The following is a 115343-nucleotide window of genomic DNA, read 5'->3' as shown; positions in this document are numbered from 1 at the left end:
TTCAGCTCTTCGTTTTCACGAACCAAGGCTTCTCTTGATTCTCTTGCGCCCTGCACTTCTTGATTCAGTGCATCATTTTTCTCTTTTAGCTCTTCAATTTCCATCTGTAATAATGTGATGGTATCTAGTGCTTGTTGTACTTTTGACTCTAATTTTTCAAAAACTTCAAATGACATACTGTAATCCCCCATATAATCGATACTCCCGATTGTAAGTAGCCTATCAACAACTGTCTAGCATCTTCCGTGGAATTACCTGCTTTTTTCAATTTAACAAAAATACTGGTCTGATCACACTCCTAGTGTTGTACAAGTCACTATTTAAGAGCGTTTTCACTCATTTTCATGATGGGACACACAAAATTCAATTTCGCTTATTCTCGTTTACGCTCATTAACGATAAATTTACAGTTATCTTTTCAATACGAAAAGAATACTAACAATTAAAATCACCCTCTTTCAGGATAGAATATATGAGCCAGACGAAAACCTCTCTTATGGGTCAATGCATTTCCGAGTTTATCGGTACTGCATTGCTAGTCTTCTTTGGTCTTGGTTGTGTTGCAGCAGCACGTATCGCAGGCGCTCAACTCGGTCTTTGGGAGATAAGTATTATCTGGGGCTTAGGTGTTGCCTTAGCCGTTTACCTTACTGCGGGTACCTCTGGTGCTCACCTCAACCCGGCGGTCACAGTCGCATTCTGGTTGTTTGCGTGCTTTGAACGTAAAAAAGTTATCCCTTATATTGTTGCACAAATGTTAGGTGGTTTTTTTGCCGCCGCTGTTGTGTACTTTATGTATTACAATTTATTTATCGACTACGAACAGGTCAACGGAATTGTACGAGGATCACAAGAAAGCCTCTTTACTGCGGGCGTCTTCTCTACTTACCCTGCAGCCCAAATCTCTGTGATCCACGCATTTTTTATCGAAGTAATTATTGCCGTTATCCTCGTTGGCTTAATTTTAGCCTTAACAGATGATGGTAACGGTGTACCTCGTGGGCCTTTAGCACCATTACTTATCGGTATTCTGATTGCGGTTATCGGTGGTGCATTTGGCCCATTAACTGGATTCGCCTTAAACCCTGCCCGTGATTTTGGGCCAAAATTAGTCGCATTCTTTGCCGGATGGGGTGATATTGCTTTAACAGGTGGACGCGATATTCCTTATTTCTTAGTCCCACTCATTGCTCCAATGATTGGGGGTATTTTGGGCGCACTTGCTTATCGTAAACTTATTGGCCGTCACTTACCTTGTGATACCTGCAAAATTGAAAACGACAAATAACGATGCAAGCAATATCGTTGATTATGAAAACAGGTTACTAACATGACAACAGAAACAAACAAATCGAATAGTGAAAAAAAATATATCGTTGCTCTGGATCAGGGAACAACCAGTTCACGCGCTGTCGTAATCGATCATGACGCCAACATTGTTAGCATCTCACAACGCGAATTTACCCAAATTTATCCTAAACCCGGCTGGGTTGAGCACGATCCAATGGAAATCTGGGCAACTCAAAGCGCAACGCTAATTGAAGTATTGGCTAAAGAAGACATCCCTTCTGATCATGTTGCCGGTATCGGTATTACCAACCAACGTGAAACGACTATCGTCTGGGAAAAAGAGACCGGTAAACCTATCTATAATGCTATTGTGTGGCAATGTCGCCGTACTGCAGACTTTTGTACTCGCTTAAAAGATCAAGAAGGGGTTGAAGAGTACATTCGTCAAAATACTGGGCTTATGGTTGACCCCTATTTTTCAGGCACCAAATTAAAATGGATCCTCGATAATGTTGAAGGCGCTCGTGAACGAGCAGAAAAAGGAGAGTTACTCTTTGGTACCGTTGATACTTGGTTAGTCTGGAAAATGACACAAGGTCGTGTTCACGTAACAGATTATACCAACGCTTCACGTACTATGTTGTTTAATATTCACTCTTTAGATTGGGATCAAAAAATCCTCGATCTGCTAAATATTCCCCGCAATATGCTACCTAAAGTGGTGCCTTCTTCTGAAGTTTATGGTCAAACCAACATTGGTGGTAAAGGTGGTACACGTATTCCTATCGCCGGTATGGCTGGTGACCAACAAGCGGCACTCTATGGTCAGCTCTGTGTACAAAGCGGTATGGCAAAAAACACCTACGGAACAGGCTGCTTCTTGCTGATGAATACAGGTAAAGAAGCCGTACGCTCTAACCACGGTCTATTAACCACTATCTGCTGTGGCCCACGTGGTGAAGTAAACTATGCCTTAGAAGGTGCGGTCTTCGTCGGTGGTGCTTCCATTCAGTGGCTACGTGATGAGCTAAAATTAATTGATGAAGCAACTGACTCAGAATACTTTGCCACTAAAGTTAATGACACCAACGGTGTTTATGTCGTACCTGCATTTACTGGCTTAGGTGCACCTTATTGGGATCCGTATGCCCGTGGCGCTATCTTCGGTTTAACCCGTGGCGCTAACCGTAATCATATTATTCGAGCTACTTTAGAATCTATCGCTTATCAAACCCGCGATGTCCTTGATGCGATGCAAGCAGACTCCGGAGCACGCTTACAAGCACTACGTGTAGATGGTGGTGCCGTTGCCAATAACTTCTTAATGCAGTTCCAATCTGACATCTTAGGTACCCGTGTTGAACGTCCTGTGGTACGTGAAAGTACTGCGTTAGGGGCTGCGTTCCTTGCAGGCCTTGCGGTAGGTTTCTGGTCTGATCTGGAAGAGGTAAAAAATAAAGCTGAGATTGATAAAGAGTTCCGCCCAGGTATTGAAACCACAGAGCGTAATTATCGTTATAACGGCTGGAAAAAAGCGGTTGCCCGTGCACAAGAATGGGAAGATCGCGGTTAATCGCTAATCCCCCCGATGAGAGAGAAGTCGCCTAGGCGACATAAAACAAATGCCGATAGTAGGTATTACACTATCGGCATTTTTATTGGCGAAAACTTAAAGGTAGTCATTAAACCGTATTCTGCTGATGACTAAAACGGTGTGATAACGGGATCCAACACAACATAATAGCCACTGACATAATAAACATAATCATTCCTAAGCTAAATTGATTATGTTGTGGCAATAGTGCAGAGAACCACGTTGCTATCCCTGAGCCAACATTTTGCAATCCGCCCACCAACGCACCAGCCGCTCCGGCTAAATAAGGGAATGGCTCCATCGCCCCTGTCGTTGCCAGCGGAAATAGCATCCCAGCGCCAAAGAAAAACAGGGCAGCGGGCACCAGTAAAGTCCAAATATTAATAATATTCAGCCAGCCGGGAAGCCACATTAAAATACCAGCGGCGACACAGCAAAATACGGAGTGCCACATCAATTGCACAAAGGTTTTACCTTCACGCCCTGCGTACCACGCACCAAAGAAGGCCGCGGGAATAGGTAAAATAAATAGAATACTGATAGTAATACTATTTAAACCCAACACGCCTCCCATCAACACACCGCTGGAAGCTTCAAATACGGCAATACCTGATAATGCACAAATCAACATGATCAAAAAGGCACTAAAAGTACTGTTAGACAGCAATAAATAAAAAGATGACAACATACTGCGTCTTTCAGCCTGTACAGGTCGGGTTTCTGGCATCCAGTGATACATACTAAAGAGTACACTTCCTCCTAATAATAATAGGAAGATATAACAGGCATGCCAGCCAAAGAAGTGCGCCACCACCCCACCGATCATCGGCGCTAATAGTGGGCTGACTAACACCCCCATATTTAATAAGCTATTGGCATAGCGTAACGCAGTACCAGTATAGAGATCACGAGGCTGAGTACGGGTCATTACCCCTGCTACCCCAGTCCCCATTCCTTGTAAGGTACTGGCGATCACTAAGGTAGTTAAGTTCTGTGAAAAAATAGCCACGATGGTCGCTAAACAGAAAATACTCATCCCCACTAAAATAACCGGACGACGCCCTACTCGGTCAGAAATAGGGCCATAAATTAATTGTGAAAAACCATAAGAAAACAGATATGCGCCCATTACTTGCTGTACAGCACCTGTTGGCTCACCAAAATAGACAGCCATATCAGCAATCACAGGAACATAAATCGTCTGTGTCATTTGACCGACAGCAACCAGTGCAATAATCAGTAATAACAGATTTGCATGTTCTAACTTTCTCATTTCTTTTCTTTGCTCAGAAATTAAAAATTAACCGATTAACGGACAGGAAAGTGCTACAGAGCTTTGATAAAATAAACTCTGCAAAATGCACTTGCGCTAAATAATGAGACTAAGGTAACAAATCTAGCAAAATTTGCGAAGTAGTCAGCCATTTTTATCTCGCCAACGATGTCAGTGAAAAACACCATCGTTGTCAATATAAATGTACATTTTGTATTAACGATTAACGAAACTACAGATTAATATCGCCATCACATCATCTTGATAAATAAAAACGCCCTTCCTCTTTAGAATAAATTATCAACATAAGCGCTTTCCTAAAAAGGAGATAAGAGATTATGGCAAATTGGGTCACTGGAAAAGTCATTCAAGTTAGGCATTGGACAGATACATTAATCAGTTTGGTTGTACACGCCCCTATCGATAAGTTTACAGCAGGTCAATTTGCCAAACTGGCACTCGAAATTGACGGTGAACGTATACAGCGCGCCTACTCTTATGTTAACTCCCCGCAAGATCCCAACTTAGAGTTCTATCTAGTCACTGTACCTGAAGGTAAACTCAGCCCACGCTTAGCGGCGTTAACTGTTGGTGATGAACTCTTAGTGACAGAACAAGCCAGTGGCTTTTTTGTTTTAGAAGAGGTGCCTAGCGCGAATACCTTATGGATGTTATCAACAGGTACGGCGATCGGGCCATTTCTCTCTATTTTACAACTTGGTGATGATCTCGACCGTTTCGAAAATATTGTTTTAGTCCATGCAGTACGCTACGCCCGTGATTTAAGCTATCTACCATTAATGGAGCAGTTAGCTGAACGCTACCAAGGGAAACTGCGTATCCAAACTATTGTCAGCCGTGAAAACCATATAGGCTCACTAACCGGACGCATTCCAGCATTAATTGAAAGTGGTGCATTAGAAAAAACCGTAGGATTAACCATTTCCCCAGAAGAGAGCCATATTATGCTATGTGGTAATCCAGAAATGGTAAGAGACACGCAACAGTTACTGAAAACACAGCGTGATATGAGAAAACATTTACGCCGTAAACCGGGACATATCACCAGTGAACAGTATTGGTAATGATAACATCAGGGCTGAATAGCACTTTATTCAGCCCTGACTGTTTAGCAGTTACACACTTTAACGAAAAATTGAGTAGTCAACCTTTTCAGTCGTGGCACCAAAATAGTTTTCTCCTTGGGTGCCAATAAACACCCCACAATCTAACAACATGATCATCATAATAAATGAAGGGAGAAAACGACCTATCGCCCACTGCCAAAAGGGCTCTAAACTACTGGTATCAGTCAATCCTAGCATCACCGCCAGCAACAATAATAACAGCCATGCACCAGGTTTATTTCTATCGTGAAGTCGCTTAGTAAAAATGGCACATAACGGATATAAAATAGCCAGCGAAATTATCCCCACCAGCACAGCAGGCAATGCATAGTGCTGATTAACTGTATATAGCCCGCAAAACAGCACAAAACAGAGTGCAAAACCCGCCCAAAAGTCACGGCGTCCAATTCGCCCTTTGAATGAAAAGGCCCAATGTTGTAAGGTCATTAATAATTTCTCAATATAGACTTATTTTAGTGAATTAAGCTGTCCATTTAACATCAAATAATACAGAGTGATTTTATAATATTCTATCGCACAACAGACCAAGGAGGACAGATGATAAAAAAAAGCACGCTTACTCAGTTAGCGCTTATCATAATAAGCATTGCTTTATCTTTGCCAACCCTTGCTATGGCAGCGTCGCCCTCTATTGCTCATCAACCCCCAACTAAAGATGATATTCTTTACCTTAAACAGGATGCCCCTGTTTTTGAAACCACCATTCCGGAGATAAGAGCTAAATTCAATCAAAATAATGCGACGTTATTTCTCAATGAATATAAAATTATCACCAACAACGATATTACTATTCCGTTAGTCAGGGCCGCGACACGGATAACCCCTTATTTATACTCATCAGCCGTATTAGAGCGTGGCAGTGAAAAAATTAAGAGTCTACAGATCACCCTGATCCATACACTTGATACGCCACAAATCGAAAAAGAGCATCAAGATACTGCAATGCGCTATATCACTGCATTAGTGACACAGTTTGATCCCTCCATTAATGCAACGCAAATTCAAGAGGTGCTCAATTTATTTGCTGTTAAACAAGATGTGCCTGCTTATATTAGCCATAATGTCGGTGCTATTCGCTATATTATTGCCCACGAGGACAATCAACTAACGACCTTTGCCATTGAACCGATTAAGCTTTCACTTAATAGCAATATCGATTCAGCTATTCCGTGATAAAAAACAAAGCTATTCTATTCAATGTTCTCTATACTGTTGTGCATCAACAGAATTTGAGTTTATCGATAAATTAAATTTAAACCACTCGGTTGGAGGAAAAGTTATGCGCCATCCATTAGTCATGGGTAACTGGAAACTTAACGGCAGCATTCATATGGTTCATGAATTAATCGCTGCATTACGTAAAGAAATCAGCGGTGTTGCTGGATGTGATGTTGCTATTGCACCACCAACAGTTTATCTGTGCCAAGCTCGTCATGAAATCGGTGGAAGCCGTATTGCGTTAGGTGCCCAAGATACCGGTGTTAACTTATCTGGTGCTTTCACTGGCGAAACTTCCCCAGAAATGCTGAAAAACGTTGATGTTAAATACGTGATCATCGGTCACTCTGAACGTCGCACTTACCATAAAGAATCTGATGAATTTATCGCACAAAAATTTGGTGTGTTAAAAGAGTTAGGCTTAACACCTGTGTTATGTATCGGTGAAACAGAAGCAGAAAACGAAGCTGGTAAAACGCAAGAAGTGTGTGCACGTCAAATCGACGCTATTTTAAATGCACATGGTGCACAAGCATTCAAAGATGCAGTGATCGCTTATGAACCTATTTGGGCGATTGGTACAGGTAAATCAGCAACGCCTGCACAAGCACAGGCTGTACATAAATTTATTCGTGATCATATCGCTAAACAAGATGCGGCTATCGCTGAACAAGTCATTATCCAATACGGCGGTTCAGTCAACGATAAAAACGCAGCAGAGCTATTTAGCCAACCAGATATCGACGGTGCATTAGTCGGTGGCGCATCACTGAAAGCAGATGCCTTTGCCGTTATCGTGAAAGCTGCGGCAGAAGCGAAAGCGAAAAAATAACTTTGATAGTAACTCGTTATTTTTCTAAGAAATAACTATCGCGAAAATCACCTTACTGCGTCTTAACAGAAGGTGATTTTTTTATGCATTACTCGCTAATCACGTCGGCTGATTTCATCAAATACTCCCCCGGTGGCAAAATGGGTTTGTTGCGCTGATTGCCAATCGCCAAAAAGCTCATCAACAGTAAACAATTGCAGGGTTGGAAAACGTTTTTGATATTTCTCAGCAATGCTTTTATCTCTTGGACGATAATAGTTTTTAGCAGCAATTTCTTGCCCTTGAGGTGAATAAAGATACTCTAAATAAGCGCTTGCCACTTCCCGCGTACCTCGCTTATCAACCACTTTATCCACTACAGAGACGGTTGGCTCTGCCAAAATCGACACTGAAGGTGTAACTATTTCAAACTTATCTGTGCCTAACTCATTGATCGCCAATAGCGCTTCATTTTCCCATGCAATTAACACATCACCAATACCACGCTCCACAAAAGTATTTGTCGCGCCTCTCGCGCCTGAGTCTAATACTTCAACCTGTTGATACAGTGACTTTACAAAGGCTTTCGCTTTTTCACTGTCTTGCTGATTGGCCTTTAATCCATATCCCCATGCAGCCAGATAATTCCATCTTGCCCCACCGGAGGTTTTAGGGTTAGGCGTGATAATCGATACACCGGGTTTAATTAAAGAGTCCCAGTCAGTTATCTGTTTGGGATTACCTTTTCTCACTAAAAAAACAATGGTTGAGGTATAAGGTGCTGAGTTATCCGGTAAGCGGGTGATCCACTGCTTATCTATACGCCCTCTTTGTGCAATGGCATCAATATCATAAGCTAATGCGAGGGTGACAATATCCGCTTCAATACCATTAATTACGGCGGTTGCCTGTTTACCGGAGCCGCCATGAGATTGACGAATAGTCACATGATCGCCGGTTTTTTGTTGCCAATATTGACTAAATGCTTGGTTATATTGTTGATAAAGCTCTCGAGTCGGATCGTAAGAGACATTTAACAACTGAATATCCTTCGCCCAAATGCTTTGTGTAAACAGTGCCGTCAGCACTAGCGTTGTCAATAATCCCCATCGTTTTAACATCGTTATCTACCCCTATCCTATTTCTAGTTGGTTTATTTATTCTGTTTAACTAGGCTGACAGAAAGATTTATAACGATGAAATAATAAAAAACAGACTGTTATACGTAACAGCTATATAGTTGAGAAAACGGGGACTCACACAGTCATTACCCATCAGATAAGAGGAAGAAAGCAGGTAGAATGAAATGTTTTCACTCGGGAAGCTGTTCTGATACAAGCTGATATTGCATCAGAACAGTCCACGAATAAGGATATAACTCAGAAAGGCTCTGGTAATAGAGTAAAACTATGGCTTAATACAATTTTTTCGCAATTTCATACCAATCGGCTTTAAAGACACGTTTCATATTCATAACCGCATCAATAATATCATGGTGAACCAGTTTCTCATTTTGGATCCCTACACAACGACCACCATAACCTTCTAGTAGCAGTTGTACCGAGTAAGCACCCATACGAGAGGCTAAAATACGATCGTAAGCAACCGGAGAGCCACCACGTTGAATATGGCCTAATACAGTGGCACGGGTTTCATGTTTGGTTTCTGCTTCAATAAAACGTGCCAGCTCATGGACATCACACACATGTTCAGTAATTGCCACGATAGCATGACGTTTACCACGCTCAATACCCGCTTTAATTTCTGCTAATAATTCATCACGATCAAAAGGTAATTCGGATTCAGGCAATACTACGAACTCACAACCACCCGCAATAGCAGCGGATAAGGTTAAATCACCACAATAACGTCCCATTACTTCAACGATAGAGATACGTTTATGCGATGTAGAGGTATCACGTAAGCGGTCAATCGCTTCTACCGCAGTTTCTAACGCCGTGAAATAACCAATAGTGTAATCAGTACCCGCAACGTCATTATCAATGGTGCCCGGTAAACCAATACATGGGAAACCCGCTTCAGTTAATTTTTTCGCCCCCAGATAAGAGCCATCTCCCCCGATAACCACCAGTGCATCTAACTCATTTTGCTTCATATTTTCAATAGCAACGGCACGAACATTATCTTCGCGAAATTCTGGGAAACGCGCTGAGCCTAAAAAGGTACCACCACGGTTGATCATATCTGACACACTAAAGCGATCGAGTTTTTTCATACGGTTTTCATATAAGCCCATATAGCCATCAAAAATACCGTACACTTCTAAACCTTCGCTGAGTGCTGCACGGACAACACCACGGATCGCAGCATTCATACCCGGTGCATCACCACCACTTGTTAAAACCCCAATTCTTTTGATCCCATTAACCATGATTACCTCTGATTCTTATTCGATATCATTATTGCAATATATTGTTGGAATAACTGTTATCTTAATACCGGCTTCACGAACGCAATCCACCGATATCTCAAATGCTGAATTGATTCAACAATCCCATTGTACGCATATTTTTTATCACTTCATCATCAACGTACATTTTTTTTTATAAACTTGATACGCATTAAATTAATTGAGTAGCCTGTATAAATACTATACTAGTCTATCGTCTCTATATTACACCGATAAGTTAACACTTTTTATACAGATACTTTACAGCCTTTTGCTATCTATCTCAAAAAACAGTGTGTTAGCCATGTATTGCTATCAACTTATAAAGTGTAATGAGCTTATTGACTGTTTGCTTAACACTTTGCGCGCTGTTATCGATACTTTTGTGTTATTCGGCATAAATAGAAGAAGCGCCCACTCTGCACAATTGTGACTGACGACAAAAATTTTGCGTTAATTTACCGTTTATACAATAAGGCTGATACAGTATAACAAACAGTACAGTAGGAGGTTTTATGTTTGATTTAACGGGTAAAATTGCTTTAGTTTCCGGCGGAGCAAAAGGTATTGGTAAAGGCATTGTTAGCGCATTAAAAAACAGCGGTGCACAGGTTATTATTGCTGATATTGATGATGTAGCAGGTAATGCAACCAAACAAGCACTTGGTGTTGATTTTATGCACCTTGATGTCACCTCTCAAGCAGCCTGTGAACAAGTAGTCAATGATGTTGTTAAACAGTATGGCAAACTCGATATTCTTTGCTCTAATACCGGTATTTTCCCCCAAGCGACAATTAAAGAGATGAGCGAAGCTGATTGGGATAAAATGCATACCGTCAATTTAAAGGGGATGTTTTTCTTAGTAAAAGCAGCTCTTGCGGTAATGGAAAAGCAACAATATGGCCGTGTGATCATCACCTCTTCTATTACAGGCGCCATTACTGGCTATCCGGGCTGGAGCCATTATGGAGCAAGCAAAGCAGGTCAGCTAGGTTTTATGCGTAGTGCTGCACTCGAATATGCACGCCACGGTATTACTATTAATGCCGTTATGCCCGGCAATATTTTAACCGAAGGCTTACAAGCCCAAGGGGAAACATATCTTAATCAAATGAAGGCCTCTATCCCCACCCATACCTTAGGGGAGCCTGAAGATATCGGCTATGCCGCCGCATTCTTTGCCTCTAATGAAGCAAAATATATTACCGGTCAAACCATTATTGTCGATGGCGGCCAGATTTTACCTGAATCTCCAGAGGCGTTGTTGTAATATATTTAAGGGTAGAATAATAACCTACCCTTATTTTTAATTATAATTATATAAATTTTTGAGTTATAACGGCTTAATTGAATTATTGCGTTTTTTAATAAAAAACAGGCTTAGTATCATGAAAATACTTCATTTAATTAATTTACAAGGGTTTGGTGGTGCTGAACGTTTGTTTATTGAATATTTAAAAAATAGCTCATTTCAAAATGAGGTTTTGTGCACCAGTAACTCTTTAAATAAAAACCTGATCCCTGAGCTTAAGCATTTCGATATAAAATACGCTAATAAAATCGCTTCTACTAAAATAAAGTACCCTGCTTTTTTAAGAAAACATGTCTTAACAAAAAAAATAGAAGCAAGTAAAGCCGATGTCACTCTAGTATGGGATTTCGTCCCTAGATTATCTAGAAAACCCAAGAATACTAGCTTAGTCTACTATGATCATGGCTGTTCTTGGCAATATCCTATGAGTAAAAAAACACAAATCTTTTTTGAGATGCTTGATTCTGCCATTGCGGTATCTAAAGCATCTAAAAGAGTAATGGAATTAAGATTTAAACCAAAATTTGATATTAACGTTGTTATCAATAGATTACCTCATATAGCGTATAAAGAATCGCGTACTTTTATTAAACAAAATATAATTACATTAGGTGTGGCCTCTCGACTTGTTGGGTTAAAAGGTATCGGGATTGCAATTATTGCTTTGAAAGAACTAAGAAATAGAAATATTCCAGCAAAACTCATTATTGCAGGAGAAGGAGAACAACGGAGTGATTTAGAAAATCTAGTATCTCAATTAAACCTTGAAAATTCAATTGAGTTTATAGGGTATCAATCAGACATATCTGTTTTTTACTCAAAAATAGACATTTATTTAAGTACGCCAATATTAGAGGCATTTGGCCTATCATGTATAGAAGCCCTATCAAACGGCATTCCAGTTATATTTCCTAAACTAAATGGACAACCCGAAGCAATAAAAGATAAATATTGCGGTATAGGTGTTATACCTACATTATCTATTGATGAATATCATAAATTAACAAATTTAGATATCAACTTCCCCTATAAAGTTTATGATCCTATCTCAGATACATTAATCTTACCAAAATTAATATCTCCACAAAACTGTGCTACGGCTATAATAGAAATAATGAATAATTATACTATCTTTAGCCAAAATGCGATTGAATGGTCAAGAGAAACGACTGATTACAATCTATTTATTAAAGAATTTGAAAGTACGATAAGAGATAGTAAAATATAGCTAAAATATAAATATTAGAATAAAGGATAATAATATCCTTTATTCATATCAACCCAACTTTAATGCAGATAACAAACGATTTGCAAAGTTTTCATCATTAAATTTAATGATAGAATTTTTTATTTCATTATGTGTAGGTAATAAACGCCCATCAATAATACTTTGTAAGTGATTAGCTAAACTATCTACATCCTTTACTGGATACAGCAATCCATTCGATTCAGGTGTTATAATATCTTCAGGACCGGTTGGACAATTAGAACTAATACAAAAAACACCATAAGAAGAAGCTTCACATAGCACCATTGGAAAACCTTCATATGTAGAACTCAGTACTAATGCTGAAGTATATTTAACATTTTTTTTAATATACGACCAAGCATCTTTTTGCCAACCATGCCAGTTGATCTTAGTGGCTATCTTTAATTCTAGTGCTAAGCTTTTTAAAAAATCGGTATCCTTACCATTACCAACAATATCAAGCGTCCAATCACCATTTAATTTAGAAAGTGCGTAAAATAATTCATTAATATTTTTTTGTTCATAAGCAATTATTCTTCCAACATACAAAAACCTAGTATAATTATCTCTTGGTATGGTAATGTTACTTTCTCGTACTGGATTATAAATAGTAAATATTTTTTCTTTATCTATCCCCAAATTATACATCTGTTGTGTAATCCCTGAGCTAATCGATAAATGATAATCAGCTTTATGTAAATAAAGAGACTTATATAAATTATGCAATGAAAAATGTATCCATGAGTAAATGTAAACATTACTTCTGGAAAATTTTCTTGCTAAATTAGCAATATAGCAACACACCGTATCATAAGAGATAATAATATCTGGCTTTTCTTGTTTAAGAATTCTTGCTAACTGAAATGCATAGCTCATTCTTCTTAACTTAGTATTTTTTATCGTAGAGGATAGTCTTCTATATTTACAATTAACTAACCAATCATCATTAACTTTATTATCCCCTTCATTAAAAAAGATAAACTCCGAGTGGATAGCATGCGATGCCAATATATTTATAGATTTTTTAAAAACAGTTTCCATACCGCCAAACCCACCTAAATTATAACCAATAATTAATACTTTTTTCATTATAGAAATAAACCATACTTAAAAATATTTGTTGATTATATTAGAACTCTATAGAGATTACTATTTCAACACGTTATATATATTGCATAAATAGAAGGGCAAAAAAAAGCCCCTCTCCAGAGGGGTTAATTATTCAGTTATCGTTAAACATACCGACATCAAAGTCCTGCTAGCTCAATCAACGTATCCGGTCTTTTTTCAACCATTTTAAGTAGTAAAACCGCTTGTTTATTCGGTTTTACTATCCCTTGCTCCCAGTTTTGTAATGTTGTAACCCCCGTATGTAAATACTGAGCAAAAACAGCTTGAGATAAATTCAATTTTTCACGTACTGCTTTTACTTCTGCTGGCGTCATAGAAAGAGGTTTAACATTAATACGGTGAGTCTTTAGTGTTTTTTTCCCTTCATTAAATTCACTCCACGCATTCATTCCTTCTTGAAGCTCAGAAAAAATATCACGTTTAGTCATGATCCCCCCTTTTTTTAATCATTTCTAACATTGTTCTCAGCTGTTCACGTTGAGTTATTGTTAAATCATCAGCAATGTTTTTACCGTAAATAGTAAATAATAGAAATTGAGATTTTTCCGAATGCCAATAATAGATTATTCGAGTACCACCGCGTTTACCTTTGTTCCTTTTTGGATCAGAAAACCTCACTTTCCGTAAACCGCCAGTATGCTGAATAACATCACCACATAATGGATCTTTTAACAGCATAAACTGAAAATGTCGAAACTCATCATCGGAAAAATAGCTTACTCTATGTCGTTCAAAAGCTGGTAATTCAACAAATATCGCTTTCATACTTGTACCTAAAATGATTATAAATATAATTTTATCCCCATTTTGGGTATAGTCAATTAATAAAATTGTTGAAATGCTTACTGTGATCAAATGATGAAGTAACAAAATTTAGAATTTGTACCTAAGAACAAAGAACAAAACTGACAAAAAAACATTATTACATTTTTATCCTTTCTTTTTTCATAGAGGTTAGACAGAAATAAAAAGTAGGTGGTATTACTTTACCGAGGTATAGTCGCAAGAAACAGGAAAGAAGCCACTAATTTAACCCACTAAAAAGTAAAGAAGAAATTTAGCATTTATAAGCCTTTAAAAATGTCCACAAAGTGTCCACCGACAGCCAAAAACGTCCACTTTCCGTCCACCTTTAAAGACTTTAGTAGACTTTTATTACCCTTAAAGATGAAATCTAACCCTTTGTTTTAAAAAGAATCACAAACAAAAGGGCAAAAAAAAGCCCCTCTCCAGAGGGGCTGCAAAAGACAGGGATGGTGTCTATGGCAAGGAAAAAACTTCGTTGTTGCTACTTACTCTCTAACTAGGTACTGCTTTACTACACTCTTACTACATTACTAAAGGACTTTACTTAATCACTAATTCGCTTTCTCTTGAGTTTGTTGGTTTTGCTGACTAACAGAAGAGACATGCTGTTGATAATTCTTTTCTAACTGCGCTTTTTGCTCTGGGGTTAATAGCTGATACATTTGATTATGAACTTTCGCCATTTCAACTCGGCGCTCTATTACTTGTTTGTCCATATCTTGTATTTGTGCTCTTACCGCCGCTTCATCAAACTTATCCGCGGTAATTAGCTTATGCATATTTTCGTGGCGCTGACGAAAATCACTGTTATTAAAACGGTCTTGATGATGCTGGCGCATTAAATCTCGCATTTGAGTGCGTTGTTGCTCTGTTAATGTAATACCATTAAACATACGCGACTCACCAAAATTATTGTTGCCCATCATATGGCCTCGTTGTCCACGATGACCTCGGTTATCTCGTCCATCATGCATACCGTAACCGTATCCACAATGGTAATTATCATTATACTGTTGTTGCCCAGCAGGCTGATTATTTGTATTTGATGTTTCAGCCATTACTACCGTCGGAGCTACTAAAAACATTGATGCTAGTGCAACCATTGCTACTTTACGCATTGTCCCACTCCTCATTCGGTTATAATACCGACTTATTAATGCTGACCTAAATATGTGTAATTGTTCTCGATGTGGATTACTATACCTTTACGGCTGCAAACTAGCGTCAGAGCGTGTAAAAGAACGTAAAGTCATAGATTCGCGCTATTTATTATCGTATTTTTCTCTTGGAGGAATTGACGAATGCATAAAATCTTATTAGTGGATGACGATCGCGAATTAACCTCGCTATTGAAAGAACTACTTGAAATGGAAGGCTTTAATGTTGTGCTCGCCACTGACGGCGAACAGGCCTTAAAACTTCTGGACGCGTCTATTGACTTGTTATTACTGGATATCATGATGCCACGTAAGAACGGGATCGAGACACTTAAAGAGTTACGCCAAAATTTCCAAACACCGGTCATTATGTTAACGGCAAGAGGCAGCGATCTTGATCGTGTACTTGGCCTAGAGCTGGGAGCAGATGACTATTTACCTAAGCCATTTAACGATAGAGAGCTAGTTGCACGCATTAGAGCTATTTTACGTCGTTCCAACTGGAGTGAACAAAAACAGACCGATGGCAACACCTCACCCATATTGCAAGTTGATAAATTACAACTTAATCCGGGTAGACAAGAGGCCAGCTTTGATAATGAGCCATTAGAGCTAACAGGTACTGAGTTTACGTTACTTTATCTACTTGCTCAGCATTTAGGACAAGTGGTATCGCGCGAGCATCTCAGCCAAGAAGTGTTAGGTAAACGCTTAACACCTTTTGATAGAGCGATTGATATGCATATTTCCAACTTACGCCGTAAGTTACCGGAAAGAACAGATGGGCAGCCTTGGTTTAAAACATTACGTGGCCGTGGTTATCTTATGGTTTCAATAACTTAATAAAAAATCTTTATGATAAACAGTTTGTCAGCGCGTATATTCGCCATATTTTGGCTGACACTAGCATTAGTTCTGGTGCTAGTTATGATGGTACCCAAGCTGGACTCGCGCCAGCTTACCACTTTACTTGAAAGTGAATACCGTCAAGGTGTTATGCTAGAGCAACATATAGAAGCCGAACTAGCGCAAGATCCGGCTAACGATCTGCTATGGTGGCGGCGATTAATTCGCGCCATTGATAAATGGGCGCCGCCAGGTCAACGTCTTATTATTGTTACCAGTGAAGGACGCATTATTGGTGCTCAACGTAATGAGATACAAGTTGTCAGAAACTTTATGGGACAATCTGATAACGCAGACCACCCGAAAAAGAAAAAATATGGCCGCTCTGAGATGTTAGGCCCTTTTTCCATTCGAGATGGTGAAGATCACTATCAACTTTACTTAGTGCGCCCATCAAGTAGTCCACAATCTGACTTTATCAATTTATTATTTGATAAACCGCTTTTATTACTGATATTCACCATGCTTATCAGTACACCGCTACTGGTTTGGCTCTCTTGGAGCTTGGCAAAACCGGCACGAAAGCTTAAAAATGCGGCGGATGATGTAGCAAAAGGTAATCTGCGCCCTCACCCTGAGCTGGAAACCGGCCCACAAGAATTTTTAGCGGCAGGCACCAGTTTTAATCAGATGATCAGTGCATTAGAGCGTATGGTTGAAGCGCAACAGCGATTGATTTCTGATATCTCCCATGAATTGCGCACACCGTTAACTCGTTTACAGCTCGCCAGTGCATTGCTACGCCGTCGTAGCGGGGAAAGTAAAGAGCTAGAGCGTATTGAAACGGAAACACAGCGGCTAGATAGCATGATCAATGACTTATTAGTGCTTTCTCGCAACCAGTATAAAAATGAGTTATTACGTGAAACCGTAAAAGCGAATGAGCTTTGGAATGATATTTTAGATAATGCGAAATTTGAGGCTGAACAGAGCAATAAAACCCTAACAGTAACTGCCCCACCAGGCCCATGGACGATTTATTGCAATCCTTATTCATTAGCGAGTGCCTTTGAAAATATCGTTCGCAATGCCTTGCGTTATTCACATTCTCGTATTGAAGTGGCCTTTACCGAGCAAAATCAGGGTATCACTATTATTGTTGATGATGATGGCCCAGGGGTTAGCCCAGAAGATCGCGAGCATATTTTCCGACCTTTTTATCGTACGGACGAAGCACGTGATAGAGAATCCGGCGGTACAGGGCTGGGACTAGCAATTGTTGAAACCGCAATTAGTCAACATCGAGGCCATGTAAAAGCTGACGATAGCCCATTAGGGGGATTAAGAGTGGAGATTTGGTTGCCTAGGGGGAGTGTGGTAAATAAATCACAACACGCTTAATTCAGTAATAAAATTACTATATTAAATTATTCTGCCATCTATTGAAGAATAGGTGGCATATTCTTTTTATTCACATCTTTGTAGATATTTCAGAATGATCTTGCTAAATCAGTCGATATTCCGATACTTATATATACCTAATCAATGTTAGAATAGCCATCAATTGCTTGACCCGCTGGTTTGAAGAGTCTAATCTCAAAGCGGTTTTGCATACTGTTAAAGTATGCTTATATAACAAAACTCTTATATTACAGATAGATAAGAGATTTTCGAGAAAATTTTGGCGCTCTGGGGGCCGTAAACCCAGTGCGGTAGCTATGATTATAAATATTTTATGTTTTTATTGAAAAATACGTCTTATACATTAGTAGGTAATGTAATATTTGCATTATCTCAATGGTTAATTCTTATAATATTAAATAAATTTGGTAATAGCACAGATGTAGGTATATTTACTTATTCTTTAGCAATTACTACCCCCATTTTTTTATTAAGTCAATGTGGACTTCGTTCATATTTAGTAGTTGATATAAAAAAAGCTTTTCATTTTAAAATTTATTTAAACTTAAGAATATTACTTTCTATTATAGCTCTAAGTATTATATTTTTTATATGTTTTTTCATTGAAAATGATAAAACCAGATATTCTGTTTTATTAGTCAGTCTGTTTAAATTATTTGATTCTATTTTTGATATATATTATGGTTCTTATCAAAGAAATTTTTTAATGAAAAGAATCGCAATCTCAAGAATAATACGAGCCATATTAAATATAATATTCTTTTTAATAATATATTTATATAGTAAAAATCTGATATACTCATTATTTGGTTATTCTATCAGCGCAATATTATGTTATTATTTTTATGATTTTAGATATAAAGAAGATACGTTATCATATATAAATGAATTTAAATCTTATAATTTACTATTACTATCAGCTCTTCCTTTAGGACTAACAGCTGTATTTATATCATTAAATTCGAGCATCCCAAGAATAATACTAGAAAATAAAACAACTCTAACTGAAATAGGCGCATTTAGTAGTTTTTTCTACCTTTTACAGATTGCCCAAATTATCATTCAATCATTATGCCAAACTTACTCTCCGCATATATCGAGATTACACATTGAAAAAGATAAAAAAAATCTACAAAAAAGCATAATAAATTTATTAACATTAACTTTATTTATATCTATTTCTTATATTGCATCTTCTCTTATATTAAAAGATCTCATTTTTTCATTACTATTTAATAAAGATTTTTATGCATTTCACAAGACTTATGATTATATAACCTATTATTCACCACTATTATTTTTTATGATAGCTCTTGGAAATATTTCAACAGCCTTAAAGAAAATAAAGCTACAACCTTATATTTTCTTTTTTTCAACATTGTTGATTCTACCTTTATCCATCATATGCATCAGTAAGTATAATCTAAATGGTGCAATATTAGCGATTAGTATTTCTTCTTTAATAACGATATGTTTAATAATTAGTTATATCAATTCAAAGATAAAATAATTATGAATCAGAAAAAAAAAGTATTACATATAATATCATCACTAAATATTGGTGGTACTCAAGTTCTCCTAAGAGATTTATTAAAAACCACAAGTTTTTCTAATTATCAACATTACTTTCTTGTAGAAGAATCAAGTGGTTTTCTTGATAATGAAATAATTAAATTAGGTGGAGAAATCATTAGAGTAAAAAAAATAAAAAAAACAACATTTATATATTATATATATAATCTTATACGTATAATAAAAATAAAAAAAATAGATATCGTTCATTCTCATGTATCTTATTTCTCTGGCATTAACATTTTTATTTCTTTCTTATATAACGTTAAAATTAGAATATCGCATGCACACAGTATGAGTAAAAAAAATAATAAATACACATCACTAATGCGTCTTTTAATTAATAAATTTTCCACACAAAAAATAGCATGTTCGCACGAAACTGGGATATCAATCTTTGGTAGCAAAACTGATTTTACTATCATAAAGAATGGAATATTTTTAAATAAGAGAAACATAAAACAAGAAAACAACATATCCCCATTAATTATAGGCCATATTGCTAGATTAGTTCCCGAAAAGAACCAAAAATTTTTAATTGATTTAATTAGTAAGAAAAATAATAGTGAATTACATATTATTGGCGATGGTCCATTAAAAAATGAACTAATCGAATATTCACAAAAAATAGGTGTATCAGATAGGGTATATTTTCATGGCGTATCAAGATATCCATTTAAAGATATAGGTAAATATAAATGTAATGTTATGATATATCCATCAATTAGAGAAGGTTTTGGAATAAGTATCATTGAATCACAATATTATGGATTTCCAACTGTTATATCAAATAATGTTCCTAAAGAAGCAATTGTAATACCAAGCTTAGTAAAAACTATATCATTAGAAAATAGCGATATTGATATAGATACTTTCTTAACAAAAAATAAAAAAATATCTCAAACTATTATAGATGAATATTTTATTAATAAAGAATGTGATATAAAATATACTGCCAATAAAATAGGTTCGATCTATGAAAGTAAATAACATAATTTTAAAATTATATAAAATATCATTTACATTTATTCAAATGATAATAGAAAATATAAAAATAAATCCTTTTCGATCTCATATTCATGGATATATATCTAATATAAACGGTTTATGTATTATTAAATCAGGATTAAGAAATAAACGAAACTTAAATATCAGTATTAATAAAGGCAGTTTAATTATAAAAGAAAATGTGTTCTTTAATAATAATTGTTCGATTAACGTCAGAAAATCAATAAAAATAGGGAAAAACACTATATTTGGAGAAGGAGTTAAGTTATATGATCATGACCATGATTATTCAAAAGGAATTAATCATCTTCGCTCTTCATTCATTACAGCTCCAATAGTTATCGGAGACAATGTTTGGATAGGCTCTAATACTATTATATTAAAAGGTGTTACCATAGGTAATAATTGTATTATAGCAGCAGGATCTATTATTACAAAAAACGTATCTGATAATACAATAATCATACAGAAAAGAACTTCTGAATATCATCTCACTAGTGAAAATTAAGATCAAGATAATGAGAAACTTAATAATTTCTATACTAATCAATACGTTGCTATTTGGTTTTTTCATAATCTTAAACTTAAACAGCTTGGATTACTATATAATTCCTTTATATGTAACAAGTATTATAATAGTATATTATATAATTCCCGGATTTATATATAAAGATTTTTTCTCGCCTACTTTTATTATTTCTTTAACTATCTATCATTTATTTATCATAGCTCCTTTATTACATATTAATTTTAATTTTTATTATATGTTTTTCTTTAAGAAATATGATGTATGGAAATCCTATTATAATAACTGGGCTTCTCTAAATTTAATCGGAGTAATTTTATTTTACTTCTCTTTGCATTTATTTAATAAGATAAAACCTCTTATAAAAAGTAAGAAAAAAAACATTTATGATATCAGAACAGCCCCTTTTTATTTTATTACAATCTTATTTTTGTTATTCTCTTTGGTAATACAATTATATGTCTACTATAAATTCGGGGGTGTTTTGGGCTATATCAAAGCTAAAGAGACTATTGGTCCCGATGCTTTTAAGGGATTGGGAAAATTTGCCATTATAGCCGAATCATTTCCGATTATATTTATGTTCTTAGCTGTTTTTTATTATCGGAATAAAAAATTACCATGGGTAAACATATTTATATTAATGTTTATTTTTATACTACTGAAAATATTATTTGGCGGTTTATCTGGCAGTAGAAGCAATACTATATGGGGATTATTTTGGTGTCTAGCTTTAATTCATTTTTTTATCAGAAAATTAAATATAAAATTTATAACTCTATGTACTGTATTTATAATATCATTCATGCTTGTGTATGGTGTTTATAAAAAATACAAAACTGATTTTTTCTATGCAATAGAAAACCATGGAATTAGTTCTAATAATTATTACAATACAGCAACAGATTCTATTTTATTGAAATCTATTTTAACCGATTTCTCACGTGCAGATATTCAATCATTTGCTATATATTCACAATCAGAAGGATATTATAATAAACTTAGATATGGAGAAACCTATATATCTTCATTATTATTATTTATACCAAATTCTTTATTAGATTTAGAAAGGAAAGGAAGCCCTGGTGCTGAATTATTACACCAGCAATATGATAAATCAACAAGCAGAGTATTAGGATTACAAGGTGAATTCATAATTAACTTCCCATATTATTTTTATCCTTTAGTCTTTATTCCTATAGCTTTCTTTATATCTCGCCTTCAAATGATTTATAAAAATAGAACAGAAAAACAATTAGATTTATTAATTCTTCCATTTTTTATTAATATCGGTATTATTTTATTTTTATCTGATAGTGATAATATAGCTTACTTCATTTTGAAGAATGGCTTCATTCCTATGTGTATTTATATATTGTTGAATTTAATTACTTATAAAAAAAAACTTTATGACTAAAAAAATTTGTTTTCTAGATAGCTATCATACAGGTCTTAATGGCGCGCCCAAAAGCATGTTATCTCTGGCTAAAGGACTTTACGAGAAATCATTTAATGTTACTATACTTACAACTAAAAATGACCTTTTATTACAAAAAGCTAGTAATTTAAATCTTAATACTGACTTCATTAACACTCCCCAAGTTTTGCTTAAATCAAGAAAAAATAAGAGTATTTTTTTTAAAATTTCTTATATAATCTCTCTTTTTTATTTTTGGTTTTTACTATTAATAAGTAAAAACCAATACTTTAAAAGATATGATGTAATATGTATTAATGACATTAGATCATTCTTATTATTCTTACCACTTTTAGTTATCTACAAAAAAAAATTAATATGGTATATTAGAATAAATGAAAGAATTAAACTTATTACAAAAACAGCATTAATATTATCAAAAAAAATAATATTAATATCTAAAGATAGTTTTTCAATTTTTAATGAAAATGAAATTAAAAAATATAGTAATAAGTTCTCTATAATTAATACAGGGTTTAATTTCCCATCATTAAAGGAGAAAAATATTTCTCTACATAACCTTCGTGATGACTTGCAGATAGAAAAAAATGATATTGTATTTATAAGTATTGGTTCTATATGTGAAAGAAAAAATCAGTTATCTATTATAAATACTTTTAAAAAACTTCACATTGATAACAAAAAGTTAATACTAATAGGTTCACCAACTTCAGATACTGATAAACTATATGAAGCTTTATTAGATAAAGAAATATTAAAATACGGCCTTAATAGAAATATTATAAAAATTCCCTATAGTGATAATATATTTGATTACTTGAAATTAAGCCATATTTTCCTTTTTGCTAGTAAAAAGGAAGGATTACCTAGAGTTTTAATAGAAGCATTAAGTACTGGATGTTATTTATGCAGTTCAAATGTAGATGGTGTTAATGATATAATTGATAATGATAAAATAGGATTAAAAACAGATATTTCATCTTATGATATTTATTTTGAAGATAGCTTTTTAAATTTAATAAATAATGCATTATGCCATTATTCTAAAGATAAGGAGTTTAGAATAAAATATGTAAGAGAAAAATTTAATTATACTAATTTCATTAACAACTTTATAAAAACTATATTAAGCTAAATAATTTTAATCTTATTGTTAATATAATCATATGAAACATTTAAAAAACACATTCAGAGATATTCTAAGATTTTTTTTAGGTAAAAAAATTTACACTTATATTAGATTTATACTTGTACATAAATATATTCCAAATTTTAAACAGCCATCATCTTTTTCTGAAAAAATAATATTTAGAAAATTATATGATAATCCAAAAAAATATTCCTCTTTTGTAGATAAATATACGGTTAGAAAATATATAGAAAGTAAGATTGGGCCTGATTATTTAATTCCATTACTAAAAGCAAAAAATTTTATAACTCCTTCAGACTTTGATTCATTACCCAATGAATTCGTAATTAAAACAAGTAATGGGGGGGGAGGAGAAAATGTACTAATAGTTAATAATAAAAACAACCTAAACTTAGATGAAATATGTGACAGATTTAACAATTATCTTAAAGTAAAAATTGGAAATAAAATAGACGAATACTTTTATGATATAGAACAACCTATGATATTGTTTGAAAAATTATTACGAGATGATTTTTATGGTTATCCTCCCGATTTTAAAATTCATATATTTAATGGTATAAAGAATAAAAAAATAATTCAAATTGATGAAAGTAGATTTAACCATCATAAAAGAAGTTTATATAACGAAAAAAAAGAAAAACTTCCTTTTAATATACAACCAAAATACGAAGCAGTATCTGATAATTTTTCATGGCCAGTAAATTGGAATGAAATGTTAGATATATCTATGAAATTAGCTGATGATTTTAAATATGTTCGAGTAGATCTTTATAATGTTAATGGTAAAATATTCTTCGGTGAATTAACATTCTGCCATGGTAGTGGTTGGGAACCTATACATCCTAAGAAATATGATTTTTTATTAGGAAAATATTGGCATGAATATGAATAACAAAAAAATAGCAATAACATCAAACACCAGTTGGTATTTATATAACTTTAGAAAAAACACTATAATATCTTTAATAGAAGCTGGATTTAAAGTTTATACTGTTTCACCTATTGATAGTTATTCAAACAAACTAAAAGAATTAGGTGCAGAACATATAAATATCAAAATTGATTCAGCCAGTAAAAATCCTTTGATTGACCTCTATACATTGATTTCATTTTATAAAATATTTAAACAAATTAGATGTAATGCTGTACTCAATTTCACTCCTAAAAATAATATTTATGGAACATTAGCAGCAAAATTAAACAAAATAAAAGTCATCAATAATATTGCAGGTTTAGGTACATTATTTGTAAATGATACTATCAGTTGTAAACTAGCAAGAAATTTATACCGCTATAGCCAAAAATATGCTGATAAAATATTTTTTCAAAATAACGATGACCTTTCATTATTTTTAGAAAAAAAATATGTCGATAACGTACAAGTTGATAGATTGCCTGGTTCAGGTGTTGATTTATCTCGCTTTACATTGTCATTATCAGAATATAAACATAAATTTAGATTTCTATTAGTGGCAAGAATGCTTTATGAAAAAGGGATTACTTTTTATGTTGAAGCTGCACGTATCTTAAAAGAAAGATATGGCGATAAAGTTGAATTTTGTCTTTTAGGATTTGTTGGTGTAAATAATCCTTCAGCAATCACACATAAACAAATGAATAACTGGGTAGCTGAGGGAATTATTAATTATTTAGGTACATCTGATACCGTAGAAAATGAATTAGCCCAAGCAGATTGTATAGTGCTACCTTCTTTTTACCGAGAAGGAGTACCAAAAACATTACTAGAAGCTGGAGCAATGGGAAAACCCATAATCACCACTGATAATGTTGGTTGTCGAGAAACAGTTACTCATGGTTTTAATGGATATATATGTCAACCTAAGTCTGTATCAAGCTTAGTTGATGCCATGGATAGATTTATTAACTTACCCTATGAAAAAAAACTAAAAATGGGTCAAAATAGTAGGCAGAAAATCGAAACTGAATTTGATGAAAGAATAGTCATAAAAAAATATTTAGATGCGTTAAAAGAAATTATGTAACTTTAGGATAAAAAATGAAAATCACCATCTCAGGTACCGGCTATGTCGGTCTATCTAACGGGATACTCCTTTCCCAGCACAACAAAGTTGTTGCATTAGATATCAATAAAGAAAAAGTCGAACTATTAAACAAAAAAATCTCTCCTATCTCTGATAAAGAAATTGAAGAGTTTTTAGCTACTAAAGAGCTCGACTTTACAGCAACTTTAGATAAAGAATTCGCTTATAAAGATGCTGAATTTGTTATCATAGCCACTCCTACCGATTATGATCCTAAAACTAACTACTTTAACACCTCTTCTGTCGAGTCGGTTATTCGTGATGTTTTAGAATATAATCCAAACACCACTATGATTATAAAATCAACCATTCCGGTTGGTTTTACTAAACAGATGAGAGAAAAATATCATACCGATAATATTATCTTCTCTCCTGAGTTCTTACGTGAAGGCCGCGCCCTTTACGATAATCTCTACCCATCTCGTATTGTGATTGGTGAGCAATCTGCAAGAGCAGAGAAATTTGCTGAGCTTTTACAACAAGGGGCATTAAAAAAAGATATTGATGTTCTTTTTACTGATTCTACAGAAGCAGAAGCAATCAAACTATTTGCTAATACTTATCTCGCACTGCGTGTTGCTTATTTTAATGAACTCGATAGCTACGCCCAAGCTTACAATTTAAATGCAAGACAAATTATTGAAGGTGTTTGTTTAGATCCGCGTATTGGTAATCACTATAACAACCCCTCATTCGGTTATGGCGGTTACTGCTTACCAAAAGATACTAAACAATTGTTAGCCAACTACGAATCAGTACCTAATAATATCATTGGTGCCATTGTTGAAGCTAACCGCACTCGTAAAGACTTTATTGCTGATTCCATTATCGCTAAATCACCGAAGATTGTTGGTGTTTACCGTTTAATTATGAAATCAGGCTCTGATAATTTCCGCTCATCTTCAATCCAAGGCATTATGAAGCGTATTAAAGCAAAAGGCATTGAAGTGGTAATTTATGAGCCAGAAATGAAAGAAGAGACTTTCTTTAACTCAAAATTAATTCATAATTTAGATGAGTTTAAAGCAATGTCTGATGTCATTATTACCAATAGAATGGCTTCAGCACTAAACGATGTTGAAGAAAAAGTTTATACTCGAGACCTCTTTGGTAACGATTAATTAATAGAAACGGATTAATTACGTAATGAAATATTTAGTCACAGGTGCTGCTGGATTTATTGGTTTTCATCTAATAAAAAAACTGATCCAGCAGGGTGAAACCGTTGTTGGTATTGATAACCTTAATGATTATTATGATGTTGCTTTAAAAGAAGCTAGACTTAATCTTTTAAATCAACTGGATAATTTCTCTTTTTCTTTTATTGATTTAGCTGATAGAGAAAAAATTACTCAATTATTTGAGGCTGAGAAATTTGATAGGGTTATTCATTTAGCTGCACAAGCTGGTGTTAGATATTCACTAATTAATCCGTTTTCTTATGCTGATAGTAATTTAACTGGTTTTCTAACTATTTTAGAAGGTTGCCGACACAATAACGTTAAGCATCTTGTTTATGCATCATCAAGTTCAGTCTATGGCTTAAATGATGAATTGCCATTTTCTCCTCATGATCAGGCTAATCATCCTGTTTCTTTATATGCAGCCACTAAAAAAGCTAATGAATTAATGGCGCATAGCTATTCTCATTTATATGGTATTCCGACTACTGGATTACGTTTTTTCACAGTCTATGGCCCTTGGGGACGCCCCGATATGGCATTATTTAAATTTACTAAAGCCATTATTAACAATCAGCCTATAGATATTTATAACCATGGTGAAATGAAACGTGATTTCACTTATGTTGAAGATATTGTAGAAGGTGTTACACGTATTGCTGATGTGATCCCTACAACCCAGCAAGATTGGAAAGTAAGTACAGGTACCCCGGCAGATAGTTCTGCACCCTATAAGGTTTATAATATTGGTAATGGATCTCCGGTAAATTTAATGGATTATATTAGTGCGTTAGAAATACATTTAGGTAAAAAAGCAGATAAAAATATGTTACCAATGCAACCCGGTGATGTGTACACCACATGGGCAGATACTGAGGATTTATTTAAAGCAACTGGCTATAAACCTCAAACAAGTGTTGATGAAGGTGTAAAACAGTTTGTTGATTGGTATAAAAACTATTATCAAGTAAAATAAATAATGCTCAATATCGTCTTATTTGAACCCGAAATTCCACCGAATACGGGTAATATTATCCGCCTGTGTGCAAATACAGGCTTTCATCTTCATTTGATCCAACCATTGGGTTTTACTTGGGATGATAAACGGCTACGCCGTGCAGGACTTGATTATCGTGAGTTTGCTGATATCAAACAACACCACGATTATTATGCTTTTTTAGAAAGTGAAGGATTAAGCCCTGATAATGCCCAATCGCCAACAGGGGCTAGGTTATTCGCATTAACCACTAAAGGCACACCCGCCCATAGTAATGTAAGTTATCAAGATGGGGATTATCTGCTATTTGGCCCTGAGACACGAGGTTTACCACCTTATGTGTTGGATAATATGCCAACACAACAAAAAATCCGTGTGCCAATGTTAGCGGATAGCCGCAGTATGAATCTTTCTAATACGGTTGCCGTGGTTGTTTTTGAGGCATGGCGCCAATTGGGCTACCCTGGTGCGTTATTAAGAGATTGATTTAGTGGTTAGTTTGGTTAATTAAAGTTATTTTAATTCATACTCATTACTTGATTTTATCTTTATTTATAAACTAAAAAAGGTGCTAATATTTATTCAGCACCTTTTTTATAAACCTTTGTTCAAGCATTATACCTGCTTGATATCCGCAATCACTTTCGTGATATACCGACACCCTTCCCCCACATCCTTTAATACTAATGCATGGGCGCCAATAATCGCATTATCACCAATATTAATCTCACCACCAATAATGGATGAATTACAGCCAATATAAACATGGTTTCCTACTTGGATATTGGCTTTTCCCCCTTTCTCTTTTACGCCAATAGTCACCCCTTGCATAATAGTGACATATTCCCCCAGTTGGCAGTAATTAGTCAGTACAATGCCAATCGGGTGTGGTAAAGAAAGGCCTTTACCAATACGCGTTTTTAACGAGATATCATTACAGTATTTACGGTTATTGCTAGCACCGATCCGAAGACCTAATTTATGTAAAAAGCGATGGGGAGAGAAATAAAAATACTGTGCTATCCGCCACCAAAATAGGTAACGGGAACGCTGACAGAAGAATACCCGATGAAATAATCTTAACCAACTAAAGGGTTTTTTATCACCAATATATTCAGCCTGTAAGCAATCTTTTAGTTCAGCAAGGGTAACCTTAGCTTGAGCTTGCATAGTTAAATACCATCACCACACTCAAAGCCGGGTACAACACCATTAAAGTGCTGATCCATATCAAATGACGGTTTTTCACTATCAGGACGACCGACAATGCGGGCAGGCACCCCCGCCACTGTAGTATGAGCCGGTACTTCATGTAATACTACCGAGCCAGCACCAATTTTGGCACCACGACCAATCTCGATATTACCAAGAATTTTAGCTCCCGCACCAATCATTACCCCTTCACGCACTTTCGGGTGACGATCGCCCCCTGTTTTACCTGTTCCCCCTAAGGTCACCGATTGTAAAATGGAGACATCATTTTCAACCACCGCCGTTTCACCAATCACAATACCTGTCGCATGGTCGAGCATAATACCATGTCCAATACGTGCCGCCGGGTGAATATCCACCCCAAAGGTGACTGATATTTGGTTTTGTAGATAAATGGCTAGCGCTTGGCGATTTTGTTGCCATAACCAATGAGCAATACGGTAGGCTTGTAGTGCATGAAAGCCTTTTAAATAGAGCAGTGGGGTAGAATATTTATCCACCGCCGGATCACGTAGGCGTACCGCGGAGAGATCACAAGCAGCCGACTCAATCATTGAGCTATCGTGACGATAAGCCTCTTCAACAATTTCGCGTACTGCAATGGCTGGCATAGTCTGAGTTGCCAGCTTATTGGCCAGCATATAGCTTAATGCACTACCTAAATTTTCGTGTTTGAGAAGTGTCGCATGAAAGAAACTGGCTAAAATTGGCTCACAATCTGCCAATGCTCGCGCTTCGCTTTTAATATGATCCCAGACTCTTGTTAGTTCTTCTAGCGACATACTCACTCTCATTTTTTACACGAAAGCCTAAGTAAATACTTAGGCTTTGAATTTTCAAACAAATGGATAGTTAAAACAGATACCCTAAGAATATTATTTAAAATAAACTTACAATAGGCTGCTGTCTATCTCATCTTTGGTTGCTCGCCCTAATAAAGCCAATGCAGCCTCTTTTACATCTTTATGTTGATATAAAATCTGGTAGATTTGTTCGGTGATTGGCATTTCTACACCCACTTGTTCGGCTAATGCGCGAACTTCTTTGGTGTTACGATAACCTTCAACTACCTGCCCGATTTTCTCTTGGGCTGTATCAACATCAAAACCTTGACCTAGCATCATACCAAAGCGACGATTACGTGATTGGTTGTCAGTACAGGTTAAAACTAAATCACCCAAACCAGCCATGCCCATAAAAGTTGCCGCATCTGCACCTAAGGCTTTACCTAACCGACTCATTTCGGCCAGACCACGGGTAATAAGTGCAGTACGCGCATTAGCGCCAAACCCCATACCATCAGACATACCCGCACCAATAGCAATCACATTTTTAACAGCGCCACCCAGTTGCACACCGATAAAATCAGGGTTTTTATAGACTCGAAAGCTTTTACCACAATGAAATAGCTGTTGTAACTGTTCTAAAAAGAGATTGTCTGTCGAGGCCACTGCAATCGCGGTGGGTAAACCCGCGGCAAGCTCTTTAGCAAAGGTAGGACCAGATAACACTGCGAGCGGGATTTCATTACCTAATACTTCACGGGCAACATCTTGTAATAAGCGACCAGTATGTGCTTCAAGACCTTTTGTCGCCCAAACAACACGTGCATCCTGACGTAAAAAGGGTTTGATTTGTTGCAGTACTTCACCAAACACATGGCTTGGGATCACCACGAGAATATTACGGCTCGCTTCAATCGCTTTTTGCAAAGAAGCTTCCACATATAAACTATCAGGAAAGGAAACATCGGGCAGAAAGGCTTGATTACAGCGCGCTTGTTCTAATGCCGCAACGTGATTAGGATCATGTCCCCACAGCACAACATCATGGCCATTACGCGCTAAGGTAATCGCTAAAGCGGTGCCGTATGAACCGGCACCGATAACTGTCATAGAAGCGTTCATTAAGCTTCTTCAACTCCTGAGTTTGCTGCATCCTGTTGCTGTTGTTGCTGTAAATAGTTCATAAACAACGCATCAAAGTTAACAGGTGCTAAGTTTAATTGTGGGAAAGTACCACGACCTACTAAGTTGGTGATACATTCACGTGCATAAGGAAATAGTACGTTCGGGCAGTATGCACCTAAGCAATGTGCTAATTGTGTACCTTCGATACCTTCAACAGTAAAGATACCTGCTTGTTGTACTTCACACAGGAAAGCGGTTTCTTCTTCCATTGTTGCCGTAACAGTGACACGTAAGATAACTTCATATACATTTTCAGCTAGCGTATTAGAAGAAGTATCTAAATCTAATTTAACTTCTGGTTGCCACTCTTTTTGGAAAACTTGTGGGGCATTTGGCGCTTCGAAAGAGATATCTTTTGTGTAGATACGTTGAATTTGAAAAGTCATCTCTTGGTTTTGCTGTTCTGACATAATAATCTTACCTTTTTATATCCTTATTAAATTGAATAGCAGTAAGTATAGAACTCAATCTGCCCGCTCGTTACTTTTTACCTTTTGCCAGTGGCAAATTCTCACCACTCCAACCTGAAAGACCATCTTTTAAAATAAAGACTTTTTCAAAACCTAATTTGATAAGGCTTTCAGCAGGTTTTGCACCCTCAATACCTGATGGTGATACCACAATCACCGGCTGTGATTTATATTTCTCCAGCTCAGCAATATTGTTACTTTTGATCTCAGAAGGCGTTAAATTGATAGAATCGATGATGTGTCCTTTACGGAACTCATCACGGCTACGGATATCAACACAAACCGCATTCTCTTTGTTTATCAAAGAAATCGCTTCTGTACGGGAAATATTTTTCGTTTTAGAAAAAAGGCCTTTAAAGGTCAATACAATGACCGCCACCAGCAGCGCAATCCAGATAAAACTTAACAGGGTGTGCCGGCTAAAAAATTGCATTACTTCTTGCAGCATAGGATGCAATCACTCTCGTTAGTTAAAAATAGTATTAAAGAGCCAAAGTATACCTTTGTCATGGCGCAATTACAGCCTATTCCTTCGTTTCTCTTTCAGTTTTTGCGGAAAGTTTCTCAACAATCATTTTTTTTATTGACGGATTTATGTACCATTAGCGCCGAAAAATCCTGTAAAACAGCGTTTAAAAGAGTCTCTCTTTTCACTTTACCGGATCTCTCTTCAGGTAAGCTATTAAGAAATCAGCATTCATCATCAAAGCCTGTGACAAAAATAGTCACTCGTACGTAGAATTTCACACCTGTCTGAGATACAACCACTATTTGTTATTTATTAAAAGTATTGAGAACACGAGCATGTCGCAAACAAATCAAGTGCCTAAAATTGGATTCGTTTCTTTAGGTTGTCCTAAAAATTTAGTGGACTCTGAACGTATCCTCACCGAACTGCGTACAGAAGGTTATCAAGTTGTTCCTACCTATGATGATGCTGATTTAGTCATCGTCAATACCTGTGGCTTTATTGATAGCGCAGTACAAGAATCTCTTGAAGCCATTGGCGAAGCACTCGATGAAAACGGTAAAGTTATCGTCACCGGTTGTTTAGGTGCCAAAGAAAATCAAATCCGTGAAGTTCACCCAAAAGTGCTGGAAATCACCGGCCCTCATAGTTATGAACAAGTGTTATCACATATTCATCACTATGTTCCCAAACCTTCCCATAACCCATTTACCAGCTTGGTTCCCGAGCAGGGCGTTAAATTAACCCCTCGTCATTACGCTTATCTAAAAATTTCTGAAGGTTGTAATCACCGTTGTACTTTTTGCATTATTCCTTCAATGCGAGGTGATTTAGACAGTCGCCCAATTGGTGAAGTGTTAAATGAAGCGAAAAGATTAGTCAATGCTGGGGTGAAAGAGTTACTGGTTATCTCACAAGATACTTCCGCTTATGGGGTTGATACCAAACATCAAACCGGTTTTTGGGATGGTATGCCCGTTAAAACCAGTATGGTAAGTTTATGTGAACAACTGGCAAAATTGGGGATTTGGGTACGTTTACATTATGTTTACCCTTATCCACATGTGGATGAGGTTATTCCATTAATGGCAGAAGGCAAAATTTTGCCTTATTTAGATATTCCGCTACAACACGCTAGCCCGAAAGTGCTGAAATTAATGAAGCGTCCAGGCTCTGTTGAGCGTACTTTAGAGCGTGTAAAACGTTGGCGAGAAATTTGTCCTGAATTAACGTTACGTTCAACCTTTATTGTTGGTTTCCCGGGAGAAACAGAAGAAGATTTCCAAATGCTATTGGATTTCTTGACCGAAGCTCGTTTAGATCGCGTGGGTTGTTTTAAATATAGCCCCGTTGAAGGTGCGAAAGCGAATGAATTACCTGATCAAGTTCCTGAAGAGGTAAAAGAAGAGCGTTACCATCGTTTTATGCAACTACAGCAACAAATTTCCACCGAGCGTCTGCAAGAGAAAATAGGTAAAGTTTTATCGGTTATCATTGATGAAGTGGATGAAGAAGGTGCTATCGGCCGTAGTATGGCGGATGCACCGGAAATTGATGGTGCAGTGTACCTTAATGAGCAGTTTGATGTCGAGCCAGGACAGATTGTACGTGTGCTGATTGAGCATGCCGATGAATATGATCTGTGGGGTACCATCGTCGAACAATAACTTATCCTGTGTACAGCGTGATAGCTATTCTATTGCGCTGTTACACATTGTGCTGCTTTTTTCCTCTTTCCGACTATTATTGCTTTATTATCATCTCTGAGTTCATTAGATTAACTGTTAGGTATTATCTGAAATTACGACTTTATTTCCTGTTAACTGGTCAGTTGATTAGCGACATGAAATAATCTTATAAACTGTTATTAAAGGTACTTTGGTCAGATGGCAGAGAAAAAGGATCTTCAGAACACAACACACCGTACTTACCGTGTATTTTCTTTACCGTTAATCACGCTACTGATTAGCACATCTCTGTTTTCTGCAACCAGCGCTTTTGCCAATACATTAACGGATAATCGTAGTCAGTTAAAAGATCTGCAAACCACCATTGCTGAAAAAGAAAAGCGCGTTCAAGAGCAACAAAAACAGCGTACTGCTTTACTTGGGCAACTCAAATCACAAGAAACGCAAATCGCTAATGCCAGCCGCTCTGTGCATGAGACGCAAAACCGCTTACAAACCTTAGCTAAAGAGATCAAAACCATCACCGCAAATATTGCTCGATTGCAAAAGCAATATAACGAGCAGCAAGCACTGTTAGCACGCCAACTCGATGCGGCTTACCGACAAGGGAAACATCAAGGTATTGAGTTACTGTTTCGCGGTGAAGAAGGTCAGCGAGAAGAGCGGATCTTAGCCTATTACAGTTATATAAATGAAGCGCGTAAACAGTCAATGGAGCAATTGGCGCAAACTTCTAAAGAGCTACAGGCAGAAAAAGACACCCAACAAGCGAAACAGAACGAGCAAAAGCAGGTACTCACCAAACAGCAACAAGAGAAACAAAAACTGGATAATGCGCTAGCTGCACGTCAAAAAACATTAACGCAACTAGAATCAACCTTAAAAGAAGATCAACGCAATTTAGCCACCATGCGTGCTAATGAAACACGCTTAAGAAATAAAATTGCTCAAGCAGAGCGTGAAGCCAAAGCGCGAGCAGAGCGTGAAGCACGGGAAGCTGCTCGTATTGCCGCCAAGCAACGTGAAGCGCAACAGCGTGGTTCGACCTATAAACCCACCGCCGAAGAACGCTCTTTAATGTCCCGTACGGGCGGATTGGGTAAACCTGCAGGTCAGGCTATTTGGCCTATTAGAGGCAGTTTATTACACCGCTTTGGTGAGTCTATTTCAGGCTCAGGTGAATTACGTTGGAAAGGAATTGTGATCCCCGCGGCACAAGGCACTGAAGTAAAAGCGATTGCGGATGGTCGGGTGCTGTTAGCCGACTGGCTACAAGGTTATGGTTTAGTGGTCGTCGTCGAGCACGGTAAAGGGGATATGAGCCTTTATGGTTATAACCAAAGTGCGTTAGTCAATGTTGGTCAGCAAGTCAAAGCTGGACAACCTATCGCCTTGGTAGGAAACAGTGGTGGACAAGAGCGTTCAGCGCTCTATTTTGAAATTAGACGCCAAGGAAAAGCAGTCAACCCAGTTCCTTGGCTTGGGAGGTAGTTTTGCATTTACTTGGCACATTACAACGAAATATCGCGCTAACACTTAGTTTAATGTTGCTAAGTTTCCTATTCAGTGCACCTGCTTTTTCGGCAAAATTGGCTATTGTTATTGATGATTTTGGTTATCGAAAAAAAGAAGATAACCAAATCTTACAACTGCCAACAGCCGTTTCTATTGCCATATTACCCAACTCACCCCATGGTAAAGAGATGGCGACAAAAGCCCATGCCCAAGGACGAGAAATTCTTATTCATATGCCAATGGCACCTATTAGCAAACAGCCATTAGAAAAAGATACCTTAAAGCCTTCCATGGATCAGGCTGAAATTAATCGTATTATTCAAAATGCAATTAATCGTGTGCCTTATGCTGTGGGTATGAATAATCATATGGGGAGTGCGATGACATCGGATAGGCAAGCGATGGATAGAGTGATCAAAGCCCTTAATCATTCTGATCTCTATTTTCTTGATAGTGTCACTATTGGCAATACGCAAGCGGCCACGGCAGCCAAAGCGGCTGGCGTTCCTTCTTTACGCCGGCATGTATTTTTAGATAATGTGCAAACAGAAGCAGAAACCCGACAACAGCTTAATCGTGCTATTAATTTAGCGCGTAAAAATGGCTTTGCCATTGCCATTGGTCACCCCCACCCTTCAACCGTAAGGGCATTACAACAGCAGTTACCACTACTACCTGCCGATATTCAGCTAGTCGCACCCAGTGGTTTGTTAACCCCTTCACCAGACAGCCCAATGGTGCAAGAGCCACCCGCTGTTATACCGCCAACAGAGCAATCTAAAGAGCCAAAACCTGCCACATGGTTAAAGCCAGCGCAACAAGCCATTATTTCGATGAAAAAAAGTACCTTGATTAATACATTATCAAAAGGATTTGATTCATCAGAAAAAAAGAAAATACCCGACCAGTCTGATCCTAACGAAATAGATAAAGATAAAATAGAGTAATAGCGCAATAAAAAAGCGCCTATATCCTATATAAGGTAAGGCGCTGTAATACTTCTATTAATCGTTTATTATCACAACAATATACTATTACTGCCAATCTAAAATTACTTTGCCCGATTGACCTGAACGCATAATATCAAAGCCTTTTTGGAATTCATCGATAGGAAATTGATGAGTAATAACCGGTGAGAGATCAAGACCCGACTGGATCAGCGCCGCCATCTTATACCATGTTTCAAACATCTCACGACCATAAATACCTTTAATAAATAATCCTTTAAAAATTACTTGCCCCCAATCAATAGCCATATCTGAGGGAGGAATACCCAGTAAAGCAATACGACCACCATGATTCATCGTACTAAGCATGGTACGAAAAGCCGGTGGCGCACCGGACATTTCTAATCCAACATCAAAGCCTTCGGTCATACCTAATTCTTTCATCACATCTGTTAGATTTTCTTTGCTAACATTGACTGCACGGGTGACACCCATTTTTTTAGCCAGATCAAGGCGGTATTCATTAACATCGGTGATCACCACATGGCGAGCCCCCACATGTTTACAGATTGCAGCCGCCATAATACCAATGGGTCCCGCACCTGAAACCAGTACATCTTCCCCCACTAAATCAAAAGATAACGCTGTGTGTACTGCGTTACCAAAGGGATCAAAAATAGCCGCCAGTTCATCCGGAATATTGTCAGGAATTTTAAATGCATTAAAAGCGGGAATAACCAGATATTCAGCAAAACAACCAGGACGATTTACGCCAACACCAATGGTATTACGGCATAAGTGTGTACGCCCACCACGGCAATTACGACAATGACCGCAAGTAATATGCCCTTCCCCCGAGACGCGATCACCAATATTAAAACCTTTAACCTCTTGGCCAATAGCAACAATCTCACCAATATATTCATGGCCAACCACCATGGGAACCGGTATGGTTTTTTGTGACCATTCATCCCAGTTATAAATATGAACATCTGTACCACAAATGGCAGTTTTACGGATCTTGATCATCACATCGTTATGACCAAGCTCAGGTACGGGTACATCGGTCATCCAGATCCCGGGTTGTGCTTTTAATTTTGACAATGCTTTCATATTAGAACCTTATGCAATCACATTAAGTTGCTTACCGATTTTAATAAATGCAGCAACAGCACGTTCAATTTGTTCTGGGGTGTGTGCCGCTGACATTTGTGTACGAATACGTGCTTGTCCTTGTGGTACTACTGGGTAGAAAAAGCCGGTGACATAAATACCTTCATCAAGTAAACGTGCTGCAAATTGTTGCGCTAATTTGGCATCTCCTAACATCACAGGAATAATCGCATGATCAGCACCCGCTAAAGTAAAACCTGCTGCCGTCATTTTTTCACGAAAAAGTGCTGCGTTACGCCATAAACGAGCGCGCAGTTCATCCCCTGATTTCAGCATATTTAAAACTGCAATAGAGGCGCTAACAATTGCAGGGGCTAAAGAATTTGAGAATAGATAAGGACGAGAGCGTTGACGTAACCACTCCACCACTTCTTTACGAGCTGCGGTATAACCACCCGATGCACCACCTAAAGCTTTACCTAATGTTCCTGTGATGATATCGACACGATCTAATACATCACAATACTCATGAGTACCGCGCCCTTGTGAGCCGACAAAACCCACCGCATGCGAGTCATCGACCATCACTAATGCGCCATATTCGTCAGCCAAATCACAGATACTTTTTAGATCAGCAATCACCCCATCCATAGAGAACACCCCATCGGTGGCAATCATAATATGGCGGGCATTATCTGCTTTGGCCTGTTCAAGTTGGGCACGTAACGCCACCATATCGTTATTGGCATAGCGATAACGCTTGGCTTTACATAAACGAACACCATCAATAATCGATGCGTGATTTAACGCATCAGAAATAATCGCATCTTCAGATCCCATCAGTGTTTCAAATAACCCACCATTGGCATCAAAACAAGAGGAGTACAAAATGGCATCTTCCATACCCAAAAATTCAGCGATGTTCTTTTCTAATGTTTTATGTAGATCTTGCGTTCCGCAGATAAAACGTACCGACGCCATACCAAAACCGTGGCTATCCATTCCCGCTTTCGCCGCTGCAATTAGTTGTGGGTGGTTAGCTAAACCTAAGTAGTTATTGGCACAAAAGTTAATAACATGACTACCATCAGCAACCGCAATATCGGCACTTTGCGAAGAAGTGATGATCCGCTCATTTTTAAATAAGCCATCTTGACGTGTTTGTTCGAGTTGTTGATTAATTTGTTTATAGAAAGAGTGAGTAGACATGCTTTCTCCTAAGGCAGAGACGAAAAGAGATAAGAGCTAGAGTTGACTATAATATAATCATTATTGTTTCTTATTTTATGCTTTTGTTCGATTAAAAACGACAAATGTAAATAAATAATGTTATTTATGTAATTAAGATCACTAATCATCACTGCGATTTTCAAGAATTTCAGTCTACTCTTCTATGATGAATGCTACCGTTCACGCTGTTCAGTGTTATTATAGTTGCAGAGCTAATTTTTAGATTTTATATAAAGGGGTAGCCATATGATTATCGTCACTGGCGGTGCAGGTTTTATCGGCAGCAATATTGTTAAAGCATTAAATGATGAAGGTTATACCGATATTTTAGTGGTTGATAACCTAAAAGATGGCACAAAATTTGTGAACCTTGTCGATCTTAATATCGCTGACTATATGGATAAAGAAGACTTTATTGCCAGTATTGTAGCCGGTGATGATTTTGGTGATATTGATGCCGTATTCCATGAAGGGGCATGCTCTTCTACTACCGAATGGGATGGCAAATATATGATGGATAATAACTATCAATATTCTAAAGAGTTACTGCATTATTGCCTCGATCGCCAAATTCCTTTCTTATATGCCTCTTCTGCTGCCACTTATGGTGGCCGTACTGATCATTTTATTGAAGAAAGAAAATATGAAGCCCCACTTAATGTGTATGGCTACTCTAAATTCTTGTTTGATGAATATGTGCGCCAAATTTTGCCTGAAGCACAATCTATGGTGTGTGGTTTCCGTTATTTTAATGTGTATGGCCCCCGTGAAGGACATAAAGGCAGTATGGCCAGTGTCGCCTTCCATTTAAATACACAAGTCAATGACGGGCAAAATCCCAAATTATTTGAAGGTAGTGAAACCTTCCAACGTGACTTTATTTATGTGGGGGATGTGGCTGCGGTTAATTTATGGTTCTGGCGCAACAATGTCTCCGGTATTTATAATTGTGGTACCGGCCGCGCAGAATCGTTCCAAGCCGTGGCTGATGCAGTTATTGCTTATCATAACGATAAAGAGCTTTCTGTGGAGCATATTGAATTCCCTGAGAAACTCAAAGGTCGTTATCAAGCCTTTACACAAGCTGATCTGACAAATTTACGCAAAGCAGGCTACAGCGCCCCTTTTAAAACGGTCGCAGAAGGTGTTGCTCTTTATATGCAATGGTTAAATCAGGATAAGTAATCGCGGTTTATGAAAATTTTTGTGGTAGGGCCTTCTTGGGTTGGGGATATGATGATGTCCCAAAGCCTATATCGTACATTAAAAGCGTTACATCCTGCGGCAACTATTGATGTGATGGCACCCGCTTGGTGTCGTCCATTATTAGAGAAAATGCCCGAGGTCGATAATGCCATTGCTATGCCTTTAGGTCACGGTGCCTTAGCAATTGGTGAGCGTCGCCGCTTAGGTAAACAACTAAAAGCCAAAGGTTATACTCATGCTTATGTTTTACCTAACTCATTTAAATCTGCTTTAGTGCCTTTCTTTGCCGCTATTCCTAAACGTACTGGCTGGCGAGGAGAAATGCGTTATGGATTATTAAATGATTTACGCCCATTGGATAAAGCTGCATTTCCATTAATGGTAGAGCGTTATGTCGCGCTAGCTTACGATAAACAGCAGGTACATTCAGCCGCTGATTTACCAAAGCCGTTATTATGGCCAAAACTGGCTGTCTCTGACAAAGATATCACTACCACACTTAAGCACTTTTCATTATCTACACAGCGTCCTGCTATCGGTTTTTGTCCGGGGGCGGAATTTGGTCCTGCTAAACGCTGGCCTCATTACCACTACGCGACATTGGCACAGAAACTTATTAGCGAATATGGCTATCAGATTTTCTTATTCGGTTCACAAAAAGATAAGCCTGCAGGGGAAGAGATCAAACACGCCTTAACCCCCGATGCCCAAGCTGCTTGTATTAATCTGGCCGGTGAGACTTCTCTTGAGCAAGCCGTTAACCTCATTGCCGCTTGTAAAGCCGTGGTCAGTAACGATTCTGGCTTAATGCATGTCGCCGCAGCATTAGAGCGTCCATTAGTTGCACTTTATGGCCCAAGTAGTCCCGACTTTACCCCCCCGTTATCCGATAAAGCCCGTGTTATTCGTTTAATTACTGGCTATCACAAAGTGCGTAAAGGCGATACTGAACAAGGTTATCACCAAAGCTTAATCGACATTCAACCGGAACAAGTCTTTAGCGAACTCGAGCAATTACTCGCTACGGAGCCATCGCTATGAAGCGGGTACTGATTGTTAAAACCTCTTCCATGGGGGATGTACTGCATACCCTACCGGCATTAACTGATGCAAGAGCAGCATATCCTGAGATCTGTTTTGATTGGGCCGTTGAAGAGGGTTTTGCACAAATTCCAAGCTGGCACCCAGCTGTTGATACCGTTATTCCTGTAGCAATACGCCGTTGGCGTAAAAACTGGTTTAGTGCGCCTATTTGCGCTGAACGTGCACAATTTCGTCACGCGATACAAGCACATCATTATGATGCGGTGATTGATGCCCAAGGTTTACTAAAAAGCGCTTTTTTAGTTACACGCTATGCGAAAGGCACTAAGCACGGCTATTCTCGTCAAAGTGCTAGAGAGCCTTTAGCGAGTTTTTTCTATGATATTCGCCACAATGTCAGTAAAAAAATGCATGCGGTAGAGCGTATCCGCCAGCTATTTGCCCTCAGCCTTAATTACCCACTTCCCACCACTCAAGGGGACTATGGTATAGCACAGCATTTTCTCTCATCACCCGCTATTGATAAACGCCCTTATTTAGTCTTCTTACACGCCACTACCCGTGATGAGAAACATTGGCCCGAAGCCCATTGGCGAGAGTTAATTGCATTACTGGCGGATTCAGATTTGCGTATCAAACTACCTTGGGGCGCAGAGCATGAACATCAGCGAGCAATACGCCTTGCTCAAGGTTTTGACTATGTTGATGTATTACCCAAAATGTCGCTCGCAGAAGTAGCTCAAGTGATTGCTGGAGCGCAAAGTGTCGTTTCTGTCGATACCGGATTAAGCCATTTAACCGCAGCCTTAGATAAGCCGAATATTACCCTTTTTGGCCCTACCGATCCGGGATTAATCGGCGGTTATGGTAAGGCACAAAGGTCGTTAAAAGCAGCAGGTGGGGATATTGGGGAGATCACGCCTCAAAAGGTTTTTAATATACTTAAGATTTAACCCAATACCCTAAAAGTTATTTATCTTTTAGGGTGTTATTTACTGCGGTTAGAACCTCATCAACAGTAATCAAATCCATCGAAAGTGCTCTATTTTCATCTTGTTGCGGGATCTTATGGATAATAGTATGAATATCGAGATCTTGATAAGGTCCTGTCCACTTTGGATTTGCGGTTACAAATAAACTTACTGTAGGTACTTGTAATGCTATTGCCAAATGTAGCGGGCCCGTGTCTCCCGTAACTAATACCGCCATGGTTTTTATTTGACTTAACAGATCAGGTAGTGAGGTTTTACCTACCAGATTTTCTATATTTTGATGATATCTTTCAGGTAATAAAGCAAAAAACGCTTCTGGCAATTCCAGCTCTCTCGATGAACCTATTAGCTTTATTTGTAATAATGGCGCACTATCAATTAATTTTTTCGCTAATTCCACAAAAGATCCAACAGGCCATCTACGCTCTTGTGTTGATGCTCCCATCTGAAAACCAACAATGCTATTGTTACTTTGAGCTAATGGTTCTATTTTACAAGGGAGCTCCATTCTAGTATCAGAACTATCAATTCCTAAATAACGAATAATATTTAATTTGCTTTGGATCACATGATATTGAGAGGGTTGGTGTTCAGCAATAATCCATTTTCGGAACCACTCAGGAATAACATGAAAAGTATTGCGTAAAATATATTGGCAACCTGCCATCACGGCAAATAATACGTCATAAGGGAGGTGGGAATGTAAAATAATCGCTAACTCAGGTTTATACTTTTTAGCTTGTAAAGCCACCGGTAACAAGTTTCTGATCTTATTATCCCAATACACCACACTATCTATTTGCTCATAGTTTTCCACCAACAGCTTATTTTTCACACTAGAAACCAGTGTGATATGTGCATCAGGATAATGTGCACGAATTGCTCTGATTGCTGGGGTATTAAACATAAAATCCCCCAACGCTGTGGTTGAAAAAATAACAATACTATTAAATTTGATATCAGATGAAAATGTTGCCGTTTTTTTCATCTTACCAAAGAGTGGGTTATAGAGATTTAGAAAGTAGTGCACCCATTTTAATTTCTTTAACTTCATCTTATTTTGCCTGCACTTTATTTTGATAATACTCAGCCAATGTCATTCCCTGTACTTTATCTTGTAAGAAATTAAATAGTGTTTCTAAATCATGATATAAGCCATCAATATCTTGTTCTGTTCTAAAAGTAGGGCTTCCACCAGGCATAAACTCAGAAGAGTGCAACATAAATTCAATATGAGAGTGACCTTGGGCTAAAGATTTTTGTGCCACTTCAATCATCTGTTGTGCATTTCCCCCTTTAGGGCGTAACCAATTAACTGAAGGTGAACGTTGTTTACCTCTTAACTTATCGTACCCTTGCTTAATTTTATTCATAAAAGGGGAATGTTTATATTGAATACTCATTGGCACTTCAAGTAACGTTGAATTCCCTGCTTTGCTGATATCATTAACATCCATAAAGTACGCATGGCTTGGGAAATTACTGTAATCTGTACCGCCGGATTGTGCCGGATCACCTTTAGTAAAACGCCAATCGACTTTGGGTGTGACTGAGCAATCCACTTGATAACCAAATTCAATCAGTAACTGCGCATAAGTTTCATTAAATGCCCAACGCCCAGCACGGTGACTTAACATTTTTGTTTGTAGTTTATTTTCCAGTAAGTCAGTCATAAAGGCAATTTTGTCGCGCATTTGCGATTTGGGGTATTCAATTAAATAAGGCTGATAATGGAGATCATTGTCCGTTAACGCAACAATTGGGGGACTATTCCATGCATGAAGGTGCATACCAATTTCCCCAGTGTTACGGGCTATCACATCTTGTGCAAACTCAATATAGGCTTCATCTATTGCCATTTCATAGTTGGTTAGCCAAACGGGTTTAAATTGAAAACGTTCGCAAAGTTGCTGAAAACGGGGTAAAAAATGCGTATTTTGCGTAGTAATGTTATGCTCATTTTCCCAAAGATTATCGCCTTCGGTATCTAATGTGATAATAAATGCTGGTTTTTTCATGCATTCCCCGTCAACTTATGGATTATAGGCTCATAATTGTATCAATTGACTTATGTTACGCAGTAGAAAACGTCAATTCAAATAATATAAACAAGGTATGGTAGATGCATTCTACGGATTTGTTTACAATTAAAGTATCTCATTGAAGCTAAAGTAATTATGAATAATATAAATCAATCATTTAACAGAATACTGGTTATTAAACTTCAACATCATGGAGATATGTTATTAACGACACCTGTTATTAATTCGTTAAAATCAGCTTATCCTAATGCAAAGATTGATGTTTTATTATACAAAGAAACATTACCGATGCTTGAACATAATCCATTAATAAATCATATTTTTTATCTTGACCGAAATTGGAAATATCAAGGTAAGTTCACACGATTAAAAAAAGAGTGGCAACTAGGGAAAATCTTACAAAAACAGCAATATGACTTAGTGGTGAATTTAGCTGACCAATGGAAAGCCGCTATTTTCGCCTTAGTGACCAAAGCCCCAGTGCGCCTAGGGTTTGAATTTGAAAAACGGCAAAATAGTAAGTTTTGGCAAAAATGTCATAACATTATTGTCCCTACTGCTGAGCATGGACAATTACACACTGTAGAGCAAAATCTTTCTATTCTAGCCCCTCTTAATGTACCAATTATTTCTGATGTTACCATGGCATATAGCCACCAAGATAAACAATGGTTAGAAGAGACAATTAAAAAGCATCATATCCCTAAAAACTATATTGTTATTCAACCAACCTCTCGTTGGTTTTTTAAATGTTGGGATGAAGATAAAATGGCTACATTAATTACTCAGCTTCAGCAAGATAATTACTCAATTGTGTTAACATCAGGGCCAGAAGCGAAAGAGCTTGAGATGATAGAAAATATTTTAGCTCAGTGTCCTGATAAAACATCAATTAATGTATTAGCAGGAAAAACATCACTCTCTCAGCTTGCGGCATTAATTGATCATGCTGCTCTTTTTATTGGTGTTGATTCTGTAGCTATGCATATGGCGGCTGCATTAAAAACACCGCTAATCGCACTCTTTGGCTCATCAAAATTAGAGCATTGGCATCCTTGGCAAGCCATTGGAGAAACTATTTGGGCAGGTAATTACGCTAAAATCCCCCACCCAGATCAAATAAAAACCGATACACAACAACGTTATCTTTCTGCTATTCCCGTTGATGCTGTATTTAATGCAGCAAAAAGGTACTTAAGCTAATGAACGCCCCTTTACGATTAGCCATTGTTAGACAAAAATACCGTCCAGATGGCGGTGCTGAGCGCTTTATCGCACGTGCACTTGATGCCTTATCTAGTGATGCACTAGAACTTAACGTCATTACTCGACAATGGCAGGGTGATACCCATCCTGATTGGCATATACATCTATGCAACCCCAAAAAATATGGTCGTATTAGTCGGGAGTCTGGTTTTGCTAAAGCGGCTAGAGCATGCTGGCAAGAAAACCACTTTGATATTGTACAAAGCCATGAGCGTATCGCGGGATGTGATATTTTTCGTGCAGGTGATGGCGTACATCGTCGTTGGTTATTACAACGACAGAAAATATTACCGCGTTGGAAAGGACGTTGGTTATTTTATGATAGATACCACCGTTATGTGATGAATGCAGAACAACAGATGTATGCTGATCCAGCGTTAAAGCAAGTCATTTGTAACTCACAGATGGTGAAAAAGGAAATTATTGCGGATTTTGGCCTCTCTGCCGATAAAATATCTGTTATTTATAATGCAATTGACCATAATGTTTTTGTACCAGCAACAAATTCTCAAAAACAGCGCTTAAAAACACAGTATAATATCCCTCAAGATAAGCCTTGTTTTATTTATGTAGGATCGGGATTTGAACGAAAAGGGTTAGCTGCAGCTATTTCAGCCATTGCCAATACATCGTCAATCTTACTTGTCGTAGGTAGTGATAAAAATCAGCCAAAATATGAACAACTTGCAACACAATTAGGCTGTAGACAGCGTATCTTCTTTTTGGGTATGCAAAAAAAGACGCTCGACTTTTATCAAATAGCCGATGCCTTATTACTACCAACGCTTTACGATCCGTTTCCCAATGTTATTCTTGAGGCGTTATCATGTGGTTTGCCTGTGATCACTTCAACCAGTTGTGGTGGGGCAGAATTTATTCAAAATGGTAAAAATGGGTTTGTTTGTGATGCGTTAGATATTCCTGCATTAACAGAGGCAATTGTGCAAATTCCAACAAACTCAGCATGGTCTGAAATGTCGCAAGTGGCGCGAGAAACTATCCTCCCCTATACACCGAAGCGATTATCAGACGAGCTTATTTCACTTTATAAACGGATATTAACTTTGTGAATCAACGACATATACTTTTTATTATTGATGGATTACCAGGTGGTGGCGCTGAAAATGTCACGCTCAGGCTGGCTAATGGTTTTCATCAGCAAGGATATCAAGTCACTCTTTTATCCTTACATAATAAATTGGCGTATGAATTACCTGATTTTATTGACTATATTGTTGATCATGATGAATACCGAGGTATCTTTAGAAAACTAACAGAGATATCTCGCAGAGCAAAATCTCTTGATAAGGTATTAACGCGACTTTTTGCACAAAAAGGTCGTCCTGCATTGGTACTTTCTAATTTACATAAGACAGACCGTATTGTTTGTCGAGCGAAACAACTAAGACATTGTAATGTTTGGTACTGTATTCATGGGATCTATTCACAATCTTATCTTGGTAATAAATCGGGTTTCTCTTATTGGTTAAAAAAGAAGAAAATTCAGCGAGTTTATAAAGATAAAAACCTTGTTTGTGTTTCTAATGCGGTAAAAGACGATTTAATACATGCTATTGGCGTCGATGCACAGCAATTAAAAACAATTTATAACCCATTTAATATTATGGAGATCCAACATAAAGCCTCACAACCTAACCCATTTGCAGGGAAAGCGTATATTTTGCATGTTGGGCGATTCCATGAAGTTAAACGACAAGATAGATTGATAAATGCTTTCGCTAAAGCCAATATACCTTGTCAACTTATTCTATTAGGGGAAGGTACTCCCGTTATTAAGCAACAATTACAGCAGCAAATTGCCCAACTCAATTTAAATGAAAAAGTCATATTAGCGGGTTTTATCGCTAATCCACTCCCTATCATTCAAGGTGCTAAAGTTGTTGCACTCAGCTCTGACAGTGAAGGATTACCAACCGTACTAATCGAAGCTCTTATCTGTGGAACGCCCATTGTAAGCACTCGTTGCCCTGGTGGCGTAAGTGAAATTATGACAGACGAACTGGCTAACTATCTTTCAGATATGGATGCAGACTCGCTCGCAGATAAACTACGTCTCGCTTATTACGCACCACCTCAAATATTGCCATCATCTTATGCAAAATTTGAAATAAACCATATTTTAAAGCAGTATATCGCTTTAATTCCGTAATACACGCCGACTTGTTTTACACACTTTCTCCTACACAGTGTGGTACTATAGGCTTTCGTCCAGATAAGTGAATTTGATAGCATGTTGTTGCGTTTATATCAGGTACTTCTTTACCTTATTCAACCTCTGATTTGGCTACGTCTTTTATTACGCAGCCGCAAAGCACCCGCCTATCGCAAACGGTGGGGTGAGCGCTATGGCTTTTGTCGAGGCAAAGTCGCGCCTCATGGCATTTTATTGCACTCCGTTTCAGTGGGTGAAACACTTGCCGCCGTACCTCTTGTTCGTGCATTACGCCACCATTATCCCGATTTACCTATTACCGTCACTACCATGACACCAACAGGCTCAGAGCGCGTACGCTCTGCATTTGGTGACGATGTGTACCATGTCTACCTTCCTTATGATTTACCCGGCTCAGTTAATCGTTTTCTTACAACGGTTGATCCGAAATTGGTGATCATCATGGAAACAGAGCTGTGGCCAAATCTTATCTCACAGCTTTATCGTCGCAAAATCCCATTGATTATTGCTAATGCTCGCTTATCAGAGCGCTCAGCGGCGGGTTATCAAAAACTAGGTAATTTTGTTAAAACTATGCTGAGAAAAATTACCTTAATTGCTGCCCAAAATCAGGAAGATGGCGAACGTTTTATTGCTTTAGGGCTAAAACGCTCACATCTGCATATTACCGGTAGCTTAAAGTTTGATATCTCGGTCACCCCTGAACTCGCTGCTAAAGCCGTGGCATTACGCCGCCAGTGGGCAGCACATCGCCCTGTCTGGATAGCCACCAGTACCCATGAAGGGGAAGAGGCGATTGTCTTAGATACCCATAAAAAATTACTGGCACAATTTCCTCAACTGTTGCTGATTTTAGTTCCCCGCCATCCAGAACGTTTTGCAAAAGCAGAGCAACTTACCCAAGAGGCCGGCTTTAAATATACCCTACGCAGTAGCGATGCTATTCCCGATGCACAAACCCAAGTGGTGATAGGCGATACTATGGGAGAGTTAATGTTGCTATATGGTATTGCTGATCTGGCCTTTGTTGGAGGCAGTTTAGTCGAGCGCGGTGGACATAACCCATTAGAAGCCGCAGCCCATGCCATTCCGGTATTAATGGGGCCTTATACTTTTAATTTTAAAAATATCTGTGCCAAGTTAGACCAAGCAGAAGGGCTAATTACCGTCACTGATAGTGACTCTATGGCGACGGCAATCGCCTCATTACTCAATGATGAAGATTATCGCCGCTATTATGGACACCATGCCGTTGAGGTACTTCATGAGAATCAAGGGGCGTTATTGCGCTTATTAACCTTACTCTCTCCTTATCTGCCACCACGGAGTCACTGATGAGTGAAAATAAACGCCTCTCGGTCGTGATGATCAGTAAAAACGTTGCGGATGTTATTGAAGCATGTTTAGACTCGGTACAATGGGCTGATGAAATTATTGTTTTAGACTCAGGGAGCGACGATGCAACTTGCCAATTGGCCCGTGAAAAAGGGGCTAAAGTATTTAGCAACACCCCATGGCCGGGGTTTGGTAAACAGCGACAATTAGCACAGCAATACGCCACAGGCGATTATATTTTTATGATTGATAGTGATGAGCGTATTACCCCTGAGTTAAAAGCCAGTATTCAAGCCGTGTTACAACAACCTGAACCGGGGGTGGTTTATAATTGTGCTCGCCGTAACCTGTTTATGGGCCGTTTTATGAAACATAGTGGTTGGTATCCCGATAAAGTAACCCGCCTTTATGCTCGTGAGCAGTATCAATATAACGATAATTTGGTTCATGAATCATTAGAAACCCAAGGTGCAACCATTAAAACTTTATCAGGGGATCTGCTGCATCTTACTTGTCGTGATTTAATCGAGTTCCAACAAAAACAGCTAAAATACGCTAAAGCATGGGCACAAGAGCGCAATCAGCAGGGTAAAACCACCCGTTATAGCGCCATTATTAGCCATACGCTGGGGGCGTTTTTTAAAACTTGGTTACTGAGAATGGGTATTTTAGATGGAAAACAGGGATTAATATTGGCATTTGTTAATGCACAGTATACCTTTAATAAATACGCCTCGTTATGGGAACTTAGCCGGAAAAACCGTGAATATGAAAAATAAAGCTATCTACCCTGGAACCTTTGATCCCATCACCTATGGGCATATTGATATTCTCACTCGTGCTGCGGGTATGTTTGACACGGTGTTATTAGCTATTGCTGCCAGTGCCCGTAAAAACCCTATGTTTAGTTTAGAAGAGCGTGTCGCTTTAGCAAAAGAAGTCACCCAACACCTGCCTAATGTGGAAGTTGTCGGCTTTTGTGAGCTAATGGCGAATTTTGCTAAAAAACAGCAAGCGACCATTTTGATCCGTGGCGTACGCTCGGTTTCTGATTTTGAGTATGAGTGGCAACTGGCGAATATGAACCGTCATTTTGCCCCAGATCTCGATAGTGTCTTTTTGTTGCCTTCACAAAATCTCTCTTTTGTTTCTTCTTCACTGATCAAAGATGTGGCACGTCATGACGGCGATGTATCGACTTTTTTACCTGAAGTGGTTGCTACAGCAATGCTACAAAAACTCGGTAAGCGTTAATCGGTTATTTCACCATGTTGGCAATGTCGGCAAAAGAAAGTGCTACGTTGCCCCTGCTTAATACTTTCAATAGTATGACCACAAATTAAGCACGCTTTATCTTTGCGCCCGTAGACAAATAGCTCTTGGGCAAAATAACCTGGTTTACCATCAGATTGTAGAAAATCTTTTAAGGTGGTTCCCCCTTGTTCTATCGAGCGAGTTAATACCGTTTTAATGGCATTAACCAATACGTCACACTCTTGCTCGGTTAAGCTACTGGCTTTTCTATCTGGCATGATCCCTGATGAAAAGAGTGCTTCGTTCGCATAAATATTGCCAACACCCACCACCAGTTTGTTATCCATTAGCCATGGTTTGATGGCGATTTTTTTATTTTTGCTCTGTTGATATAAATATTGCGCGTTAAATTGCGCCGAAAGCGGCTCTGGCCCTAGATGGGCTAATACGGAGCTGGTGGCTAAATCTTCACACCATAGCCATGCACCGAAACGACGCGGATCGGTATAGCGTAGTACTTTGCCATCACGAAACACTAAATCAATATGATCGTGTTTCTCTTCAGGCTGCTCTTCTGGCAATATACGTACACTGCCGGACATGCCTAAATGAACAATGATCCATCCTTGATTTAATTCAATTAACAGATATTTAGCGCGCCGTTTAACACTTAAAATCGGTTCATCCAGCAAGGTTTTGATTTTTTCAGAAACAGGCCAACGTAATTTACTGTTACGCACTATTGCGTAGTGCAAGATATTGCCCACTAGATGAGGCTCAATACCTCGGCGACTGGTTTCAACTTCTGGTAATTCTGGCACAAGTCACCCCATTATTGTCACTTGAGAAATACAGCGATAACATCATTTTTATTGTATGATGAGCCACTCATCCCCACAAACCGCTAGAGCAATATAACATAAAGGACAGTGGTAGCTTATTATGATGTTGTTTAAAGACGATAGTAAAAAATCTTTATGGAATTTATCCATTATTGGACTTTACATTATATTGATCTACTTACCCGATATCACTCGCTATAAAAATATAGTGATGGGGTTGATTGGTGCAACGGCACTTTGGTATCTGGTGCGTGATTTTCGCACTATTGGTCAGATTTTTAAAAATAATCTCGCCTATGCGCTGTTTTTCTTATTGCTCGCCATTGGCTATTCAGTCGTGATTTCCGTAGAGCCCGCACTGAGTCTAAAAGAGATTAATAAGCCGATTTTAAATGGCTTACTGCTCTTTGCCATTGCGTTTCCCATTGTATTGTATAAAGAAACTCCTACGGCAATTGCGAAGATGGTGATGGTGTCATTCGCCATGGGTTTATTGGTGATTATGGCAAAAGAGTTAGTGCAGTATTATTTGGAATATCAGCAAAATCTTTTGCCTTTTACAACAAAAAGTCAATTAGCGCATAGAGAAATCTCTTATGCTCTGCTATTTTTCTTTCCTATTATATTGGCCTTATGGGCATTGAAAAAAAATCATTCGATAATTAATTGGCTTTTATTAAGTGTGGTTAGCCTATTATTTTTATTTGCAATCTTAGGGACATTAGCACGCGGGGCTTGGGTCGCATTAGCGATTAGTACATTACTTATCTTAATCATTAATCGCCAGTGGATATTTACTTTACTCAGCATGGGTATCTGCGTTGCGCTCTTTTTCGGTGTAACACAATTACCTAATAACCAATTTATTAACGCCAAACTTAAACATAAACTATCGCAAACCAATAGCGGACTAAGATTTGATGGAGGCACCCAAGGCTCAGCCTTAGATTTGATCTTAGAACAACCTATTAAAGGCTATGGTTATGGTAATCAGCTTTACCATAATGTTTATAATCAGCAAGTAAAACAGCATAAAAACTGGGTCTTTAAAAAATCCATTGGTCCCCATAATGTATTTTTAGCTTTCTGGTTTGCCGGCGGTATTTTGGGGTTAATAAGTCTACTCTATTTTTGCGCGTCTTTTATCGCTCAGGGTATTCAACTGATCCGCAAAAATCAGGGGATTATTCGCCAAGCAGCGCTAGTGTTATTAATATCGTTTTTAGGGGTTTATGTACTGCGTGGATTATTTGAAAATGCCTATATTAATCAAGTGGGTATTTTATTAGGGTTAATGTTAGCATTGCGCTATTCATTATTAAATCAGCCCTCAGCAACACCGCCCCAAGAAGATACATCCGTTAGCTAATCAGTTTATTGATGGTATGTAAAATCGTCTCTGCCCGTTTATCCCAGTTGTAATAATTTTCAACTAATGAGCGGGCGTGATTGATTTTCTCACTGGTACGCTGTGGCTCTTCTCTTAGTAATTTAATTTGTTGGGCAAAACTCTGCGCATCACCACTATCAGCAAAACTTACCGCTTTTTCATCCACCACATCACGAATTGATGGAAAATCTGAAATAACCACCGGTTTTCTCATCGCCATATATTCAAACAGTTTTAACGGAGAGGTGTAGCGACTACCGATACTGGTTAAGGTTAAAGGCAACACACAAATATCATGTTGAGCAATCGCCTGAAAGCGTTGTTTAGGATCGATAAAACCAAGAAAGTTAACTTTCTCTTTTACATCCATCTCCTTAGCAAGCAATTGTAGCCCTTTAATTTGCTCAGCCGTTCCACCGGCAATATTCAGTCTAGCATTATCCAGATATTTCATCGCTCGCATCATGGTGGGGATCCCTTTCCATTTATGCAAACTACCTAGATAAAGTACCTCTGTTACATTATTGGTCGTAGCGGTTATATCTCTATGGCTATCTTTGTTGCTATCTGCGGCATATAAATCCACCCCATCGGGTACAATAGTAATAGGCGTGGTTACTTGATATTGCGAAATAATATCGTCCCTTAACAGCGAGGTCAGCACAAATACTGCCGTTGCGCGACTGTATACCAACTTCTCCATTTTTAGCAGTTTATGGTATTTCAGGCGATTTTTTTTCGTTTCAAAAGAGTGCGACTCTGCAAAAGATTGCGCAAAAATCTCATGGCTTTCGAAAAAAAGCGGAATATCTGCATGATTTTCAGCCAGATAGCAGGCCAGTTTTAAATTACGCGTAAATAGTGCATCAACAGGGTGTTGTTTTAACCAACGTGCAATTTGTAATGAAAATAGCTTTTGCGAATTAAAGGGAAAATACCATTTACGTCTGATATCTCTTAGCGCAATTAACCGCGCATTGTTATGAATATCACGCCCGAGAATATCGCTATCTCGATACTGTCCTTTGGGGGTGACTAGCGTCACTTGTGCACCGGCACGGGCAAACGCATCAACGTTTTGCAATATTTGCAATGAAGCCACACGCAAATCGGGAACGGGATAAGGATCAAGATAGGCGATTTTCATCATTCTGTTTTTAATGCCTGTAGTAATCGTTGTGCTGAATGTTGCCAAGTATAGTGAGAAGCAATGCGTTGGCGTGCATTTTCACCCATTGCTTTACCTCTATCCGGCAATGCCCGAAGATGGTTGATGGCTTTCACCATCGCGGTTACATCACCTGGGGTTACCAATAATCCTGCACTTTGCTCATTGCCTACCACCTCAGGAATACCGCCGATATAGCTGGCAATCACCGGTTTTCCACATGCCATTGCTTCTGCAATGGTGATCCCAAATGCTTCATCGCCGATACTTGGGAAAATCCCTGCATCACAAGCGGCATAAAACTCAGGTAACATTGCATGCTCAACAGGTTGATGAAAAATAACTTGTTCAGCAACACCTTTTACCATCGCTTTATTTTTTAATTGTTCAAGCGCATCACCCGCGCCGATGATCAGTAACTTAACGTCTTCATCTCGCAATTGGGCTATTGCATCAATAGCAACACTTAAGCCTTTCCAACCGACTACACGCCCCGCAAATGCCAATAAAAACGTAGGATCACTCACCCCAAGCTGTTGGCGCAAAGATGTTGTCATAGGCTTAAACTTTGCCATATCAACACCATTATAGATAACCGCAGGAAATTGTTTAAAATGTTGCTGAATTTGCCAAGCATTAAAATGGCTACACGCAACCCAGGCAGAGATTTTTTTCGCCAGTTTACGATCGCCTTTAAAAAAGCTGGTGCCACCACTCATATAACAAAAACGTGTCGAGCAAGATTTGGGCATCATTGCAGGCCAAAAGAAATCAAACGGCTTGGTTAAAATAACCCAATCAAAATTTTGTCGAATAACATCTTGTTTAGCATAGCGAGCAAAACTATAACGTTCAACAATACGACGAAAACGACCACCGAGATCGATAACTTTCTCTCTTGGTGTATAAGGATAGGTATGAATATGAATTTGTCGGCCTGCTAGTTCATGCCTGACATCACCATTGCCCCCATAAAGATGTACCTCATGTCCCGCATCATGTAACTGTTTGGCAAGCTCCCATACTGCGGTTTGGATCCCACCATAAGACATTGTGATTGTGACATCAATTAAGCCAATCTTCATGAGTTACTGTTTCACCTTTATTCCATTTAAAATATCGCTAACGGCATGCCAAACATTGGCGACAGAAATATCAGACATACTATCTTCACGACTTGCATCGGCTAACGCAATAGGATGTTGGATAATATGACAACATGAATGTTGTAATGGCGCTAAATAACATCCGGGATGATAGCTGTGATACATGGCTACCATCGGAATACCTAACGCGCCAGCTAAATGCGTCGGCCCTGTATCAACCCCGATATAGAGCGACAAATGCGCCATAATGGCGGCATTTTCGCGCATAGAAACTTGCCCTGCTAATGCCAAACAATGCTCAGTACCTATTTTTTTCGCCAGTTCAATGGCGACTTGTTGGCTCTCTTTCCCACCTAATAACAGAAAATAGGCCTGCTCGTCATGAGTCATTATCTGTTTGGCTAACTGCAAAAAGTGTTCTATAGGCCAATCTCGGTAAGCTTTGGCAGGAAAACTTTGTAATTGTAAGCCAATAATGTGCTTATTAATTAATGCATTACTCTCTATAAACTGTTGGGCAAATTGCTTTTCTTCTGAACTAATAGAGTAGCGTAATTGCCAATTGGTTGGGTAAATTCCTAACGCATTAATTAATAAAGCACGCTCTTTTTGTGCCACCATTAACTCTTTAGGGTAAGCCACCCATGTTATGTCTGGTTGCTTTTGGTTATTTTCAGCAAAAGCCACTACATGTTGTGATTGACGGCGGGCATACTGCACTAATGAATGATCATTTCCATATACCAAAGCTAAATCATAAGGTTTATGGGGTAACCATCCTCGCCAACGGGCGCGCTTTTTCGAGAAAGGCTTAACACTAAAAATATCAGGATTGTGCTGCAAAATGCAGGCACTGCGTTTATGCGCCAATACATGAATACGGGCATTCGGCCAACGCTCTTTTAGTGCGTGGATCACCGGCGTGATCAGTAACGTATCACCAAAACGCGCAATTGCTATAACCAATATGTTTTTTGGATCCATACACTTTTTATTTAGTTTAAATGATACATTTACTTTTCAGACTATACACTAAAAAGCATTACAAATATTCATAAACAGAATGAAAATATAACATCAGATACAGGATAATTAGCCCTTAGCGACTTTATTGGATATAAATTATCGTGATTTATCTTTAAGGCTAATGGCGTTAATAAATATTTTTTCCATTTTATCTAGCATGTTATCTAAACCAAACTGAGCTTTGGCATGGGCTAATGACGCTTGCCCCATTTGTTGACGTAACTCATCAGAGGCCATTAATTTAGCAAGGTAATTGATTAGGGTTTCTTGTACTTGAGGTGCCAATGTAAAGCCGGTTTTACCATCAATCACCGCTTCACTAATTGCACCTACTGTGGTTGATATCACCGGTAATCCGCAAGCCATCGCTTGCATAATACCTTGTGGCACCCCTTCGTTACCAAAAGAGGGTAAGGCAAATAAATCCATTGCATTTAAGCAATCCGGCACATCATTGCGGTTGCCTAAGAAAAAGACACTCTCTTCTAACCCTGCAAGTTTAACCATCGGTTGTAAATTTTTACGTTGTGGACCATCTCCGACGAGAAGTAGTTGCCAGTCAGGAAATTGCAGATGCAATGTTTTCCATGCTTCTATTAGGTATTTATGTCCTTTCCATACCCGCATTGTTGCCACAATCCCTAATGTAGGTTTATTAGGCACACCTATTTTTTCTCGTGCTTGCTGTTTATTTTGTGGCGAGAACTTTTCTAAATCGATCCCCGTAGGAACTGAGGTCATTTGACTGAGCGGAAAACGATTATATTGATGTAAGGTTTGGCGTAATTTTTCACCGGTAGTGACAATATGGGCACTTGAAGACAGGTAGAGCCAACGCGTGGGCAGTGAACGAGATACATCGGTAGATACATGGCGAGTACGTACTATGGCGGGAGAGTGGCGTAATGAAGCACAAGATAGCGCAACTAACCAAGCATCTGTCGAGCTATGGGTATTAATCACATCAAATTGCTGACGATGGACTTTTAACCAATTACGCAATGCCATCAGTGCAGATCCGCGTTTTTTTTCAATCGGTAATGTGACAACCTCAATACCATAGTCAGGGGCTGCTTTGGCAATTTTTGAATTTGGACAGCAAACCAGTGTCACATGGTGCCCTCTTTGCACCATGCCTTGAGATTCTGTCAAAATGCGGATTTCTTGACCACCCCAACCACAAGACGACTCTGTATGTAAGATAGATAACACCGATTTACTCATCTGCAACTATTCACTCGATAGATAAAAAGGGCACTAGTATAACGAAAGAGTCAATAAAGATCATAATAGCTTTACTTTGTTATACTTAGCGCAAGCCAGATAACAAAAAACCCGACGCTAAGGTCGGGTTTTTTTCAGAGAACTAAAATTATTTAATTTTAGCTTCTTTATAAGTCACATGCTGACGAACAACTGGATCGAATTTTTTCATTTCCAGTTTTTCTGGCATAGTGCGTTTGTTCTTCGTAGTGGTATAGAAGTGACCTGTACCAGCAGAAGAAACGAGTTTAATTTTCTCGCGAATACCTTTAGCCATTTTTCAGCTCCTTAGTACTTCTCACCACGGGCACGTAAATCTGCTAATACAGATTCGATGCCTTTCTTATCGATCACACGCATACCTTTAGCAGATACACGCAGAGTTACGAAACGTTTCTCAGACTCAACCCAGAAACGGTGAGAGTGCAGGTTTGGCAGAAAACGGCGTTTAGTCGCGTTTAATGCGTGAGAGCGGTTGTTTCCACTCACAGGACGCTTGCCGGTAACTTGGCAGACTCGGGACATGTCTATTCTCCAAAAATCTAATCAGCTCGAGCTTTAGTATCAGGTTTGACCGCCTCGTCAGGCTTTGGAGCCCATCTCAGCAACTTTTAACGATTGAAAAACTGTGTAAACACCTCAGAAAAAACTTGCTGAGATAGGCTCTTCTCGCCAAACCCAAGATCCTCAAAGGTGGCGTAGTATACGCCCAATGGCCTCAACGCTCAAGACCCGTACAATAAAGATTGTCAATAATTTTAAAAAATATTGGCTATAACCAACCCCGTTCAGCAAAAGAAACACAGTTATCATGCCCTACCACAAGGTGATCAAGCACTTTTATACCGACTAATTGACAAGCTGTAAAAATTTTTTCTGTTATTTGCTTATCGGCAAGACTTGGCTCAGACAAGCCTGAAGGATGATTATGGGCTAAAATAATCGATGCTGCGTTCTTTTTAATCGACTGGCGAATAATTTCTCTGGGGTGAACTTCAACACGATCCACCGTTCCTTTAAACATTTCCTCACAATCGATCATTTGGTTTTGGTTATCTAAAAATAGCACGACAAATACTTCTCTATCACGCCAATTAAGGCGTTTTTGCAAATAACTTTTGGTTTCTGCGGATGAGGAGAGAATATTTTTATGCATAAACTTTGTTTTAATAAAGCGTTGAGCCATCTCATTAATGGCTTGTAATTGGGTAAATTTACCCACGCCTATCCCCTTAAAACAGCCTAATGTTTCATAATCCGCATTAATCACATGATAGAGAGAACCACACTTTCTAAGTAAAAAGTCTGCTAATTCTAATACCGATTTTTCATAGGTGCCTGTACGTAAAAAAATGGCCAATAACTCTGCATCCGTTAACGATTCTACACCATGTAACAGCAGTTTTTCTCTCGGTAAGAGTGTCTCTATGGTTGCGTTTTCCATTCTTTGTGCTCTCCCTTTTCGCCAAGCATTTAAACATCAATACGTTATAATTGGCCTATATTGTTATTTTATCTTTCAATTATTTAATTTTATCTTTCATGTAATATTTATCATAAAACAACTGTTGTTATATACAGTTAATTTACTATAAACTGTACAAGTTGAATGAAAAAGCCACAGATAAAATTTGTGCGAGGTAATACACAATAATTTATTTTATAAAACATCGTATTACATAGAATGCCTAACTCTGGCTTAGCTTGTGGTAAAATTATGGACATTTATTTATGCAATTAGGCATTTCATCATGACTACACTTCACGACAAAAAGATTATTCTGGGTATCAGTGGTGGTATTGCGGCCTATAAAGCGCCTGAGCTAGTCCGTCGTTTACGTGATAAAGGCGCTATTGTGCGCGTCGTTATGACGCCTGCAGCACATGCCTTTGTCACCCCGTTATCGCTACAAGCGGTATCAGGCTTCCCTGTTGCGGATGATTTGCTTGATCCTGCCGCAGAAGCCGCAATGGGACATATCGAACTAGGAAAATGGGCTGATCTGATTTTATTAGCCCCTGCAACCGCGGATTTAATTGCTCGTTTACGCATGGGAATGGCAAACGATCTGTTAACCACACTCTGTTTAGCCAGTGCAGCACCTATTGCGATTGCCCCAGCGATGAATCAACAAATGTATCGTGCGGCGATTACACAAGAAAATTTAACGGCTTTGGCACAACGAGGTTGTCTTATCTGGGGGCCTGACTCTGGTAGCCAAGCCTGTGGTGATGTTGGACCCGGTAGAATGTTAGATCCTCTTGAATTGGTGGCATTAGCAGAGCAACAATTTGCGATTCAACACGATTTTAAAGGTAAAAAAATCACCATTACTGCTGGCCCAACACGTGAAGCCTTAGATCCAGTACGCTTTATCAGCAACCATAGCTCAGGAAAAATGGGCTTTGCTATTGCGCAAGCGGCCGCTCAACGGGGGGCAGAAGTGACACTCATTGCCGGCCCTGTCACATTGCCGACACCTGCTTGTGTTAAACGTATCGACGTCGAAAGTGCCCAAGAGATGTATCAACAAGTGATGGATATTGCGCCATCCCAAGATATTTTTATTGGTTGTGCTGCCGTTGCCGATTATCGAGCCAAGCAGGTTGCCCCTGAAAAAATTAAAAAACAAGGTGATGAAGTAACGATAACTATGATAAAAAACCCCGATATTGTTGCCAGTGTCGGAAAAATGGTTGAGCATCGCCCATTTGTTGTCGGATTTGCAGCCGAAACCCAGAATGTGGAAGAATATGCCCGCCGTAAACGAGAACAAAAACAACTCGATTTAATCTGTGCTAATGATGTATCACTAAAAGATGCTGGTTTTAATAGTGATAACAACGCATTACACCTTATCTGGGCAAATGGAGAAACGCGTTTACCACATAGTAGTAAAACGCAACTGAGTCATCGCCTACTTGACGAGATAGCCAAACATTATGATGAAAAAAATTGACGTTAAAATCCTTGATCCACGAATTGGACAAGAGTATCCACTCCCTGCGTATGCAACAACAGGCTCTGCTGGTTTAGATTTACGTGCTTGCCTTGATGCTCCACTGGTATTAGCACCAGGACAAACTGAGCTGTTACCTACAGGTCTTGCTGTACATATTGCTGATGAAGGGTTAGCGGCAATGGTGCTTCCTCGCTCAGGCCTAGGTCATAAACATGGGGTGGTACTCGGTAACTTAGTGGGATTAATTGACTCTGATTATCAAGGTCAACTGATGGTATCGGTATGGAATCGTGGTCAACAAGCGTTCACTATTGAACCCGGCGAACGTATTGCCCAGATGGTTATCGTACCTGTTGTTCAAGCAGAATTTAATATTGTAGAAGATTTTACGGCAACAGAGCGTGGTACAGGCGGTTTTGGACACTCTGGTCGCCAATAAGCACGACGTCTTGCATTTATTTTAATATCAATGACGATATCACTCCCTTTGCACTAACACTTTTATTTAGTGCAAAGGTTTACTGATTTGTTTTGCTTTTAGCAGGGGCCTTATCAGTCATGGCAGAAGAAAAAGAAACCAAAAAGAAACGCAGAAATAGACGGGATGAAATACTACAATCGCTCGCTCAAATGTTGGAGTCTAGTGATGGTAGTCAACGTATTACTACAGCCAAATTAGCGGCTACCGTTGGGGTATCTGAAGCAGCACTTTATAGACATTTCCCCAGTAAAACAAAGATGTTTGATAGCCTAATTGAGTTTATCGAAGATAGCTTAGTTTCGCGTATCAACCTGATTTTAAAAGATGAGAAAGAAACTATCGCGCGCATTCGCCTTATTCTTATCTTGATCCTTGGTTTTGCAGAGAAAAACCCTGGACTATCTCGCATTCTTACCGGACACGCATTAATGTTTGAGCAAGATAGATTACAAGGGCGCATTAACCAATTGTATGAACGAATTGAAGTACAACTTCGCCAAGTGATTAAAGAGCGTAAAATTCGCGAAGGAAGTGCTTTTTTACATGATGAAGCATTACTCGCTTCACAACTGCTTGCGTTTTGTGAAGGTATGCTAGCACGTTTTGTACGTACTGAATTTCGTTATCATCCTACACAAGAATTTGAAGCACGTTGGCCATTAATTCAGGCACAATTACAGTGAGCAAGTAACAATGAAAGAGTGGACTCGTGACTTAACTCAATAATTTGAAAATGACATATATGCCGTTTTTTTCTTATTTGTGTTAACATGCGCTCTATTGATATCAGAGTATCTAAATAGATTTACTGGGAATGGCACTAAGCGATCCCCAATCTGTGGCAGTGGCAACGCGCCTTGTCCCTACTGTAAAAGTCCTTTTTATCTTTCAATATCTGTGATAATTATCGCAGAAAATTCATTGTACTACTCACCCCGCCCATTATTGGGCGAGGGCTTTTTTTTACAGCTATTGAGCGATTTTATTGTATTTTTGCTTTTTTAATTAATGCCATAACGTTCACGATAGGCTTTTACTGCTGGCAAATGTGCCGATAATGTCTCACTTTCAGTTAAGTAGCTAATTAAATCATCCAAAGTAATAATTGAATAAACTTGGCATTGATAATCGCGTTCTAATTCTTGTATTGCAGAAAGCGAACCACGCCCTTTTTCTTGTCTATCTAAACTAAGCAATACCCCTGACAGCGTCGCATCATGTTGTTTGATTATTTCCATCGATTCACGAATAGCCGTTCCAGCGGTAATAACATCATCAACAATCACCACATTCCCTGTTAATGGACTGCCGACTAATGTCCCTCCTTCACCATGATCTTTAGCTTCTTTACGATTAAAGCAGTAAGGTACATCCATATCATGATGTTCAACTAAGGCCACTGCGGTCGTTGTCGCGATGGGAATACCTTTATAAGCTGGTCCAAACAGCACATCACAAGGCACATGATTATCTATTAATGTTTGTGCATAAAACTGTCCCAATAAAGCCAAGTCACGCCCAGTATTAAATAAACCTGCATTAAAAAAGTAAGGACTAACACGACCTGATTTCAGCGTAAACTCACCAAATTTTAATACATTTTTTGCTAATGCAAGTTCGATAAAGTGGCGCTGGTAGGCTTTCATTTTTTTCTCCTATTAAGATTGCTTAATGACAGATTTTAGACATAAAAAAAGCGACTTTTCAGTCGCCTTAAAAAATAGAATTTATTGCTTTAGCGCCTCTTTTTGCGCTTCAAATATCTTTTCTAATCCCCCTTTCGCAAGGGCGAGTAAAGCAAGTAACTCTTCATGACTAAATGGTGCACCTTCTGCCGTACCCTGTACTTCAATCATACGGCCATCATCGATCATCACCACATTCATATCCGTTTCGGCTGCGGAATCTTCAACATATTCCAAATCGCATAATGGTTGACCATCAACGATACCCACAGAAACAGCGGCTACCATTGATTTAAGAGGGCTCTTTTTCAGCTTACCTTCTGTAACCATTTTATTTAAAGCATCCACTAACGCGACACAAGCACCAGAAATAGAGGCGGTGCGAGTACCCCCATCGGCTTGAATAACATCACAATCAACCGTGATAGTAAATTCACCCAAGGCCTTTAAATCCACAGCGGCGCGTAGTGAGCGAGCGATTAAACGTTGGATTTCCATTGTGCGGCCAGTTTGTTTACCGCGAGCGGCTTCACGAGCATTACGACTGTTAGTGGCGCGAGGAAGCATGCCATATTCTGCAGTCACCCAGCCTTGCCCTTGTCCTTTAAGAAAACGAGGTACACCCTCTTCTACAGTGGCATTACACAAGACTTTGGTATCACCAAATTCAACTAATACAGAACCTTCAGCATGTTTTGTATAGTGGCGAGTAATGGTAATCGGACGTACTTGGTCTGCTTGTCTGTCTGCTGGACGCATGGTGTTATCTCCGCTTTCTCTGACATATTGGGGGCGCATTATACGACCTAAAACGGCTTATGCCTATCCTTGTGTTGATACCTAGGGTTATAATCGTTACATCATTTACAATATTGAGACCCTATTATGATCCGTAGTATGACCGCTTTCGCTCGTCGAGATATCAAAAAAGAGTGGGGTAGCGCCGCATGGGAACTGCGTTCCGTTAATCAACGTTACCTTGAAACATATATCCGTTTACCTGAGCAATTACGTAGTTTAGAGCCTGTTATTCGTGAACGTCTACGTAATCGCTTAACACGCGGTAAAATAGAATGTAACTTGCGTTTTGAACTCAATGCTCACTCACAAGGTGAACTGACTTTGGATGAAAATTTAGCAAGGCAACTGATTGTTTCTGCTAACTGGGTAAAAAGCCAAAGTCATGAAGGTACTATCAGCCCATTTGATATTTTACGTTGGCCTGGGGTTATCTCAGCCCAAGAGCAAGATTTAGATACCATTGGTAGCGAACTATTAGCAGAGCTTGATGTAGCTATCGATGCCTTTATTGCAAGTCGAGAAGCTGAAGGTCAAGCACTCAAAACGCTGATTGAGCAACGTTTAGATGCCGTAAGTGCTGAGGTCGTAAAAGTAAGAGCACAGATGCCCGAAATTCTCCAATGGCAACGTGAGCGCTTAACCAGCAAATTAGAAGAAGCACAAGTTCAAGTTGATAATAATCGTTTAGAGCAAGAATTAGTGATGTTAGCGCAACGCTTAGATGTCGCTGAAGAGCTTGATAGATTAGATGCCCACGTTAAAGAAACACGCAAAATTCTCAGTAAAAAAGAGGCTGTCGGTCGTCGCCTTGATTTTATGATGCAGGAGTTTAATCGTGAATCCAATACACTAGCATCCAAATCAATTAATACGGATGTCACCAATTCCGCTATTGAATTAAAAGTATTAATTGAACAGATGCGAGAGCAGATCCAGAATATTGAATAGTGTTTGACCCATCTAAGAATGCCTTAAAAGCCCTGTTATTTTATTGTAAATAAAGGGCTTTTTTATTTTTCCCGTCCAAATCGGTTTGCAGATGTCCGTTACCAACTACCCGTATAGTTTCACTTACTCATTAAACGTTAAACGCCGATTTTTTCATGGCTTGCTCAGCTCGGCTGATCCCTAGCTGCTTAGCAACGGTTTGCCATTGCTTAACCGCAATTAATACTTCATCGTAAATTTGCGTAGCTTGGGTTTGTGAAAGTCGGAAGAAATCTTTTACATCAAACGCTAATTGGTAGTCTAAGGCGTTGTCTGCATCGGTAATATTCAGATGCAGGCCATGCTTACCCACTATCGGGTTTAAATCATAAGCAGGTGATAGCTTCCAACCATTCTTTGTTAATAAAAATCCATGGTTACGCAGGTGATCATCCGTGTTGGACACCGCAATATTAAACACGATACGTCGCCATAACTGTGCTAAATCAGCTTCGGTTTGTGCACCACAATTGGAAATAAATTCAGCAATCTCTAAATAGCTAGCACCTTGAGATTGTTCACCATCATAGTATTGAAGCTGTGTCATGGCCGATGAAAAATGCAGCCGCTTTTCACCCTCGCGGTCAAACCGTTTTGTTAAAAAGGTATGATGCCCTGAGGAAAACTGCCTAATCTCACTTGGAAACATGTCAACACCTGCCGCCAAGGCCAATTCATAACAGAGCATCTCCCACGCCCCCACGTCATGGGTATCATTTAAATTGGGAAACTTGGCAATCCACAAGTGGCCTTGTTCATCTGTCACACAAGCCTTAGGTCTTGCACCACCTAATGATGAGCCTGGAGAAATCAGCATTTTTAACCAGCGATAATACTCGTCACTGTCGATGTTATCGTCTTTTTCAATCTGCATGGCTGCGTGCTCTAGCTCTCGTAGAGAAGTCATTGGCGGCGCAGTAAATTCAGAATTGTCGTCCAAAAAAGCATTCGAGCCTGCTCGTTTAAATCGAATACCCCCCATCCGGTAAGAATCGTGCACACCCAACAAGTAATCCAATTCGTTTAATCGACTTGTTGCTCGAATACCTTTGCGCGCTTCAATGGCTGCACGCCGCTGCATTAAAATACGTCCCCATCTATCGGGCGATGAATCGAGAAATGCACGAAAGTTTTTATCGGCTTCATCGTTGTAAAGTTCACCGGAGTGAAGCGTTAGGATTGGATCAATTTGCAAACGATAGGTTGAGGTTAAAAATGTTTTATCGTAGGCAAAACTAAACACGCCACCTCGGCTTGAATCGCTGTAAGCAAGCTGCCCAATTAGCAAAGGCGCTTCAATTGGTTGCCAGTCAGCATAGACTTCGACGATTGTACGGCTCATCTTGAACCTTCCAGTAATTTTATATTTTGCAGCTTAATACCCACTTCATCATGGGCAGCCATTTCTGCAAAGTTGCTTTCCATGCCAAGGACGGCCATCACTTTTAAGTAAGTGCCTATGGCAACGCCCGGATCACCTGCGAAGACTTTGTTCACGGTTTTATGATCAAAGCCTGTACGTTCACACAACAGCTTTTTTGTAAAACCACGTCGTTTCATCGCTAACAATAGGTCTTCACCAAAATGAGTCAGGATTTTGCGCTGCTTTGGAAACAGTACATTGTGCAAATCACGCTTAGCCATATCACCAATCCAAGGGACTATAATCCCATTATTTAATCATTACTAGGAATATAGTCCAACTTTGAAGTCCTAGCAACTCCAACAAGTTAAATATGGGACTATATTCCCATTTTACTCAATATAATTGGATTTATATCCTACTTTTAGGTTTAGTTTGCATGCTGGTCAAGGCGATGATGTGGATCCCTGAATACCAAAGGACACCAAATTACACTTTTACGCGTAAAAGTGTGAAATGCAAGTTGAGTACTCGTCTATGCGTTTTACAGAACGGGAAAAGCGCCTTGCCGATTCTGAGCCAAGACTCCAACAGAGATCTGTTCACCTGAGCTTAACATTGCGACGGATCACTCACCAATGCGAAGATAGCATTTATCATTCCGTTTAAAAGCAAATCTGTAACGCTATCATTTAGCTAGAGCTTGTCTAATAAACCCTTTATTTTGCGCCAACAACTGTGTTGCTTGTTGTGCATCTACGCCGGCTAAAATCATCAAGATCGCTGTTTTACAATGACGTTGGCATTGTGCTAGTGCTTGTTCAGCTGTGGCTCGTTCACACTCTGTCGCTTGCATCACAATACGAATTTGGCGCTCAATTAATTTGGCATTAGTGGCTTCAACATCCACCATTAAATTACCAAATACTTTACCCATCTTTATCATGGCACCTGTGGTTATCATATTTAATACCAGTTTTTGTGCTGTGCCTGCTTTCATACGTGATGAGCCAGTTACCACTTCAGGCCCCACAATCGGCGTAATGGCAATATCGGCACGTTGCGCTATGGGACTATCAGGATTACAACTAATTGCCCCGGTCACCGCACCTAGTGAGCGTGCATATTCTAATGCGCCAATCACATAAGGCGTTCGACCACTGGCTGCAATCCCAACTAGTACATCCTTAGCATTAAAATTAAGCTGGCGTAAATCCTCTGCCCCCAATTGGACATTATCTTCTGCATTTTCAACCGCTTGTAAAATGGCTTTGTGTCCCCCGGCAATTAAGCCAATCACCATATCATGGGGGGTTCCATAGGTTGGAGGACATTCACTGGCATCTAAAATTCCCAAACGACCAGAAGTACCTGCACCGCAATAAATTAATCGACCACCTTGAGAAAATGCTGTTACAACCTTATCCACCAGCCGTGCAATATGGGGTAATGTGGCTTCAACCGCAAAAGGCACTTTTTTATCTTCATTATTAATGACTTTTAGCATTTCAAGTGTTGAAAGTGTATCAATATGTTCACTGTGATGATTGCGACTTTCCGTGACAAGATTGCTAAGGTCAATAGCCATTATTACTCTCCAAATATTATTAATTATTTGATTAAGACAAAGAAATTAACTGCTTTTATACCACTATTATTGGTAATATTTTCAAAATCATTATAAACGGTACTCTACATGACATTTATTAAATCTATTTCGACCTTTATCAGTCTAATAACACTTTTTTGCTCATTTTCTTTACACGCTAATTTCGAAGAGCAAGATAAAAAATTATTTGAAGATACCCGCAAAGAAGCACTAAACCATAATGCACTCGCTCAATATCAGTTAGCCGAAATGTATTTACTGGGGGATGGCGTAGAAAAAAACCTGCTAAATGCACAGCTGTGGGCAAATGAAGCAATAAAAAGTGGCTATGCCGATGCCTATGCGCTCCTTGCTGACATTTACCTCTTTAATGCCGACCCTTATTTTAAAAGCTATTATGTCGAAGCAAAAGAGTTAGCCACCACTGCCGTTAATAAAGGAAGCATGAGAGGAAAAATCAGCTTAGCAACCGCGCTTATTGCCCCTTTATCTGGTGAATTAGATTATCAGCAAGCGATGGTATTACTTGAAGAAGCCACACAAGCGCATCAACAAGAACTTGTTTATGCCCCCATTTGGTTAGGTATTTTATATAGTGGTATAGGTAATATTCCTGTCGATATGGAAAAAACCAATAAATTATTTGCACAAGCCAATGAAATGACATTTGAAGGATTTGCTCAAGCAATGGCCTCTTTTATGTTCTCAGGTCAATATCATATTATCGAGCCCAACAAACAAAAAGCAGATGCATTTATGAAACAAGCCTGTGAAGAAGCGAGAAAAGTTGGCAATGAATTTTATTGCCAACCAGAATTAAATTAACCGAAATTAAAGCTAATAAATGCCCCTAGCTCAGAAAAGGGATGGTTATGCTTATATCATCTCTTTTCTATTCATCTCGACGTGACACCTATTTTTTACAACGCCATACGGTATTCAATTACACCTGGTTTTTCAGCCACCCAATCATACAGACGTTGACCCCGTAAATTGGTTTCCTGTGTATGCCAGTACAAACGAGCACAATTACGTTGTTTAGCCTGTTGATTTACAAAATCGATTAATTTTTTCCCCACATGACAACCACGAGCTTCAGGTGAAACAAACAAATCTTCGAGGTAACAAAAATCACTTTCAGCCCAAGTTGAACGATGAAAAAGATAATGAACAAAACCCAGTATTTTTTTGCCATCTGTTGCAACAGCACAGTAAATCGGCTCTTTCTCATCAAAAAAGCGCGCCCATGTTTTTAATGTTATCTCTTCTGATAATTCAACGTTATAAAATTCCTGATAACTTAACCAATATGGTAACCATTGAGCATAATGCTCTTGCTCAATAAGTTGAACGGAAACTGCCATCGATATTGTGCTCATTTATTTACTTCCTTTTACTTTCATCAACGCGATAAAAAGATATCACTCGGCCTGTTATTGCTGTCATAGTACGTTTAATTCTGGCTCTTAATAAGGTACACTTTTTGTGTTTTTATAGGATCCACTTTATGAAACAGAAACCAACAGCTTATTTCCCTAACCTTGTATTAGAAGAAGGGTCTATTAGCTCACAAGTCTATTACGCCGTTAGAAAGGCTATTTTAGAAGGCGTTCTATCTCCGGGTAGCCGTCTACCGTCAAGTCGCACATTGGCTGAAATGATGTCGATTTCTCGCAATTCTGTTATTGCCGGATTTGAACGTTTAATTGATGAAGGCTATTTATTTACTCGTCGCGGGTCGGGCACTTTTGTTACGAATACCATTCCTGATAGCATTCATTCCAATCAGTGGGTTAAAACACCCCTGCCGACGTCTTCATTGCATATCGATAATGAATTAGGAACACTTAATCCTAATTTGCAAAAGATGCATGCTTTTTGGCAACAATCACAACTAAATACCAATAGTCGCTTTATGTTTCATGTGGGTGTTGGGTGTATTGATCTTTTCCCCCATGAGCTTTGGGGAAGATTATTAGGACGAGTTTGGCGACACTCCAAAAAAGAACTCGCAACCTTTAACTCGCCAACAGGCTATACACCATTAAAAAAGATGATATGCCAATATGCCCAATCAACACGTGGGCTTAACTGTCAACCTGAGCAAGTCATCATTGTCAATGGCACACAGCAAGCGATTAATCTTGCTACTCGAGTGCTATTACAAGAGGAAGATACTGCTTGGTTAGATGATCCTGGTTATGACAGCGCTCGAGCTATCTTTACATCGTATGGTATAAAAATACACCCCGTTCGTTCAGATAGTGACGGTATGGATATTTCTCAAGCTATAGACCAATGCCCGCAAGCAAAACTAGTTTTCACCACACCTTCACATCAATTCCCTTTAGGTAATACTCTTTCACTTTCACGTCGTATTGCCTTATTAGAGTGGGCATCGTCCAATAACATGTGGATCTTTGAAGATGATTACAATAGCGAATTTCGCTATCACACTAAACCCATTCAAGCTCTACAAGGATTAGACAAACATCAGCGGGTTATTTATGCCGGAACCTTTTCAAAAATGATGTACCCGGGATTTCGTTTAGGCTTTTTAGTGGTACCTCCATCTTTAATTGACAGCTTTAAAGTCGCTAAATACTACACCGACTCTCATTCTGGTTTTTTAGAACAAGCAACATTAGCGCTATTTATATCTCAAGGACATTATGCTCGCCATGTTAGACGGATCAGAAAAGCCTGTTATGAACGTTATCTAACGTTAACCAATACGATAAAAAAGTATCTCTCTCACATTTTTCGTATTGAACCGACTGATTCTGGCATCCATATTGTCTGCTGGTTACAGTCTGGTTATACAGAAGAATATATTGTGAAAGAGGGACGGAAAATTGGGTTAGCCATACAGCCTTTATCGCGTTATTGTATTCAATCTTATCCTAAACAGGGTATATTATTAGGGTATGCCGCACACCATCCCTCTGAAATTGAAAAAAATATTATTTTGCTTGCTCAAGCTTTATCTAAATAAATAACATTTATTCTTATTTATCATTTTCACTATAAAAATCGAATAAGATTTCTATTTACCCTATTTTATTTTTGGGGTGCAATAATAAACCCAAGCAGGCGGTACATTTAACATCACACGTTTTTTCTCTAAATGAAAATAACGAGATAATGTTTTTTCATATCGAGTGGTATATTGAAACAACACAAAACAACCTTGGGTTTTTAATAATTCGCTATGTACCCGCTTTAAGATTTTTAACCCTAACCTTCTGTTAATAGACAAGAAAGGCAACCCAGAAATAATCATATTATAATGACTATCTAACTTTTCAGCCGACGCTGTATAGATGGTTAAACGGGGATCATTAATCTTATTCAGCTCATTAGCGAATGCTGGCTCTATCTCAAAAACATCTAATACCGAGTTTGATGACATACGTTTTAAGATCTGTTGCGTAATCACCCCAGTACCCGCACCTAATTCGGCGATTTGGATATCTTGTTGCCAATTTAATTTATTGAGCATTTCATAACATAACCAACGTGATGAAGGCGCAATAGTTCCCATTGTGGTAGGAGACAGTACAAACTGCTTTAAATATGAATAATAGGTTGATAATGGAAAGTAGGTTGATAAATCCATCTTGCGCCCCCTAAAGCTTTTATCTAGATAAAATAAAAATCAGATAAAATGAAGTACATTCATCGTTATTTTTTATTTATGAATTTATGTCATCTCACTAATGACGGATTTCAGTATAAAGCTTGGAGCTATCTCTAAGTAAATACGTTTTTCTTATATATTACACTATTTTACATTTTTCTATTTTTATCATTGTTTATTAGACAAGAATATAAATTTATTTATCAAAAAAATGAAATAAGTCATAACGGAATCATCTTAATCTTTTTTATAAATGATTTATGCTTAATGTTCACTTAATTAATGGCGCATTATTTTTAACAAATTCGTGATATTTGTTCGTTCTGTGGTTTCCTTTTGTTAACTCTATGCAGACTATTAGAAACACTTCTAATTCTTTGGTAAATAATCAATAAATTCACTTGCACCTCTCTCTATATTTTGTCAGGTTAGTGTGAAGTCTCTCACTATTCCTACAGACAAAGACAGGGTAATTACAATGAAAAATGTTGGTTTTGTGGGCTGGCGTGGTATGGTCGGCTCCGTTTTAATGCAAAGAATGGTTGAAGAACGTGATTTTGATGGGATAAACCCTGTTTTCTTCACCACTTCTCAATTAGGTGAAGCAGCACCTGCTTATGGCAATCATCGTAGTACACTGCAAGATGCTTATGATATTGATACGCTCGCCTCACTCGATATCATTATCAGTTGCCAAGGGGGTGATTACACCCATGATATTTATCCCAAACTACGTCAAGCGGGTTGGCAAGGTTATTGGATTGATGCGGCATCTGCACTACGCATGAATGATGATGCGGTGATTATTCTTGATCCCGTTAATGGTCAACATATCCAAGATAGCCTCAATAAAGGCATTAAAACCTTTGTGGGGGGAAACTGCACCGTAAGCTTAATGTTAATGTCTTTGGGCGGACTTTTTGCTAACGACTTAGTTGAGTGGGCTAGTGTCTCCACTTACCAAGCCGCATCCGGCGCAGGTGCGCGTCATATGCGTGAATTATTGTCACAAATGGGTGCATTACATAACCAAGTGGTTAAAGAGCTAGAAAATCCAGCCTCGGCAATTTTAGATATTGAACGTAAAGTCACTAACTTTACTCGCAGTGGTACTATGCCGACAGAGCAATTTGGTGTTCCACTGGCAGGTAGCTTAATTCCTTGGATTGATAAACAATTGGAAAATGGTCAGAGCCGTGAAGAGTGGAAAGGCCAAGCTGAAACCAACAAGATCTTAAACACCGGTTCAAATATCATTCCTGTGGATGGTCTTTGTGTGCGTATAGGTGCATTACGTTGTCATAGCCAAGCATTCACCTTAAAACTGAAAAAAGATTTGCCGGTTAACGAAATTGAGCAATTGCTTGCCCAACATAATGATTGGGTAAAAGTAGTGCCAAACGATCGTGAATTAACAATGCGCGAATTAACCCCAGCAGCCGTAACGGGCACATTAAGTACCCCTGTAGGACGCATTCGTAAACTGAATATGGGACCTGAATTTATTTCTGCCTTTACAGTGGGTGATCAGTTGTTATGGGGTGCTGCAGAGCCACTTCGTCGTATGCTGAAGATTTTAGCTTAAAACACAACGAATATTATAAATATAAAAAACCCGCTAACCTATTGAATTAGCGGGTTTTGTTTGACTCAAGAAAACGTTATTAGATATCGATGTTTTCTGCTTTTAGTGCATTCTCTTCGATAAAGGCACGACGAGGTTCAACAGCATCACCCATTAAGGTTGTGAATAACTCATCGGTAGCAATCGCATCTTTCACAGTGACTTGCATCATACGACGTGTATCTGGGTTCATGGTGGTTTCCCATAATTGTTCTGGGTTCATTTCACCAAGACCTTTATAACGCTGTACAGCAAGACCACGACGTGATTCTTTGGTTAACCATTCTAGGGCTTCTTCAAAGCTTGAAATCGCCTGACGACGTTCTCCACGCTCAATATAGGCCCCTTCTTCAATCAGGTTACCAATAATATCGCCCAAATTAGTAATACGTTGATATTCACTACTATGAATAAAATCGTAATCCAATTTATAGTCTGTATCGATACCGTAAGTACGAATGCGTAATACTGGCTCAAATAAACGATTTTCTTCGTTTTGTGTGATGGTATAGCTGTAAGTACTGCTTTGCTCTTCCGCGTTATTTAAACGGTTCACCAAGCCACTCATCCACTCTTCCACTTTCGCTTTATCAGAGAGATCTTCTTCTGTCAGCGTTGAGTGATAGACCAAGCTATTTAACATACTCAGTGGATAGAGACGCTCCATACGACGAATAATTTTATGCGCAGCATGGTAGTCAACAACCAGTTTTTCTAATTGTGCACCATGCATAGCAGGGGCATGTTCACTGATGTAAAGCGCTGCACCATCAAGCGCAATAGACATCAGATATTCATCCATCGCATCATCATCTTTAATGTATTGCTCTTGTTTCCCTTTTTTCACTTTATAGAGAGGTGGCTGAGCAATAAAGATATGACCACGTTCGATAATTTCTGGCATTTGGCGATAGAAGAACGTCAGTAATAATGTACGAATGTGAGAACCATCGACGTCCGCATCCGTCATGATAATAATGCTGTGATAACGCAGTTTATCTGGGTTATATTCATCACGGCCAATACCACAACCCAATGCCGTGATAAGCGTTGCCACTTCTTGAGATGCCAGCATCTTATCAAAACGCGCTTTTTCAACGTTTAAGATCTTACCTTTTAACGGTAAAATCGCTTGCGTTTTACGGTTACGCCCTTGTTTTGCCGAGCCACCCGCAGAGTCCCCTTCCACTAAGTAAAGTTCAGAAAAAGCAGGATCACGCTCAGAGCAGTCCGCCAATTTACCCGGTAAACCACCTAAATCGAGTGCGCCTTTACGACGCGTCATCTCACGTGCTTTACGCGCAGCTTCACGGGCACGAGCGGCATCAATAATTTTACCGACAACAATTTTTGCGTCAGTCGGATTTTCTAATAGATATTCCACCAGCTTCTCATTCATCAGCGTTTCTACCGCTGTTTTAACTTCAGAAGAAACCAGTTTATCTTTCGTTTGTGATGAGAATTTCGGATCAGGTACTTTAACAGAAATAACCGCAATCAGGCCTTCACGAGCATCATCACCCGTTGCACTGATTTTCGATTTCTTATTAAAGCCTTCTTTATCCATATAGTTGTTTAGCGTACGGGTCATTGCGGTACGGAAACCAACTAAGTGAGTACCACCATCACGTTGTGGAATATTATTGGTAAAGCAATAAACGTTTTCTTGGAAACCATCATTCCACAGCATCGCCACTTCAACACCAATACCATCTTTCTCTGTAGAAAAATAGAATACATTTTGGTGAATAGGGGTTTTATTACGGCTTAAGTATTCAACGAATGCTTTGATACCACCTTCATAGTGGAAATGATCTTCGCGGTTATCACGTTTATCAATTAAACGAATAGAGACTCCTGAGTTTAAGAAGGAGAGCTCACGCAGACGTTTCGCTAAAATATCATATTGGAATTCAGTCTCACCTTTAAAGGTATCAAGACTTGGCCAGAAACGAACAAAGGTCCCTGACTTATCTGTTTCACCAATCACTTTTAAGCGATCGTCAGGTACACCTGAACGGTAAATTTGTTGATGAATTTTACCATCACGATGGATAGTCAGTTCAAGTTTTTCAGACAACGCATTAACAACGGAAACCCCTACACCATGCAGCCCACCAGAGACTTTATAGGAGTTATCATCGAATTTACCACCCGCATGCAGAACCGTCATAATCACTTCTGCTGCAGAAACGCCCTCTTCTTCATGAATACCCGTTGGAATACCACGGCCATCATCGCGAACAGAGACTGAGTTATCTGAATGGATAGTGACAATAATCTCATCACAGTAACCCGCGAGGGCTTCGTCGATAGCGTTGTCGACCACCTCGAAGACCATGTGATGCAGACCGGTTCCATCATCTGTATCCCCGATATACATCCCCGGGCGCTTACGCACCGCATCCAGCCCTTTTAATACTTTGATACTTGAGGAGTCATATGTATTCGACATCAACGTTTCTCGCTTTATTCCTATGGTTTAACCTCTATTTTGCCATGTTCTACGCTAAATAGCCTGCTATTTACATCTAGCATATCTTTAACTTGCCCAGAGGTGATTGCACTGACAAACACCTGAGCTTGCGTAGACTTTAAACGCTCGGCTAACAACTGGCGCCGATTTGCGTCTAATTCAGAAGCAAAATCATCGAGCAGATACAGGCATCTTTGCCCATTCTTACGAGTGAAATATTCACCTTGTGCCAGCCTTAATGCACACATTAACAACTTAAGCTGACCCCGTGACAACATATCTTCTACCGGAGTGCCGTTAGCACGAATACGTAAATCCGCTTTATGAGCACCTAACGAGGTATATGATAACACTTTGTCACGTTCAAATTGACGTTCTAGCAACTGTGCATAATCGGTTTCTTTATCCCATCCTCGTTGAAAACTGACTTTCAAGGTAAATTCAGGGAGAAATAATTGGCACGTTTCTTCAATATCTTTGGCGATATCTTCTGTATATTCAGCTCGCCATTGGCTTATCTGTTCTGTCAGTAAGATAAGCTCTTTATCCCAAGGTAAGAGTTGTCGATAAGACGACGCTTGCCTGAGTGCTGCATTACGCTGTTTTAAAACACGTTTTAAATCTGACCATGCAGCAAAAAATCGAGGCTCATTATGAAAACAACCCCAATCGATAAAAGCACGACGATATTTAGGCCCACCATTAAGTAATGTGAACCCCTCAGGGGTGATTAATTGCATCGGTAATAACTTCGCTAACTCTGCAATTTTATGCCCATCGCTACCATCAATACGTACCGTACTGTTACCCTCGCGATCTTTACTTAAACCAATCGAGTAACCGCGACTTTCTTCATCAAGGCCACTTAAACGCCCATGTAAAATAAACGCATTTTCATCATGCTGGATCACTCGATTCGCTTGGGCACTACGAAATGCCCGTCCATGGCCTAATGTGTAAATCGCTTCAAGTATACTGGTTTTCCCACTCCCGTTTGGTCCTACAAGAAAATTAAAACCATCCGCTAATGGCAAATCAGCCTGTTCAATATTTCTAAAATGGCGGATCAATAAACGGGATAAAATCATATTAATCGTGATTACAAGCGCATCGGCATAACAACATAAGCGGCGGCTGCACTTGCCACATTCTCAACCTGTACACTTGAAACAGCATCAGTCAGTAATAATTTTACCTCTTCACACTTGAGTGTGTTTAACACATCAAGAAGGTAGCTCACATTAAAACCGATCTCCATCTCTTCCCCCTGATACTGAACATCAACAATTTCTTCGGCTTCTTCTTGTTCAGGGTTGTTAGCGGTAATTTTTAATTGTCCATTAGTGAGGTTAATACGCACCCCACGGAATTTTTCATTCGATAAAATCGCCGCACGAGAGAACGCTTGTTTGAGGATATCACAACCTGCGATAACTGTTTTAGTCGGATTTTTCGGTAATACGCGACGATAGTCAGGGAAACGACCATCAACCAGTTTCGAGGTAAAAATAAAGTCGCCTACATGAGCGCGTAAATTATTACTGCCAATTTGTAACTGTAATAAACTCTCACCACTGCCATCAAGTAAACGCATCAGTTCAATAACACCTTTACGTGGCACAATAACAGAATGTCCGGGTAAAGATTGTCCAATATCCATGGCACAGACCGCTAAACGGTGACCATCAGTAGCAACCGTGCGCAATTCCGTGTTTTCCGTTTCAAATAACATACCGTTGAGGTAGTAACGCACATCTTGATGCGCCATTGAAAACTGTGTGGATTCAATCAAACGTTTTAGAGTGGCTTGTGGCAAAGTAAATTCAACCTCACTTTGCCAATCGTCTAAATTCGGGAAATCAGACGCAGGGAGTGTCGATAAAGAAAAACGACTTCTTCCTGAACGAACGAGTAAGCGATCACCGTCTAATTCTACGCTGATTTCTGCTCCCTCAGGTAATCCGCGCCAAATATCAAAAAACTTACGCGCAGGAACAGTCGTTGCACCGATTTCATGAGATTGGCTAAGACTCACTCTTGCCATCATCTCCATCTCAAGGTCTGTACCTGTTAGCGATAAGGTATTCTCCGTCACCTTAAGCAACAGGTTGCCTAAAATAGGTAAAGTTGGGCGACCGCCTAAAGGGCCGCTGACTTGTTGCAGCGGCTTTAGCAGCTGTTCTCGTTCAATGATAAATTTCATAGCGCTAGGATGATAATGTTCTGATTAAGTTAGAAAAATCTTCTTTGATATCGTGACTTTCTTCACGCAGTTGCTCTATTTTTCGGCAAGCATGCAGTACCGTAGTATGGTCACGACCACCAAAGGCATCCCCGATTTCAGGCAAGCTGTGGTTTGTTAATTCCTTTGCCAGCGCCATTGCCATTTGCCTCGGACGGGCAACCGATCGGGATCGTCGCTTCGACAACAAATCCGCTACCTTAATTTTATAATATTCTGCTACAGTTTTCTGAATATTATCGATAGTAACGAGTTTCTCTTGTAATGCGAGTAAATCACGTAATGCTTCACGCACAAAGTCGATGGTAATGGCTCGACCGGTAAAATTTGCGTTAGCTATTACTCGGTTTAATGCACCTTCTAGTTCACGGACGTTAGAGCGGAGTCGTTTAGCAATAAAAAACGCCACTTCATCAGGTAACTGGATTTGATTTTCGTCCGCTTTTTTCATCAAAATCGCCACACGCGTTTCTAATTCTGGTGGTTCAATGGCTACGGTCAATCCCCAACCAAAGCGCGATTTTAATCGATCCTCTACCCCGTTAATCTCTTTAGGATAACGGTCTGAGGTTAAAATAATTTGCTGATTTCCCTCTAACAAAGCGTTAAAGGTATGAAAAAACTCTTCTTGTGAACGCTCTTTATTGGCAAAAAATTGAATATCATCAATTAATAGCGCATCTACAGAGCGATAGTAGCGTTTAAAATCTTCAATAGCATTATTTTGTAACGCCTTTACCATATCTTGCACGAAACGTTCCGAATGCATATAAACAACTTTAGCATTGGCTTTACGTTCCATAATACTGTTGCCCACCGCATGCAATAGATGCGTTTTACCCAGACCCGTTCCTCCATATAAAAACAGTGGGTTATAAGCTCCTCCGGGATTATCAGCAACTTGTCTTGCAGCAGCTCTAGCAAGTTGGTTCGATTTACCTTCAACGAAATTATCAAATTTATGCTTAGGATTCACATTAGAACGATAATTAAGTTCAGGTAACTGGGATTGCGGTTGATTATCCCAGCTAGGACGCACAGGCTGGCTGTTAGTCGGTGTGGAATTAACCGCGGGATGTGTCACGGTTTTGGGAACACTCTCGGTGGTACGTGCTGATACAGGTTTATTCCCCACTTCAAAACGCAGCGAAGGGACATCAGAACCACAAAAGTCGACTAATAACGCATTAATATTATTAATGTACTTTTCTCTTACCCAATCTAACACAAAACGATTAGGTGCATACAGTGCCAGCGTGTTATCGCTTAGTTCTGCCTGCAAGGGACGTATCCACATACTAAATTCAGTGGCAGGTAACTCATCCTGCAATCGGGCAAGACAATGCTGCCAAAGCGAAAGTGACACGGCGGACTCCCCTCAAAAACAAGACTAAAAAATAAACAGGAAAAATGTGATTAAACACTTAGGTACACAACACCGTTCCTCTTCAAATCTTAATAAGGAACAACTTTGATGACCACGATTTTTACATCGTGCTTCACGATCGCAGACTGGTTGTTCTGATCGTGACGGGGGATCATATCGCAAAATGAAACGAAGATCCTCTTTCTTTTACACAGTTTTTATGGTTTTTATCCACAGGCTTACCTATTTGTGATATTTCTCCGAAATAAATAGGTAAGGGAGTTCTAGTGTACTTGAGTCACCCTATAAATAGCAATTGGGGATAACTTTCTGTCGGTAAATTTCTGCTCTTCTTATAAAGGATGATCAATTATCTGCATGATGATCCACCAAAGATCCTTGCGCTTTCACCCTGAGTCCGTATAATCTTGCACCCTGCGTGCTTGTACCAACAATTCGCCCTTTATCTTCCCTTTTTAGGGTGTCGATAAGAGCGAGCGTTGCGCATAAGTAAGGATTGATAATCGGGTTTGCTAAAAAAGACGACAAAAATCGGTACTTAAAACGTCATCTTCATTGACGCATTTGAGTGATTTTATTACAATCCCGCATCTTTCCATCATTGATGCTGCGATTGAAGTACTGGTTTGTTTATTTATTGCACTCCTGTCTGTCAACGCATTTGCTGAATCAGTAATAATATAAAGTAGGTAGAAATCGCTATGAAACGCACTTTTCAACCGTCTGTACTGAAGCGCAACCGTAACCACGGCTTCCGCGCTCGTATGGCCACTAAAAATGGTCGTCAGGTTCTGGCTCGCCGTCGTGCGAAAGGCCGCGCTCGTCTGACCGTTTCTTCGAAATAATAAAAGCTAACCATTCCGTGGTTAAGCTCGCTTTTCCAAGGGAGTTACGTTTGTTAACTCCCAAGCATTTCAATTTTGTTTTCCAGCAGCCACAGCGTGCGAGTTCACCAGAAGTTACAATTTTGGGTCGCCAGAATGAGCTGGGGCATCCCCGCATCGGTCTAACTATCGCAAAGAAAAACGTTAAACGTGCTCATGAGCGTAATCGGATTAAACGATTAGCCCGTGAATACTTTCGTTTACATCAGCATCAATTACCTGCTATGGATTTTGTGGTATTAGTAAGGAAGGGGGTAGCTGAACTTGATAACCACCAATTGACGGAAGTGTTGGGTAAATTATGGCGTCGTCATTGTCGCTTGGCTCAAAAATCCTGATCTTGCTGATTAGGGGCTATCAACTGGGGATTAGTCCTCTGTTGGGGCCTCGTTGTCGTTTCAATCCTACGTGCTCTCATTATGGTATTGAGGCATTGCGCAGGTTTGGAATGATAAAAGGTAGTTGGTTAACAGTGAAACGCATATTAAAATGCCACCCTTTACACGAAGGTGGTGATGATCCTGTCCCACCTAGAAAAAACGACGATAACAGAGAAAATTAACGATGGATTCGCAACGCAATCTTCTATTCATCGCTTTACTGTTCGTTTCTTTCCTGATCTGGCAGCAGTGGGAGGGTGATAAAGTATCACAAAACACCACCACTACTACTCAGGTCTCGCAACAAGCGGACATGCCAAGCAGTGATAGTCTTGCTGTGACTGGTAACAGCAATGAGCAGGCAAAATTGATTACCGTAAAAACTGACGTACTTGATCTTCGTATCAATACTCAGGGCGGTACTATCGATGAGGCTGATTTGTTAGCCTATCCCGCCGAGCTTAATTCAAAAACCCCTTTCCGTTTACTGGAAACTACACCTCAATTCCTGTATCAGGCTCAAAGTGGCTTAATTGGCCCTGATGGTCCAGATCAGAAATCTCGCCCTGTCTACAGTGCCACACAACAAGAATTTATCTTAGGTGAAAACCAAGATGAATTACGTGTACCTATGACTTTTGTGAATGAAGAAGGCGTGAAATTCGTCAAAACCTTTATTCTGAAAAAAGGTCAGTATGACATTGGTATTGAATACAAAGTTGAGAACCCAACAGATAAAACACTGACAATGAACTTTTATGGTCAGTTAAAACAATCTGTTAAGTTACCAGAACACCGTGATACTGGAAGTAGCAACTTTGCGCTACATACCTATCGTGGTGCGGCTTATTCATCAGATGAAACCAACTATAAAAAATATAGCTTTGGTGATATCGAAGATAAAAACCTTTCTATCACAACCAACAATGGTTGGATTGCGATGTTACAACAATACTTCGCAACCGCGTGGATCCCAGCTAAAGATAGTCAGAATAACAACTTCTACTCTATCACTTTAGATAATAAATCTATCGCACTGATTGGTTATAAATCAGCACCTATTACTGTTGCACCCAATAGCACACAGGATATCACTTCAACATTATGGGTCGGGCCTGAGATCCAGTCTGAAATGTCTGCAATCGCACCACATTTAGACCTATCTGTTGACTATGGTTGGTTATGGTTTATCTCTCAGCCACTGTTTAAGCTGCTGAAATTCCTGCACAGCTTTATCGGTAACTGGGGTTTCTCCATCATCATGATCACCTTTATCGTTCGTGGTATTATGTATCCACTCACGAAAGCGCAATACACCTCTATGGCGAAAATGCGTTTACTGCAACCAAAACTGGCGGCACTTCGTGAGCGTATTGGTGATGATAAACAACGTATGAGCCAAGAAATGATGGCGTTATACAAACAAGAGAAAGTTAATCCTCTTGGTGGTTGTTTACCGCTGATTATCCAGATGCCAATCTTCCTTGCCTTATACTATATGTTAATGGGCTCGGTTGAATTACGTCATGCACCATTTATATTATGGATCCAAGACTTATCAGCACAAGATCCGTACTATATTCTGCCATTATTAATGGGTGTGACGATGTTCATCATTCAGAAACTGTCACCAACAGCAGTCACTGATCCGATGCAACAAAAAATTATGACCTTTATGCCGGTTGTATTTACTGTATTCTTCCTGTGGTTCCCATCAGGTCTGGTTCTGTACTATATCGTCAGTAACCTAGTAACCATTATCCAGCAGCAGTTAATCTACCGCGGTCTGGAAAAACGTGGACTACATAGTAGAGACAAAAAATAAGGTCACATCAGGAAAAACCTCTTCTTTGGTTACATTCAAAGAAAAGTGACATAAAATAGTGAAGGCGGTCTAATAGGCCGCCTTCTGTTTTTTTATTTTTATACGATTAATGATTATTCTGATTAAGCGAGTTCACCATGCATAGCACTGATACTATCGTCGCTCAGGCCACACCTCCTGGAAGAGGCGGTGTTGGTATCCTACGCGTTTCTGGCCCTAAAGCAGCTGTTGTAGCACAAACTATTTTAGGCAAAGTACCTAAGCCACGTTATGCCGACTATCTTCCTTTTCGCAATGAAGATAACTCAGTGCTTGATCAGGGTATCGCCCTTTTCTTCCCTAATCCTAACTCTTTTACGGGTGAAGATGTTTTAGAACTACAAGGCCATGGTGGCCCAATTATTCTCGACTTACTCTTAAAGCGTATTCTACAAATTCCCGGTATCCGTATTGCTAAGCCCGGTGAGTTCTCAGAGCGAGCCTTCTTAAACGATAAACTCGATTTAGCGCAAGCTGAAGCGATTGCCGATTTAATTGATGCCAGTTCAGAGCAAGCAGCACGCTCTGCGATTAACTCTTTACAAGGTGCTTTCTCCTCTCATATTAATGAGATGGTCGAGTCCTTAACCAATTTACGTATCTATGTTGAAGCGGCTATTGATTTCCCTGATGAAGAGATAGACTTTCTTTCTGACGGGGTGATTGAGGGCAAACTCAATACGGTTATCAGTCAATTAGACGATGTTCGTGCGCAAGCGCGCCAAGGCAGTCTATTGCGTGAAGGGATGAAAGTCGTCATTGCCGGGCGCCCTAATGCCGGTAAATCAAGCTTATTAAATGCATTAGCGGGAAGAGAAGCGGCCATTGTCACCGATATAGCGGGTACGACACGAGATGTATTACGCGAGCATATCCATATTGATGGTATGCCATTACATATTATCGATACAGCAGGTTTACGTGAAGCCAGTGACGAAGTAGAACGTATTGGTATCGAGCGTGCATGGCAAGAGATTGAGCAAGCAGATAGAGTCCTCTTTATGGTTGATAGTACCACCACCGAGGCGACGACACCGGAAGAGATCTGGCCTGAGTTTATGGCTCGTTTACCTAGCACACTGCCGGTCACCGTTATTCGCAACAAATCAGATTTAACGGGTGAACCTGCCGAGATCACCTCGCAAGGTGACTATCCGATGATCCGTTTATCTGCCCGTGATGGAATGGGTATTGAATTACTACGCTCACACCTTAAAGAAGCCATGGGCTTTAACAGCAATACTGAAGGGGGCTTCTTAGCGCGCCGTCGTCATTTACAAGCATTAAACACAGCCGCTGAACACCTACAACAAGGCTATCAGCAATTGGTTTATGCCAAGTCAGGTGAGCTATTAGCAGAAGAGTTAAGACTTGCTCAACAAGCATTAAGCGAAATTACTGGTGAATTTACATCGGATGATTTATTAGGGCGAATTTTCTCTAGTTTCTGTATTGGGAAGTAACGACCAAACTTTACCTGCTATAGCGTGTAAATATTACTTTACCGGTTATAGCAGGTAATTATAACTCTACACGCTATAACCATTAAATCTTGATCTACACGCTATAACCGGTATATTAGATATTAACGCCTATAACCGGTAGAAGATGATGATCATAATTAATGCCTATCAACTCAGTGTGCATCTAAAAGATGTCCGATTAACAAAAAAACTGTCTCAAAGTAAAGTCGCCCAAAAAGTAGGGATCCGACAAGATACCGTGTCCAATTTTGAACTTAATCCTAATTCCACCAAACTAGAAACCTTTTTCAAACTGCTCTCCGCACTAAATTTAGAGATGGAAATTCATCCTAAAGATGCTAAAAATAATTTAGCACACAAAAGTGAATGGAAAGAGGAGTGGTAAATGGCGAGTCTTGATGTATATATGAATGAATACTATGTGGGTATCTTTACTAAAAAAAGCTCAGGTGCGCATTCATTCCAATATACTGAAGATTGGGTTAATCAACCAGGAAGTCGTCCCATCTCTCTATCGATGCCATTACAACTTCAAGAATATCAAGGAGACTGTGTCTATAATTTCTTTGATAATCTATTACCTGATAATACTGAAATTAGAAATCGTATTGTGAGTCGCTATAATGCGAACTCAAATCAACCCTTTGACCTATTAGCGGCTATCGGTGCAGATACTGTTGGTGCATTAAGGTTACTTCCTAGTGGCAGTACGCCTGCGAATATCAAAAAAATAGAATATCAAAAACTCAATGATATTGAGCTTGAAAAAATTCTACTAGGATATAAATCCAATACTCCACTCGGTATGCTTAAAGAATATACTGATTTCAGAATTTCCATCGCTGGAGCACAAGAAAAAACGGCATTACTTTTAAAAGATAATGATTGGTGTGTGCCACATAATAACACACCAACTACCCATATTATTAAACTGCCAATTGGTGTTATTGAAAGTCATTCTTATACAATGGATTTATCCAATAGTGTAGAAAATGAGTATCTTTGTACCTTGATTGCCAAAGAATTTGATCTTCCCGTCCCCCACTGCTCTATTATTAAAACAAAAAATGTTAAAGCGCTTGCTGTAGAACGTTTTGATAGAAAATATTCATCTGATAAATCGTGGATAATACGTTTACCTCAAGAAGATTTTTGCCAAATTTTAAATATACCTTCTGCGCTAAAATATGAAAATGAAGGAGGGCCTGGCATTATCGATATTATGAAATATTTACTTGGCTCATCAAATGCCGATCAAGATCGTTTTCATTTTATGAAGGCACAAGTGCTATTTTGGCTTTTGGCTGCAACGGATGGACACGCAAAAAATTTTTCTGTTTTTATCAACCAAGAAGGACGTTTCCATCTCACTCCTCTTTATGACATTATGTCCATCTATCCCAATTTCGGAGGACGAGGACTTAATCCACGAGATGCAAAACTTGCTATGGGATTAAAAGCAAGCCGAGGCAAAAAATACGCAATAGAACAAATTTTTCCTCGTCATTTCTACCAAACAGCTGAAGCTGTCGGTTTCGATCCTTCATTAATGAGCGATATTCTTCGTTATTTTTATCAAGAAATGGACGATGTCATACAACGCGTAAAACAGCAATTACCCGAGGATTTCCCTTCTGAGATTAGCAATACAATATTAGATGGAATGAAAGCACGCGCTGTTAGATTAGCTAACATTTAGCCATTTACCTGCTATAGCGTGTAAATATTACTTTACCGGTTATAGCAGGTAAAAATTGCATATATACGATATAAAGTTAGGTAATACGTTTTTTCAAAAAGAGTGTCATAAATTAATTATTTTTATTTATTATATTATTTAATACTCGATTTTAATTAACCTATTAATAATATATATCAAACAACATACTTGGTTATTTTTTATTTAACGATAAATCTAATAAAGCAATCGTTTACTTTATCTTTTTATTTTTCAATAGATAAATAGATTTCAGATAGCAAAAAAATTGTTATTTAAATGATGATGTTTAATGATCTAAATATAGTAAATCAACTAATGACAATGCTAAACTTCACCTTTAGTTAACAGGGTAAATATCCCCACTACTTTTAAGAGTCTATCGTGAGAACGCTTTATTTTACTGCGCTGACAACAGGCATTCTTTCTGCCATTTGGGCATTTGTTGCTAGCCAATTTGACTTATTAAGTTGGGCTGGTTTTTTAGGTTGCACGGCTTATTTCGCCTACCCTAAAGAAGGTTTTAAAGGCTTAGTCGTGACGATTGCGACTATTATGAGTGGTGTTATTTGGGCATTAGCGATTATTTATGGTAGCCAACTGTTTAATGATAGTGCGATTTTTGGCTACGCCGTCACCGGTGTAATTGCCTTTGTGATGTGTGTACAAGCTAAAAGCACATTACTGGCTTATATTCCGGGTACTTTTATTGGCGCATGTACTATTTTTGCCGCACAAGGTCATTTAACACAAACCATTCCTTCACTCATTCTCGGTATTTTATTTGGTTACTCGATGAAAATGAGCGGACTGTGGATCGCGAATAAATCACAGAAGAAAGCCATTTAATCAATTTACCTCACCATGAAAAAGCGGTAACTCTATAGGTTTTATTTCTAGAGCGCCGCTTTCTCTTTTTCACTACTTTCTCCAATGTTTCGCACAATCCACTAATAAACTTTGCAATTGTAGTTTATGGCTATTTAGGTCAAAAAGGAGGCTAACCGATAAAAATGTAACAAGGAGTATCGCAATGACAACAACACAATCTACTGATTACAATATTATTGTCATGTCAGATCCACAACCTTGGCGTCTAGATCTGGATAATAATGACCCCAATAATGATCAATCCCGTTGGGAAACCACCGTAAAAAGCGTTAGAGACAGTATTCAAGCATTACACCGTGAAAAATCTTTTGCTTTTGGCATTATAAATGGTGACTTAACAGAATTTGGCCGTCGCTCCCAACGTGAGAGTTTTCGTGCACTGTTTGCCCCTTCACCTTTAGGATTTAATACCTATGTTGGACTTGGTAATCACGACTATCAAAACAATGTGGGTGACTGTGCAGAGCCGAGTAATGCCGATTACAGTATGAATGCCTGTGCAAGAGGCATGGTTTTTGATATGCACTACCGTATTGAAGAGTATCGTAATTATGCGACTTCAGGTAATTTTAGATACGATAGTAGCGAATATTCAGGTAGTAAGGCTTACTCTTGGGAATATGGTGATATCCATTTTGTGCAATTACAAAATTATCCCACTTATCATGTGGTGCTCGATCACTGGTCAGCTTCAACCATTAATGTCACAGATTCTATTGATTGGTTAGAAAAAGATTTAATTCAGGCGCGAAATAGCAATAAAACCATCATATTAAACTTCCATGATGGAAACCAACACTTCCCAGAAAAATCATCTCAAGAAGAGCTGACCTTCTTTAAATATATGCTAGAACATTACGGGGTAAAGGCGGTATTTGTTGGGCATACCCATTATGTTGGTCAAGATAACCGTTATGGTGGCAGTGAGATCTTCGGCGATGTCCCAGTTTATAATAGTGGTGCGCTATTTAAAGGAGATTATTTAGCCGTAGAAATCCGTGGTACTGAACTATCTATCACTGTTTATAACGGCTTATCAGGTACACCTCAATTAATAGAAAAATGGAATTAAATAATACTACATCAGAGAAGGAGTCTCTTTTATGCATTTAAATCCGTTAAAAATATCAATAAGCCCTTCGTCACTCCCCTGCACTCAACCTTTAACCTGCATTGAATATGAGGACTTAAAGGATGGGATGTTAGATATGATTAATCGCAACAGTAATATATTACCCACTGTTGTGGATGAATTTAATCAACAAGATCCGCTTAATGCGCCTATTATGGTGGGTGAAGTGGTCGTGGGTCATATCATTGGTCTAATACCTATTGTTGGGGGGGTACTTTCAAAAATTACTTCCGCACTTTTTGGCCTCATGAATAAAAATATGAAAGATAGCTCTTTAGCTGAGCAAATTATTGCCCATGTCTCTCGTATTATTGATGCTAAAATCACTGATAACAATATAAAAATCATTAAACTCACCACAGAAGGTATTAGCGACGTTTATCAATTATTTTCAGATTCTCTCGCTCGTTACCTTGACCCCAATGTGCATTATTCAGAAGAACAATTACGAGATTTACGGGAACAAGTTCTTAACCGTTTTGATGATGTGATTTCGACAATTATTGCTCAACAACCATTAGTATTAAATTTAGCACAATCAGCAGGATTGCCCTTTTATTGCCACTGTTGCGCACTTTTTGTCGCTGCCCATTGCGATATATTAACCAATAAAGAAAAACTTGCTCTGGAAGAGGATTATTTCAAAAATAATCTAAAAACATTAAGAAATAGCATTGATAAATTTAACGCCAATATTCATAAAGCGATTTATCAGCAGACCTCCCAAGTTTTTAAAGATGATTATAATAAATGTAATACTTTTTTAGTGGGTATCTATACTTCTGGTTTATCTTTCTATCAAACTTGGGTTAAACGTAGTTTTGAAATTGAATTTACAACCCCCTTTGCTCGTTGGAATAGCTTAGAGCTTTATGGAAATGACTATAGCCATGATCCAAAAATCAGTTATTACAAGACTTACGTTGAGATGGGAAAAGATATATTACATAGAACATCCATGCTACAAAGTATTGAATCCTACTCTCATATTGATGCAGTGATCCGTTTAAAACAGAACTACTTAACACCTGAAAAAGAGGTAGATAGTTTTCAATATGAAGGCTGTAATGGCGTGGTAGGAGATAGCCATGATGTTATAAAAAGCGACACATTTTTTACCCCAGACAGTCAGAAAGCCTATCTGTCACCAACACAAATTTTACCCTCCGTTCGCTATATTTCTGACACACCTTGGGGAGGGTTAAAATATATGGTACTTGATGATGTTAACAATAATAGTTTTACTATCGGTCAAGGTAATCGAGATAATAAATCGTATCTTAATATTCCTGGCTACTGCTTTAATGGCGTAAATCTTTATTTAAGTCGTCACAATGGAAAAAGCTGTCAAGCTGACTCAGGAGCTTGGTTAACCGAATCTGCACCTATATTTCGTTTTTATGATGGTTATGCATCCTTACCTCTTGACACTAAAAATCATTTACCCACAGCAAAAAAGAGCTATGAACTCGATTTAAATCATGGATTTATGACTCAATTAAGCCAAGCTCAATATGGCTATAGTGATATGTTAGTGGGGAAAAATTGTATTTTATTAAATCACGATGCCTATTTTTGCTTACCATCCGAAGAGCCGATTGGCAAAGTGGGTTTATCACAAAAAATCACCTTATTATTACAGTGTGCAATTACGCAGGAACAATCGTTAGCTGTAGTGGCAAGAACGGGCGATGCGACCCAAGGCACTATTATTGGTTCTGCTGAATTTAAGCTCACCACAGATCAAGATAATATTATTTATAAAATAACCCCATTACTTAATCATCCTATTTCCGATAATAAAAGTTATTTTTATACTTATCAAATTGATTTATCTTGTATTTTTAGTCAAGAAGATCAAAAAAATCTCTATTTTCATCTCTATTTCTTTGAGCCTAATACCTTGTTGGCTGATATGACTGTTTTATTCTAATGTTTTATTTCCATAAAATACCTAAGTGTAATATTGACTTAGGTATTTTTTATTCAATTTAATTGAAATTTTAACGAGATAGTTAAAGGATCAGATAAATTATTAGGTTTCGGGCCAATTGGTTTTACCCGTTTTACCGCAGCAAGTGCAGCATTATCAAGAGATGCCACCCCTGAGGTCTGTTCAAGTGCAACGGATGAAATATAGCCTTCATTGGTTAATGAAAAACGCACAACAACCAGCCCTTCATCTTGCATACGACGAGCTTGCGCAGGATAGCGCTTATGACGCTCAATTTCTCGGCGCAATAAACTGATATAGTGATTTTCAGACTCTCCCTGCCCAATACCATGTTCACTTAATGCACGACTACTCCCTGCCAATGAACTCGCGGTATGCTGTGTTAAGTTTTCTGCTGATGGTTGTGATGTACTTTGAACTATGTTGTGATTTGTTAAATCAGGTGGTTTTATAGGTACTGTTTTGTCTACTACTGGCTGTTTTTTTACCTGTTTTATCGCTTTAGGTGTTATTGGGGTCGGTTGTTGTTGACGCTTTTTTGCGGGTTGTTTGGGCGCTTCAATAAATTCACCGTTCTCACTTCTTGGTAGTGCAATAGGTGGTTGTTGTGACTCGATCTTTATTCTCGGTTCAATCATGGTAGTAGATTGTTTAGGTGGCGAAAACATCACCTGATAGACCGATAATGTATTTTGCTGTTGCTGATCAATATGGTGCGCACTTTCTGTCATAGACCATGAATTAAGCACCCAACTCAATAAACTGATATAAACTAATGATATCGCAATGAGCCAATAATAAATATTAAGTGGCTGTCTGACAGAAAGTGCCAACATAAATAAAACTCCTATTTTATCCTTGTATTAAAATTGGGCTGTTACACCTAATCGCAAACTTCTTCCTGGTGCCGGCATACCAGAACGGGTCAGCGGATCAATGTAATATTCATTTAATAAATTACTTCCTGTTATTTCAAAAGATAAGTTGGGGCTATATTGATAAGTTGCATAAGCATCAATAGTAAATACTTTTGCCCAACGCATCGGATTATTATTTATGCCAAAATAGCTATTAGGTAAATTTTCTTTAAGCCATTTCTCATCTTTATTTTCAACTTCTGATGAATAGAGCCAGCGACTACCTAATTCTAATTTATCATTTAGCCAGCGCGTGCCTAAATGTAGGTTAACTGAGTATTTAGGCTGCATTGAGGTGCGCAAAAATCCGCCAGGGTATCCCCCTGTCATACAGTTTTTAATACCCGATAATCCTGATGCATCAAGCTCATAAAAAGCATTTTCATCACAGACTTTATTTTTATGGCTATACACTAATGCGGTATCAAAGAAAATAAATCCATTATCAAACCGGGCTTGTAACTCTACACCTTCTAATATTTGTTTTTCTAACTGTCTAATTTGCCAATTAGCATCTCTATCAAATACATTTTCAATGTTCGTTTTAAAGTAATTAATTTTAATATCAGCGTGGCGCTCTATATTCAACCAATGCGTAAAATCAACAACCACACCAAACTCACTGCTTTTGGCTCGCTCTGGCTTTAACTTAAAACCATAATAGCGAGCTTTAGAGCCTGAAAAACCACTGGTATCTTCAAATAAGTTAGGCAAACGCAATTGCTCAGTATAACGGCCATAAAAACGCACCATATCGTTGGCATAAAGGGTGGCAGAGATTAAAGGGGAAAATGCGCCATGCTGATAGCTAGGCTCCAGTGCGTAGGGATCTTGAATATCTTCTGATAGAGAAAATGCCTGAGGATTAATAACATCTTTTTCAAAGCGATAGACTAACTCCCCCGTCACTGGATGAGGGACTTTTTCCTCCATATCAAGAAAACCATTAAGTAAAATATTCTTACTCTTAGATAGCACGCCATTTTCATCAAATAACCAAAGGCTAAACTCTCTTTTCATCGGGATGGCTTTAGCACGTTTTATTTGCATCTTTCCATGGTTATTACGAAGAAAATCTTCATGCTCCATATCATGCTGTATTCTCTGAAGATATGGCCTAGCAACCTGCTCCTTGATTTCCTCTAGCAAAGCGCCACCTTCAGGGTAAACTAAAACCGCTTGTTGAAAGTCTCTAATTTTTTTACTCAGCTCAGCAGAATTTCGGTAATTTTTTAACTCGTCAGGTAAAGTATCGACATCAATTTTGTTAACCGCGCGATAGAGTAAATACTCTTCTGGCGTTAATACTCGTCGATAAGAGATCAGATAACCGCGGATAGGGGCTGTTTTCTCGTAATTTTTAACCCTATTCTTCCGTTTATTATTTAAAAAGGTATCCGTCAGATGATAGTAATGATATTTACCGCCAATATTCATCGCAAACCAAGGTAATGGTTTCCAATCTGTGGCTAACGCTAAATTAACTTCATGACGTTGCCCTGCTCGCCCCTCGGTCACGAAATCAAAACCCATGGGAAGTTCAAGCTCATGACTATCTAATTTTTCCAATTGATATTGACCGGAAAAAGAAATAGAAAACTGAGGTGATAATTTAAATAACGATGAAAAATCAACACCATAACGATTATTATCTTGATATAGAGAAGCTGTATCTAAAAAGCCTGTATCAATAGAGGGATCCCACCTTGTATTTCTGCTAGCTCTAAAATCAACCATTTTAGGCTCTCTTGGTTTTCCTCCCCGAGTATTAGTATGTCCTAAAGTTAAATTGCCCCATAAACGCAGTAATAAATCTGTTTTTTTATCTTCTGGTTTATATTGATAGGTTAATATGCCTGCTTGTTGTGTAATATTTGCCAAAGGCCATTGATTAACTAAATTTTCTTGATAACGAACCCAACTTAATCGTGATGGCATAATATCGCCAAATAATAAATCGGTGTATCGATAATTAATGGAGAAACGATGCGTTTGTTGTGGAAATAGAGTTCCTTTTACTAAAAAAGAGCGGTTACGATTAGATGTATTTGGTACTTCATTACCAGGTCGATAAATATGAGCAATAAAAGGTAAATAAGGCTCAAAATGTCTTTTCCCGTCCATTATATAAACAGAATTAAGCAATTGCTCATCTACTTTACTATACTCTTCTACATTTCTCTTTCCTGCAAAATAATTACCTTTTTCACGTATTGCATATGCAAAAAGTAAATTAAATTTTTCTTTATCAAATCCTACACCTAAGCGAAATGAATAATCTTGAAAGTTTTCTATTTTACTTTTTTTAGGTGTTATTTCTAATGCAGGATCGATAATATAAGCATTTTGTTGATAGAATTTTGGATAATAACGGTACTCTTCAATCATATTAGTATAAATATCTTTATAGCCTGTGGCATTATTACTAATATCCCCTTTAAAATTAATACCAAAAGACTCACCAATGGGTACAATATCACGTATATCTAATGTTTTAATGGCAACCCCTCCGCCAATCCCTGTTTTTATATTAGGATTAAGTGAAGGACCTTTTTCTATATAGATACTGCTTATCAAATTTGAATCAATATAGTTACGATTAGATGCACCGCTATAACCACGATAAACCGTAATCGCCTGCTCAGTACCATCCACAGTAACGGGGATACGCCCTTGGCCTTGAATACCACGAATATTCGGATCCAATGCTCCTCCATTACGGGCTTCACCACTATAAACACCTATCGCGCTTTTAAATAAATCTGCAGGCGATACCCCTTGATAACGTTCAATAAGGGCTTTACCTAAATAAATATTAGCCACATCCTTTTCATAGACTTGAGCATAACCTTGTTGATCTTTTTCTAAATTATCTGCAACCTGAATTTGTCCAAGATCGGTTGTATTATCCTTAGTCTTGGAATAACTATTGAGAGAAAATAAGGAGAGTGAAACCATCATGGAGACTAACGTACGTTTGTGAAAAAGCACTACATGCATTGTGTTACCTACTTAATTAATAAAGAAGTCATGCATTAAATTAATTAAAATTGTTTTTCTAATTTAAATAAGACTTCATGCTGCTGATATTGATATAACCAATCCACATTGCTTAATCTACGGGTATAACTTAATTCTATTGCTGGATAAAACCCCCAGATAATAGGTGCTTTATTTTTAATAGTTGTTGTAAAAACAAAGCCATTATCTTCTCTTTTCTTATTTAATAATGGATTATAATTATTAAAACTTTTAAATTGATATTGTAAAGAAAGAGAAACTTGCCAATTTTTTGGTAATAAGTAATAAACACCCGTTTTTATATCATATTGCTGATAATTTAATAAAGTATTTTTTTTACGACTACTATAATAGTTTAATTGATTAACTAATTGAACATTCTCTGCTAATGTATAGTAATAGCTAATAGCATATATCTGCTTATGATTATTTAAGTTTATTAATTCTTTATTATATTTCTTTATATAATAATTTATAGATAAATTAATAGAATGATATTTATTAATGGAGAAAAATAGCCCGGTATATACCCCAATAGATTGATACTCAAACGCCTTTTTAGGTAATTTTATTTCATAATAAGGAGATAAGGTCCACCGATAATCCTTTTTTTGGTACTGATAACTTAATTGAGTATATAAATGTGTAAAATTAGCTTGTTTATATGCAAAATAATCACGGTAGCGTGCTGAAAAATAGCCTGATAGGGTATTATTAGCGTAAATAAAAGTGGGCTGATAGAAAGAAAAAAGATGACTAACCCCCATCGATGCTATAGGTTGAGCGCCTTTTCTGGTCATGATGACTTGCGTTGATTGCGAAACAATTTGCTCATCAAGATAAGGTGCATGATTAATATTATCATCATAAAAAAAACTGATTTGATAAAAACGCCTAGCTTTAAAATAATCGTTAAGCTGTTTCTGATAATAGATAATTGCTTGATTAATGGTAGGTGATAATCCCGATAAACGACTTAATTGATTTAGCTGGTATTGTGCTTTTTTATATTCTCCTTGAGAAAAGTAGAGCTGAATTAGGCCAGTTTGTGCCGGAATAAAATCTGCTTGCTGCTTAAGTTGCTGCTGATAATAAAATTCAGCTTGTAAGAAATTACCATTCTTCTGTGCTAATAGTGCTTGAGCATAATAGACTAATAAAGTTTCGTGTAATGGTAATTGCTGATAATTAACTAATAGTTTTTCCGCTTGATACCACTGCTGTTGCTGTAAATGATGATACAGTTGTTGACCTAATTGAGCGACCTTCTCTTTATTAAGTGACTCTTGATTAGGTTGTGTTGCCGCCCCCTGTGACGAATGAAATAAGATATTAATAATAAATAATGACTTTATTAGCCTTTGATAATAACGCATGGTTTATCCTTATAATAACAATAGATCTATTCCTTACAATCCGTTTTTTAAGGCAAAAAAAAACAGATAACCGTATATTTGATTATCTGTTGCTAAAAACTAGCTTAATGACCACTAATACCACGTATGTAAAAGGACTAAATTGTTTTTAAGCTCCGAACTTAAAACCTAACGTTAAGAGGCTTCTGCACTATCTGTTACGCTATCTGTTGCAGTATCTACTTCAGCACTATTTTTGCTTCCCCCAAAACCAATATCTTTAGTATGATCGGTGTGGAAGACGACAATACCTGCCAATGTTTCAGCATTTTCACCAAAGAACGCCCCTTCAACAATACCGGATGTGGTATCTTCTTTTGCATCTGCAGAGAAAGTTACTTGGTTATTTGCGGTATAAATATTGCCACGTTCTAACTCGACAGTACGTAGGTTATTAGCCAGTGAGCCACCAATTGTCTTTTGTGAAAAATCAACATCAAAAGTACCAGACAGTAAATTATCACCACTATATTGACTGATACCTGTTACGGTATAAGTTGCACTGTCTGTCGGTAGCGTACTAGTAACCTCTTTACCTACATAATAAGACTGATGAGTGATATCTGTAACAGAGGCTGTTTTTGCCCAAGTACCAAAATAGACATTGGCATCAGTCACCTGTGAAAAATGAAATACCCCCATATTACTATGGCTAGCTGGTGTATTTTCATTGGGTTGTATTGTATAAACACCATGGCTATCCGCCCCACCACTCATATTATTTGGTGTTAATGACGCAAAACCAATTTTTTTCCCTCCATATAGATTAGAAATACCGACACCCGGCTCCCCACCTGCTGATTGATGAGGGCCACGAGTCACGGGATCACTTGCCCCCACACTCATGGTGGTTAAAGGGCCACTTTGATTAGAATGGATTTCTGCTTGTGCCATACTTATGCTAGATAAAACAAATAGAGTACCCGTAAAAATGTTTATTTTTTTCATAATAACTTCCTTATTATTTATTACATAAGATCATAATTTATTATCACTAATAAATTATCCATGAGAGAAATATTTTAATTCTCTCTTTCTTACTCAATATGAAAACAAGGCAAGTACCTTTCTTGAGTTGACTGCCCTTTGATATTAAACATTCTTATTTTATTGTAAATAGATCTTTTAAAGCACGCTAATTCCCATTAAATACATTTAACAAAACAAAAATCATTTAACTTAATGTTTTAAATTATTTTTTATCATAAAGCTTAAATAAAACCTTTATAAACTTATGTTTATTTTTTGTGAGAGTGATCTCAGTTGATTATTCCTATTTATTTTAAAACTAATTAATATTTAATAGAGACTAAAAATTGAAATAGAATATTTATATTAAAAGAAATAAAGAAAGCTAATTGTTTATTTAATATCAATTTTTTCAGTAATTATTTTAATAAAAAGATCACGTTCTTTATTTTTAATATTACTATTCCAAATTACACCAATTTTCCATTGTGTGTATAACCCAGATAGAGGTAACAATGTGACTCTTTGTTTATCACAAATTAATTGCGCGCTTTTAGGCACTAATGCTATCCCTAACCCAGCTGCAACTAGCGCTAATTGGGTCTGAATATCTTGAGATTGCTGTAATAAACGCGGTGCTAGTTTATGCTGTTGTAAAAAAGCATGTATCTGCTGATACAGTTTTTTCCCTTTTTCTGGAGCAAGTAGAATAAGCCCTAATGAGTCGAAATAATGTAATGGGTTATAATCTGCCTCCAACACCGTAATATGTTGTGTTGCAATAGCTAACATCAGTTGCTCTTGTGTCAACGCTATCCCTTGTAAAGGGGGCATAACGGGTAAACGAGAAAAAGCCACATCAAGTTCACCCATTAATAATTTTTCTTCCATTTTATGAGAAGACATATCATCAATATTGACGCTAATATTTGGCTCAATTTGATTAAATCTCGCCAATAGTGAAGTAATAAAACTTAATGATGACAGACCGAATCCCGCATAAAGTGAGACTTTTTGTGGCTCAACTAATTGACGAGCTTGTTTTTCTAAAATATGGGATTCCCGTAATACTACTTGAGCTTGATTGAGTAAATATTGTCCTTCTTGCGTGAGCTTTGCACCATGGCGACCACGCTCAAACAACACGATATCCAGTTGTGATTCCAACGTTTTAATTTGTTTAGTTAATGCGGGTTGGCTAATACAAAGCTGTTTGGAGGCTTCACCAAAGTGCCCTGTATCAGCTAACACCACAAAAGCATTTAATAAACGTGTATCCATTATTTATCATCAAACCTATATTAGTTTCTTTTATTATTCTAACATAAAATAAATTAGTAAAATTAATATTAGGTGTTAATCTTTTGTCCGATAAATAATTATGCTCTTTTTATAATTATCTCTATTAGTCTTTGTTACCAAAACGAACGGAAATCGGATCTTGTTCATTACCTTGTCGAGTGGTGAGGATCTGATATAGCTCTGGTCTTCTGCCCGTTAACCAGCGTCTCCCTGTTGATTCAGGCAAAAGCGTTAAATCAATATCCGTAACGACCATATCGTCTTCTATCGCACAGCTTTCTTTTACAATACGTCCATAAGGATCGATAACCATCGCATTACCCGTTCTCACCTCTTCTTCATCACGCCCAACCCCATTACTAAAGATGATAAACATACCATTATCGTGAGCTCTAGCAGGTAACCAGCGCATTAGCCATCCTTTGCCATGTTCACCTTGAAAAGCAGCTTGTAACGCTTGTGGATCTTGCTGACGATTTTCCCACAACGCCATTGGAATAGGTTTCATGCTGTGTGGACTACGAGAGTGGGTTCCGCCAGTTTGATGAGGAGCCAATAAAATATCTGCCCCTAATAACGCCGTCGCCCGTGCGTTCTCAACTAAATTATTATCCCAACAAATTAAAATACCTATTTTAACCCCCCATGGGGTATCAAATACGGTGTATTGATCTCCGCTACAAATAACCGGATGTTCAAATGCATGCAATTTACGATGTTTTTGTAATGAACCATCAGGCATACAAACAACCCAAGTATTATACAAATTATTATTGTTATCCCGTTCAATTAATCCAACACCAATAGCCATTGCATACTGTTGTGCTTTTTGTTTAATGGATTTTAATGATGCGCTATCAGCCAGTTTTTCACTTAATGCATAAACCTGTTGCGCCGGTAATTTAGGGACATGCCAGTATCCCGTGATACACATTTCAGGAAATACTAGAAGATTCACTTTTTCACTGGCAGCCATCTCAATAAACTGATGTATTTTGGCTAAATTATAATCTTTATCATTAGCCTTATGTTGTAGTTGTACGCTTGCAACATGTAATGTCGTTAATGGGTTCATAAACGGTTACCTCTACACTGTCTTATTTATCACCTTTTCACCTTTATTATCTAAACGTTTTTTTTGTCCAAAATATAATCAATTATTTTCTGTTTTTAATAACCTTTTGGAATGGAAAGGGATAAGCATCAGAAATGGCACGCTGTTATAGCGTTATTTTACGGAATAACCCCCTAGTTTTCTGGCATCATAATAGTAATAAAAAGGAGTATTTATGTTGGCTAGAGCCTTGTTTATCCCTCTTTCATTCCCTTTACTCGCCTTATCTTGCTACTGTTGGGCAGGAAATGGTCTGGTGGATAGAACATGGACAGCTTCAGGAATGGATAGCTATAGTTATCGCCAAGCGCTAAGGCAACCAACGGTTGGCTCACGTTATACTCTTTTTAATATTACACCCGATATGCCAACGCCAGGTGGTACGAGTCCTGTTGGTACTAAAGGAATTCGCTATATTGCGATGAAATATGGCCCTTATGGGCAACCTGAACACTATAAAACCTACCAAGTGATGTTCTCTCACTATTCCACCACCACCACACGTAAAGTTCGTTATTTAGGTGAGTTATATACCGTTGTCGGTGATATTTATTTAATCGATCCTGCTGCTACCACCAATGAATGGCAACGCGGTCGTAGCCAAATAGTTGAAGAGTATTATGAGATTTTAGATACACATGGAAATAGGACAGGCAAAGGATTGCGTTTTAACCGCTGGGATAGACCTATAAATATAACAAATTGGTCTACATATTAATATATATTTAATTTCTCATCTTTTTATTAATTCTCTCTTAATGTCAATATTGCTTTCTCTTCTATAATAGTTTTTTTATTCTATAAAGCTTATCTAGAAAGCCATTGATTCTATATAAAAAAATGATAATACAACAAAGAATATATCTGTATTCTTTTGTATTTTTGTTTTCTATAAATACATAAAAACATTAAGGCTAAATTAATAAAAAATTAATTTCTCCTAAGGCAAAATTATATAAATAAAAATTTATATTTATCTTACTTAAATATTTAAAATAAACAGTTGCATATGAAAATTTTAGAATATTATTTCAAACAATTACGCACGCTCGCACAGCCAGATCGTGTTTATCTAAAAAATAAATTTATTCGTAACTTAGGTTATCAACCTAATTTTCGCCACCCCATGTCATTGAATGAAAAAATCAATGCACGTATGTTATTTGATAGAGATCCTATCTATACACGCTTAGCAGATAAAATCAGTGTCAGGGAGTATGTAAAAGAAAAGATAGGCGAAAAATATCTGGTCAAAATCCTTAATACTTATCGCCATCCAAATGAAATCGAACTTAATACACTACCTAACCGTTTCGTATTAAAATGTAATCATGACAGTGGCAGTACTATTATTTGCCTTGATAAATCTCAATTTGATTTGGAGATGGCAAAAAAGAAACTTAATTTTCATTTAAAGAGAAATCTCTACCACGTTACTCGTGAATGGCATTATAAAAATATTAGTGCGCAAATTATCTGTGAAGAGTATATCGACCTTTTTGATACTCAATGTCCGATGATCCCAACCACATGCCGTATCCACTGTTTTCATGGTCAGCCTCATTATGCGGAAATTGATATTTCGGATACAAAGGGATGCGAGTATATCAATGTTTATGATACACAATGGCAATTACAGCCTTTTACTTTAGAAGATCCCAATACCCCAGAATATATTGAAAAACCGCTACAATTTGACAATATGCTCACATTAGCCAACAAATTAGCTAACGGTTTTGCCTATTGTCGGGTCGATTTTTTAATGTCAGAAACCACACTACTGTTTAGTGAAATGACCTTTACCCCCAATGCGGGGCGCATTCCCATTAAACCAAAAGAGTGGGACTATAAATTAGGTGAACTATGGACACCTATTGCTTCTTAACAAAAGGTATATGTATATCATGAATATATTTATCACCGATTTTTACCATCGCAGCGATTTGTTAGATAAAGCAGAAGCCATGATAGCCAACCATTGGCCTGCTTTTATGATGGGAACTTCTGTTGATGATAGCTATTGGGAACGCTTATATGATGTGCCTTTTTCCCATTACCAATTTATGGCGGTATTAAAAACGCAAACAGAAGAAAAGGTTATCGGTGTAATTAACTCCATTGCGTTACCTTGGCAAACCAACTCTCTCAACGATTTACCGGATGAAGGTTGGGATCGTGTTTTTCAGCTAGGCATGGAGGCTGAAGAACAACAATTACCTTGCCATCTTATTTCTGCTTTGTCGGTTACTATCGATCATCATTATCGGGGGAAAGGTATTGCTCAACGCTTAATTAATACCTTAAAGGAGCATGCAAAAAAACAAGGTTACCTTGGTGTTGCTGTACCTGTACGCCCTACATTAAAACATTGTTATCCATTGCACTCTTTTGCTGAATATTGCCAATGGAAAAACGATAATGATGAGCCCTTTGATCCTTGGATACGTACACATTGGCGCTTAGGTGCCACCACGATCAAAATTGCCCCACAGTCTATGAAAATTGAAGCACCGACAGAAAAATGGCAACAATGGACTTCATTACGATTTCCTGTCAGTGGTGACTACACCATTCCTATGGGGCTGGCACCGTTAAATATCGATATTCAACGTCAATATGGTGTCTATCTGGAACCCAACCTTTGGATGTTTCACCGCATACGTTAATCAGTGAGTCGTTGTGGATGAGTAAAAACAGTTGCTCTTCCACGGCGACAAAAACCCACCAGCGTCAAATTATATTGATTCGCCACTTCAACGGCGAGTGAGGTTGCAGCGGAAACCGCAAATAAAATTTCGGCACCACACATTGCTGATTTTTGCACCATTTCATAACTTGCACGACTTGATACTAATATTGCACCCTCTGTCCACTTTTGTTGTGTTTTTAAGCCAATCAACTTATCAAGTGCTACATGGCGCCCGACATCTTCGCAACCGCCTTGTAATTGCCCCTCAGGAGATAGCCAAGCTGCGGCATGAGTACACCCTGTTAGCTCGCCAATTTCCTGTACGGTTTTTAGTTGCTCGAGTGCGTTATCAAGCAAAGAGAGTGAAAATGTTTGTGTAAAAGGTAATGGCGCTATAGGGCGAAAAATTTCTGCTAATTGCTCTGTACCACAAATACCGCATCCGGTGCGTCCCGCCATACTACGACGTCGCTCTTTTAATTGCATAAAGCGCCGACTTGATAATTCAATTTGTACTTCTGTGCCACCATGGCAACTTTCAACGATTTCAATACTGCGAATTTCGTTAGAAGATCCTATAATGCCTTCAGATAAGGAAAATCCGACAGCAAATAACTCTAAATTTTTAGGGCTTGCCATCATAACAACGTGAGATATTCCGTTGTACACTAATGCAACTGGAACTTCGAGTGCAATATAATCCTGCTCTGCTTGGTTAAGGGAGCCTTTGTGTTGCACAGTTGTTTGATCTATGCCAACAATTACACGTTTAGTTAACAAGTTTGTCGATTTTGTTTCATCCATAAGATGAATTCCTAATTTTATTAATACATAATAACAATACGGGTAAAACGATTTTACACTACCTATCAGGCAATGAACCTGATCCTATTAAGGATAATAGGAATAAAAAAACAATCAGCTCCTGTTTTCGTGAAGAAAATCAGAGTCAGTAAAAGCAATGTATGATGAGGAGAGACCCCATGCAGGTCAGCAGAAGACAGTTCTTTAAGATCTGTGCTGGCGGTATGGCAGGTACTACAGCGGCTGCCTTAGGTTTTGCACCCGCTGTTGCGTTAGCAGGCTCGCGTCAGTATAAATTACTGCGTGCCCGTGAAACTCGCAATACCTGTACGTACTGTTCTGTCGGTTGTGGACTATTAATGTATAGTCTGGGCGATGGCGCGAAAAACGCAAAAGAAACCATATTCCATATTGAAGGTGATCCTGACCACCCAGTAAACCGTGGTGCACTTTGTCCTAAAGGTGCTGGTCTCGTTGATTTTATCCATAGTAAAGGCCGTTTACAATATCCTGAATATCGTGCTCCCGGCTCAGATAAATGGGTAAAACTTTCATGGGAAGAGACCTTTGATCGTATCGCACGCTTAATGAAAAAAGATCGCGATGCCAACTTCGAAAAATTCAATAAAGAAGGTGTTGAAGTAAACCGTTGGTTATCAACGGGGATGCTTTGTGCCTCCGCAGCAAGTAACGAAACAGGCTTTTTGACCCAGAAATTCTCAAGAGCACTTGGGATGCTGGCTGTCGACAACCAAGCGCGTGTCTGACACGGACCAACGGTAGCAAGTCTTGCTCCAACATTTGGTCGCGGTGCGATGACCAACCACTGGGTTGATATGAAAAATGCCAACCTTATCGTCGTTATGGGCGGTAATGCGGCTGAAGCACACCCTGTCGGTTTCCGCTGGGCGATGGAAGCTAAAATCCATAATAAAGCCAAGTTAATTGTGATTGATCCTCGCTTCACACGTACTGCGTCTGTTGCGGATTTCTATACGCCTATTCGTTCAGGTACAGATATCACCTTCTTATCGGGGGTTATCTTATATCTGCTCGAAAATAAAAAATATCAAAAAGAGTACGTTGAGGCTTATACCAATGCCAGCTTGATTGTTCGCGAAGATTACCATTTTGATGATGGTCTCTTTAGTGGTTACGATCCTGAAAAACGTCAATATGATAAAACCACTTGGAATTACGAGATGGATGAAAATGGTTTCGCTAAACGCGACACCACGCTTCAACATCCTCGTTGTGTCTGGAATCTATTAAAAGAACACGTTAGTCGTTATACGCCTGATGTGGTCACTCAGATTTGCGGTACACCAAAAGAAGATTTCTTAAAAGTCTGTGAATATATTGCTGAAACAGCGGCGAAAGACAAAACAGCCTCTTTCCTGTATGCATTAGGCTGGACTCAACACACTGTTGGTGCACAAAACATTCGTACTATGGCGATGATCCAATTACTGTTAGGTAATATGGGTATGGCAGGTGGCGGTGTTAATGCTCTACGTGGTCACTCTAATATTCAAGGCTTAACAGATCTTGGTCTGCTATCACAAAGCTTACCAGGTTACCTAACCTTGCCTTCTGAAAAGCAAACATCGTTAGAAACCTATTTAGCAGCCAATACGCCAAAACCGACCGTCCAAGGGCAGGTTAACTACTGGGGTAACTATCCTAAATTCTTCGTCAGTATGATGAAGACATTTTATGGTGATCATGCTCAACGTGATAACGATTGGGGATTCTCACTATTACCTAAATGGGATAAACCTTACGACGTTCTACAATATTTCGAAATGATGGATAAAGGTGAAGTCAATGGCTATATCTGCCAAGGCTTTAACCCTGTAGCTTCATTCCCGAATAAGAACAAAGTGATCCGCTCATTATCAAAACTGAAATTCCTTATCACCATGGATCCGTTAAATACAGAAACATCTTGTTTCTGGCAAAACCACGGTGAAGAGAATGATGTGAAAACAGCAGATATCCAAACTGAAGTTTTCCGTCTACCTACGACTTGTTTTGCTGAAGAGAACGGCTCTATTGTTAACTCAGGACGCTGGTTACAATGGCACTGGAAAGGTGCTGATGCCCCAGGAATTGCACTGCCTGATGGTGAAATTCTCTCAGGTATTTTCCATCGTTTACGCCAACTTTATAAAGAAGAAGGTGGCGCAATGCCTGAGCAGGTGTTGAATATGACTTGGGATTACTTTGATCCTAATAATCCAACATCTGAAGAAGTGGCTCAAGAGAGCAATGGTAAAGCCCTTGTCGACTTAAAAGACGCTGATGGCAATATCATTTTGAAGAAAGGTCAGCAACTAAGCTCATTTGCTCAGTTACGTGATGATGGTACAACGGCAAGTGGCTGTTGGATCTTCGCGGGTAGCTGGACAGAAAAAGGCAACCAAATGGCTAACCGTGATAACTCAGACCCATCAGGTTTGGGTAACACATTAGGTTGGGCGTGGGCATGGCCTTTAAACCGTCGCATTATTTACAACCGTGCATCAGCAGATCCACAAGGTCAACCATGGGATCCAAAACGCAAGTTAATCGAATGGGATGGTAGCAAATGGACAGGTATTGATGTACCTGACTATAGCAATGCCGCACCTGGCTCTGATGTTGGTCCATTTATTATGCAACCTGAAGGTATGGGGCGTTTATTCGCTATCGACAAGATGGCAGAAGGTCCATTCCCTGAACACTATGAGCCAATTGAAACCCCATTAGGTACCAACCCACTGCATCCAAATGTTGTTTCAAACCCAGCAGCACGTGTGTTTAAAGATGACTGGAAAGAGATGGGTAAAGCAGAAGAGTTCCCATATGTAGGTACGACTTACCGTCTGACTGAGCATTTCCACTTCTGGACAAAACATGCGCTGTTAAATGCCATTATTCAGCCTCAACAATTTATCGAAATCGGTGAAAGGTTAGCGGCAGAAAAAGGTATTTCTCAAGGTGACACCGTTAAAGTCAGTTCCAAACGTGGTTACATTAAAGCAAAAGCTGTAGTGACCAAACGTATTAGAACACTTGATGTTGATGGTCGCAAAGTGGATACCATTGGTATTCCGATCCACTGGGGTTTTGAAGGGGTTGCGGTTAAAGGCTTTATTGCTAATACCCTAACGCCATTCGTCGGTGATGCAAATACACAAACGCCAGAATTTAAAGCGTTCCTTGTTAATGTGGAAAAGGTGTAAGGAGATAAATTATGTCACTGCAATCACAAGACATTATTCGTCGCTCTGCCACCAATTCCCTTACTCCCGCACCACAAGTGCGGGATTACAAGGAAGAAGTGGCAAAACTTATCGACGTCACCACCTGTATTGGTTGTAAAGCCTGTCAGGTTGCTTGTTCTGAATGGAACGATATCCGCGATAAAATTGGTACTAACGTCGGTGTTTATGACAACCCAACGGACTTAACGGCTAAATCATGGACAGTGATGCGTTTCTCTGAAGTTGAAGAGAATGGCAAATTGGAATGGTTGATCCGTAAAGATGGTTGTATGCATTGTGCTGATCCGGGCTGTTTAAAAGCATGTCCTGCGGAAGGCGCTATCATTCAATATGCTAACGGTATTGTGGACTTCCAATCTGAGCACTGTATAGGATGTGGTTACTGTATTGCTGGTTGTCCTTTTAACGTACCGCGTATTAATGAAGAAGATAACCGTGCTTATAAATGCACCTTGTGTGTAGACCGTGTTGAAGTGGGTCAAGAGCCGGCTTGTGTTAAAACCTGTCCGACTGGTGCTATCCATTTTGGCTCAAAAGAGTCGATGATTAATCTTGCCAATGAACGTGTTACAGAGTTACAAACTCGTGGCTATGACAACGCTGGACTCTACGATCCACAAGGCGTTGGTGGCACACACGTTATGTACGTGCTTCATCACGCGGATAAACCCAACCTGTACCATGGTTTACCAGAAAACCCAGAAATTAGCTCTACGGTTAAATTCTGGAAAGGTATTTGGAAACCATTAGCGGCGGTTGGTTTTGCTGCTACATTTGCAGGTGCTATCTTCCACTACTTAGGTGTTGGCCCTAACCGCACCACCGAAGAAGATGAAGAAGCGGCACAAAAAGAGATGGAAGCATCTTCTAAAACACAGACCTCTGTGAATAAGGAGGAGCAAAAATGATGAAGAAGAAAGGTGATAAAATTCTTCGCCATACCGCATCAGAGCGAATTAATCACTGGGTTGTTGTGATTGTATTTCTATTCACAGCCATCAGTGGTTTGGGTTTCTTCTTCCCATCTCTGAACTGGTTTATGAACATTTTAGGTACGCCTCAACTGTCACGTTTACTTCACCCATTTGTGGGGAGTGCGATGGCGATTTTGTTTATCTTTATGTTCTTCAGATACCTGAAGTACAACTTTATTGATAAAGATGACTTAGTTTGGGCTAAAAATATTCATAAAGTGCTAAAAAATGAAGAAGCGGGTGATATTGGTCACTATAACTTAGGTCAGAAAGGCATTTACTGGGCATTATCTATCAGTTTGATCCTGCTGACGGTCAGTGGCATCATCATCTGGCGTCCTTATTTTGCTGAATATTTCTCCATTCCGGTGATTCGTATTGCATTGCTGGTGCACTCATTTGCCGCAATCTTACTAATTATTACCGTTATCGTTCACGCTTATGCAGCGTTTTGGGTGAAAGGCTCAATTCGTAGCATGGTTGAAGGTTGGGTGACTCGCGGTTGGGCGAAAAAACACCATCCTCGCTGGTATCGTGAAGTACTGGAAGAAGAGAAAAAAGAAGCCGAAAAGCAGTCACAGAAATAATGCACTAACGCTAATTTGCTGAACAAACGGAGGCTGACTGTTGCCTCCGTTTTTATTTTATTTACCCGATGATCTTCAAGCGTAAATAAACAAGAAATTGACTATATCCTTACCTGCTGTCATGGCTTCAAGTAAAATTTTGCATTATTCTGATGCCAATATTTGTAGGTAATACACTATGAAGGAAGATAGAACGTTATGAGTATTCGCATCGTTCCTAAAGAGCAATTAGGTAAAGAGCCATCAGAAAAAAGCATCAGCTTTATTCCACCGGTGTTATTCCCTAATTTAAAAAACCTCTACCAACGTCGTGCTGAACGTTTTCAAGCATTAGCCAAAGACAATCCTTTCGCTGATTATCTTGAATTTGCTGCCGAAATTGCCTTAGCACAAGAAAAAGCATTACATGATAACCCGCTTGAATTAGATTTAACCCCGTTACTTTCTCAACAAACGGGTATAGCGCCGTTAGATAAAAAGACCTTTAAGCGTGGTAAACATTGGCATGCATTACTCGCCTCAATCATTGCGGAATTACAATCCGTTGTACCTGAAAGTGCTAAAATTGCCTTAGAAAATCTCTCTAAAGCCTCTGAAACCGAATTAGAAGAGATGGCAACAGCACTATTAAACGATGAATACTCAAAAGTTTCCGCTGATAAATCAGTGTTTATTTGGGCGGCATTATCACTTTACTGGGCGCAACTGGCGGCAAACATTCCCGGTAAAGCGAAAACAGAATATGGCGAAAATCGCCAATTTTGCCCCGTTTGTAACAGTATGCCTGTATCGAGTATGGTACAAATTGGCACCACTCAAGGACTGCGTTATTTACACTGTAATTTATGTGAAACCGAATGGCACGTGGTACGTATAAAATGTACTAATTGTGAATTAACGGGCAAATTAAATTACTGGTCTCTTGATAGTGAAAATGCGCCAGTCAAAGCAGAAAGCTGTGGCGATTGTGGTAGTTATTTAAAAATTTTATACCAAGAAAAAGATGCTAACGTCGATGCTGTGGCTGACGATTTAGCCTCCCTTATTCTTGATGCAAAAATGGAAGAAGAAGGTTTTGCACGCAGTAGTATTAACCCCCTTCTATTCCCCAATGAATAATAATTAGGTATTAACATGACACATGATACGCGTTCACTTTACAGTCAACTGTCATCGATAGACAGTTTGCTCCATCAGGCTGATATTCAAGCTTTAGTTGATAGTTATGGGCAGACCTTTATCGTTGAACATTTACGCAAACTACAAGAAGAAGCGCGTATCATTATTCGACAAAATAATCAGTTACCGCAATGGCATGATAATTGGGCGGAAGAATTAAAAAATCGTATTGCATTACAACGAAAAGCCGCCATAAAACCGGTTTTTAATTTAACAGGGACGGTATTACACACCAATTTAGGTCGTGCGTTAATGGCAGAGTCAGCGATTGAAGCGGTAAGCCAAGTCATGCGCTCTCCGGCAACATTAGAATACTCCCTTGATGGTGCTTCTCGAGGACATCGTGATCGAGCCATTGCCGATCTGTTATGTGAGTTAACTGGCGCCGAAGATGCTTGTATTGTTAATAATAATGCAGCTGCCGTTTTATTAATGCTGGCCACCGTCGCACCAGATAAAGAAGTGGTTGTTTCTCGTGGCGAATTAGTTGAAATCGGCGGTGCTTTTCGTATTCCTGATGTGATGTGCCAAGCGGGATGTCGTTTAAAAGAGGTGGGAACCACTAACCGTACCCATCTAAAAGATTACCGTAACGCGATTAACGAAAATACTGGGTTGCTAATGAAAGTTCATACCAGCAACTACAGCATTCAAGGCTTTACCGCTGAAGTTGAAGGTGCACAACTTGCTGCGCTGGGTAAAGAGATGAATTTACCCACCGCCATAGACTTAGGCAGTGGCTCTATGACCAATTTGGCTGCACTGGGTTTACCTAGCGAGCCGATGCCACAGGACTATTTGCAACAGGGTATAGATTTAGTCACTTTTTCAGGAGATAAACTATTAGGTGGCCCACAAGCAGGAATTATTCTAGGTAAAAAAGCGTGGATAGAAGCCATCCAACATCACCCTCTAAAACGAGCGTTACGTGTCGATAAAATGACATTGGCAGCATTAGATGCCACCTTAAGACTTTATCAACAACCTGAAAAAATGATCAAGGATATCCCGACATTACGTTTACTCACTCGTACACAAACCGAAATTCATGATATGGCGCAACGGTTACTTCCTCATTTTCAGGCATATTATGGCGATAACTACCATATCACAATATCCTCATGTGCTTCGCAAATAGGAAGTGGCTCGTTACCGATTGAAAGCTTACCCAGTGCAGCCCTTACCTTTGCTGCCAAAGATGGGAAAGGAAGTCAATTAGATGCCCTTGCGGCACATTGGCGTAACCTAGAAAAACCTATTATCGGCCGTATTACGGATGGTCGCTTATGGCTCGACCTACGTTGTCTTGAGGATGAAAATGCATTAATACAGGCTCTATCACTATGATTTTTGCGACAGCCGGTCACGTAGACCACGGAAAAACAACATTAATACAAGCGATCACCGGTGTAGATACAACTCACTTACCTGAAGAAAAAAAACGCGGTATGACCATCGATTTAGGTTATGCCTATTGGCCACAAACCGATGGTTCAGTCATTGGTTTTGTCGATGTCCCCGGTCATGAAAAGTTTCTTTCTAATATGTTGGCCGGTATTGGGGGAATTTCTCACGCCTTATTAATTGTCGCTTGTGATGACGGTGTGATGGCACAAACTATTGAACATACAGCTATCTTACGTCTTGCCGGTTGTCCTAACATCACAGTGATCCTCACCAAAGCAGATCGTGTAGAACCACCACGTATTGATGAAGTTAAACAGCAGATAACCACACACTTACTTAATCTAGGTTGGTCAGCACCACAAATCTTTGTTACTTCTGCCTCAACGGGTGCGGGTATCGCGCCATTACGAGACTATTTAGTTACCCTACATCAGCAAGAGCAACAACACCCTCAATGGCATAAGCGTTTTCGCTTAGCAATTGATCGTGTATTTAGTATTAAAGGTGCGGGTTTGGTGGTCACAGGTACTGCACTTGCCGGGCAAATTGCGCTAGGTGATACTTTTTGGCTAACGGGTGCAGATAAACCGGTAAGAATTAGGGCATTACATGCGCAAAATCAGCCAGTAGAACAAGCTGGTGCGGGTATGCGCATTGCGATAAATATTAGTGGTGATGTCAGTAAAGAAACGGTTTCTCGTGGTGATTGGTTACTATCACAAGCACCACTTCATCCTTCACACAAAATATTAGTCAGCCTAACAGCTGATGAACCTATTAAACATTGGCAACCGGTTCATATTCATCATGGTACACGCCATATTACAGGACGTATTGCACTATTAAATAATACCGATGAAACACCGCTATTAGCAGAGCTTATTCTTGATGAACCCTTGTGGCTGGTGGATAACGATAGACTGATTTTACGTGATATTAGTGCACAACGAACTTTAGCGGCGGCTAAAGTGCTCTGTTTACACTCTCCTCGTCGGGGTAAGCGACAAGCTGAGTTTTTATCTTGGCTAAGTGCACTTGATAAAGCCAACACGGTGAGTGATAACCTCGCACTCTATTTACCCAAAGGTGAATTGTTATTGACTCAATTTGCTTGGGCACAGCAATTGACGGAAACTGCACTTGATACGCTATTAACCACCTTTGATGTTATTTCTATTTCCGGCGTCGTCATTTCGAAAGCCAATGCTGAACAGGCCAAAGCAAAACTATTACGCACACTAGAAGAATATCACCAGCAACATAACGATCAAATGGGTGTGGGGCGTTCCCGTTTAAAACGTATGGCTCTTCCTACTTATCACGATGAGCTGGTTTATCACTTAATTGATCAGTTACGCCAAGAAGGTGCTATTAAGCAAACTCGAGGCTGGCTACATCTACCAACACATGGGTTAGCCTTCACAGCAGAGCAAGAGGCACTATGGCAGATTGCCAAAAACTATTTTCAACAATCAGAGCCTTGGTGGGTTCGTGATCTCGCCCATGAAATGAAAAATGATGAAAAAGTCATACGAGGCTTATTACGCAAAGCTGCTCAACTAGGTCTTATTATCCCCATTATTGCCGATCGCTATTATACTCATGATTCGATAGAAAAATTTGCCGCTATCATCGTAAAATATAACGAAACTAACGGCAGTGTAACCGCAGCCGATTTTCGTGATGAACTGGCCGTAGGTCGCAAACTTGCCGTACAAATTCTTGAGTATTTTGACCGAACAGGGTTCACTCGACGTAAAAAAGATCTTCATATCTTACGAGATAAAGGGTTATTCTAACTTAACTGGTTACTCTTTATGATTGGCTGGATATGAGCATTCAGCCAATTAAGGTATTCTTCGCTTGTCTTTATCAATAAACTTTTAATCACTATGCTCGGAAGAGATATGAAAAAATTATCAGGGCGTATATATCTTGCGCTTGTTCTTATTGCTTCATTATTTATTGTCTTTGAGAAAGCTTCTCTAATTTATACCGCACTACTGTCTGTCAGTGTTTATTTTATTATTTTTACGCTGTGTTTTGTTTTATCGTCCCGCGCGCTATTCTCGGCAATCACAACAGGGACACTCTTTATCATTATCAAGTTTATCAATCAGCTTAAAGTCCACTATTATAAAGAGTCACTGCTATTTTCAGATTTTAACCTTGCTTTTGATAGCTCAAATTTAGGCACCTTAACGCAGTATTGGGAAGCCGGTGTCGCGATTATTGCCATGGCTATTTGGCTAATCATTAATATGGTTACCGCGTGGCGTTTCTCCCGTAAATCACCTATTGCTACACGCCTAAGTAGCTTATTACTCATTATTATTGGCCTTACAACTATTCATTTTACAGTCAATAAATGGCAATCGGAGTGGGAAGGTACGCTTCCCGGTGGTCGAGGAACTGTGACTAATTTAATTATGTCGGGTTATCAAACGGCTTATCATCCCCCTTACTATGCACAAAGTGCAAACTACTTTATCGAGCAAGCCAATCGTGTGGTCTTACCGGAAACACAAACCGAGGTAAAACCCGATATTGTTGTATTACTACAAGAATCTACCGTAAACCCAACCATTTACCAATTTGATAAAAACGTGGATTTGCCCGATCTTTTTATGTTTAAAAAAGATGAAGGTGTCAGTGCCCAAAGCCCATTACGAGTACAAACCTTTGGTGGAGGAACTTGGCTTTCTGAGTTCTCAGTATTAACCGGTCTAAATACCGATGATTTTGGTGCGCGTAAAAACTCTGTGTTCTATTTTGTGGTTGATAAACTCAATGAAAGTTTATTCCGCCAACTCAAATCTCAAGGGTATTACACCGTACTGCTCACTCCCTTTAATCGTAACGCCTATCACGCGGGATATGCTTATGAAAAATTAGGGGTTGATGAGATTATCCAGCCACAAGAATTGGGTTATCCGGGGAGTTTAGAAGAGAATTTATGGACTATCCCTACCCAAGATATGATTAATTATCTAAAAGAAATCTTAAAAACACATACAGATAAGCCATTATTTATCTTTTCTTTAACTATGTATGAGCATGGCCCTTATAAAGGCTCACATAGTGATGATTATCAATTAGCTGGTCAGACAGAAAGCCCTGATGCACCGGGTAAATTTAGCCACTATATGGAAAAAATTATTGCCAGTGATCCGGCTATTGAAGATTTTTCTCACTTTGTCGCAAATAGAGAGCGCCCCACCCTATTTCTTTATTTTGGTGATCATCAACCTAATATTGACCTAAAAAATTATCAATCACCTTTTAGTGATCCAGCACATATTACTCAATTCACCTTAAGGGATAATTTAACGCAAGGTGCAACCCTTTCTACTGGAGAATTAACGGATATTAATTTCTTAGGGGGAATGTTGTTAGAGCGCGCTCGTTTACCTTTATCACCTTACTATAAAGCCAATATTCAAATGCGTCATTTATGCCAAGGCAAATTAAATGATTGTGAGGATGAAAAATTAGTTAATAGTTATAAGAACTATATTTATGACAAATTAAACGTTGCCGGTGGCAAAGATAATTAATTTTCAAATTTACTGATAAAAGGTGATCGGGATTACTAATCAGTAACAACACGATTATTGACTCGTCCTGATATCGAACAAAAAAGAGGCTAATAACTGGCCTCTTTTTATTTTATTAGTTATATCCACAGGGGTTAACTAATAATCATCAGTTATTATTCTGCGCAAAGGCGGCTAATAAATGTAAGGCTGAAGAGTAATAATCCGTATCCTTAGTTAAATCAACATTTTCAATTACTGTTTTCATTGTCAGATCTCTTACCGCCATCATACCTGGCGTTAAGTTATAATCAGCGCGCTCTTTACCATCAATACTGATCCACGCAGGCGTCTTATCACGATCAAATTGTTGCCAATAATTCACGAAAGGTTGTAATGCGAGTTTATCTTGTGCCCATGCCAAATAAAGAGGAATGCGAATAGCATCAAAACTAAATCGTGCTGGCCATTTTTCACTCGGGGCAAGATGACCATCAGGGTATAAACTTACCCAATCACTTGGTAATTTATATTTACCAAAACGCATTTTTCTTAATAAGGATTGGCTATCGTTAATTAAATTTTTCCAGCGACTATCATGACTAACTCGATAGAAATCTTTCCATGCCGGAAAGATAAAATAGGAGGGGTTAATGATAATTTCTTCGGGGATTTTAAAACCATTAATTCCCGGTAAGAGTACACTGTAGTTTTCTGTCTTCACTAAAGTGTGTTCAAGGATCGCATGCTGAATAGAATCTGACGCTGAAAGATAGCTTTCATCATGCCATTTTTCCCCAGCCTTTAATAATGCCCAAGCAATTAAAATATCACCATCTGTTGCATTATTAGGATCGGGTGTATGTTGATTATTTTCGGGTTCATAACGCCATTTAAATAAGCCAAGATCACCACGATACAGCGACATTGCCGTCCAGTGCCATAATTGTGCAAAGGTTTGGCGATCGTCACTCATAACCGCCATTAACATGCCATATCCTTGACCTTCTGAGTGTGAAATATTTTGATTAGCACTGTCAATGACACGCCCCTCGGGAGTAATGTAACGCGCTTTAAATTGTTGCCATCCTGCTTGGGTTTCTGTCGCTTGTGTCATTGGGGATATCATTAACATCACACTTAGTGTTAGCAAAATACCAAGTCGATGAGTCAATCGAGATAACTGTCTTATGGACATTGTCTCTTTCTCCTTCTTTTGCCGACCGCTAAATGAACTCGGTCGGCATACTACTGATTATTGCAAAATAGCCTCAAAAAATTGTCATCACACTGTTATCGACTTCTTTTAGTGTTGGGCGATTATTGGCCATAGTTTGGGATAATACATCTTTTGCATATAACTCTTGTATCCAATGAGCGAACTCTTCTTTCAGTTCGCTATTATGTAAACCATACTCAACAAAGGCTTTCATATAACCGAGTTTATTACCACAATCATGAGATTTACCAACTAAGGTGTAAGCTTCGGCAACCTCTTTTCTCAATAAGAGATCAATAGCATCCGTTAATTGGATTTCGCCACCAACACCCGCAGGCAACCCATCGAGTAACGGCCAAATTTCTGCAGAGAAAACATAGCGCCCCACCACAGAAAGATTAGAAGGTGCTTGTTCTGGATTAGGTTTTTCCACAATACGACGAATAGGCGCCCAGTTACCTTGTGGGCAAAAAACACCTTGGCAATCAACAATCCCATATTGATGTACTTGTGTGAGTGCGACAGGTTCAACCATAATTTGGCTACGCTCTGTTTTTTGGAAGCGTTTGATCATGGCAGATAAGTTATCATGGCAAGGATCACAGTAGTGAGAATTTAATAGCACATCGGGGAGTAACACAATAAAAGGATTATCACCAATGACAGGGTGAGCACAACAAATGGCATGCCCTAATCCTAATGCTTGCCCTTGGCGAATTTGGATAATTTTTACATTTTCAGGACAAATAGAGCGAACTTCTTTTAATAATTTATTTTTTATTCGTTGCTCTAACATATTCTCTAATTCAAAGCTGGTATCAAAATGATCAGCAATTGAATTTTTAGATGAATGTGTCACTAAAATAATTTCTTCAACGCCCGCTTGTGCACACTCTTCAACAATATATTGAATTAAAGGACGATCAACTATCGGTAACATTTCTTTTGGAATGGATTTAGTTGCAGGTAACATACGTGTGCCTAATCCAGCGACAGGAATAACAGCTTTCATCATAATATACTCCTCAAATAATTATTTATATAAAAACAATACATTGTTGTTAATTGAAAACAATTTTCTTTTATTTTCTTTTCTAAAAAACTCTCTATTTAAAATATAAGTATCCCTCTCCAGATAAGAAGATTTTTATTTATTAATAATGACTTTTATTTGAAATATAGTGTTATTTAATATTCTGAATAAAAACCGTATTTATTTCCTCCTTTCTCTTTTATTGCATAAAGCTGTTTATCTGCTGACTTTAATAGTTCAGATAATGTCTTGCCATCCTTAGGGTATTCAGCAATACCTAAGCTAATAGAAGGAACGATTGTTTTTTCTTTATTGATTTTTATCGGTTTTTCCATCCCTCGCCATAGCGATTCGATGATCTCCAATAACAATAAAGAGCAAGAACGTAATCCAGCAGGGAAAAGTACCGCAAATTCATCGCCACCAAGTCGCCCACAGTAAACCTGCTGGCGTTCTAAGGCTAATAAACGCTGCGCTATCTCACATAAAACATGATCACCAATAGCATGGCCATATTGATCATTAATCGTTTTGAATTTATCACAATCAATAATCCCAAGACAAAAAGATGAAGGTGTCGCAATATTTAATCGCTCCTGTTCAATTTTCTCAATAATACTTAGACGGTTAGCCATTCCAGTTAAAGAGTCAATATAGCTTTTAGTTAATAAATCATTTCTTAACTTTACTTTATCCGTGATATCTAAACTTAAAAATGCATAATGAGAAATTAGATTATTTTTATCAAAAATTGGAACGATATTAATATCTTCCCATACTTCTTGTTTATTTTTATTTGGGTGTTTTGCCTCTAATCTTATTACCTCTTTATTATCACTAATGTTAGAAAACACATCTTGATTTTCATCAACTAAATAAAACAAGTTATATCTTTTATTTTTTATACTTTCAAAATTAATATGATTAAATTGGCAGTATTTTTTATTAGCGTAGATAATATTACCTTTTATATCTGTTACTATCATCATAAATACATAATTAGTAAATTGCTTTATTAATAAGTCATTAACAATATTATTATTAATTACTAATTCACTCATTTTTTCCTCCTATGCTTATCAATAAAGCATAGTTTTTATTATTTATCTGATGAACTATTCGCATAACGAAAAATAAAGGCATCTTTTGCATCTGTAGCTTGACGGTGCACATGCATTTTATCATTTCCCCCTTGATGAGTAAGCCAGCCTTCATATAGCCCTTCTAATACACTGGCACTCGCTGCACGCCAATTAGCTTCCTCTTCATTTGCTGAAAAATGTGGCCATGCACAGTGCACTAATAGCAACTCACTCATTGCTGGAGAGATAGTCACAAAGCCCCACTTAAACAGTGTTAAAACTTGATTGATATGTGATTCTAATGACTGGATATTTTCGCTATCAGGTAATGGGTAACGTTGAGCGATATCTTTCCCGATATCCCTTAATTTATTTTCGGCCTGCGTAATATCGTTATCACTAACTATTTGAAAAAATAATAGTTGTGTCAGATCTTGCCAACCGCTTTCAAAAGGTAACTGTAATATATCGCTATCATGTTGGTTCATTACTTATCTCCTTAATTATTTAGATAAAAAGTCTGGGGTGTATTTTAGATATAACCACATATTATCTTCAGCATAATCACCCGATGTATCATGAGATAAGCTGAGTCCTAATTCTGACTCTTTATTTAAATAATATTTAGCATCGAGCCCTAAACGATAGGTAATATTGGTTTCATCTTGCTCTTCATAACGAGATTTAATACGTGAGTCACTCGTATGACGTTTGTTTAACGCATTTTGCATATAAGCATGGGTTGGAAAATAATCACTCCCCTTTTGCTTGTAACTCTGTACCCCTATCGCACCATTTAGCGATACCTCTCCTTTTTCAAAACGACGGGTATAAGCAACAGGCAAAGAGACAGCGACATAATCTTGTGGGCTGAAGTACCCCCCATGCCCTAATGAGAAGTAATTTTGGTTGT

General features: G+C 38.6%; 109 protein-coding genes (2 of these 109 cut by a window edge). 60 read left to right on the top strand and 49 right to left on the bottom strand.

The features are described from left to right. Nucleotides 1-176 carry the 5' portion of a cell division protein ZapB gene (gene zapB / locus GWI58_RS16540; RefSeq protein WP_012368679.1) on the bottom strand. The gene continues 67 nt to the left of window position 1, outside the view, so only the first 176 of its 243 coding nucleotides appear in the window; the start codon lies at nucleotides 174-176; its stop codon lies off the left edge, out of view. A gap of 296 nt (nucleotides 177-472) precedes the next feature. Between zapB and GWI58_RS16535 the strand changes: the two genes are divergently transcribed. After that, complete coding sequence (locus tag GWI58_RS16535) at nucleotides 473-1288, top strand: MIP/aquaporin family protein (RefSeq protein WP_004246421.1); 816 nt, start codon at nucleotides 473-475, stop codon at nucleotides 1286-1288. A gap of 42 nt (nucleotides 1289-1330) precedes the next feature. Then, nucleotides 1331-2863 (top strand): glycerol kinase GlpK, encoded by a 1533-nt coding sequence (glpK, locus tag GWI58_RS16530; RefSeq protein WP_004246422.1) that lies wholly within the window; start codon nucleotides 1331-1333, stop codon nucleotides 2861-2863. A gap of 109 nt (nucleotides 2864-2972) precedes the next feature. On the opposite strand, the gene emrD is transcribed toward glpK, so the two are convergent. Further along, nucleotides 2973-4157 (bottom strand): multidrug efflux MFS transporter EmrD, encoded by a 1185-nt coding sequence (gene emrD, locus GWI58_RS16525; RefSeq protein ID WP_004246423.1) that lies wholly within the window; start codon nucleotides 4155-4157, stop codon nucleotides 2973-2975. Nucleotides 4158-4495: 338 nt separating this feature from the next. On the opposite strand from emrD, the gene fpr reads away from it, so the two are divergent. Continuing rightward, nucleotides 4496-5242 carry a ferredoxin--NADP(+) reductase gene (gene fpr / locus GWI58_RS16520; RefSeq protein WP_004249898.1) on the top strand — a complete coding sequence of 249 codons (747 nt, stop codon included), beginning with the start codon at nucleotides 4496-4498 and terminating at the stop codon, nucleotides 5240-5242. A gap of 60 nt (nucleotides 5243-5302) precedes the next feature. Here the strand turns inward: fpr and GWI58_RS16515 are convergent, their stop codons facing one another. After that, nucleotides 5303-5731, bottom strand: a complete 429-nt coding sequence (locus GWI58_RS16515; RefSeq protein ID WP_161769399.1) for a DUF805 domain-containing protein — start codon at nucleotides 5729-5731, stop codon at nucleotides 5303-5305. Nucleotides 5732-5842: 111 nt separating this feature from the next. Between GWI58_RS16515 and GWI58_RS16510 the strand changes: the two genes are divergently transcribed. Together GWI58_RS16510 and tpiA are read left to right on the top strand one after the other, a co-directional pair. Further along, nucleotides 5843-6478 carry a DUF1454 family protein gene (locus GWI58_RS16510; protein ID WP_161769398.1) on the top strand — a complete coding sequence of 212 codons (636 nt, stop codon included), beginning with the start codon at nucleotides 5843-5845 and terminating at the stop codon, nucleotides 6476-6478. A gap of 106 nt (nucleotides 6479-6584) precedes the next feature. After that, on the top strand, nucleotides 6585-7355 hold the full coding sequence (tpiA, locus tag GWI58_RS16505; protein WP_004249716.1) for a triose-phosphate isomerase: 771 nt from the start codon (nucleotides 6585-6587) through the stop codon (nucleotides 7353-7355). Between the two features lie 95 nt (nucleotides 7356-7450). Here tpiA and GWI58_RS16500 read toward each other — a convergent pair whose 3' ends face one another. Together GWI58_RS16500 and pfkA are read right to left on the bottom strand one after the other, a co-directional pair. Beyond that, nucleotides 7451-8455, bottom strand: a complete 1005-nt coding sequence (locus tag GWI58_RS16500) for a sulfate ABC transporter substrate-binding protein (RefSeq protein WP_107034235.1) — start codon at nucleotides 8453-8455, stop codon at nucleotides 7451-7453. Between the two features lie 293 nt (nucleotides 8456-8748). Continuing rightward, nucleotides 8749-9726: a 6-phosphofructokinase gene (gene pfkA, locus GWI58_RS16495; protein ID WP_161769397.1), complete on the bottom strand. Its 978-nt coding sequence runs from the start codon at nucleotides 9724-9726 to the stop codon at nucleotides 8749-8751. 533 nt (nucleotides 9727-10259) lie between these two features. Here pfkA and fabG point away from each other — a divergent pair. Together fabG and GWI58_RS16485 are read left to right on the top strand one after the other, a co-directional pair. Then, a complete protein-coding gene (gene fabG, locus GWI58_RS16490; RefSeq protein ID WP_004249901.1) occupies nucleotides 10260-11015 on the top strand; it encodes a 3-oxoacyl-ACP reductase FabG in 756 nt (251 codons plus the stop codon). Between the two features lie 118 nt (nucleotides 11016-11133). Next, nucleotides 11134-12285, top strand: a complete 1152-nt coding sequence (locus GWI58_RS16485) for a glycosyltransferase (RefSeq protein ID WP_161769396.1) — start codon at nucleotides 11134-11136, stop codon at nucleotides 12283-12285. Nucleotides 12286-12333: 48 nt separating this feature from the next. Here the strand turns inward: GWI58_RS16485 and GWI58_RS16480 are convergent, their stop codons facing one another. The 4 genes from GWI58_RS16480 to cpxP all read right to left on the bottom strand — a co-directional run bounded on the left by GWI58_RS16480 (nucleotide 12334) and on the right by cpxP (nucleotide 15362). Further along, nucleotides 12334-13395, bottom strand: a complete 1062-nt coding sequence (locus tag GWI58_RS16480) for a glycosyltransferase (protein WP_161769395.1) — start codon at nucleotides 13393-13395, stop codon at nucleotides 12334-12336. Nucleotides 13396-13553: 158 nt separating this feature from the next. Next, nucleotides 13554-13865 carry a helix-turn-helix domain-containing protein gene (locus GWI58_RS16475; RefSeq protein ID WP_012368673.1) on the bottom strand — a complete coding sequence of 104 codons (312 nt, stop codon included), beginning with the start codon at nucleotides 13863-13865 and terminating at the stop codon, nucleotides 13554-13556. Next, nucleotides 13858-14202 (bottom strand): toxin, encoded by a 345-nt coding sequence (locus tag GWI58_RS16470; RefSeq protein WP_161769394.1) that lies wholly within the window; start codon nucleotides 14200-14202, stop codon nucleotides 13858-13860. The genes GWI58_RS16475 and GWI58_RS16470 overlap by 8 nt, the downstream gene beginning before the upstream one ends. A 593-nt stretch (nucleotides 14203-14795) precedes the next feature. After that, nucleotides 14796-15362 (bottom strand): cell-envelope stress modulator CpxP, encoded by a 567-nt coding sequence (cpxP, locus tag GWI58_RS16465; RefSeq protein ID WP_161769393.1) that lies wholly within the window; start codon nucleotides 15360-15362, stop codon nucleotides 14796-14798. Nucleotides 15363-15545: 183 nt separating this feature from the next. Here cpxP and cpxR point away from each other — a divergent pair, with 183 nt between their 5' ends. From cpxR to trmL, 12 genes are all read left to right on the top strand, one after another. Further along, nucleotides 15546-16244 (top strand): envelope stress response regulator transcription factor CpxR, encoded by a 699-nt coding sequence (gene cpxR, locus GWI58_RS16460; RefSeq protein ID WP_004246432.1) that lies wholly within the window; start codon nucleotides 15546-15548, stop codon nucleotides 16242-16244. A 12-nt stretch (nucleotides 16245-16256) separates the two neighbouring features. Beyond that, complete coding sequence (gene cpxA / locus GWI58_RS16455) at nucleotides 16257-17648, top strand: envelope stress sensor histidine kinase CpxA (protein WP_017628687.1); 1392 nt, start codon at nucleotides 16257-16259, stop codon at nucleotides 17646-17648. 334 nt (nucleotides 17649-17982) lie between these two features. Beyond that, nucleotides 17983-19179 carry a lipopolysaccharide biosynthesis protein gene (locus GWI58_RS16450; protein ID WP_161769392.1) on the top strand — a complete coding sequence of 399 codons (1197 nt, stop codon included), beginning with the start codon at nucleotides 17983-17985 and terminating at the stop codon, nucleotides 19177-19179. A 2-nt stretch (nucleotides 19180-19181) separates the two neighbouring features. Then, nucleotides 19182-20231 (top strand): glycosyltransferase, encoded by a 1050-nt coding sequence (locus tag GWI58_RS16445; protein WP_161769391.1) that lies wholly within the window; start codon nucleotides 19182-19184, stop codon nucleotides 20229-20231. Next, complete coding sequence (locus tag GWI58_RS16440) at nucleotides 20218-20757, top strand: acyltransferase (protein ID WP_202608566.1); 540 nt, start codon at nucleotides 20218-20220, stop codon at nucleotides 20755-20757. Before GWI58_RS16445 ends, GWI58_RS16440 begins: the two co-directional genes overlap by 14 nt. 502 nt (nucleotides 20758-21259) lie before the next feature. Beyond that, entirely contained in the window at nucleotides 21260-22192 is a 933-nt protein-coding gene (locus tag GWI58_RS16435; RefSeq protein ID WP_161769390.1) for a hypothetical protein, read from the top strand. Continuing rightward, nucleotides 22185-23348, top strand: a complete 1164-nt coding sequence (locus GWI58_RS16430; RefSeq protein WP_161769389.1) for a glycosyltransferase — start codon at nucleotides 22185-22187, stop codon at nucleotides 23346-23348. Before GWI58_RS16435 ends, GWI58_RS16430 begins: the two co-directional genes overlap by 8 nt. A 31-nt stretch (nucleotides 23349-23379) precedes the next feature. Then, nucleotides 23380-24258, top strand: coding sequence for an ATP-grasp fold amidoligase family protein (locus tag GWI58_RS16425; protein ID WP_161769388.1), 879 nt, complete (start codon nucleotides 23380-23382; stop codon nucleotides 24256-24258). Beyond that, complete coding sequence (locus GWI58_RS16420; RefSeq protein WP_442958948.1) at nucleotides 24251-25369, top strand: glycosyltransferase family 4 protein; 1119 nt, start codon at nucleotides 24251-24253, stop codon at nucleotides 25367-25369. The genes GWI58_RS16425 and GWI58_RS16420 overlap by 8 nt, the downstream gene beginning before the upstream one ends. 14 nt (nucleotides 25370-25383) lie before the next feature. After that, nucleotides 25384-26550 carry a nucleotide sugar dehydrogenase gene (locus GWI58_RS16415; protein WP_004249909.1) on the top strand — a complete coding sequence of 389 codons (1167 nt, stop codon included), beginning with the start codon at nucleotides 25384-25386 and terminating at the stop codon, nucleotides 26548-26550. Nucleotides 26551-26575: 25 nt separating this feature from the next. After that, entirely contained in the window at nucleotides 26576-27586 is a 1011-nt protein-coding gene (locus tag GWI58_RS16410; protein ID WP_161769386.1) for an NAD-dependent epimerase, read from the top strand. 3 nt (nucleotides 27587-27589) lie between these two features. Continuing rightward, complete coding sequence (gene trmL / locus GWI58_RS16405; protein ID WP_004246449.1) at nucleotides 27590-28093, top strand: tRNA (uridine(34)/cytosine(34)/5-carboxymethylaminomethyluridine(34)-2'-O)-methyltransferase TrmL; 504 nt, start codon at nucleotides 27590-27592, stop codon at nucleotides 28091-28093. Between the two features lie 129 nt (nucleotides 28094-28222). Here the strand turns inward: trmL and GWI58_RS16400 are convergent, their stop codons facing one another. The 5 genes from GWI58_RS16400 to GWI58_RS16380 form a co-directional block, all read right to left on the bottom strand. Beyond that, a complete protein-coding gene (locus tag GWI58_RS16400; RefSeq protein ID WP_161769385.1) occupies nucleotides 28223-28777 on the bottom strand; it encodes a serine acetyltransferase in 555 nt (184 codons plus the stop codon). Nucleotides 28778-28779: 2 nt separating this feature from the next. Continuing rightward, entirely contained in the window at nucleotides 28780-29601 is an 822-nt protein-coding gene (gene cysE / locus GWI58_RS16395; RefSeq protein ID WP_060557217.1) for a serine O-acetyltransferase, read from the bottom strand. A 108-nt stretch (nucleotides 29602-29709) separates the two neighbouring features. Next, on the bottom strand, nucleotides 29710-30726 hold the full coding sequence (gpsA, locus tag GWI58_RS16390) for an NAD(P)H-dependent glycerol-3-phosphate dehydrogenase (RefSeq protein ID WP_161769384.1): 1017 nt from the start codon (nucleotides 30724-30726) through the stop codon (nucleotides 29710-29712). Continuing rightward, nucleotides 30726-31199, bottom strand: a complete 474-nt coding sequence (secB, locus tag GWI58_RS16385; protein ID WP_004246454.1) for a protein-export chaperone SecB — start codon at nucleotides 31197-31199, stop codon at nucleotides 30726-30728. Before secB ends, gpsA begins: the two co-directional genes overlap by 1 nt. A gap of 70 nt (nucleotides 31200-31269) precedes the next feature. After that, complete coding sequence (locus tag GWI58_RS16380) at nucleotides 31270-31707, bottom strand: rhodanese-like domain-containing protein (protein ID WP_004246455.1); 438 nt, start codon at nucleotides 31705-31707, stop codon at nucleotides 31270-31272. A 3-nt stretch (nucleotides 31708-31710) separates the two neighbouring features. Here GWI58_RS16380 and GWI58_RS16375 point away from each other — a divergent pair, with 3 nt between their 5' ends. From GWI58_RS16375 to GWI58_RS16360, 4 genes are all read left to right on the top strand, one after another. Next, the gene (locus GWI58_RS16375; protein ID WP_071531011.1) at nucleotides 31711-31998 is read left to right on the top strand and encodes a hypothetical protein; all 288 of its coding nucleotides are present in this window, start codon (nucleotides 31711-31713) and stop codon (nucleotides 31996-31998) included. Nucleotides 31999-32063: 65 nt separating this feature from the next. After that, on the top strand, nucleotides 32064-33395 hold the full coding sequence (gene rimO, locus GWI58_RS16370) for a 30S ribosomal protein S12 methylthiotransferase RimO (protein WP_060555065.1): 1332 nt from the start codon (nucleotides 32064-32066) through the stop codon (nucleotides 33393-33395). A 219-nt stretch (nucleotides 33396-33614) separates the two neighbouring features. After that, on the top strand, nucleotides 33615-34907 hold the full coding sequence (gene envC, locus GWI58_RS16365; RefSeq protein ID WP_094959847.1) for a murein hydrolase activator EnvC: 1293 nt from the start codon (nucleotides 33615-33617) through the stop codon (nucleotides 34905-34907). A 2-nt stretch (nucleotides 34908-34909) separates the two neighbouring features. After that, nucleotides 34910-35878, top strand: a complete 969-nt coding sequence (locus GWI58_RS16360) for a divergent polysaccharide deacetylase family protein (protein ID WP_017628699.1) — start codon at nucleotides 34910-34912, stop codon at nucleotides 35876-35878. Nucleotides 35879-35965: 87 nt separating this feature from the next. Here GWI58_RS16360 and tdh read toward each other — a convergent pair whose 3' ends face one another. After that, nucleotides 35966-36991, bottom strand: a complete 1026-nt coding sequence (gene tdh / locus GWI58_RS16355; RefSeq protein ID WP_161769383.1) for an L-threonine 3-dehydrogenase — start codon at nucleotides 36989-36991, stop codon at nucleotides 35966-35968. A gap of 9 nt (nucleotides 36992-37000) precedes the next feature. Beyond that, nucleotides 37001-38200, bottom strand: a complete 1200-nt coding sequence (locus GWI58_RS16350) for a glycine C-acetyltransferase (RefSeq protein ID WP_161769382.1) — start codon at nucleotides 38198-38200, stop codon at nucleotides 37001-37003. 267 nt (nucleotides 38201-38467) lie between these two features. On the opposite strand from GWI58_RS16350, the gene rfaD reads away from it, so the two are divergent. Genes rfaD through rfaC form a run of 3 tightly spaced genes read left to right on the top strand, consistent with a single transcriptional unit; the run spans nucleotide 38468 to nucleotide 41424 of the window. After that, nucleotides 38468-39406 carry an ADP-glyceromanno-heptose 6-epimerase gene (gene rfaD, locus GWI58_RS16345; protein ID WP_004246462.1) on the top strand — a complete coding sequence of 313 codons (939 nt, stop codon included), beginning with the start codon at nucleotides 38468-38470 and terminating at the stop codon, nucleotides 39404-39406. Between the two features lie 9 nt (nucleotides 39407-39415). After that, a complete protein-coding gene (gene rfaF / locus GWI58_RS16340) occupies nucleotides 39416-40468 on the top strand; it encodes an ADP-heptose--LPS heptosyltransferase RfaF (protein ID WP_161769381.1) in 1053 nt (350 codons plus the stop codon). Beyond that, nucleotides 40465-41424: a lipopolysaccharide heptosyltransferase RfaC gene (rfaC, locus tag GWI58_RS16335; protein WP_161769380.1), complete on the top strand. Its 960-nt coding sequence runs from the start codon at nucleotides 40465-40467 to the stop codon at nucleotides 41422-41424. Before rfaF ends, rfaC begins: the two co-directional genes overlap by 4 nt. A 16-nt stretch (nucleotides 41425-41440) precedes the next feature. Here rfaC and GWI58_RS16330 read toward each other — a convergent pair whose 3' ends face one another. Continuing rightward, nucleotides 41441-42517 carry a glycosyltransferase family 9 protein gene (locus tag GWI58_RS16330; protein ID WP_161769379.1) on the bottom strand — a complete coding sequence of 359 codons (1077 nt, stop codon included), beginning with the start codon at nucleotides 42515-42517 and terminating at the stop codon, nucleotides 41441-41443. A gap of 1 nt (nucleotide 42518) precedes the next feature. Then, the gene (locus GWI58_RS16325; RefSeq protein WP_152118406.1) at nucleotides 42519-43481 is read right to left on the bottom strand and encodes a polysaccharide deacetylase family protein; all 963 of its coding nucleotides are present in this window, start codon (nucleotides 43479-43481) and stop codon (nucleotides 42519-42521) included. Nucleotides 43482-43640: 159 nt separating this feature from the next. On the opposite strand from GWI58_RS16325, the gene rfaQ reads away from it, so the two are divergent. The 6 genes from rfaQ to coaD all read left to right on the top strand — a co-directional run bounded on the left by rfaQ (nucleotide 43641) and on the right by coaD (nucleotide 49554). After that, entirely contained in the window at nucleotides 43641-44708 is a 1068-nt protein-coding gene (gene rfaQ, locus GWI58_RS16320; protein WP_152118405.1) for a putative lipopolysaccharide heptosyltransferase III, read from the top strand. After that, a complete protein-coding gene (locus GWI58_RS16315; RefSeq protein WP_004249747.1) occupies nucleotides 44708-45841 on the top strand; it encodes a glycosyltransferase family 4 protein in 1134 nt (377 codons plus the stop codon). Before rfaQ ends, GWI58_RS16315 begins: the two co-directional genes overlap by 1 nt. Continuing rightward, entirely contained in the window at nucleotides 45838-46941 is a 1104-nt protein-coding gene (locus GWI58_RS16310; protein ID WP_094959975.1) for a glycosyltransferase, read from the top strand. The genes GWI58_RS16315 and GWI58_RS16310 overlap by 4 nt, the downstream gene beginning before the upstream one ends. An 81-nt stretch (nucleotides 46942-47022) precedes the next feature. Continuing rightward, a complete protein-coding gene (gene waaA / locus GWI58_RS16305; RefSeq protein WP_161769378.1) occupies nucleotides 47023-48300 on the top strand; it encodes a lipid IV(A) 3-deoxy-D-manno-octulosonic acid transferase in 1278 nt (425 codons plus the stop codon). Further along, nucleotides 48300-49079 carry a glycosyltransferase family 2 protein gene (locus GWI58_RS16300; RefSeq protein WP_161769377.1) on the top strand — a complete coding sequence of 260 codons (780 nt, stop codon included), beginning with the start codon at nucleotides 48300-48302 and terminating at the stop codon, nucleotides 49077-49079. The genes waaA and GWI58_RS16300 overlap by 1 nt, the downstream gene beginning before the upstream one ends. Further along, nucleotides 49069-49554: a pantetheine-phosphate adenylyltransferase gene (gene coaD, locus GWI58_RS16295; RefSeq protein WP_004246474.1), complete on the top strand. Its 486-nt coding sequence runs from the start codon at nucleotides 49069-49071 to the stop codon at nucleotides 49552-49554. The genes GWI58_RS16300 and coaD overlap by 11 nt, the downstream gene beginning before the upstream one ends. On the opposite strand, the gene mutM is transcribed toward coaD, so the two are convergent. Beyond that, complete coding sequence (gene mutM, locus GWI58_RS16290; protein WP_004249937.1) at nucleotides 49551-50375, bottom strand: bifunctional DNA-formamidopyrimidine glycosylase/DNA-(apurinic or apyrimidinic site) lyase; 825 nt, start codon at nucleotides 50373-50375, stop codon at nucleotides 49551-49553. The genes coaD and mutM overlap by 4 nt on opposite strands. A 121-nt stretch (nucleotides 50376-50496) precedes the next feature. Between mutM and rfaL the strand changes: the two genes are divergently transcribed. Continuing rightward, entirely contained in the window at nucleotides 50497-51765 is a 1269-nt protein-coding gene (gene rfaL / locus GWI58_RS16285) for an O-antigen ligase RfaL (RefSeq protein WP_161769376.1), read from the top strand. Here the strand turns inward: rfaL and GWI58_RS16280 are convergent. The 7 genes from GWI58_RS16280 to radC form a co-directional block, all read right to left on the bottom strand. Continuing rightward, nucleotides 51758-52936 carry a glycosyltransferase family 4 protein gene (locus GWI58_RS16280; protein ID WP_017826991.1) on the bottom strand — a complete coding sequence of 393 codons (1179 nt, stop codon included), beginning with the start codon at nucleotides 52934-52936 and terminating at the stop codon, nucleotides 51758-51760. The genes rfaL and GWI58_RS16280 overlap by 8 nt on opposite strands. After that, entirely contained in the window at nucleotides 52933-54039 is a 1107-nt protein-coding gene (locus GWI58_RS16275; protein ID WP_049212119.1) for a glycosyltransferase family 4 protein, read from the bottom strand. Before GWI58_RS16275 ends, GWI58_RS16280 begins: the two co-directional genes overlap by 4 nt. Nucleotides 54040-54042: 3 nt before the next feature. Beyond that, nucleotides 54043-55044: a glycosyltransferase family 9 protein gene (locus GWI58_RS16270; protein ID WP_161769375.1), complete on the bottom strand. Its 1002-nt coding sequence runs from the start codon at nucleotides 55042-55044 to the stop codon at nucleotides 54043-54045. Between the two features lie 138 nt (nucleotides 55045-55182). Beyond that, the gene (locus GWI58_RS16265; protein ID WP_161769374.1) at nucleotides 55183-56310 is read right to left on the bottom strand and encodes a glycosyltransferase family 4 protein; all 1128 of its coding nucleotides are present in this window, start codon (nucleotides 56308-56310) and stop codon (nucleotides 55183-55185) included. 148 nt (nucleotides 56311-56458) lie between these two features. Continuing rightward, nucleotides 56459-56626: a 50S ribosomal protein L33 gene (gene rpmG, locus GWI58_RS16260; protein WP_004246483.1), complete on the bottom strand. Its 168-nt coding sequence runs from the start codon at nucleotides 56624-56626 to the stop codon at nucleotides 56459-56461. 11 nt (nucleotides 56627-56637) lie between these two features. Beyond that, complete coding sequence (rpmB, locus tag GWI58_RS16255) at nucleotides 56638-56874, bottom strand: 50S ribosomal protein L28 (RefSeq protein WP_004246485.1); 237 nt, start codon at nucleotides 56872-56874, stop codon at nucleotides 56638-56640. 247 nt (nucleotides 56875-57121) lie between these two features. After that, on the bottom strand, nucleotides 57122-57793 hold the full coding sequence (gene radC / locus GWI58_RS16250; protein ID WP_004249942.1) for a RadC family protein: 672 nt from the start codon (nucleotides 57791-57793) through the stop codon (nucleotides 57122-57124). 307 nt (nucleotides 57794-58100) lie between these two features. Between radC and coaBC the strand changes: the two genes are divergently transcribed. The 3 genes from coaBC to slmA all read left to right on the top strand — a co-directional run bounded on the left by coaBC (nucleotide 58101) and on the right by slmA (nucleotide 60476). Beyond that, entirely contained in the window at nucleotides 58101-59309 is a 1209-nt protein-coding gene (gene coaBC, locus GWI58_RS16245; RefSeq protein ID WP_049219319.1) for a bifunctional phosphopantothenoylcysteine decarboxylase/phosphopantothenate--cysteine ligase CoaBC, read from the top strand. Beyond that, nucleotides 59293-59751: a dUTP diphosphatase gene (dut, locus tag GWI58_RS16240; protein ID WP_004246490.1), complete on the top strand. Its 459-nt coding sequence runs from the start codon at nucleotides 59293-59295 to the stop codon at nucleotides 59749-59751. Before coaBC ends, dut begins: the two co-directional genes overlap by 17 nt. Nucleotides 59752-59870: 119 nt before the next feature. After that, complete coding sequence (gene slmA / locus GWI58_RS16235; protein WP_004246491.1) at nucleotides 59871-60476, top strand: nucleoid occlusion factor SlmA; 606 nt, start codon at nucleotides 59871-59873, stop codon at nucleotides 60474-60476. Nucleotides 60477-60794: 318 nt separating this feature from the next. On the opposite strand, the gene pyrE is transcribed toward slmA, so the two are convergent. Both pyrE and rph read right to left on the bottom strand, forming a co-directional pair. Beyond that, entirely contained in the window at nucleotides 60795-61439 is a 645-nt protein-coding gene (pyrE, locus tag GWI58_RS16230) for an orotate phosphoribosyltransferase (RefSeq protein WP_004246493.1), read from the bottom strand. A gap of 81 nt (nucleotides 61440-61520) precedes the next feature. After that, complete coding sequence (gene rph, locus GWI58_RS16225) at nucleotides 61521-62237, bottom strand: ribonuclease PH (RefSeq protein ID WP_004249760.1); 717 nt, start codon at nucleotides 62235-62237, stop codon at nucleotides 61521-61523. A 126-nt stretch (nucleotides 62238-62363) separates the two neighbouring features. Between rph and GWI58_RS16220 the strand changes: the two genes are divergently transcribed. Then, nucleotides 62364-63227, top strand: a complete 864-nt coding sequence (locus tag GWI58_RS16220; RefSeq protein ID WP_094959969.1) for a YicC/YloC family endoribonuclease — start codon at nucleotides 62364-62366, stop codon at nucleotides 63225-63227. A gap of 130 nt (nucleotides 63228-63357) precedes the next feature. On the opposite strand, the gene GWI58_RS16215 is transcribed toward GWI58_RS16220, so the two are convergent. The 3 genes from GWI58_RS16215 to murQ all read right to left on the bottom strand — a co-directional run bounded on the left by GWI58_RS16215 (nucleotide 63358) and on the right by murQ (nucleotide 66217). After that, nucleotides 63358-64608 (bottom strand): type II toxin-antitoxin system HipA family toxin, encoded by a 1251-nt coding sequence (locus GWI58_RS16215; protein ID WP_036971868.1) that lies wholly within the window; start codon nucleotides 64606-64608, stop codon nucleotides 63358-63360. Further along, complete coding sequence (locus GWI58_RS16210) at nucleotides 64605-64910, bottom strand: helix-turn-helix domain-containing protein (RefSeq protein ID WP_004249763.1); 306 nt, start codon at nucleotides 64908-64910, stop codon at nucleotides 64605-64607. Before GWI58_RS16210 ends, GWI58_RS16215 begins: the two co-directional genes overlap by 4 nt. Nucleotides 64911-65317: 407 nt before the next feature. Then, on the bottom strand, nucleotides 65318-66217 hold the full coding sequence (murQ, locus tag GWI58_RS16205; RefSeq protein ID WP_017628715.1) for an N-acetylmuramic acid 6-phosphate etherase: 900 nt from the start codon (nucleotides 66215-66217) through the stop codon (nucleotides 65318-65320). A gap of 108 nt (nucleotides 66218-66325) precedes the next feature. Between murQ and GWI58_RS16200 the strand changes: the two genes are divergently transcribed. After that, nucleotides 66326-67063 (top strand): tetratricopeptide repeat protein, encoded by a 738-nt coding sequence (locus tag GWI58_RS16200; RefSeq protein ID WP_161769373.1) that lies wholly within the window; start codon nucleotides 66326-66328, stop codon nucleotides 67061-67063. Nucleotides 67064-67158: 95 nt separating this feature from the next. Here GWI58_RS16200 and GWI58_RS16195 read toward each other — a convergent pair whose 3' ends face one another. Next, entirely contained in the window at nucleotides 67159-67617 is a 459-nt protein-coding gene (locus GWI58_RS16195; RefSeq protein WP_004249766.1) for a GNAT family N-acetyltransferase, read from the bottom strand. 128 nt (nucleotides 67618-67745) lie between these two features. Between GWI58_RS16195 and pdxR the strand changes: the two genes are divergently transcribed. Further along, entirely contained in the window at nucleotides 67746-69233 is a 1488-nt protein-coding gene (pdxR, locus tag GWI58_RS16190; protein WP_036895884.1) for a MocR-like pyridoxine biosynthesis transcription factor PdxR, read from the top strand. A gap of 60 nt (nucleotides 69234-69293) precedes the next feature. Here pdxR and GWI58_RS16185 read toward each other — a convergent pair whose 3' ends face one another. Further along, on the bottom strand, nucleotides 69294-69857 hold the full coding sequence (locus GWI58_RS16185) for a class I SAM-dependent methyltransferase (protein WP_094959967.1): 564 nt from the start codon (nucleotides 69855-69857) through the stop codon (nucleotides 69294-69296). 499 nt (nucleotides 69858-70356) lie between these two features. On the opposite strand from GWI58_RS16185, the gene asd reads away from it, so the two are divergent. Then, on the top strand, nucleotides 70357-71463 hold the full coding sequence (gene asd / locus GWI58_RS16180; RefSeq protein ID WP_004249769.1) for an aspartate-semialdehyde dehydrogenase: 1107 nt from the start codon (nucleotides 70357-70359) through the stop codon (nucleotides 71461-71463). A gap of 79 nt (nucleotides 71464-71542) precedes the next feature. On the opposite strand, the gene gyrB is transcribed toward asd, so the two are convergent. From gyrB to dnaA, 4 genes are read right to left on the bottom strand one after another with little or no spacing between them, the layout of a single operon-like run. After that, entirely contained in the window at nucleotides 71543-73957 is a 2415-nt protein-coding gene (gene gyrB / locus GWI58_RS16175; protein WP_161769372.1) for a DNA topoisomerase (ATP-hydrolyzing) subunit B, read from the bottom strand. A 20-nt stretch (nucleotides 73958-73977) separates the two neighbouring features. Further along, nucleotides 73978-75066: a DNA replication/repair protein RecF gene (gene recF, locus GWI58_RS16170; RefSeq protein WP_004246505.1), complete on the bottom strand. Its 1089-nt coding sequence runs from the start codon at nucleotides 75064-75066 to the stop codon at nucleotides 73978-73980. A gap of 11 nt (nucleotides 75067-75077) precedes the next feature. Then, on the bottom strand, nucleotides 75078-76181 hold the full coding sequence (dnaN, locus tag GWI58_RS16165) for a DNA polymerase III subunit beta (protein WP_004246506.1): 1104 nt from the start codon (nucleotides 76179-76181) through the stop codon (nucleotides 75078-75080). Nucleotides 76182-76185: 4 nt separating this feature from the next. Then, nucleotides 76186-77586 carry a chromosomal replication initiator protein DnaA gene (gene dnaA / locus GWI58_RS16160; RefSeq protein WP_004246507.1) on the bottom strand — a complete coding sequence of 467 codons (1401 nt, stop codon included), beginning with the start codon at nucleotides 77584-77586 and terminating at the stop codon, nucleotides 76186-76188. A gap of 722 nt (nucleotides 77587-78308) precedes the next feature. Between dnaA and rpmH the strand changes: the two genes are divergently transcribed. The 10 genes from rpmH to GWI58_RS16110 all read left to right on the top strand — a co-directional run bounded on the left by rpmH (nucleotide 78309) and on the right by GWI58_RS16110 (nucleotide 87892). After that, the gene (gene rpmH, locus GWI58_RS16155) at nucleotides 78309-78452 is read left to right on the top strand and encodes a 50S ribosomal protein L34 (protein WP_004246509.1); all 144 of its coding nucleotides are present in this window, start codon (nucleotides 78309-78311) and stop codon (nucleotides 78450-78452) included. A gap of 17 nt (nucleotides 78453-78469) precedes the next feature. Beyond that, entirely contained in the window at nucleotides 78470-78829 is a 360-nt protein-coding gene (gene rnpA, locus GWI58_RS16150) for a ribonuclease P protein component (RefSeq protein ID WP_004246510.1), read from the top strand. After that, entirely contained in the window at nucleotides 78793-79053 is a 261-nt protein-coding gene (yidD, locus tag GWI58_RS16145; protein ID WP_012368639.1) for a membrane protein insertion efficiency factor YidD, read from the top strand. The genes rnpA and yidD overlap by 37 nt, the downstream gene beginning before the upstream one ends. A gap of 2 nt (nucleotides 79054-79055) precedes the next feature. Next, nucleotides 79056-80696, top strand: a complete 1641-nt coding sequence (gene yidC, locus GWI58_RS16140; protein ID WP_004246512.1) for a membrane protein insertase YidC — start codon at nucleotides 79056-79058, stop codon at nucleotides 80694-80696. A 137-nt stretch (nucleotides 80697-80833) separates the two neighbouring features. Then, on the top strand, nucleotides 80834-82198 hold the full coding sequence (gene mnmE, locus GWI58_RS16135) for a tRNA uridine-5-carboxymethylaminomethyl(34) synthesis GTPase MnmE (RefSeq protein WP_004246513.1): 1365 nt from the start codon (nucleotides 80834-80836) through the stop codon (nucleotides 82196-82198). Nucleotides 82199-82346: 148 nt separating this feature from the next. Further along, entirely contained in the window at nucleotides 82347-82604 is a 258-nt protein-coding gene (locus GWI58_RS16130) for a helix-turn-helix domain-containing protein (RefSeq protein WP_004249771.1), read from the top strand. Beyond that, a complete protein-coding gene (locus GWI58_RS16125) occupies nucleotides 82605-83918 on the top strand; it encodes a type II toxin-antitoxin system HipA family toxin (protein WP_049213398.1) in 1314 nt (437 codons plus the stop codon). It begins immediately after the preceding gene. 402 nt (nucleotides 83919-84320) lie between these two features. Next, nucleotides 84321-84785, top strand: coding sequence for a DUF1097 domain-containing protein (locus GWI58_RS16120; RefSeq protein ID WP_004249773.1), 465 nt, complete (start codon nucleotides 84321-84323; stop codon nucleotides 84783-84785). 184 nt (nucleotides 84786-84969) lie between these two features. Next, entirely contained in the window at nucleotides 84970-85899 is a 930-nt protein-coding gene (locus tag GWI58_RS16115) for a metallophosphoesterase (protein ID WP_004246518.1), read from the top strand. 136 nt (nucleotides 85900-86035) lie between these two features. Further along, nucleotides 86036-87892, top strand: a complete 1857-nt coding sequence (locus GWI58_RS16110) for an insecticidal delta-endotoxin Cry8Ea1 family protein (protein WP_237611717.1) — start codon at nucleotides 86036-86038, stop codon at nucleotides 87890-87892. Between the two features lie 53 nt (nucleotides 87893-87945). Here GWI58_RS16110 and GWI58_RS16105 read toward each other — a convergent pair whose 3' ends face one another. The 6 genes from GWI58_RS16105 to GWI58_RS16080 all read right to left on the bottom strand — a co-directional run bounded on the left by GWI58_RS16105 (nucleotide 87946) and on the right by GWI58_RS16080 (nucleotide 96612). Continuing rightward, on the bottom strand, nucleotides 87946-88749 hold the full coding sequence (locus tag GWI58_RS16105) for an energy transducer TonB family protein (RefSeq protein WP_161769370.1): 804 nt from the start codon (nucleotides 88747-88749) through the stop codon (nucleotides 87946-87948). A 27-nt stretch (nucleotides 88750-88776) separates the two neighbouring features. After that, nucleotides 88777-91830 (bottom strand): TonB-dependent receptor domain-containing protein, encoded by a 3054-nt coding sequence (locus GWI58_RS16100; RefSeq protein WP_161769369.1) that lies wholly within the window; start codon nucleotides 91828-91830, stop codon nucleotides 88777-88779. A 44-nt stretch (nucleotides 91831-91874) separates the two neighbouring features. Then, a complete protein-coding gene (locus GWI58_RS16095) occupies nucleotides 91875-93227 on the bottom strand; it encodes a surface lipoprotein assembly modifier (protein ID WP_004246522.1) in 1353 nt (450 codons plus the stop codon). A 174-nt stretch (nucleotides 93228-93401) separates the two neighbouring features. Next, entirely contained in the window at nucleotides 93402-94214 is an 813-nt protein-coding gene (locus GWI58_RS16090; protein WP_017628727.1) for a Slam-dependent surface lipoprotein, read from the bottom strand. Nucleotides 94215-94628: 414 nt separating this feature from the next. Further along, complete coding sequence (locus GWI58_RS16085) at nucleotides 94629-95516, bottom strand: LysR family transcriptional regulator (protein WP_004246524.1); 888 nt, start codon at nucleotides 95514-95516, stop codon at nucleotides 94629-94631. Between the two features lie 124 nt (nucleotides 95517-95640). Further along, nucleotides 95641-96612, bottom strand: a complete 972-nt coding sequence (locus GWI58_RS16080) for a nitrilase family protein (protein WP_161769368.1) — start codon at nucleotides 96610-96612, stop codon at nucleotides 95641-95643. Nucleotides 96613-96826: 214 nt separating this feature from the next. Here GWI58_RS16080 and umoA point away from each other — a divergent pair, with 214 nt between their 5' ends. The 3 genes from umoA to GWI58_RS16065 all read left to right on the top strand — a co-directional run bounded on the left by umoA (nucleotide 96827) and on the right by GWI58_RS16065 (nucleotide 99317). Continuing rightward, nucleotides 96827-97369, top strand: coding sequence for a flagellar biogenesis regulator UmoA (umoA, locus tag GWI58_RS16075; RefSeq protein WP_004246526.1), 543 nt, complete (start codon nucleotides 96827-96829; stop codon nucleotides 97367-97369). A gap of 291 nt (nucleotides 97370-97660) precedes the next feature. Then, nucleotides 97661-98536: an ATP-grasp fold amidoligase family protein gene (locus GWI58_RS16070; protein ID WP_004246527.1), complete on the top strand. Its 876-nt coding sequence runs from the start codon at nucleotides 97661-97663 to the stop codon at nucleotides 98534-98536. Nucleotides 98537-98555: 19 nt separating this feature from the next. Then, nucleotides 98556-99317 carry a GNAT family N-acetyltransferase gene (locus GWI58_RS16065; RefSeq protein ID WP_232464478.1) on the top strand — a complete coding sequence of 254 codons (762 nt, stop codon included), beginning with the start codon at nucleotides 98556-98558 and terminating at the stop codon, nucleotides 99315-99317. Here the strand turns inward: GWI58_RS16065 and fdhD are convergent. Continuing rightward, nucleotides 99314-100144 carry a formate dehydrogenase accessory sulfurtransferase FdhD gene (gene fdhD / locus GWI58_RS16060; protein WP_004246534.1) on the bottom strand — a complete coding sequence of 277 codons (831 nt, stop codon included), beginning with the start codon at nucleotides 100142-100144 and terminating at the stop codon, nucleotides 99314-99316. The genes GWI58_RS16065 and fdhD overlap by 4 nt on opposite strands. 179 nt (nucleotides 100145-100323) lie before the next feature. Here fdhD and fdnG point away from each other — a divergent pair, with 179 nt between their 5' ends. The 7 genes from fdnG (at nucleotide 100324) to GWI58_RS16025 (ending at nucleotide 111117) form a co-directional block, all read left to right on the top strand. Next, complete coding sequence (gene fdnG, locus GWI58_RS16055; RefSeq protein ID WP_080749536.1) at nucleotides 100324-103371, top strand: formate dehydrogenase-N subunit alpha; 3048 nt, start codon at nucleotides 100324-100326, stop codon at nucleotides 103369-103371. An 11-nt stretch (nucleotides 103372-103382) separates the two neighbouring features. Next, nucleotides 103383-104321: a formate dehydrogenase subunit beta gene (gene fdxH, locus GWI58_RS16050; protein WP_004246537.1), complete on the top strand. Its 939-nt coding sequence runs from the start codon at nucleotides 103383-103385 to the stop codon at nucleotides 104319-104321. Further along, nucleotides 104318-104974: a formate dehydrogenase cytochrome b556 subunit gene (gene fdoI / locus GWI58_RS16045; RefSeq protein WP_004246538.1), complete on the top strand. Its 657-nt coding sequence runs from the start codon at nucleotides 104318-104320 to the stop codon at nucleotides 104972-104974. The genes fdxH and fdoI overlap by 4 nt, the downstream gene beginning before the upstream one ends. A 198-nt stretch (nucleotides 104975-105172) precedes the next feature. Continuing rightward, the gene (gene fdhE, locus GWI58_RS16040; protein ID WP_161769367.1) at nucleotides 105173-106093 is read left to right on the top strand and encodes a formate dehydrogenase accessory protein FdhE; all 921 of its coding nucleotides are present in this window, start codon (nucleotides 105173-105175) and stop codon (nucleotides 106091-106093) included. Nucleotides 106094-106108: 15 nt separating this feature from the next. Beyond that, complete coding sequence (selA, locus tag GWI58_RS16035; protein WP_004249963.1) at nucleotides 106109-107500, top strand: L-seryl-tRNA(Sec) selenium transferase; 1392 nt, start codon at nucleotides 106109-106111, stop codon at nucleotides 107498-107500. After that, nucleotides 107497-109359: a selenocysteine-specific translation elongation factor gene (selB, locus tag GWI58_RS16030; RefSeq protein WP_049210440.1), complete on the top strand. Its 1863-nt coding sequence runs from the start codon at nucleotides 107497-107499 to the stop codon at nucleotides 109357-109359. The genes selA and selB overlap by 4 nt, the downstream gene beginning before the upstream one ends. 108 nt (nucleotides 109360-109467) lie before the next feature. Beyond that, nucleotides 109468-111117: an LTA synthase family protein gene (locus GWI58_RS16025; protein WP_161769366.1), complete on the top strand. Its 1650-nt coding sequence runs from the start codon at nucleotides 109468-109470 to the stop codon at nucleotides 111115-111117. A gap of 148 nt (nucleotides 111118-111265) precedes the next feature. Here the strand turns inward: GWI58_RS16025 and GWI58_RS16020 are convergent, their stop codons facing one another. The 5 genes from GWI58_RS16020 to GWI58_RS16000 form a co-directional block, all read right to left on the bottom strand. Next, a complete protein-coding gene (locus GWI58_RS16020; protein ID WP_161769365.1) occupies nucleotides 111266-112294 on the bottom strand; it encodes a glycosyl hydrolase family 8 in 1029 nt (342 codons plus the stop codon). Between the two features lie 73 nt (nucleotides 112295-112367). After that, complete coding sequence (galU, locus tag GWI58_RS16015; protein ID WP_020946490.1) at nucleotides 112368-113330, bottom strand: UTP--glucose-1-phosphate uridylyltransferase GalU; 963 nt, start codon at nucleotides 113328-113330, stop codon at nucleotides 112368-112370. A gap of 173 nt (nucleotides 113331-113503) precedes the next feature. Further along, nucleotides 113504-114409, bottom strand: coding sequence for a sensor domain-containing diguanylate cyclase (locus GWI58_RS16010; protein ID WP_017628732.1), 906 nt, complete (start codon nucleotides 114407-114409; stop codon nucleotides 113504-113506). 38 nt (nucleotides 114410-114447) lie between these two features. Further along, nucleotides 114448-114918: a cellulose biosynthesis protein BcsD gene (bcsD, locus tag GWI58_RS16005; protein ID WP_004246549.1), complete on the bottom strand. Its 471-nt coding sequence runs from the start codon at nucleotides 114916-114918 to the stop codon at nucleotides 114448-114450. A 15-nt stretch (nucleotides 114919-114933) separates the two neighbouring features. Next, nucleotides 114934-115343: the 3' portion of a cellulose biosynthesis protein BcsC gene (locus tag GWI58_RS16000; protein WP_110229634.1), read on the bottom strand. 3277 nt of this gene lie beyond the right edge of the window; only the last 410 of its 3687 coding nucleotides appear in the window; its start codon lies beyond the right edge, outside the window — the gene reads right to left on this strand; the stop codon is at nucleotides 114934-114936.

Source organism: Proteus sp. G2674 (assembly GCF_009915195.1).
GTDB lineage: Bacteria > Pseudomonadota > Gammaproteobacteria > Enterobacterales > Enterobacteriaceae > Proteus > Proteus mirabilis.
The sequence above is the reverse complement of the archived record's forward strand: the minus strand, read 5'-3'. Positions and strand labels throughout refer to the sequence as shown.

Coding starts and splice junctions, on each gene's coding strand:
- GWI58_RS16485 (WP_161769396.1), top strand. CDS start 11,134: ATGAAAATACTTCATTTAATTAATTTACAAGGGTTTGGTGGTGCTGAA.
- selB (WP_049210440.1), top strand. CDS start 107,497: ATGATTTTTGCGACAGCCGGTCACGTAGACCACGGAAAAACAACATTA.
- GWI58_RS16480 (WP_161769395.1), bottom strand. CDS start 13,395: ATGAAAAAAGTATTAATTATTGGTTATAATTTAGGTGGGTTTGGCGGT.
- GWI58_RS16110 (WP_237611717.1), top strand. CDS start 86,036: ATGATTAATCGCAACAGTAATATATTACCCACTGTTGTGGATGAATTT.
- cysE (WP_060557217.1), bottom strand. CDS start 29,601: ATGTCGCTAGAAGAACTAACAAGAGTCTGGGATCATATTAAAAGCGAA.
- fpr (WP_004249898.1), top strand. CDS start 4,496: ATGGCAAATTGGGTCACTGGAAAAGTCATTCAAGTTAGGCATTGGACA.
- murQ (WP_017628715.1), bottom strand. CDS start 66,217: ATGGCTATTGACCTTAGCAATCTTGTCACGGAAAGTCGCAATCATCAC.
- rpmG (WP_004246483.1), bottom strand. CDS start 56,626: ATGGCTAAAGGTATTCGCGAGAAAATTAAACTCGTTTCTTCTGCTGGT.
- GWI58_RS16265 (WP_161769374.1), bottom strand. CDS start 56,310: ATGAGTAAATCGGTGTTATCTATCTTACATACAGAGTCGTCTTGTGGT.
- GWI58_RS16200 (WP_161769373.1), top strand. CDS start 66,326: ATGACATTTATTAAATCTATTTCGACCTTTATCAGTCTAATAACACTT.
- GWI58_RS16195 (WP_004249766.1), bottom strand. CDS start 67,617: ATGAGCACAATATCGATGGCAGTTTCCGTTCAACTTATTGAGCAAGAG.
- GWI58_RS16535 (WP_004246421.1), top strand. CDS start 473: ATGAGCCAGACGAAAACCTCTCTTATGGGTCAATGCATTTCCGAGTTT.
- rfaQ (WP_152118405.1), top strand. CDS start 43,641: ATGAATAATATAAATCAATCATTTAACAGAATACTGGTTATTAAACTT.
- GWI58_RS16090 (WP_017628727.1), bottom strand. CDS start 94,214: ATGAAAAAAATAAACATTTTTACGGGTACTCTATTTGTTTTATCTAGC.
- GWI58_RS16470 (WP_161769394.1), bottom strand. CDS start 14,202: ATGAAAGCGATATTTGTTGAATTACCAGCTTTTGAACGACATAGAGTA.
- glpK (WP_004246422.1), top strand. CDS start 1,331: ATGACAACAGAAACAAACAAATCGAATAGTGAAAAAAAATATATCGTT.
- GWI58_RS16080 (WP_161769368.1), bottom strand. CDS start 96,612: ATGAACCCATTAACGACATTACATGTTGCAAGCGTACAACTACAACAT.
- GWI58_RS16215 (WP_036971868.1), bottom strand. CDS start 64,608: ATGAGCCGTACAATCGTCGAAGTCTATGCTGACTGGCAACCAATTGAA.
- GWI58_RS16065 (WP_232464478.1), top strand. CDS start 98,556: ATGAATATATTTATCACCGATTTTTACCATCGCAGCGATTTGTTAGAT.
- GWI58_RS16270 (WP_161769375.1), bottom strand. CDS start 55,044: ATGGATCCAAAAAACATATTGGTTATAGCAATTGCGCGTTTTGGTGAT.
- coaD (WP_004246474.1), top strand. CDS start 49,069: ATGAAAAATAAAGCTATCTACCCTGGAACCTTTGATCCCATCACCTAT.
- gpsA (WP_161769384.1), bottom strand. CDS start 30,726: ATGAACGCTTCTATGACAGTTATCGGTGCCGGTTCATACGGCACCGCT.
- galU (WP_020946490.1), bottom strand. CDS start 113,330: ATGATGAAAGCTGTTATTCCTGTCGCTGGATTAGGCACACGTATGTTA.
- dnaN (WP_004246506.1), bottom strand. CDS start 76,181: ATGAAATTTATCATTGAACGAGAACAGCTGCTAAAGCCGCTGCAACAA.
- GWI58_RS16020 (WP_161769365.1), bottom strand. CDS start 112,294: ATGTCCATAAGACAGTTATCTCGATTGACTCATCGACTTGGTATTTTG.
- coaBC (WP_049219319.1), top strand. CDS start 58,101: ATGACTACACTTCACGACAAAAAGATTATTCTGGGTATCAGTGGTGGT.
- GWI58_RS16025 (WP_161769366.1), top strand. CDS start 109,468: ATGAAAAAATTATCAGGGCGTATATATCTTGCGCTTGTTCTTATTGCT.
- GWI58_RS16115 (WP_004246518.1), top strand. CDS start 84,970: ATGACAACAACACAATCTACTGATTACAATATTATTGTCATGTCAGAT.
- GWI58_RS16085 (WP_004246524.1), bottom strand. CDS start 95,516: ATGGATACACGTTTATTAAATGCTTTTGTGGTGTTAGCTGATACAGGG.
- rimO (WP_060555065.1), top strand. CDS start 32,064: ATGTCGCAAACAAATCAAGTGCCTAAAATTGGATTCGTTTCTTTAGGT.
- GWI58_RS16445 (WP_161769391.1), top strand. CDS start 19,182: ATGAATCAGAAAAAAAAAGTATTACATATAATATCATCACTAAATATT.
- secB (WP_004246454.1), bottom strand. CDS start 31,199: ATGTCAGAACAGCAAAACCAAGAGATGACTTTTCAAATTCAACGTATC.
- GWI58_RS16375 (WP_071531011.1), top strand. CDS start 31,711: ATGCAATCACTCTCGTTAGTTAAAAATAGTATTAAAGAGCCAAAGTAT.
- GWI58_RS16515 (WP_161769399.1), bottom strand. CDS start 5,731: ATGACCTTACAACATTGGGCCTTTTCATTCAAAGGGCGAATTGGACGC.
- GWI58_RS16440 (WP_202608566.1), top strand. CDS start 20,218: ATGAAAGTAAATAACATAATTTTAAAATTATATAAAATATCATTTACA.
- fdoI (WP_004246538.1), top strand. CDS start 104,318: ATGATGAAGAAGAAAGGTGATAAAATTCTTCGCCATACCGCATCAGAG.
- pyrE (WP_004246493.1), bottom strand. CDS start 61,439: ATGAAAGCCTACCAGCGCCACTTTATCGAACTTGCATTAGCAAAAAAT.
- tpiA (WP_004249716.1), top strand. CDS start 6,585: ATGCGCCATCCATTAGTCATGGGTAACTGGAAACTTAACGGCAGCATT.
- GWI58_RS16510 (WP_161769398.1), top strand. CDS start 5,843: ATGATAAAAAAAAGCACGCTTACTCAGTTAGCGCTTATCATAATAAGC.
- GWI58_RS16420 (WP_442958948.1), top strand. CDS start 24,251: ATGAATAACAAAAAAATAGCAATAACATCAAACACCAGTTGGTATTTA.
- GWI58_RS16275 (WP_049212119.1), bottom strand. CDS start 54,039: ATGAAGATTGGCTTAATTGATGTCACAATCACAATGTCTTATGGTGGG.
- trmL (WP_004246449.1), top strand. CDS start 27,590: ATGCTCAATATCGTCTTATTTGAACCCGAAATTCCACCGAATACGGGT.
- rfaC (WP_161769380.1), top strand. CDS start 40,465: ATGAAGCGGGTACTGATTGTTAAAACCTCTTCCATGGGGGATGTACTG.
- GWI58_RS16400 (WP_161769385.1), bottom strand. CDS start 28,777: ATGCAAGCTCAAGCTAAGGTTACCCTTGCTGAACTAAAAGATTGCTTA.
- GWI58_RS16325 (WP_152118406.1), bottom strand. CDS start 43,481: ATGAAAAAACCAGCATTTATTATCACATTAGATACCGAAGGCGATAAT.
- dut (WP_004246490.1), top strand. CDS start 59,293: ATGATGAAAAAAATTGACGTTAAAATCCTTGATCCACGAATTGGACAA.
- envC (WP_094959847.1), top strand. CDS start 33,615: ATGGCAGAGAAAAAGGATCTTCAGAACACAACACACCGTACTTACCGT.
- GWI58_RS16410 (WP_161769386.1), top strand. CDS start 26,576: ATGAAATATTTAGTCACAGGTGCTGCTGGATTTATTGGTTTTCATCTA.
- emrD (WP_004246423.1), bottom strand. CDS start 4,157: ATGAGAAAGTTAGAACATGCAAATCTGTTATTACTGATTATTGCACTG.
- rpmH (WP_004246509.1), top strand. CDS start 78,309: ATGAAACGCACTTTTCAACCGTCTGTACTGAAGCGCAACCGTAACCAC.
- radC (WP_004249942.1), bottom strand. CDS start 57,793: ATGGAAAACGCAACCATAGAGACACTCTTACCGAGAGAAAAACTGCTG.
- GWI58_RS16300 (WP_161769377.1), top strand. CDS start 48,300: ATGAGTGAAAATAAACGCCTCTCGGTCGTGATGATCAGTAAAAACGTT.
- GWI58_RS16430 (WP_161769389.1), top strand. CDS start 22,185: ATGACTAAAAAAATTTGTTTTCTAGATAGCTATCATACAGGTCTTAAT.
- GWI58_RS16475 (WP_012368673.1), bottom strand. CDS start 13,865: ATGACTAAACGTGATATTTTTTCTGAGCTTCAAGAAGGAATGAATGCG.
- bcsD (WP_004246549.1), bottom strand. CDS start 114,918: ATGAACCAACATGATAGCGATATATTACAGTTACCTTTTGAAAGCGGT.
- rfaD (WP_004246462.1), top strand. CDS start 38,468: ATGATTATCGTCACTGGCGGTGCAGGTTTTATCGGCAGCAATATTGTT.
- rfaF (WP_161769381.1), top strand. CDS start 39,416: ATGAAAATTTTTGTGGTAGGGCCTTCTTGGGTTGGGGATATGATGATG.
- GWI58_RS16070 (WP_004246527.1), top strand. CDS start 97,661: ATGAAAATTTTAGAATATTATTTCAAACAATTACGCACGCTCGCACAG.
- gyrB (WP_161769372.1), bottom strand. CDS start 73,957: ATGTCGAATACATATGACTCCTCAAGTATCAAAGTATTAAAAGGGCTG.
- GWI58_RS16450 (WP_161769392.1), top strand. CDS start 17,983: ATGTTTTTATTGAAAAATACGTCTTATACATTAGTAGGTAATGTAATA.
- pfkA (WP_161769397.1), bottom strand. CDS start 9,726: ATGGTTAATGGGATCAAAAGAATTGGGGTTTTAACAAGTGGTGGTGAT.
- GWI58_RS16010 (WP_017628732.1), bottom strand. CDS start 114,409: ATGAGTGAATTAGTAATTAATAATAATATTGTTAATGACTTATTAATA.
- GWI58_RS16425 (WP_161769388.1), top strand. CDS start 23,380: ATGAAACATTTAAAAAACACATTCAGAGATATTCTAAGATTTTTTTTA.
- GWI58_RS16100 (WP_161769369.1), bottom strand. CDS start 91,830: ATGCATGTAGTGCTTTTTCACAAACGTACGTTAGTCTCCATGATGGTT.
- rph (WP_004249760.1), bottom strand. CDS start 62,237: ATGCGTCCAGCAGACAGACAAGCAGACCAAGTACGTCCGATTACCATT.
- asd (WP_004249769.1), top strand. CDS start 70,357: ATGAAAAATGTTGGTTTTGTGGGCTGGCGTGGTATGGTCGGCTCCGTT.
- rfaL (WP_161769376.1), top strand. CDS start 50,497: ATGATGTTGTTTAAAGACGATAGTAAAAAATCTTTATGGAATTTATCC.
- fabG (WP_004249901.1), top strand. CDS start 10,260: ATGTTTGATTTAACGGGTAAAATTGCTTTAGTTTCCGGCGGAGCAAAA.
- waaA (WP_161769378.1), top strand. CDS start 47,023: ATGTTGTTGCGTTTATATCAGGTACTTCTTTACCTTATTCAACCTCTG.
- GWI58_RS16500 (WP_107034235.1), bottom strand. CDS start 8,455: ATGTTAAAACGATGGGGATTATTGACAACGCTAGTGCTGACGGCACTG.
- GWI58_RS16280 (WP_017826991.1), bottom strand. CDS start 52,936: ATGATGAAAATCGCCTATCTTGATCCTTATCCCGTTCCCGATTTGCGT.
- GWI58_RS16185 (WP_094959967.1), bottom strand. CDS start 69,857: ATGGATTTATCAACCTACTTTCCATTATCAACCTATTATTCATATTTA.
- GWI58_RS16095 (WP_004246522.1), bottom strand. CDS start 93,227: ATGCGTTATTATCAAAGGCTAATAAAGTCATTATTTATTATTAATATC.
- GWI58_RS16220 (WP_094959969.1), top strand. CDS start 62,364: ATGATCCGTAGTATGACCGCTTTCGCTCGTCGAGATATCAAAAAAGAG.
- tdh (WP_161769383.1), bottom strand. CDS start 36,991: ATGAAAGCATTGTCAAAATTAAAAGCACAACCCGGGATCTGGATGACC.
- recF (WP_004246505.1), bottom strand. CDS start 75,066: ATGATTTTATCCCGTTTATTGATCCGCCATTTTAGAAATATTGAACAG.
- GWI58_RS16380 (WP_004246455.1), bottom strand. CDS start 31,707: ATGCTGCAAGAAGTAATGCAATTTTTTAGCCGGCACACCCTGTTAAGT.
- selA (WP_004249963.1), top strand. CDS start 106,109: ATGACACATGATACGCGTTCACTTTACAGTCAACTGTCATCGATAGAC.
- fdhE (WP_161769367.1), top strand. CDS start 105,173: ATGAGTATTCGCATCGTTCCTAAAGAGCAATTAGGTAAAGAGCCATCA.
- umoA (WP_004246526.1), top strand. CDS start 96,827: ATGTTGGCTAGAGCCTTGTTTATCCCTCTTTCATTCCCTTTACTCGCC.
- fdxH (WP_004246537.1), top strand. CDS start 103,383: ATGTCACTGCAATCACAAGACATTATTCGTCGCTCTGCCACCAATTCC.
- cpxR (WP_004246432.1), top strand. CDS start 15,546: ATGCATAAAATCTTATTAGTGGATGACGATCGCGAATTAACCTCGCTA.
- slmA (WP_004246491.1), top strand. CDS start 59,871: ATGGCAGAAGAAAAAGAAACCAAAAAGAAACGCAGAAATAGACGGGAT.
- yidD (WP_012368639.1), top strand. CDS start 78,793: ATGGCGTCGTCATTGTCGCTTGGCTCAAAAATCCTGATCTTGCTGATT.
- GWI58_RS16210 (WP_004249763.1), bottom strand. CDS start 64,910: ATGGCTAAGCGTGATTTGCACAATGTACTGTTTCCAAAGCAGCGCAAA.
- cpxP (WP_161769393.1), bottom strand. CDS start 15,362: ATGCGTAAAGTAGCAATGGTTGCACTAGCATCAATGTTTTTAGTAGCT.
- rpmB (WP_004246485.1), bottom strand. CDS start 56,874: ATGTCCCGAGTCTGCCAAGTTACCGGCAAGCGTCCTGTGAGTGGAAAC.
- fdhD (WP_004246534.1), bottom strand. CDS start 100,144: ATGGATGAAACAAAATCGACAAACTTGTTAACTAAACGTGTAATTGTT.
- GWI58_RS16415 (WP_004249909.1), top strand. CDS start 25,384: ATGAAAATCACCATCTCAGGTACCGGCTATGTCGGTCTATCTAACGGG.
- yidC (WP_004246512.1), top strand. CDS start 79,056: ATGGATTCGCAACGCAATCTTCTATTCATCGCTTTACTGTTCGTTTCT.
- GWI58_RS16330 (WP_161769379.1), bottom strand. CDS start 42,517: ATGAAGTTAAAGAAATTAAAATGGGTGCACTACTTTCTAAATCTCTAT.
- GWI58_RS16315 (WP_004249747.1), top strand. CDS start 44,708: ATGAACGCCCCTTTACGATTAGCCATTGTTAGACAAAAATACCGTCCA.
- GWI58_RS16105 (WP_161769370.1), bottom strand. CDS start 88,749: ATGTTGGCACTTTCTGTCAGACAGCCACTTAATATTTATTATTGGCTC.
- mnmE (WP_004246513.1), top strand. CDS start 80,834: ATGCATAGCACTGATACTATCGTCGCTCAGGCCACACCTCCTGGAAGA.
- GWI58_RS16125 (WP_049213398.1), top strand. CDS start 82,605: ATGGCGAGTCTTGATGTATATATGAATGAATACTATGTGGGTATCTTT.
- GWI58_RS16350 (WP_161769382.1), bottom strand. CDS start 38,200: ATGTCTACTCACTCTTTCTATAAACAAATTAATCAACAACTCGAACAA.
- pdxR (WP_036895884.1), top strand. CDS start 67,746: ATGAAACAGAAACCAACAGCTTATTTCCCTAACCTTGTATTAGAAGAA.
- GWI58_RS16130 (WP_004249771.1), top strand. CDS start 82,347: ATGATCATAATTAATGCCTATCAACTCAGTGTGCATCTAAAAGATGTC.
- cpxA (WP_017628687.1), top strand. CDS start 16,257: ATGATAAACAGTTTGTCAGCGCGTATATTCGCCATATTTTGGCTGACA.